We start from the raw sequence: 113,113 nt of genomic DNA on the forward strand, positions 1-113,113 counted from the left end.
GGTGGCCTTCGTCTCCTGGGCGCGCTGGGTGGCCTCGCTGATGAAGGCGGACGGCTTCTGAGCGGACTGCTCGACCGCCACGTACTGACCTTCGGGGTCATGGAAGCCGAGGTGCCACGCGTCGAAGTCCGCGCCCGAGAAGCGCACCGAGGTCGCCTTCCAGTCGGCCGACAGGCCCTGGGGCGCGGCCACCGGGTAGCTCGCGGCGCGGCGAGCGGTCAGCAACTCGACGCGGTAGTCGACCCGTTTGAGGTCGGGAGCGGAGTCGTCGTGCGGGATGAAGAGGTAGATGAATCCCGCCGCGAGACTGATGAGACCCAGGGAGAGAATCATGTCCCGAGCCGTCTTCTGCTTGCCGGTCTTTCCGGTCGAACCTGCCACGCCCCCTATCGTCGCAGGTGCACCAGCCCGCTCATCCGTGGGGCCCCCTGCTCATTTTGTCTACCTGGCGATAGAGTCGGGCCAATACCCTCATCCGGCCGTCGCCGTATCAGAAAGGTGCGTCTCGATGACCGAGCATCACCATCTGCCCTCCGAACTCGAAGTGCCCTCCGAGGCCCCCGACCGCAACCTCGCCCTGGAGCTCGTCCGGGTGACCGAGGCCGCCGCGATGGCCGCGGGCCGCTGGGTCGGCCGCGGTGACAAGAACGGCGCCGACGGCGCCGCGGTGCGCGCCATGCGGACCCTCGTCTCGACCGTCTCGATGAACGGCGTCGTCGTCATCGGTGAGGGCGAGAAGGACGAGGCGCCGATGCTGTTCAACGGGGAGCGCGTCGGCGACGGGACCGGGCCCGAGTGCGACATCGCCGTCGACCCCATCGACGGTACGACCCTGACCGCCAACGGCATGACGAACGCCATCGCGGTGCTCGCGGCGGCCGACCGAGGCTCGATGTTCGACCCGTCAGCCGTCTTCTACATGGACAAGCTGGTCACCGGGCCGGACGCCGCCGACTTCGTCGACATCAACGCGCCCGTCTCCGTGAACATCCGGCGGGTCGCCAAGGCCAAGCGGGTCACGCCCGAGGACGTCACCGTCGTCATCCTCGACCGGCCTCGCCACGTCGGCATCATCAAGGAGATCCGGGAGACCGGCGCGCGCATGAAGCTGATCTCCGACGGCGACGTCGCCGGATCGATCCTCGCCCTGCGCGAGGGCACCGGCGTCGACCTGCTGCTCGGTATCGGCGGGACCCCCGAGGGCATCATCTCGGCGTGCGCCGTGAAGTGCCTCGGCGGCACCATCCAGGGCAAGTTGTGGCCGAAGGACGACGAGGAGCGGCAGCGGGCGGTGGACGCGGGGCACGATCTGGACCGCGTGCTGCTGACCGACGACCTGGTCTCCGGCGAGAACGTGTTCTTCGTCGCGACCGGGATCACCGACGGCGAGTTGCTGCGAGGCGTTCGTTATCGGTCGGAGACGGCCACGACCGAGTCGATCGTGATGCGGTCGAAGTCGGGGACGGTTCGGCAGATCTCGTCCGAGCACCGGCTCAGCAAGCTGCGGGCCTACAGCGCGATCGACTTCGACCGGGCGAAGTAGCTCCGCCAGGCAGCTTCGTCGGCATACGGAAGAAGGGGGCGCCCTCTGTGCGGAGGGGCGCCCCCTTCTCCGTGCCCGGGTCGATGCCCGGGCCGGGTCAGCCGGCCGCCGCTATCGTGCCGCGGGCGGCCTTCTGGAGTTCCATCTCCCTGCGGCGGCGCCTGGCCAGGACCACCCGGCGCTCGGCGGCGGTGAGGCCGCCCCAGACTCCGTACGGTTCGGGTTGCAGCAGGGCGTGTTCGCGGCACTCGACCATCACGGGACAGCCACCGCAGACCCGCTTGGCCGCTTCCTCCCGGGAGAGCCGGGCCGCGGTCGGTTCCTTGGAAGGGGCGAAGAAGAGTCCCGCCTCGTCGCGCCGGCACACCGCCTCGGTGTGCCACGGGGCGTCCTGGTCCCTCTCGCGCACTGGCACCCGCTGGGGCGGAACGGCGGCGACCTGCAGGGACGAATGCGGCGGTTGCAGCACGGTCTACTCCTGACGACGGCTTCGCGAGCTTGAGGGAGCCGTGGGAGCCACGTGGACCGGGGCGACGGGTCCGGGGCGCCCGGAGCGTGCGATCGCAAGTCGCGCGCATGCCGGGCGTACCGGGTTCCGCGTGAAGCCCACGGCACCCTCCGAGAGACGATGCAGCAAGGCCTACCCGCTGTGCGCGCGCCTATGCACTGAGTTCCCAACCGCTGGGGTTCCAGGGCATTGTCGAGGCGCGGTGACCTGACGGAATCACGCCAGGTGCGACCGAATTCACAACCGTCAACGGTCCAGGTGTTTGCGCAAACTCCTGTCGACCTTGCGGGAGACGCGGTCGAGGATGTCCTCGATCAGCTTGCCCCGCTTGGGCTTCGCCTCGACGTTTCCGAGTATGGCCAGTCCGTCCACATAGACCACGGGTGCGTCCGGTTCGCCCGAATCCAGCGTGCTCACCTCGAAGTTGCCGAGCACACCGCCGCCGGTGCCGCGCAACGAGACGTTCTCCGGGACGCGGATCTCGACGTTGCCGAAGACCGAGATCGCCTTGATCACGACCTGCTGGTACTCGAATATCGCCTCGCTGAGGTCGATCTCGACGGTGCCGAAGATCGCGTACGCGTGCATACGCCGGCCCGCGCGCCAACGGCCCTTGCGGACGGCGGCACTGAAGACCGCCACCACGTTCTCGTCGGGCTCGATCGGGATCGCGCCCGGGGTCGGGTGGTTGGGCGCGGGGGTGTGGGCGGGTGCGTAGCCCCGGGTCGCGCGGGACTGGTGACCGGCGGGCAGGTCCCGCACGAAGACCTCCAGTTCGCCGACCGTCTTGGCGCGCAGCACCCCATCGACGCGCTCCGAGTGCTCGTCGGGCGTGAGGCGGCCCTCGACCAGCGCCTCGCGCAGGAGGTCCGCGATGCGGTCGCGGTCGGCGTCCGAGGCACGGAGTTCGGAGGCCTGCGCTTCGGAGACCCGGGCTTCGGCTACGCGCGGTTCGGTGTGCTTCTGAAGGTCCACGACAGCAGAATACCCAAACGCGATAGATCGCGACTAGGGGTGGGGAAAACTTGTCCACACCCCGCTCCACACCCCCGCACCCTCTCAACTGAGTCTTACCTAACAAGCTCCTCGTTCCCGGCAAGTCCTACTCTGGTTGGCGCCCGCCAATGAAGGCAGGCCGCTGTCTTCGTCAAGTGAGGAATGGGCGAGATGCCTGAGTTCGCGTACACCGATCTGCTCCCTATGGGAGAGGACACCACCCCGTACCGGCTGGTGACCTCCGAGGGTGTCTCCACCTTCGAGGCCGACGGGCGCACATTCCTCAAGGTCGATCCGGAGGCGCTGCGCAAGCTCGCCACGGAGGCCATCCACGACATCCAGCACTATCTGCGGCCGGCCCACCTGGCGCAGCTGCGGCGGATCATCGACGACCCCGAGGCGTCGGCCAACGACAAGTTCGTGGCGCTGGACCTGCTGAAGAACGCCAACATCGCGGCGGCGGGCGTGCTCCCCATGTGCCAGGACACCGGCACGGCGATCGTCATGGGCAAGCGCGGGCAGAACGTCCTCACGGACGGCGGGGACGAGGCGGCTCTCTCCAAGGGCATCTACGACGCGTACCTGAACCTCAACCTGCGGTACTCGCAGATGGCTCCGCTCACCATGTGGGAGGAGAAGAACACCGGGTCCAACCTGCCGGCCCAGATCGAGCTGTACGCGACGGACGGGGGCGCGTACAAGTTCCTGTTCATGGCGAAGGGCGGGGGGTCGGCGAACAAGAGCTTCCTGTATCAGGAGACCAAGGCGGTCCTCAACGAGGGCTCCATGATGAAGTTCCTGGAAGAGAAGATCCGTTCGCTCGGTACGGCCGCCTGTCCGCCGTACCACCTGGCCATCGTGGTGGGTGGCACGAGCGCCGAGTACGCCCTCAAGACCGCCAAGTACGCCTCCGCGCACTACCTCGACGAGATCCCGGCCGAGGGGTCGGAGCTCGGGCACGGCTTCCGGGACACGGATCTGGAGGAGAAGGTCTTCGAGCTGACGCAGCGGATCGGGATCGGCGCGCAGTTCGGCGGCAAGTACTTCTGCCATGACGTACGGGTGGTGCGGCTGCCCCGGCACGGTGCCTCGTGTCCGGTCGCGATCGCCGTGTCCTGCTCGGCCGACCGGCAGGCCGTCGCGAAGATCACCGCCGAGGGCGTCTTCCTGGAGCAGCTGGAGACGGACCCGGCGCGGTTCCTTCCCGACACCACGGACGAGCACCTCGAGTCGGACGGCGACGTGGTGAAGATCGACCTCAACCAGCCGATGGACGACATCCTCGCCGAGCTGACCAAGTACCCGGTCAAGACCCGGCTCTCGCTCTCCGGGCCGCTGGTCGTGGCGCGTGACATCGCGCACGCCAAGATCAAGGAGCGGCTGGACGCGGGTGAGGAGATGCCGCAGTACCTGAAGGACCACCCCGTGTACTACGCGGGGCCGGCGAAGACGCCCGAGGGGTACGCGTCCGGGTCGTTCGGGCCGACGACGGCCGGGCGCATGGACTCGTACGTCGAGCAGTTCCAGGCGGCGGGCGGGTCCAAGGTGATGCTGGCGAAGGGGAACCGGTCGCAGCAGGTCACGGATGCGTGTGGCGCGCACGGCGGGTTCTATCTCGGGTCGATCGGCGGGCCTGCGGCCCGGCTGGCCCAGGACTGCATCAAGAAGGTCGAGGTCGTCGAGTACGAGGAGCTCGGCATGGAGGCTGTCTGGCGGATCGAGGTCGAGGACTTCCCGGCGTTCGTCGTCGTCGACGACAAGGGCAACGACTTCTTCAAGGATCCGGCGCCGGCGCCTACGTTCACGTCGATTCCGGTGCGCCGGTCGTAGGGCGGGTTCTCGCCCCCGCCGCCCTTACCCGTCCCATCCCGTTCCTGGGGCTGCCGCCCCAGACCCCGCTGTCGGCCCTGAACGGGCCTTGTCCTCAAACGCCGGACGGGCTGAAGATGCCGGCCCACGCTTGAGAGGTACCGCCTTGGCCGCAGAAGCGGCGGGGGCGGGTGGGCGGGCAGGAAGCTGGGCTGGACGGGGCTTGTTCTCGGATGCCGGACGGGCTGAAGATGCCGGCCCGCGCTCGAGAGGTACCGCCTTGGCCGCAGAAGCGGCGGGGGCGGGTGGGCGGGCAGGAAACTGGGCTGGACGGGGCTTGTTCTCGGATGCCGGACGGGCTGAGAGGGGTCGGCCTACGCTGAACAGATACGGCAAACGGGTGGGCGGGTGGGAAACACGGCCTGGGCTGCACCGGCCTTGCCTCTCAGGCGCCGGACGGGCTGGGTGGGCCTGGGCCTGGCTGCAGAAGCGGCGGGGGCGGGTGGGCGGGTAGGAAGCTGGGGCTGGACGGGGCTTGTTCCGGCCGGCATCGACAGGTTCGAGGGCACCCGGTAAACGGACCGAGACGGGCGGGTGGGTGGGCCAGTGGGAGGACTGGACGCCCCGGGGGAATACGTCCCTCCAGGCCCGCGCTGTGCCTTCCGGAGGTAGGACGATGACATCGACTGGCAGTGGCGGCGACGGGCAGCAGTACCCGGAGTACCGGGTCGAGCACGACTCGATGGGGGAGGTGCGGGTCCCCGGTCACGCCAAGTGGCGGGCCCAGACCCAGCGGGCTGTCGAGAACTTCCCTGTCTCCGGGCAGCGGATCGAGCGCGCCCATATCGAGGCCCTCGCCCGCATCAAGGGTGCCGCCGCGAAGGTCAACGCCGACCTCGGTGTGGTCGACAAGGACATCGCCGGCGCGATCCAGGACGCCGCCGACGAGGTCGCGGCCGGGGACTGGGACGAACACTTCCCCGTCGATGTGTTCCAGACCGGGTCCGGGACCTCGTCCAACATGAACGCCAACGAGGTCATCGCCACGCTGGCAAGTGAACGGCTCGGCAGGGACGTACACCCGAATGATCATGTCAACGCGTCGCAGTCGTCCAACGACGTGTTCCCCTCCTCCATCCACATCGCCGCCACCGCCGCCGTCACCCGTGACCTCATTCCCGCCCTCGATCATCTCGCCGACTCCCTCAGCCGCAAGAGCCAGGAGTTCGCCGATGTCGTGAAGTCGGGGCGTACGCATCTCATGGACGCCACGCCGGTGACGCTGGGGCAGGAGTTCGGGGGGTACGCGGCCCAGGTGCGGTACGGCGTCGAGCGGCTGCGGGCCTCGCTGCCCCGGCTCGCCGAGCTGCCCCTCGGGGGTACGGCCGTCGGGACCGGGATCAACACGCCTCCCGGGTTCTCCGCCGCCGTGATCGAAGAGGTCGCCCGGACCACCGGGCTGCCCCTCACCGAGGCTCGCGACCACTTCGAGGCACAGGGCGCCCGGGACGGGATCGTCGAGACGAGCGGGCAGCTGCGGACGATCGCCGTGGGACTGACGAAAATCGCCAATGATCTGCGGTGGATGGCCTCCGGGCCGCGGACCGGACTCGCCGAGATCAGCCTTCCCGATCTGCAGCCGGGGTCGTCGATCATGCCCGGCAAGGTCAATCCGGTGATTCCCGAGGCCGTGCTGATGGTCTCCGCGCAGGTGATCGGCAACGACGTCACCGTCACCACCGCCGGTGCCGCCGGGAACTTCGAGCTCAATGTGATGCTGCCGGTCATCGCGAAGAACGTGCTGGAGTCCGTGCGGCTGCTCTCCAACGTCTCGCGGCTGCTTGCCGATCGGACCGTCGACGGGATCGTCGCCCATCGGGAGCGGGCGCGTGAGTACGCCGAGTCGTCGCCCTCCGTCGTCACTCCGCTCAACAAGTACATCGGGTACGAGGAAGCGGCCAAGGTGGCCAAGAAGGCACTCGCCGAGATGAAGACGATTCGTCAAGTCGTCCTGGAATCGGGGTATGTGGAGCGCGGCGATCTGACGATCGAGCAGCTGGACACCGCCCTTGATGTCCTGCGGATGACGCGCCCGTAACGTCATCCGGCCACCGGCGAGAACCGTGGCACGCGCCGCAGCGTCGTATGCCCATGGCACCTAATATCTCTCCATGGCAGACGACGGAGCGGTGAGACAAGTGGAAGCGGGCGGGCCGGCGGGGTACTGGGCCCCCGGGAGTCAGATCCTGTGGCGATACCGTGAGAACCGCGGCGAGCGCTTCCACATCGCGCGTCCCGTCACCGTCGTACGGGACGATCGCGAGCTGCTCGCGGTGTGGATGGCCCCGGGAACCGAATGCGTCAAGCCCGTGCTCGCCGACGGCACTCCCGTGCACGTGGAACCGCTGGAGTCGCGCTACACCAAGCCCCGCACGGTGCAGCGCGACCACTGGTTCGGCACCGGGGTGCTGAAGCTGGCGCGGCCCGGTGAGCCCTGGTCGGTGTGGCTCTTCTGGGAGCCCGGCTGGCAGTTCAAGAACTGGTACGTGAACCTGGAGGAACCGCTGGTCCGTTGGGGCGGCGGGGTCGACTCCGAGGACCACTTCCTGGACATCACCGTGAATCCCGACCGGACGTGGGAATGGCGTGACGAGGACGAGTTCGCACAGGCCCAGCAGGCCGGGCTGATGGACGCCCAACTCGCCGAGCGGGTAAGGGAAGCGGGCCGTTCGGCGGTCGACGTCATCCGCGCCTGGGGGGCGCCGTTCGCGGATGGCTGGCAGCACTGGCGCCCGGATCCGTCCTGGGCTGTACCGTCACTGCCGGAGGACTGGGACCGTACGCCCGCGCACATGTCGTCATGAGACCCTTGATGCGCCCCCGGTACGCAACCGTAGGATCGGCCTCCGCAAGGGCGCACAACCGTAACTCCCGGAACATGCGCTGGGCTTGACCGTACGTCACCGAGGGGCGGCAGGACGTGAGCGAGGGGTACGAGGGCAACACCGGTCCGGGCCGACCACGGCCCGCCGGTGCATCAGGAACAACCTCTGACCACGCCGGTTTTCCGTTCCTGGGGCATGTGTTCCGGGTATCGGAAAGTCGGCGGGACCAACTGCGTGTACAACGCGCAGCCCCGGACGGATGGATTCGACACGCGTGACGGAGCAACCCACCTCGCACGAGCGCCGTCGGCCGGGCACCGGCCGGCCGGACATCCCCGCGGAACCCCGCGGGGCGTTCCTGCGTTCCCCGGAGGCGGCGGCTTCGCCTCTGCCGGTGCAGACGACACGGCCCTGCGACGACGCCGACAGCCGCCCTGAGGCCGCTGTCGGCTCCGTGGCAGGCTCCGAGAGCCCCGAGACCGTCGACGGCGTCGGTACGACCGCGTCCGACGCGGGAACAGCGGCGCGAACAGAGGCGGGAACAGGCGCTATGGCATCCAGCTCCGGTACCGGCACGGGCACGCCCGGCTCCGCGGGTCCCGACCCGGTCGGCCCGCCGGCCGCACCCGGGCCCGAGCACTCCCAGTCCGCCCAGGCCTCGTCCACCGAGCCGGACGGACACCGGCCGCGTCCGGCGCCGGACAGCATCCCGGCCCAGCCGGGCGGGGAGAACCACGCCACCTCGAACGGCCCCGCGCCCGCCGACAGCGCCGACCCGGCCACGGGCACCGCCCTCGCGGGCAAGGAGCGGCGCAGCGGGCAGGGCAACGCCGCCGGCGCGCCCCTGCCCATGCGGCGGGACGGCGACCGGCTGCGGTTCGTCGGCGCGGCCACCCGGCGGATCGCCCGGGGCATCGACCTCGACGAGATCGTGATGGGGCTGTGCCGGGCCACCGTGCCGACCTTCTCCGACACGATCCTCGTCTATCTGCGCGACCCGCTGCCCGTCGGCGACGAGCGGCCCACCGGCCCCCTGGTGCTGCGGCTGCGCCGCACGGACCGGCTTCCGGCGGAGCGGGACACCGAGAACGGCTTCCTGGCCACCTCGGCCGCCCCTCCGCAGCTTCCCGAGCTGTCCCCGGTCAGCGCCGAGCTGTGCGAGGTGCGTCCCGGCGGCGCGCTCGCCGAGGTGCTGCGCGGTGTCCGGCCCGTCTTCGCGGACGCGCCCGCCGCCCGCGCCGCCCTGCCCGAGCTGCTCGGCGAGGGCAGCGACCTGGTCGTACCCGGCGGACAGCGCGCGATCCTCGCGCCGCTGCGCGGCCGGCGCCGGGTCATCGGGGCCGCGCTGTTCCTGCGCCGGCCGGACCGGATCCCGTTCGAGACGGACGACCTGCTCGTCGCCGCCCAGCTCGCCACACACAGCGCCCTCGGCATCGACAAGGCGGTGCTGTACGGCCGCGAGGCCTACATCGCCGACGAGTTGCAGCGCACGATGCTGCCGGAGACCCTCCCCCGGCCCACCGGTGTGCGGCTGGCGTCCCGCTATCTCCCGGCCGCCGAGACCGCGCGTGTCGGCGGTGACTGGTACGACGCCATCCCGCTGCCGGGCAGCCGCGTCGCGCTCGTCGTCGGTGACGTCATGGGGCACTCCATGACCAGCGCGGCCATCATGGGCCAGCTGAGGACGACCGCGCAGACCCTCGCCGGCCTCGACCTGCCCCCGCAGGAGGTCCTGCACCACCTCGACGAACAGGCCCAGCGCCTCGGTACGGACCGCATGGCGACCTGCCTGTACGCGGTCTACGACCCGGTCACGCACCGGATCACCATCGCCAACGCCGGCCATCCGCCGCCCGTCCTGCTGCACCTGGGCGGCCGGGCCGAGGTCCTCAAGGTGCCGTCCGGAGCACCCATCGGCGTCGGCGGTGTCGACTTCGAGGCCGTGGAGCTGGACGCGCCCGCCGGCGCCACCCTGTTCCTCTACACGGACGGCCTCGTCGAGTCCCGGCTGCGGGACGTCTGGACCGGCATAGAGCAGCTGCGCGAGAAGCTCGCCGCGACCGCCCAGCTGACCGGGCCCGACCATCCGCCGCCCCTCGAAGCGCTGTGCGACGAGGTGCTCGACATGCTCGGCCCGGGTGACCGGGACGACGACATCGCGCTGCTCGCCGCCCGCTTCGACGGCATCGCGCCGAGCGACGTCGCGTACTGGTACCTCGACCCGGAGGACGCGGCGCCCGGCCGGGCCCGGCGGCTCGCCCGGCGCGCGCTGTCCCGCTGGGGTCTGGAGGACCTGACGGACTCGGTGGAGCTGCTGGTCAGCGAGGTCGTGACGAACGCGGTGCGGTACGCCTCGCGGCCGATCACCCTGAGGCTGCTGCGGACCGACGTACTGCGCTGCGAGGTCGGCGACGACGTGCCGCAGCTGCCGCGCCTGCGGCAGGCGCGGGCCACGGACGAGGGCGGTCGCGGACTGTATCTCGTCAACCGGCTGGCCCGCCGCTGGGGCGCGACCCGGCTGAGCACCGGGAAAGTGGTCTGGTTCGAGGTCAACCGGACGTGAGCCGGTCGTGAACCGGACGTGAGCCGGTTCTGATCCCGTACGTGTGAGAGGGGCGCCCCGCGGTCTGCGGGGCGCCCCTCTCGTTCGTACGCGGCTACTGGTCGTCGTCCGGTACGGGCGGCTCCGGGGTGATGTCGCCGTCCCCGCTCGTCGGGGTCGCCGGCGGGCTGAACGTCGGGGTCGGCGTCGGGGTCGGGGTCGGCGTCGGCGTCGGCGTCGGAGACAGTGTCGGCGTCGGGGTCGGGGACAGTGTCGGCGTCGGGCTCTTGGTGGGCGTCGGCGTCGGCGTCGCGGACGGCGTCTCGATGAGCGTCGGCGTGGGGGTCGGTGTCGGCTTCACACCGGCGCCCAGCGTGGTGTCCAGGTCGAACTTGGTCACCTTGCCCATCGCGCCGAACGTGTACGTCGCCCAGATCTTCGCCGGGTAGCCGCCGCCGTTGATCCGGCCGCCGCCCGCGGGGATGAGACCCGTGGCGCCCTTCAGGCTGACCTGCTTGTTGGCCTTCGTGTTCTCGCCGAACAGACCGACCGAGGTGACCAGACCCGGCGTGTAGCCGGTGAACCAGGCCGACTTGTTCTCGTCGGACGTACCCGTCTTGCCGGCCACCTGCTGGCCCTTGCGGTTCTTCGCCTGGGCCACCGAGACCCGGGCCGTACCGTCGTCGACCACGCCGGTCAGCACCGAGGTGACGGCGTCGGCGGCCTCGCGGGTGATGATCTGCTTGCCGAGCGGGGAGGGGAAGTCGGCCGTGACGTCCTTGTGTTCGGCGGACTTCACGACGGCCGGGGTGACCTTGCGGCCGTGGTTGTCGAGGGTGGCGTAGACGCCGGCCATCTCCAGCGGGCTCGCGCCCATCGTGCCGAGGGTCTGCGCGGGCACCGCCTGCAACCCGGTGGTGTCCAGGCCGAGTTCGTCCGCGACCTTCATGACCTCGGTCATCCCGACGTCGACGCCCATCTGCGCGAACACCGAGTTGATCGACTTGTTCATCGCGGTCTGGACGGTGACGTCGCCGTAGTCCTCTTTGTCCTCGTTCGGCGGGGCGAAGCCGACCTTCTTGCCGTCGTCCAGGACCTGCCGGCCGCTCGTGCCGTCGTAGATCGTGTCCGGCGTGATCAGATCGCCGTCCTGCGTCCGGGCCTCCTGCTCCATGGCCGCCGCGAGGATGATCGGCTTGAAGGTGGACGCGGGCTGGTAGTCGCGCCGGGTCGCGTTGCTGACGTAGTGGTCGAAGAAGTTGGTCCCGCCGTACAGCGCGAGCACCCGTCCCGTCTTCGGGTCGACGGACGCGGCACCGGCCTGGACGTAGCCGTCGACCTTGCGCTTCTTCGCGTCGAGTTTGCTGGTCAGCTCGCTCTTGGCGGCCTGCTCCAGCGCCGCCTGCTTCTTCCGGTCGATGTTGAGCGTGATCGTCCAGCCGCCCGCGTCGACCTGCGCGGTGGCGTCCTCGGCGTCGCTGGCCGTGCCCTGCGCTTCGAGCTGCTTGGCCAGTTCCTTCTTGGCGGCGTCGACGAGATAGCCGGTCTGGCCCTCAAGACCCGGGGCGCCCTTCGGGTCCTTCGGCACCGGGAACTTCATCGCGGCGCGGGCGGTCTGGTCGAGCCAGCCCTCCTCGACCATGTTGTCGAGTACGTAGTTCCAGCGGGCGGTCACGAGCTTCTTGCTGGTCGGGGACGCGACCGCCCAGTCGTACTGGCTCGGCGCCTGGAGCAGTGCGGCGAGGTACGCGCCCTGCTCGACGCTGAGCCTCTTGGCGTCGACGCGGTAGTAGGCCTGCGCGGCGGCCTGCACGCCGTACGAGTCACGGCCGTAGTAGTTGGTGTTGAGGTAGCCGGCGAGGATGAAGTCCTTGGACCTCTCGCGGTCCACCTTCAGCGAGATGACCAGTTCCTTCAGCTTGCGCGTGACGGTCTGGTCCTGCGTCAGGTAGTAGTTCTTGACGTACTGCTGGGTGATCGTCGAACCACCCTGCTTGCCCTTGCCGGACAGCGTGTTGATCAGACCGCGGGTAGTGCCCTTGAGGTCGACACCGGAGTCCTTGTAGAAGGACTTGTTCTCGGCGGCGACGAAGGTCTGCTGGACCTTCTTGGGTACGTCGGCCAGGTCCACGATCTCGCGGTTCACCGTGCCGGTGCGGGCGAGGACGGTGCCGTCGCTGTACTTGTAGATGTTGCTCTGGAGCTTCGCGGCGTCGTTGCCCGCAGCGGGCACGTCGATCGTCAGGTAGAGCACGACGAAGGCACCCATGCCGAGCAGGGCCAGACCGAAGACGGTGCCGAGGATCTTCTTCCAGGTGAAGAGGCGGCGTAGGAAACTCTTACCGTCCTTGCCACCCTTGGTACCCCTGGCGCTCCTGCCGGCCGTTTCCGTCGTCCCGGTCGCCGCACTTCTGGACGAGCGCTTGGGCGCCGCGCGGCGGCCACCGCGATGCTGCCGCGCTCGTCTCTCTTCCGCTCGTCCCATGGATTGCTCCGCTCCGCTTCCTTCTGGCGATCCGTCGTGCGTTCCGTCTTGCGTTCCGTCTCGTGCGTCACACAGGTTCGTGGCTCGGGCCAGCTCAGAAAACTAACACCGGCAGATATGACGACGAGCTTCCGATCCCATGTTTTACGGACGTGACAATCAGCACCCGTCCCACTAGGAACCGACTACTGGGAGCCGCGGAAGGTTGTCGGGCGAGATAAAGTGATATCACTTAGTAAGCACACTGCTAGACTCCGGAACGACAGCCACAGAGCACGACCATCACGAAACGGGGGAACCGTCCATGACCAAGGACAAGTCCGCTCAGACCGCCGATCCCGGCGCCGACCTGCCCGCGATGCCCGAACCACAGGTGCGGGAGGTCCCGGCCCACAGCATCGGGGGCGGACTCGCCCTGCTGCTGGGGCTGGTCGGACTCGCGCTCGGCGTCGGCATGATCGTCGGCGCGACGGCCGTCACCGGCGGCGGAGCCAAGGCCGCGCTGATCGTCCCCGGCATCCTGATCGGGCTCTTCTCCTTCATCGCCATGTGCGGGCTGAACATGGTGGCGCCGGGCGAGGCCCGGGTGGTCCAGCTCTTCGGGCGGTACCGGGGGACGATCCGGCAGGACGGCCTGCGCTGGGTGAACCCGCTCACCTCACGCACCAAGATCTCGACCCGGGTACGCAACCACGAGACCGCGGTCCTCAAGGTCAACGACGCCTACGGCAACCCGATCGAGCTCGCCGCGGTCGTGGTGTGGAAGGTCCAGGACACCGCGCAGGCGACGTTCGAGGTGGACAACTACCTGGAGTTCGTCGCCACCCAGACCGAGGCGGCCGTCCGGCACATCGCCATCGAGTACCCGTACGACGCCCATGACGAGGGCGGGCTCTCGCTGCGCGGCAACGCCGAGGAGATCACCGAGAAGCTGGCCGTCGAACTGCACGCGCGCGTGGCGGCCGCCGGCGTCCACATCATCGAGTCCCGGTTCACCCACCTCGCGTACGCTCCCGAGATCGCCTCGGCCATGCTCCAGCGGCAGCAGGCGGGAGCGGTCGTCGCGGCGCGGCGGCTGATCGTGGACGGCGCGGTCGGGATGGTCGAGGCCGCGCTCACCCGACTCACCGAGCAGGACATCGTGGAACTGGACTCCGAACGGAAGGCGGCGATGGTGTCGAACCTGTTGGTCGTACTGTGCGGCGACCGCGCTGCGCAGCCGGTCATCAACACCGGGTCCCTCTACCAGTGAGCACTCCCTCCGAAGGTTCGGGCGCCGAACACCCCGAGCGCCGGCCGCAGCAGCAGCGCAAGCAGGTGCTGCTGCGGCTGGACCCCGCCGTCTACGAGGCACTGGCCCGCTGGGCGGGGGACGAGCTGCGCTCGGCCAACGCGCAGATCGAGTTCGTGCTGCGGCGGGCGCTGGGCGAGGCGGGGCGGTTGCCCGGGGAGGCGGGGCCCATCCCGCGCCGCGGGCGGCCCCCCGGGGGCTCCACTCCCGGACCCCCGACGGGCTGAATGAGCCTTCTGCTGATCCATCCCTGATCCATCCCTGGTCTATACACAGCAGGTATACACACCACGTATACCTGCTGTGTATAGTCCTCGGCATGTCCATCGGTCACACACTTCTGGGACTCCTGGAGTCCGGCCCCCGGCACGGTTACGACCTGAAGCGGGCCTTCGACGAGAAGTTCGGTCACGATCGCCCGCTGCACTACGGGCAGGTCTACTCGACGATGTCCCGCCTGCTGAAGAACGGCCTCGTCGAGGTCGACGGGATCGAGGCCGGCGACGGTCCCGAGCGGAAGAGGTACGCGATCACCGACGCCGGGGTCACCGACGTACAGCGGTGGCTCGCCACGCCGGAGAAGCCCGAGCCGTATCTCCAGTCGACCCTCTACACGAAGGTCGTCCTCGCGCTGCTCACGCACCGGAACGCCGGTGACATCCTCGACACGCAGCGCTCGGAGCACCTGCGGGGGATGCGCATCCTGACCGACCGCAAGCGCAAGGGCGACCTCGCCGACCAGTTGATCTGCGACCACGCCCTGTTCCACCTCGAAGCCGATCTGCGCTGGCTGGAGCTCACCGCCGCGCGTCTCGACAAGCTCGCCCTGGTGGTGGCGCCGCGATGAGCCCTTCCCTCACCCCTCCTCCCGGCTCCCTGCTCGTCGCGAGCGAGTTGCGCAAGGCCTACGGTCCGACCAAGGCGCTCGACGGCGCCGAGTTCTCGATCCACCCCGGCGAGGTCGTCGCGGTGATGGGCCCGTCCGGGTCCGGCAAGTCGACGCTGCTGCACTGTCTCGCCGGGATCGTGCCGCCCGACTCGGGGTCCATCACGTACAACGGGCGCGAGATGGCCGGGATGAGCGACGCGCAGCGCAGTCAGCTGCGGCGCTCCGAGTTCGGGTTCGTGTTCCAGTTCGGGCAGCTCGTGCCGGAGCTCACCTGCGTCGAGAACGTGGCGCTTCCGCTCCGTCTCAACGGGACCTCCCGCAAGGAGGCCGAGCGGACCGCGCTGTCCTGGATGGAACGGCTGGAGGTCGACGACCTCAAGGGCAAGCGGCCCGGCGAGGTGTCGGGCGGGCAGGGGCAACGAGTCGCCGTCGCACGGGCGTTGGTCACCGGTCCCCGGGTGCTGTTCGCCGACGAGCCCACCGGCGCCCTCGACTCGCTCAACGGCGAGCGCGTGATGGAGCTGCTCACCGAGGCCGCCCGGTCGACCAACGCGGCCGTCGTACTCGTCACGCACGAGGCACGGGTGGCCGCCTACTCGGACCGCGAGATCGTCGTACGGGACGGGAAGTCGCGGGACATGGAGCGCGTCGTATGAGCGTGCGGAGGGGGCACCTCCCGCGCGAGCGAAGCCGAGCGTGGGGGAGGATACGGGACCTGGGCATGGGGGTCCGGTTCGCCTTCACGGGCGGGCGCGAGGGCTGGGGGCGGGTCCTGCTGACCGCCGTCGGGGTCGGGCTCGGGGTGGCGCTGCTGCTGCTGACGACCGCCATCCCGACCGCGATGTCGGTCCGGGGGGAGCGCGAGAGCGCCCGTACGCACGTCATGTACGTCGACAAGCAGATACCGAAGGCCGACAACACGCTGATCGTCGCGAGCGTCGACACGACCTTCCGCTCGGACGACATACGCGGGCGCGAGCTGGAGCCCGAGGGGGCACGGGCGCCCATACCGCCGGGGATCGACCGGTTCCCCGCGGCCGGGGAGATGGTCGTCTCCCCCGCTCTCGAACGGCTGCTGAAGTCCGGCGACGGCAAGCTGCTGCGGGAGCGGCTGCCGGACCGGATCGTCGGCACCATCGCCGAGTCCGGGCTCGTCGGACCGGCCGAACTCTCCTTCTACCGGGGGGCCGACGATCTCTCGGAACACCTCAGCCAGGGTGTGGTGACGCGGATCGACCGGTTCGGGGATCTGCAGCAGACGACCGAGGCGATGGACCCGGTTCTGCTCCTCCTCACTCTCGTCGTCTTCGTGGTGCTGCTGATGCCGGTCGGTGTCTTCATCGCCACGGCCGTACGGTTCGGCGGTGAACGGCGTGACCGGCGGCTGGCAGCGCTGCGGCTGGTCGGGGCCGACGGCCGGATGACCCGGCGGATCGCCGCCGGCGAGGCGTTCGCGGGCGCCGCGGTCGGGCTCGTCTTCGGTGCCGTGTTCTTCCTGATCGGGCGTCAGGCCGCGGGCTCCGTCGAGATCCTCGACATCAGCGTGTTCCCGAGCTATCTGGACCCGTCGCCCGCGCTGGCCGCCCTGGTCGGGGTCGCGGTGCCGCTGGCCGCGGTGCTGGTCACCCTGTTCGCCCTGCGCGGTGTGGTGATCGAGCCGCTCGGCGTGGTGCGTACGGCACGGCCCCCGCGGCGCCGGCTGTGGTGGCGGCTGCTGGTGCCGCTGGCCGGGATCGCGGCGCTCTCCCCCATGATCGGACAGGGCCGCGCCGGCGGGCAGTTCAACGACTTCCTCGTCATCGCCGGTGTCATGCTCCTGCTCATCGGGGTGACCGCGCTCCTTCCCTGGGTCATCGAGGCCGTGGTCGCCCGGCTCGGCTCCGGCGGGCTCTCCTGGCAACTGGCCGTCCGGCGGCTCCAGTTGAGCAGCGGTACGGCGGCCCGCACGGTGAACGGCATCGCGGTGGCGGTGGCCGGGGCGATCGCGCTGCAGATGCTGTTCTCGGGTGTCTCCGGCGGCTACGTCACCCCGTCGGACAAGGACCTCTCACTGGCCCAGATGGAGATCGCGCCGCCGGACGGCGTCTCGCTCTCGGCAGCCGGCCAACAGCTCGCCGAGACCGAGGGGGTCCGGAAGGTCACCGTGCTGGCCATCGGTTCGGTGGGCGAGAAGGCCAAGGACTCCGAAACGTACATCGAGTTGACCATCGGGGACTGTACGGCGCTGCGTGACGTGGCCCGGCTCCCCTCGTGCCGCGACGGCGACTCCTTCACCGTGCGGGGCGCCGAGTACGACCTGGACACACCCCAAGTGGTCAAGCCGGGCCGCACGGTGTACCTCAACCCGTCCTACACCGGGGCCGAGAAGGCGTCGGTCGCCTGGACGGTGCCGACGGGCGTCAAGCAGGGCGTCGCGATGGAGGACCCGTCCGGGGTCGTGCGCGGCGGCGTCCTGGCCACGCCGGGCGCTCTGCCCGAGGAGGTCGTGGCGCAGGCCTCCGGGCGGATCCTCGTCGGCCTCGACCCCGCGGTGGCGGACGCCCGCGACCTGGTCCGCAACACGACGGCGCGGATCGACCGCTTCACGGAACCCGCCACCTGGACGTCGACCAACCGCTCCGAACGGTTCGGCTCGATCCGCACCGGGCTGTTCATCGGCGCCACCTGCGTCCTGGTGCTGATCGGCGCGAGTCTGCTGGTCTCCCAGCTGGAGCAGCTCCGCGAGCGCAGGAAGCTGCTGTCGTCGCTGGTCGCCTTCGGCACCCGGCGCCGCACGCTGAGCCTGTCGGTGCTGTGGCAGACGGCGATCCCCGTCGGCCTGGGGCTGCTGCTGTCGTCGGTGGTGGGGCTGACCCTGGGTGTGGTCCTGCTGAAGATGACGCGCACGTCGGTCCACATCGACTGGGTCGCGCTCCTGTCGATGACCGGCATCGGTGCGGGAGTCGTGCTCCTGGTGACGGTGCTGAGTCTGCCGCCGCTGCTGCGGCTGCTGCGGCCGGACGGCCTGCGTACGGAGTGAATCCCGCGCCGCCGGGCCCCTCCCCCGGACTTCGGTCCTGGGGAGGGGCCCGTCGGCGTCCCGCTCACTTCCCCTCGGCTCCCCTCGGCTCCCTCAGAGCGTGTACTCCTTGACCACCCGCCGTACCTGGGCGAAGAGCATGCCGACGTTGACCGACTTGCGGCAGACGACCACCGCGACGACGTCCTGCTGTTCGGTCAGCCGGACGAACAGGTGAGTGAGGTTCTCGCTGTTGACGAGGATCTCCTGGAAGAAGTGGTTGTCGCTCTGGGTGCCCCGCCGCTCCTTGAAGACGTCCTCGATCATCACGACCGTACGGCCCTGGAACAGGTCGAGGGTCGCGCCCGCCAGCAGGTCGAGCACCTCGGGCGGATGGTTGTCGATGGTCTCGTACGAGAGCAGCATCCCGGTGGCCATGTCGACCACGCCCGACGCGACGCAGTCGGGGGCATCGGTGCGGAGCGCCTTGACCAGGCTCATGACCTGGTCGGAGAAACCTGTGGTCATGCGTTTCGTCGCCATCCTTTCGTTCACACTCCTTCGGTCGCGCCGGCGGTGTCCGTCGCGGTGAGGATCGAGCCGATGCGGCGCAGGGCCGGCTGGGTCGCGCGGTGCAGCCGGTCGAGGTCGACGCCCTCGTCGCCGAGTACGACCATCAGCGCGGTGTCCCCGACGGCGTAGAACGCGGCGCAGCCCTGGCTGCCGTAGGTGACCGTCTGGCGCAGGGTGCCCCGGCCCGTCGCCTCGGCGGCCCGGCGGGCGAGGCCGAGTCCGGCGGCGGCGAGGGCGGCGAGGCCCTCGGGGTCGATCGACTCGGCGGTGTCCGCCGCTATCAGCAGTCCGTCGGTGGCGGCGACCGCCGTATCGGTGATTCCGTCGACCTGTTCACGCAGGTCGCGCATTTCCATGGCCAGCGCTTTGTGGTCCATGTATTCAACTCCCCTATGAGCGTTGCTATATATGCTGCGAGCTTTTTGCGAGGTATTGCGTCGGGATTATTTGGCGGTTCCGTTCCGCATGCGGAAGAACCCTTTCCAGCTCGTCCCGCGCTTTTCCGGGGCGAGAGATTCGGTGATGCCACTGGCGCCGGGCATGCGGCGGGGCAGCGTGGGAGCGGGGTCCCTCGGTACCGGTTGCGGCGGCTGGGGCGGCCTGCGCTGCCGCAGGCCCTCCTCCGGCACCCGTACGACCGGGATGGGCGCGCCCCCCTCGGCGCACTCCAGGAGCCCGGCGCCGAGCATCCGCGCCAGCTCGACCGTCACCGTGTACACGCCCCGGCCGGTACGGAAGGCGAGGTCGCGGGCGGTCCGGCGGCCGTCGGCCTGGGCGAGCAACTCCCGCTGTACGGGGGTGAGTCGACCCTCGTCCACCGGTTCTGGTGCCGAACTCGGGCGCGGGCGCTCGCGGTTGGGGCGGACCGGGTGGGGCAGGGCGCCGAGGGCTGCCAGTTTGCGGTTGGTGTCCTGGAGCAGGCGGATCGGCGCCTCGCCCACCGGGACGGGGGCCAACGGCTCGGCCCCGAGGTCGCGTTCGCAGGCGTCCACCCGGCCCGCGACGACCGCGAAGACGGCGTCCCGTAACGCCATCATGCAGACGACCCGCAGCTGGGCGGTGCCCGCGTACCCGTGGGTCGTCAGCTCCGCGCCCGGCCAGCGCACTCCCCCGGCCGCACGCACCAGCTCGGCCCACTCCTCGCCGCTGATCCGGCGGGAGCGCAACAGAAGGGCCTCCGGCCCCGGGGCGCCCGGGCTCTCGACGGCGACGACCAGACCGCGCCGGAGATGAAAGGTCCCGCCGGGGCTGCCGGCCACGCGCAGCGCCCCGGTGAACTCCTCGCGCCCGCAGTCGGCCAGGGCATGCAACAGCAGGTCGTAGCCGATCCGGCCGAGGAAATCGGCGACGGCTTCGGAGTCGGACGCCGAAATGGAATCGCGGATGGCCGACATCACTCCCCTTGCCGTTCGCCCGGGCATTTCGCCCTGGCATTCGTACATACGCCTGACGCGTAGCACCGAGGGGGTATGTGTATCAGTCCGGCAGCATATTCAGGCCGGGTTCTTGTCACCTGACGGAAGTTGAGATCTCTCGCCGCTCAACGGTCTTTGTTCGACGCTCATTTGAACGAACAGACACCTTTTTAGTCATCCAACACCCGTGCATGACTGATAGCTTTCACTGATCAATGCGACAGTGAGTCGCGATTCTGCTGATCGACGGCGGTGAGTGAGCATGGGCCTCGCGGAACTGAAGTCCGCGCTGCCGGACTTCGCGACCGACCTGCGTCGCAACCTGGAGTCGGTCGTCGACGACTCCGGGCTCACCCGGCAGCAGCTCTGGGGCACGGTGCTGGTCTGCGCGATCGCGTCCCGCTCACCGCGCGTGCTGCGCGAACTGGGTCCGGAGGCCAGGGCGCACCTCTCGCCTCAGGCGTACACGGCCGCCCGGTCGACCGCGGCCGTCATGGCGATGAACAACGTCTTCCACCGCACCCGCCATCTGCTCTCCGACCCGGAGTACGGGCGGCTGCGCGCCGGCCTGCGGGCGAACGCGCTCACCGATCCGGGCGTCGAGCGGACCGACGTCGAGCTGTGGTCGGTGGCCGTGTCGGCGGTCAACGGCTGCGGCGCCTGCCTGGACGCGCACGAACAGGTGCTGCGCGCGGCGGGCGTCGACCGGGAGACCGTCCAGGAGGCGTTCAGGATCGCGGCGGTCGTCCAGGCCGTCGGCACGACCCTGGACGCGGAGGCGATCCTCGCCGAGTAGCTCCCCTTGGCTGGGTACGCGACTGGACTCGGCACGCGGTACGTCCGACAATGGGCGGACCCTCACTCCGTTCGTCGCCGCCTTCGTCGTACCGGCCGCGAGGACGTGTTTCTCCGACTGAGATCGATCGAGGGAGCCACCCGCATGACCGTCGTCCTGGTGCTGATGGCCGCCGTCGCGCTGACGGCCGCCGCCGTCCTGCCGCGCGTGCTGACCCGGGCCGGCTGGCCCGAGCGGGAGCCCGTGCTGGGGCTGTGGGTATGGCAGTGCCTGGTCGCCACCGTGTTGGTGTGCTGCCTCGCCGCGCTGCTGCTGGGCACGACGGCCGCCTTCGGGACCGTACGGGCCCACGCCTTCGCGCCGGCGCCGCCCTCGGTGACGGCGGCCTACGAACTGGGGCCGGCGCCCCCCTGGCTCACCGTACTGACGCTGCTGCTGGCCAGCGGGGCGGCCTGGACGGTCGCCATGCTCGCCCGGGAACTCGCCGAGGCACGCAGGCGGCGCCGGCTGCGGCGCGTACACCTGCGGGAGCGCGCGCCGGACCTGCCCGCCGGTTTCCCGGCCGCCCGGGGGCCGCTGCTGGTCCTGGAGGACGAGTATCCCGACGCCTGGCTGCTGCCCGGCCAGGCGCCCCAACTCGTCGTCACCACGGGCGCGTTGCGCCGACTGTCCGACCATGAGCTGGACGCCGTACTCGCCCATGAACTCGGGCACGCCCGCGCCCGCCACGACTGGCTGCTGCACCTCTCGCAGGCGCTGGCCACCGGCTTCCCGCGTGTGCCCGTGTTCGCGCACTTCCGGGACCAGACGCACCGCCTGGTCGAACTGGCCGCGGACGACACCGCGTCGCGGCGCTGCGGGCATCGGACGACCGCGGTCGCCCTCATCGAACTCAACCGGCACCGGGGCGTGTTGTCCTGCGCGTGTACCCGCGGGCAGCTGGGCGATCGGGTCGAGCGGCTTCTGGCGCCTCCGCCGCGTCTGGACGTGCCGTATCGCGCGGCTGCACTTCTGGCCGCCGGGCTGGCCCCATTGATTCCGCTGCTGATTGCTCTGGGGCCGGCTTTGAAGGTGCTCAACTGACCTTTTAGGTGGGTGGGTTGGCTGCGCCGTGCAGAACCTGCGGTTCGTTGTGGCTTGTCGCGCAGTTCCCCGCGCCCCTTGAGGGGGCCTGCGGCCCCCTCAAGGGCGCTCGGGCTGGTCCTTGGTCAGGGCGATTTCTGCTGCCGTCGCTCCTCGTGGCTGGGGTGAGTGGCGTAGGGACGCTGTTTCCTGGGTGGGGGCCTGGGAGTACGTGCGCAGGTAGCCGACGACCGTGTTCGTCACGGCGACCAGGGGTACGGCGACCACCGCGCCGCCGATTCCGGCCACCAGGCCGCCCGCCGCCACGGACAGGACCACCGCCAGCGGATGGACCCGGACCGCCCGGCCCAGGATGAACGGCTGGAGGACGTGCCCCTCGATCTGCTGGACGGCCAGTACCACCGCCACCACCAGCACCGCCGTGAAGACGCCCTGGGTCACCAGCGCCACCACCACCGCCAGGGCGCCCGAGGCGACCGCGCCGACCAGCGGGATGAAGGAGAACAGGAAGATGAAGACGGCCAGCGGGACGGCCATCGGCACGTCCAGGAAGTAGATGCCCAGGCCGATGAAGATGGCGTCGATCAACGCCACTATCACCGTGCCGCGCACATACGCCGTCAGCGTGCGCCACGCCCTCGGGCCCGCGCCGGCGACACCGGGCCGCGCGTCCGCCGGGACCAGCTTCAGCGTCCACTCCCAGATGCGCTTGCCGTCGTAGAGGAGGAAGAGCGTCGAGAAGGCCGCCAGCAGTATGCCGGTCAGCGCCTCGACGATGACCGTGACGCCCTCCAGGCCGGCCGACGTGATCTCGTCCGTGTTGGCGCCGACCGCGTCGCGCAGGTTCTCGGCGATCTTGTTGATCTGTTTGTCGGTGACGTGGAAGGGGCTGTTGAGCAGCCAGTTGCGCAGCTCGTCGATGCCGTCCTGGACCTGGTCGGAGAGCTGGTCGGTGTTCTCGATGACCTGCCAGGTCACGAACCAGCCGATCAGCCCCATCACGACGAAGCCGAGGATCGCGGTGAGCGCGGTCGCGATCCCGCGCGGCATGCCCCACCGGGTGAGGCGGGCGACCGTGGGCTGGAGCAGCGCGGTGATGAGCAGCGCCACCACAAAGGCGAAGACGACGAGTTGGACGGCGCTGATGACCCGCATCAGCACCCAGAGGGCGCCCGCGAGGATCAGCAACCGCCAGCTCGCCTCGGCCGCGACCCGTACGCCCCACGGAACCACGGAGGCGGGCTCGGGCCGGACGGCGACCACGGTGGGTGCGGCGGCGGGCTGTACGTGTGCGGGCGGGGGCGAGGAGGTGTCCGGCGGCGGCGCGGCGGGTCTGTGGTCCACGGGCGCGCCGTCCGTGTGCTCCTTCTCCACCTCGGCGCGGCGTCGGTCCAACCGCTCACCCACCTGGGTCAGTCGGACCCCGACCCGGCCGAGCCAATTCGGCACTCGCGACATGATCCGCCCTCGTCCCCCGTCTCTCCCTCTGCCCACCGCTCTCGCCCGGAGCATCGGGAGCAGCAGTCCGCGTCCGACCGTACATGGCCGAAGCCCCTCACCGAAGGACGGTGAGGGGCTCGGAAAGGTTGAGCGACTGAGCAGCGCGACCGGCTCAGTAGTAGTTGTTGGCCTGCCAGAAGTCCCAGCTCTCGCACGGACTGCCGTAGCGGTCGTTCATGTAGCTCAGGCCCCACTTGATCTGGGTGGCCGGGTTCGTCATCCAGTCGGCGCCGGCCGAGGACATCTTGGAACCCGGGAGCGCCTGCATGAGGCCGTACGCGTCGGAGGTGGGATTGTCCGCCGTGTAGTCCCAGTCGGACTCGTGGTCCACGATGTCGCTGAAGCACTGGAACTGGTCCGCCGGGACGATCTGGCGCGCCATCTCCTGGATCTCCGCGGCGGAGTACGAGTTCTGGATGGGGAAGCTGGACGGGTCGCGGGTCGCGGCGCGGCTGGCCGCCTCTTCCGCTTCCTTGCGCGCCTTGGCTTCCTCTTCGGCCTTCTCCGCGGCCTTCTGCTTGGCTACCGCGTCCTTGGCCGCCTGCTTACGGGCGGTCTCTTCGGCGTCCTTCTTGGCAGTGGCGTCGGCGGCGATGGCCTGGACATCGGCCTGCTGCGTCAGGGACGCGGTCTGGACCTGGGCCTGGGAGCCCACGGGTATGTCCGTGAGCAGCGTGGCATCGCCTGCCAGTGCCTCGGCATCGTTCGGGGTCCCGGCGGTGTTGCCCGAGGCCGCACCGGTAAAAGCGCCGACAGCGGTGACCGCGGTGGCCGAGGCCACTGCGAGTCCCCGGACCGAAATCCGGCTCACACGGTTTCCTTCCAGCATCGCCCGCTTCGGTGACCTTGGCGGACGCAATCTTGCCCCCGGTCACTGGCCTCCCAACTGCGGGGTCACGGGAGGCACGGGCCCGGTGGGCAACTCCCTTGCGGGGAGCGCCGCGTGGTACACGGGCGGCATACGACGGCAGGTATGGAGTTGAAGGTGGTGCTGCTGTGGTGCCGTACTGCTGGGGGCACAGATGTGTCGTATGCGGGGCCTGACAGGAGTGAGACTCTGCCGCACCCGGGCGCCGGGTGGCAATTCTGTGCTGAGTGTGAAAGCTCACACCTCGTTTGTCCCAGGTGATTTGAGGAAAGCGCAGACGCGGAAGCGCCGCCCGGCTAGGCTCTTCGCCTTTTGCCGGACGGCGCCAACTGTCAGGTGATTCGGACCCTTTGGGTCAGATCTGGCCGTCCTCCAGCATTTCGGTCACCAGGGCCGCGATCTGAGACCGCTCGGACCGGGTGAGCGTGACGTGCGCGAAGAGCGGATGCCCCTTCAGCTTCTCGACGACGGCGACGACACCGTCGTACCGCCCGACCCGCAGATTGTCCCGTTGTGCCACGTCATGGGTGAGAACCACCCGTGAGTTGGAGCCGATGCGGGACAGCACCGTGAGCAGGACGTTCCGCTCCAGCGACTGTGCCTCGTCCACGATCACGAACGCGTCGTGCAGTGAACGGCCGCGGATGTGGGTGAGCGGAAGGACTTCGAGCATTCCGCGTGCGGTGATCTCCTCGATGACCTCGCGGCTGGTGACCGCGGACAGCGTGTCGAAGACCGCCTGCGCCCAGGGGCCCATCTTCTCGGACTCGGAACCCGGCAGATAGCCGAGCTCCTGCCCGCCCACGGCGTACAGCGGCCGGAAGACCATCACCTTCTGGTGCTGCCGCCGTTCCAGCACGGCCTCCAGCCCCGCGCACAGCGCGAGTGCTGATTTACCGGTGCCGGCCCGACCGCCCATCGACACGATCCCGATGTCCGGATCGAGAAGGATGTCGAGCGCGATCCGCTGTTCGGCGCTCCTCCCCTTGATACCGAACACCTCGCGATCCCCGCGTACGAGACGGACGTTGCCCTCGGCCGTGACGCGCCCCAGGGCCTTGCCTCGCTCCGACTGGATCATCAGACCGGTGTGCACCGGCATTTCGGCGGCCTCGGGGACGTAGGCGTGACCTTCCTCGAAGAGGAGGTCCACCTGTTCGCCGGGCAGGGTCAGTTCGGACATTCCGGTCCAGCCGGAGGAGCCCGTGATGGCCAGCTCCGCGCGGTACTCCTCGGCGAGGAGACCGACGGACGAGGCCTTGATCCTGAGCGGCAGGTCCTTCGACACGACGGTGACGTCGTATCCCTCGGCCTGGAGGTTGCGGGCGACCGCGAGGATGCGGGAGTCGTTGTCCCCCAGGCGATAGCCGCTTGGCAGCACGCTGGGGTCCGAGTGGTTGAGCTCGACACGGACGGTCCCGCCGAGATCCCCGATCGGAATCGGGGCGTCGAGACGGCCGAACCGGACGCGGAACTCGTCCAGCATGCGCAAGGCCTGCCGGGCGAAGTAGCCGAGTTCGGGATGGTGCCTCTTGGCCTCCAACTCCGTGACCACGACGATCGGCAGCACGACTTCGTGCTCGTCGAAGCGGTTCAGGGCGCCTGGATCGGCCAGCAGGACGCTGGTGTCGAGAACATAGGTGCGCCGGTCTGGCATACGGCGCTTTGTGCTGGTCACCACGGAAGGACGTACCCCCTCGGATGAGGTCGGGGAGCGACGAAGGAGATCTGGACCGGTCGACGGCCGCGCTGCGCGGGCCGAGAACCGGCCCTCCGCCTGTTCGCCCGTGCTGTGACCACACGGTCGGGCTGGTGCAAAGGGCCTCCCGGGCGGACGGCCCCGTGCCGTCTGCTGAGATACGACACCCGTGGTTCGGGTGTCGACCTGCTTGGCTTATGCCCTCGAACATGCGCCGCCATGCCACACCACAGGGCGGCGCGCTGATGAACTCCTTGTTACTTCCGCACCCCGGGCCCCGCTCAGGGGCGCGGGGAACTGCGCGACCAGCCACCACCGAACCCGCAGCCGAACGAACCACCCACCCAGCGGAGCGCTGCCTCAGCTGCCGAAACGCCGGTGGCGGGCCGCGTAGTCGCGCAGGGCGCGCAGGAAGTCGACCTTGCGGAAGGCCGGCCAGAAGACCTCGCAGAAGTAGTACTCCGAGTGGGCCGTCTGCCAGAGCATGAACCCGGACAGCCGCTGCTCGCCGCTCGTGCGGATGACGAGGTCGGGGTCGGGCTGGTCACTGGTGTAGAGGTGCTTGCCGATCATGTCGATGTCGACGCTCTCGGCGAGTTCCTCCAGCGAGGCGCCCTTGTCGTGGGCGTCGAGCATCATCGAGCGCACGGCGTCGGCGATCTCCTGCCGGCCTCCGTAACCGATGGCCACGTTGACGAGTATTCCGCCCGTCACATGCGCGGTGGCCTCCTCGGCCTCCTTGAGCTGGGTCCGGAGCTGACCGGGGAGCAGATCGAGGTTGCCGACGTGGTGGACGCGCCAACGGCCGTCGGCGGCAAGGGAGGTCACGACGTTCTCGATGATCTCGAGGAGCGGTGCGAGCTCCTCCGGCGGACGGGTGACGTTGTCCGTGGAGAGGAGCCAGAGGGTGACGACCTCGACATCGGTCTCGGAGCACCAGCCGAGGAACTCCTCGATCTTGTCCGCGCCGGCCCGGTGCCCCTGGGCGGTGGTGGAGCCCGCCGCCTTCGCCCAGCGCCGGTTGCCGTCCACGATGACACCGATGTGCTTGGGCACCTGGTCGTGGTCGAGGTGGCCCTCCACCCTGCGTGTGTAGACCCTGACCAGCAGTCGGCGCAGGTTGTCGCGCAGGTTCACGGTTTGTCAGCCCCTCCGTACGGATCGGACAGGCGCAGCCGGGCGCAGTCCCTGCGATCCCTGGCGCGATCTCTGCCCGTTTGGTGGTCCCCGGGGGTGGCGATCCCCAGGGGCGAAGCCTACCGCTGCGGGGCGGCCGGTCTTGCGCGCGGGGGAACAGGGGGCCCTGTGCCTCGGGGAAATGGGCGGGAGGGAGCACGGAAGAAGCACGCAGAGAGCGGAGAGGGAACGAGGGGAACGAGGGGACGGAGAGAGTGCGGGGAGGGCGCGGAGGCGACGGAGGGAGCGACGGAATCCGGCTGGCTCCGGCGGGGTCCGACCGGGCACAAAAAACGGGCCGGTCCGTGGGGGGGAGACGGACCGGCCCGAGGGGGGGTTTCCACCATAACCCTTCGTGAGTGATGTCGCGTACATCGGCGTGCCACAACTACTCTCCGAAGTCGCCCGGCAACGCGTGGATGGCCCCGGAAGCCCGCATTTAGGGCCTGATCATGGCCGGAAAACAGCGGATTCCCAGGAAACAACGCGGGATTCAGAGTGATCCAAAGGGATCTGACGGGTTTCACCCCCACGACGGAACCCGGGACCACCCCAGGGCCATTCGGGTACCGCACGCCCGCCGGCGAGGTTCCCTGCCAGACGCTCCCCCCAGGGGTGACCCCGGTCGCGAACGCCCGCTTGACGCCGTCGCTAACTTCGCACCCATGGCCACGTTCACCACCACAGAGACACCGGAACCGGTACCGCTGGAGCTCGCCGAGTCCGGACGCGCACGCCGGCGCGGGCTGCTCGGCCGGGACGGGATCGAGGGCGCGCTCCTGCTGACACCGGCGAGTTCGGTGCACACGTTCGGGATGCGGTTCGCGATCGACGTCGCCTATCTGGACCGAAAGGCGCGGGTCCGGACGGTAAGGACCATGCGTCCGGGCCGAGTTGGACTCCCTCGCCCCTGGGTACGGTCGGTCCTGGAGGCAGAGGCCGGGGCGCTGGAGCGGTGGGGGGTACGGCGGGGCACACGGCTCACGATCCGGGCCGACGACACCTCGCCGGACGACCACTGACCACCCACACCGTTTTGCTGGCGCGAATCACCTTCGCCGGAATTCACGTGCCGCCGACTCCAGGGAGCGGGCTACAGCGGCAGCGACGTGGAAACCTCGTGAAACCTTTTCGGGCATACGTACACATGCCTCGCATGAGGCGAGGGAGGCAGCTCGCTCGTCGCCGAGATTTCGCCAATATTCGGACGGCTCCGCTCGATATGCGGATGTTTGCTGGCTATAAGTCATGTACTGCTATGAATTGCCGGAAATATTCAGCGGCTCGGCGGACAGCCGCTGTCCTAGTGCGGGCCTAGCGTCGGCCCATGACCTTGCGGACCAGAAGGATCACTTGGGCCGAGGCGAGCGCACGACGACTCGAACGGCAGTTACTCGCCAGTTCTGCTCCTGCGACGGAAGCGGGGACTCCGGTCGGCCGGGCCGGTCCCGTCAGTCCGGCCGACGTCGCCGCCTCGATGCTGGGCGCACACGCGCAGGTGCTGTCGGCGGCCGAACTGTCGGTGGGGGTACGGACGGAGGGCCTGACCCGGTCCGACGTACGGGCCGCGCTCTGGGACGACCGGCCGGAGAAACGCACACTCGTGAAGACGTACGGCCCACGAGGCACCGTCCACCTCCTCCCGGCCCGCGAACTCCCGCTCTGGACAGCCGCGCTGACCGCGCTCCCGACCGGCACGAGCCCCTTCCCGCCGGACGTGCGGCTGAGCGAGGAGCAGGCGGACCAGGTCGTGGCGGCGATCGGGGACACGCTGGCCGAGGGCGCGTGTCTGACGATCGACGAGCTGAGTGAGGCGGTCGTGGCCCGCACGGGGCCGTGGTTCGGGGAGCCGGTGATGCCCGCGTTCCAGGGCATGTGGCCGCGCTGGCGCCAGGTCATGCACCGGGCCGGCCAGTCGGGCGCGCTCTGCTTCGGCCCGGACCGGGGGCGCAAGGTGACGTACATCCGGCCGCCCGCCTTCACCCCGCTCCCACCGACAGAGGCCCTCGCCTCCCTCGTACGGAACTATCTGCGCGCCTACGGACCGGCGACGCCGGCGCACTTCGCCAAGTGGGCGGCTGTGCAGGGGGGTTGGGCCGGTCGGCTGTTCGGTTCGTCGGCGGAGGCGGGGGAGATCGAGGAGGTGGAGTTCGAGGGCGCGCGGGCGTGGGTGGTGGCGGGCGACACGGAGTTCCCGGGTCCGGGGGAAGGGGGTGTGCGGGGAGTGCGGTTGCTGCCGTACTTCGATGCGTACGCCGTGGCCGCACAGCCGCGCGAACTGCTGTTCCCGGGGGCGGCGTACGAACGGGCACTGGCGGGCGGCCAGGCCGGGAACTTCCCTGTGCTGCTGGTCGACGGTGTGGTGGGCGGGGTCTGGCATCAACGGCGCCGGGGGCGTCGTACGACGGTCACGGTGGAGCTGCTCGACCAGCTGGGGGGACTGACGGCGCGGCAGAGAGGGGAGTTGGGCGAGCGGGTGGAACGGGTCGGCGAAGTGCTGGAGGCGACGGCGGAGTTGGTCATCGGGAAGGTGGAGGTGGGCCCGCACGCGTAGCAAGGAGGCGCAGCAAGGGAGGAAGGGAACTCGGGAAGTGTTACTTCTTCGGCTTGCGGGCGTCGAAGAGGTGGCGGGTGCTGTGGGCCACGAACGGCCCCTCCGTCTCGATCCGCTCGTGCAGGGACCGGAGTTGGGGACGATAGGCATCGACGGTGAACCCGGGGACCATCCAGATCACCTTGCGCAGAAAGTGCACGACAGCGGCAATGTCGTAGAACTCCATCCGCAGCCGCTCGGCGCGCAGTTCGACGATCTCCAGCCCGGCGGCCTCCGCCCCGGCACGCTCGCGGTCGGGATGGCGGGCGCTGCGCCGCCCGTCCGGCTGCGGTCCGAGGAAGTGCTCGACAAGTTCGTACGCGCTGGAGGGCCCGACGTGCTGGGCGAAATACGTACCGCCGGGGCGCAGGACGCGGGCGATCTCGGTCCAGTGCGGAGCGACGGGGTGCCGGCTGACGACCAGATCGAAGGCGTCGGCGGCGAAGGGCAGCGGCGCGTCGTCCGGTACGGCGACGACCGCCACGCCGCGCGGGTGGAGCAGGGCGGTGGCCTTGGCGACGTTCGGCGGCCAGCCCTCGGTGGCGACGGTGAGCGGGGGCAGCGTCGGAGCGGTGTTGAGCACCTCTCCTCCCCCCGTGTGCACATCGAGCGCGGCGGACACGCGGGCCAGCCGCTCCCCCATGGCCCGGGCGTACCCCCACGAGGGCCGCGCCTCGGTGGCCCGGCCGTCGAACCAGGAGAAGTCCCAGCCGTCGGTGGGGACGGCGGAGCCTTCGGCAAGGAGCTGTTCGAAGCCAGGGGTGGACTTGGACCTGGGCGTGGGTGTGGGCGCGGGCATGAGGGTGATATTCGCAGGCAGTTGTCAGAGGGCGCTGATAATTTCCGCCGCGTCGAAGGAAGCCGGGTCGGCAACGGAACGGAAGCGGAACGGAAGCGGAGGTGGTGCGGGACATGTTGTACGCCGATGACGAGACGACGACGCTGCGCGCGAAGCTGGACCAGGAACGGGACGCGGTCCTGTGGAAACTGGAGGGCCTGGACGACGAGCAGGTCCGCAGGACGGTGACACCGTCGGGTACGAGTCTGCTGGGGCTGGTGAAACACCTGGCGTCGGTGGAGTACGGCTGGTTCGTCGAGACGTTCGGCAGGGAGACGGAGCCCTTCTGGTTCGACCCGTACCTGGGCGAGGACATGACTGCGGGCCCGGACGAGACCACGGCTCAGATCACCGACTTCTACGCCCGCGCCCGCGCCGCCGCCGACCGCGTACTGACGGAACTCCCGCTGGACACCCTGGGCAAGCCGGCCTGGCGGGACGACGAGTGCTCGTTGCGCTGGGTCCTGGTCCGCATGACGGCGGAGACGGCGCGGCACGCGGGGCACATGGACATCGTGCGGGAGCTGATCGACGGGGCGACGGGAGCGTACAACCCGTCATAGCTCCCCCATCACTTCACGGGGCTACGGCTTCTCGGCGTCGAGGACGAGCATGGTGTGCTCGTCCTCGCCGTGGCGGACGGTACCGCTCCGCCGGAAGCCGTGCTTTTCGAGGAGGCGGACGGAGCCGGTGTTCTCGGCGAACGGGTCGGCGTAGAGGGGCCGGTTGGGCTCGCGGAGCAGGAACTGACCGAGGGCGACGGTTCCGACGCCTCTCCCCCAGTAGGGCCGCCCGAGCCAGTACCCGATGAAGCGACGGTCATCGAGGTCGGGGACACTCTCCCACCAGGCCATGATGTTGCCGGCGGGCTCACCGTCCACGGTGACCGTCTGCACGAACACGGTGCTGTCGCCGAGGATCTTCGACTTCCAGTGCGTCATGAAGGCGTCCCGCGGCCGAGGCGTGAACCTCGACCGCCGGACCGCTTCGGGATCGTGCTCGTACGCGAGCAGGAACTCCAGGTCGGCGTCCACCACGTCCCGGAGCTGTACGTCGTCGTCAGCCACGTTGTCGGTCATGGCGGAAAGTCTGGCAGGGACCACTGACAACGGGCGGTGGGCAACCGGGAACGGTCAGGGGACGAGCGGCCGGACCTCCTCCGCGACGAACCGTACGAAGCCCTCGGGGTCGGGCTCGTCCCCGGTCGGCTGAAGGATGACGGTGTCGGCACCGGCCTCAGCGAGCTGCCCCACGGCCTTGGCGACGGCACCGGCATCCCCGGCGACACCAAGCCCCGGCACGGAGGCCACTCCTTCGGCGTCCAGTTCGGCGCGGAGCCGCTCACCGGCGTCGGCCCCGGTGGCGGCAAGGAGATAGACGACCACCTGATGCGCGCGCTCACCCCGCTCCCCCGACTCCCGCCCTTCCTCGATGAGCCGCAGCGCCTGCCGTACCCCGTCGGGAGCGGTACCGGCATGGAGAACGGTCCCGTCAGCCACCTCACCGGCGAGCCGAAGGGTACGGGGCCCGGTGGCGCCGACGAGAAGAGGAAGTCCAGGTTCCGGGGGCCAGTCGAGACCGACATCGTCCAGCTTCACGTACCGCCCGTCGACGGTGACGCGTTCCCCGTCGAGCAGGGCACGCAACGCGAGCACATACTCCCGCAGCAGGAGGAGCGGCGATCCGACCCGCGCCCCGACCTGGCCCATCCAGTCCTGCACCCCGTGCCCGACGCCGAGGATGGCACGCCCCGGAAACAGGCGGTGCAGGGTGGCGGCCTCCATCGCGGTGAGGGCGACGTTGCGGAGAGGTACGGGGAGCAGGCCTACGCCGATGCGCACCCGCTCGGTCCAGGCGAGGGCAGCCGCGGCAGCGGAGACACCCCCTTCCCGGAAACAGTCCTCCCAGAGCCAGAGCTCCTCGATCCCACTGTCATCGGCGAGTTGAGCGAGGGCACGCAGCCGCTCGGGCGGAAGTTGCGGCCGGAATACCACTCCGAGTCCAGTCATAGGGCTTTCCTACCGAGCGGGGCCACGCAGGACAACACTTTTACCGGTCGCCGCCACCGACCCGTTCGTACCGCGAGTACGACACCGTTGCCGAAGGCACGTGACTCGGCGACCAGTTCCGCACCGCTGACCGCGCGATCCCCGCCGGGCTGCTCCTTCAGCGCCCGGATCTCCTCCGGAACGACCTCCCGCACGACGGTGGTGTTTCAGTCGGCATGCTCCAAGGTCCGCGAGAACACATACTTCGGCATGTCCCGCCAGACGCCGGCGAACTCGACCATCGGTTCCGTGCTGTCGGGGTCGGAGTCGGCGGTGGGCCAGAAGTCGGCCATGAGCTGGTGGGTCCTGCGCCCACTGACAAAGGCGCCCATGGTCCTGGTCTTCTCGTTGAAGTACCGGCGCAGCTCTTCATCGACCAGGTGCCAGTCGATCTCACGCTTGGGTCCCTCGAAGCGGTGTATTCCGAACGCGTATCACGAGTGGGCGGGGTAAATACCTACGCGTCGACCGCGCTCAATATCCTCCGGAGTGGCACCCCAGTCCGTAAAACTCTGACCATCCTCTAGCTCTGTCCGCTGTTCAAGAACTTGCATGCGGCGAGGCGCCGCCTCATCATGCGTGAACGCTGCGACAAGACCGATGAACCGTGGGTCGCCCGCGAACCAGATAACATCAATCTGCGACTTCAGCTCCGGCTTGGCACGGGGAGCCATCCGGCGGTGCCACCATTCCGTACGGAGATGTTGAGAGAAAACAAGGGCAAGTAGCCGATCGGAGCGAGCTGGGTTGGGGAACTCAAACCAACCGTGATGCTTGCCGGGGACGTTCGGGTGGTTGCTCAACCCATGGGAAATATTGCGCAGTACCTGCCATGGGTACGTCCACAAAATGCGTTGCATGCGAAACGCCGGTGAAAAGTAGCGCAGCTGAGCTACAGCTCGGTAGAAACAATATCCGAGGGGCAGCACAAAAAGGAAAACGAATCCCGGCGACAGGAACACGATAAGTACATACAACAGGCCGATCCAAGCGGCAATCCAGCCGACAAGGCCAGCAACATTCATCACCATGTGTGCCGTCCAGGCCCGACGGGTGGCTGGATGCTCCCAGGCAATCAGGTAGTCAGTGGGGTTCATGGACGGTGTCTCTCCGATCAGGAAGCGTCAGCCGACATGACGGATAAGGTCGAGGATGCCAGCGTTGTCGAGGATGAGGCGCGTGCCATCGATGCCTGCAACGGCCCCGTCCTTTGTCGGTGTTAGTCATGCCGACGGAATACGACTGCCACCGCAAACTGCGGTAACAGCGCAGCACCTTGTGCGTGAGTGCTACTCAGGCTGCGCGTTCCTCGAAGCGGAACTCCGGGGTGCTGCCCGGATCGATCCTCGCGCCTGATTCGAGAGCCGTGGCCAGCTGCTCGATCAACTCAAGGGTCGGATCGACCCCACTCTCCTCGATGGACTCGATGCCCTCCTCGGACATCCCGGCCCGGCGTGCCAGCTCGACGGTGCTCCACCCCAGAGCCGAGCGGCGCTCGTAGACCGCCTGGGCGAAATCCATCCGGCGGCCCGCAGCGTGATATGCGGGATCCTCGCGGTGCTCGAGTGGGATCGTCCAGCTGGTGTGGTATCCGCCGCTCATCAGGCCTCCTCGCTTCTCCTACCGTTCCGCTTGCGAGACACCGCAGATGCCCGCCTCCTGCACGGGAGTGGGCATCTCGCGACAGTTCCTTCACGAAGCTCAGCGGTTCCTGAGTCGCCTCAGTGACGTTTCCGTTCTTGCCTCGCTCGGCAAAGACCGTATGGGAAGAAAAGAGTGAGGCAGATGCGAGCACTGCGCCGAGTTCCTTACGGCTGACACGCCTTGGCCCCCCTGTCCGAGACGATGTTGGCGGTCTGCCAGACACCGTCCGCATTCCTGGTGAGACCGGTGTTATAGAGCACGTAGGCGTTCGCCGTCGTTGGCGTATTGTCGACCTTCCCGGTCTTCTTGTCCTTGATGTAGGACTTGCTTTCGTCGGAGCAGTAGGTGACATATGCCTTGTTGTCCCCGGAGAGGGTCACCTTGTAGTCGAAATACCGGGTCTCACCAACCCATGTGTCGCTCTTGTTGATGTATCTCAGCGCATATGTGATCGACGCGCTCAGGGCCTTGTCGGCGTTGTAGAAGCCGAGCGCCTTGGTGTCAACACTTCCCTCGAAGATCGCTTCATCCACCGAGTTGACACTCAGGGCACTGTCCGCGAGGGCCGCGTCCTTCGTCGCGTCGCCTGTCTTCTCGAACTCAAAGACGTTCTTCGCGTCGGACGGGAAGGTGATCTTCGGGCGACCGGCGGAGTCCGACACACTCGGACTCGGGGACACCGGTGCTTCACTCCCGGTGTCGGCTCCTGCGATCTTGTCGTTGCCCTTGCCCTTGGAGCTGTCATCGCTCCCGCATGCGGACAGCGACAAAGCCGCAGCGGCAGTCAGCGCGAGTGCTGCGAGCAGCGTGGGGCGGCGGTTCACAGTCGACTCCTGGTGGGGCGAGGGTTCTCATTGGCGAACCAACGCTATCCGTCAGCGCCTGGAGAGGCCGGGTTGAAGCCTGTCAACCGTTGGGACGTACAGCCCCAAACCGCCCAGTAGCTAACCCACTTGACCTGTAACGGTTACATAACGCGGCGACCTGTTCACCGCGCAGCGCAGTGAACAGGTCGTTTAACGGTTGCACCGCAAAGAGCGACGACGCGCTCCAGCGGCCTACGCCACCCACTCGCCGAAAGTCAGGGCGTTGATGCCGTAGACCGCCGCATGCAGATTCACCGTGGCATTCAGCGCTTCAGCCGACCAGGCTAGAAGGTCGGCAGCGACAGGCAGCATGCCGCCCGGTTCCAGCGCCTCCACCGCGTCGGCGGTCGTTCCGAGGCGCTCTCCCGGTGCGGACTGAGACAGGCCCAGGGATGTGCGCCGGTCATCCACCAGCAGCCCCAGGGCCAGCGCCAACCAGATCTCCTCCCGCCCGGCAACGACCTCTGGGGGCTCCAGGTGCCCCTCAACAGCGTGCCGCCCCCGAGCCAGCCAGCCTCCAGCGGCCCCGGTATTGCCGCACCCGGGCCGGCGTCACCTCGTGCGCTCCCCGGACATCCCATACGTCCGCGCCCCCGACCTCGGCAACACCGCCCACAAGCGCGTCCCGCCGCCCGGTTCCCGGGCGGCGTCGAAGCCCCAGTCGCCGTGGCAGGCGCGGACCACGCAGGCCAGTACACGCAGGGTCGCGCGGCGCCTGGCGTCGCAGGCCGCAGACAGACGCGGGTGGGTGTGCCGGGGGTGGGCGTCGTAGAGGATCACGCGCAGCGCTCCGTCGCGATAGCGGAGCGAGATGTAGATGTCGTCGGCGGTCGTGAAACGGCAGGCGCAGGACGTCAGTTCGCTCACAACCTGAACCGCTGCGTCGGTCACGTCGTCCAGGCCGTGCATGTGCAGCACCGTGCGGGCAGCCGCCCTCGCGATCGCCGCGCTCGTCGGCGCGGCGGGCAGGGTGAGGCTGTAGGCGAGTTCCTCCGGACCGGGTGGCGAGGTGGGCAGAGGGTCGATGGACAGCGGACAGACGGTCGCGGGGGCGGGTGCGGTCATGGCAACTCCATTGCGCGAGTGGCGCGTTCGAAGGCGATTCGACGCGCATGCGGATGCGTACAGCCGGTGGCCCCTCTCCCTGGCGCGAGCTCACCCCTCCCAGGGAAGGAGGTACGGGCAGGCTCGCGCGATGCACTTCCGGCAGTGCGCTAGGTAGTCACTACGTCACCGAAGGTAGAACTCTTGGAGTCGCAATGTCCATCACGGTGGTGACAATTACCCCCTATCGAGTGGACCGGGGGAGGCTTGGTGGGCAGACTGTGAGCCATCCAGGGCCAGAAGGGACGGCATGTCGACCAGGACCACGCCAACAGAGCGGCAGAAACGCCTCGGCGCCGAGATGCGCAAGATGCGTCTCGCGGCCGGACGTACGACTGAGTACGCAGCCGGGCTGCTCGGAATCGACCGGACCAGGCTGTCCAACATGGAGTCCGGAATCCGGCCCTTCTCAGCCGAGCGCGTCCGCACTCTCTCCAGCAACTACGCCTGTACGGACGCCCGTTACGTCGAGGCACTCTCGGCCATGGCAGACATGGTCGGCAGCAAGGAACGCGGGTGGTGGGAGAAACACCGGGGAAGCCTGCCCGCAGGTCTGCTGGACATCGCGGAGTTGGAGTGGTTTGCCACCCGTGTCCGTACCGTCCAGGTCATGCACGTACCTGGCCTGCTCCAGACCGAGGAGTACGCCCGAGCTGTTTTCGCCGCGGTCCTACCACCCCTGAGCAGACTGCAGATCGAGTTGCGCGTCGCGCACCGCATGGAGCGGCAACAGGTCTTCGAGCGTTCCGCGCCCCTGCCGTATGTCGCTTACGTCCACGAAGCCGCCCTGCGCATGCCTTTCGGCGGCATCGGGGTAACCCGCGAGCAGCTCAAGCAGCTGTGCGTGCAGTCCGAGTGCGAGAACGTCGAGGTGCGGGTCGTTCCGTTCAGCATCGGCGGATTCCCCGGAGCGGGGCATGCCCTGCTGTACGCGGACGGGGTGACAGCTCAACTCGACACCGTGCAACTCGACTCCGCGCACGGGCCCGAATTCACCCACGCCGAAGCGCAGCTCAACAAGTACCGTGTCCACCTGGACTGGATGGACGACGCGGCGCTGCCCCCTGCGGTCTCCCGCGACCTGATCCACCAACTCGCCCACGACCTTTAGAGGAGAGATCGTGACCAGCATCCACTGGGAAGAGCCCTTCTGCGGAGAGGGCAACAACTGTTTCCGCCTCGGTATGGACGGCGACGGCAATGCCTACATAGCCGTCGCCGGACAGGAAGAGCGATATCTGACAGACAGCCGCGAGGCCCTTCTCGCGCTGGTCCGGGACATCAAGGCCGGCAAGGCAGACCACCTGGTGTGAGTCTTCGGCAGTGACCCGGTCCCGACTCGCAGGGTGAGCGTGTCCCGGCCCCAAGGAGATCTTCCGCAAGGTGGCGATCACGACGAACGAGGCCTCACGTCTCCTTCTGGAACGTGATCTCCACCCGGCGGTTCTTGCGTCGGCCCTGTTCCGAGGAGTTGTCGGCGATCGGGTAGTCCTCGCTGTAGCCGCGTACCTGGAAGGTGACGTCCGCGCCCAGGCTGGCGGCCAGTCGGTCGTGGACCTGCTCCGCGCGGCTCTTGGAGAGGGTCAGGCCGTGGGCGTACGAGCCGAGGTTGTCGGTGAAGCCGAAGACCCTGACGTTCGTGGCCTTCTGTGCCTTGATCTCGTCGGCGATCGCCTGGATCCGGGAGTTGGCCTCCGGGTTGAGCTTTGAACTGTCCTTCGGGAACAGGACCTCGGCCTGAAGGGCGAACGTCACGTTCTCGTTCGTGTCCACCCGGCGTTCCTCGCCGCCCATGTCCTCGACGACCGACTTGATGTCCAGGACTTTGGCGGCGGCGAGTGTGGCGCCGTCGGCCAGTTTCAGGCCGGGGCTGTTGGGGTCCACTTCGGGGGGTGGGGATGTCGACACGCTGCCCGGTGGGGCGCTCGGGTCTTCGTCGTCAGCCTGGGCGACGGGGGTTGCCAAGGTAAGGGTGGCCAGGACTGCCAGGGCCATGAGCGTGGTTGCGGTGGGGCGATGAGTGCGGGTCATGGTCACTCGCCCTCGGAGATCTCGATGGACGCCGGCGGCATGGAGCCGACCTGGAAGTCGACGTTCGTCGTACCTTCCGGTGGGGCGGGGAATTGGGCGAACCAGTCCGACGACTTACCTGACACAAGTGCGCCGGTGAACCTCGTGCACAGGCACCGGCCTTCGGTGTCACGCAGCACGAGGTACTTCTTCTTACCTGTCGGGTCGACAAGGCTCGCTCCCGCGACGGACCCGCCGTTCTTCTCAAGTTCCCGCTCGTCACCACGCCAGTCCGCAGCCACCCATGACCTGCTGCCGATGTTGGTCACGGTGCCTTCGACCGTCACGAACCCGCCCTCGTCACGAGTTGCCGAGGTGACCTTCAGGGTGAGGTCGCCGCCCTTGACCTCGGCCAGAACCTGCTCAGGGATGGGGGATTGGGATTCGGTGTCCTTGGCGTCCTCACCGTTGTTGGCCTTCGAGGGGGTCGACGACGTCGTGGTCCCGCCCTCGGACTTGTCGTCGCTTCCTCCGCCGCAGCCGGCCACCGTGAGGAACATCCCAGTAGTGATCGCCACCGCGACGAGTGCCTTGCGGCCCTTCATGGTGCGCCGGAATTCCATCGGTACTGCTTCCTCTCACTCGGCCAGATACACAGAGAACAGCACGGATGCGTCAGGAAAGTCGCCCGGATTGAAGTTTCCAGGGTCAATGGTCACGATCTGGCCGTCACAGTCCAGGTCGATCGGCTGCGCGGGATTCGCATTGGGGTCGAATTCGCAGCGCGGCTGGATGACGGCGATGGCATCGGCCTCGGCGTGCATGCCCTCTGTGCCCGGAATGATCGAGGCGCCGACCGTATTGTTGGTCTCGACGGCAACCCGGAACCCTGGGTACCCGTCCATCTCGACAGGTTCGGCGCCGCCCTGGACAGTTGAGCCGTTCTCGGCTGCCAGTGTCTGTGCAGCCGCTGTGGCTCCATCGCCCGGCGGATCCTGGCCGTTCAGCCAATCGAGCCAGTTGCCGCCCTGTCCGATCGCGCCTACCACGGTGTCCACCAGCTCGTCCCGGGCGTCCTGTGCCGCCGCCAACGCCGCAGCGTCCGCCGCAGATTGGGCTCCATTGCGGACGGACGCTGCTTGAGCGAACACGAAGAAGGCAACCGCCGCGAAGAGCAGAATCCCTGTCAGCCAGATGTAGATGGGGAGAGTCTGTCCTCGGTCGCTCGCCAAGTGGGCGGAGGTCAGCCTCCGATGACGGAGTTGACGGCGTCGAAGATAGCTCCCGAGATCAAACCGTCCAGTCCCAACCCGTCGATCAACGTAAAGATCCCCGCAATGATGATCATGAGGCCCGCGTACTCCACGAACCCGGCCCCCGCGTCCCGGTTCTTTCCCCGCATCCGGGAGACAACGGTCCGCGCCCACGTGTTGACCTTCATCATGGCTTGCGCCCTCCCGCCCGACACCACTACCGACCTCAGCACAGTATGTGAGAACCCGCCTACTGCGCGTGGGTCCATGGGCCCAACTTCCCCCCACAGCATGCCCCATCACTCCCACCCCTCCCGAGCCGTACCCAGCCACCGGGCGATCGCTTCGCTCCGTGTCGTACTGTGCAGCTTTGCGAAGATGCGGTTGATGTGGTTCTTGACGGTCTTCTCGCTGATGAAGCAGGTGGCGGCGATCTGCTGGTTGTTCACGCCTGCGGCGATGAGATCCATGACCTCCACCTCCCTTGAACTCAGGCCGAAGTCCGGTCGATTGCGGGCGCTGGTGACGAGTGTCGTCGCGTGGGCGAGCCTAGTCTTTGGAGTCTTTGACAAGAGTGCCATAAATGGTTGCAGGTGCGAAGAGTTTTCGTTCGGTTCGTAGGAAACACCGAGCGAATCCGGGACAGTCAGGGTCAGGGGGGTCGTCGTCCTGGGAATCCTGTCGGCTTCCTCGGACCGGTCGCCCAACTGCCGTACGGACTTGGCCAGCTGCTCTGCCGTGAACTCTCCGTGGATCAGGTAGCCCGTCGCGCCTCTGCGCATCGCCTCCGCCACCACCTCCGGCTCGCTGCTGTACGTCAGCATCATCACCGGGGCCAGGAGGGCCAGTTCGGGGAGGGCGGTGAGGCCGTCCGTGCCGGGCATGCGTACGTCCAGGAGGACCAGGTCGGGGTGTACGCGCTCCGCCGCCATCAGGGCCTCGGTGCCGTTCGTCGCCTCCGCCACCACCTCGATGTCCGGGTGGCCGCCCAGTAGCGCCGTGAGGCCGGCGCGTACCACCGGGTTGTCGTCGGCCACCAGTACCCGTAGCGGATCCGGCAGTTCACGCGTGGGCATGTGATCCTGCCTCCTTTCGGGGCCGGGGCTGGGGTCGGGGCCGTGGGCTAGGCACGTATCCGAGGCCTGGTGACGCGTGGGACGCGAACCTCACGTCCACTCGGATCTCCGTGCCCCCCTCCTCGCATCGGCCCAGGTGAATCACCGCACCCAGTGACATCGCCCGTTCCACCATGCCCAGCAAGCCGAAGTGGCCGGATTTCGTGACGTCTTCGAGGTCGAGGGGGTCTGGGAGGCCCACCCCGTTGTCCAGGATGCGCAGGGTCACGCCCTCTTCCGAGGTTTCCGCCTCCAGTGTCACCCTCGTCGCGCCCGCGTGCCTGCGCGTGTTCTCCAGTGCCTCCGACACGATCGCCAGGAGGTGATGTGCCGTCCGGTGAGGCACGTGGGAGACGTCGTCCGCCTCCTCCCCTCGCCTGTCCAGCGCCGTACCGATGCCGGTGCTCGACTCGAACTCCGCTGCCCTGTGCGTCAGTTCCGCCATCAGGTCCACGTCCGGTGCCGTCAGGTCCGTGTGGTGGCGCAGGTCGGTGAGGAGGTCGCGGGATTCTGTTGCCGCTCGGCGGGCCGACGAGGCCACCAGGGTTGCCTGGCGGCGTACCGTCTCCGGGTCGGCGCCGGTGGCGGAGGTCGCCAGGGCCTCCGCTGCCAGGGCCAGGCCGTGCAGGGTTTTCGCCACCGAGTCGTGCATCTCCCTTGCCAGGCGGGCCCGTTCCGAATCGACCGCCTCCGCCACCGCCAGGCGGGAGTTCGCCTCCGCCAGTGCCTCGCTCGCCGTACCGAAGCGGAACATCAGGTTGCGCAGGGTGACGCCGATGATGCCGGCTCCGATGCAGAAGCCCGCGATGAGGAGGGTGCTGGTGCCGCTGCCGGGGCGGTGTTCCCAGGCTCGGTGGACCATCAGGAGGACCGCCAGTTGCAGGCCCGTGAAGACTCCTGAGCCTCGCCAGCCGTAGAGGAGGCCGGAGAGGAGGGGGGTGCAGACCGTGGCGTAGGCCAAAGGGGAAGCCGGGGATGCCGTGAGGAGGAGTATCGCCGCGAAGGTCAGGTCCACGGCCATCAGGGAGGGGTGGGCCAGGAGGCGCGGGGCCAGGCGGTCCCAGTCCCGGTACATGGCGTACGAGGCGGTGATGCCGAACACCGCGGCTGCCAGGACCGCGTAACTCGGGGGCCCGTCCGCCGTGTTGGTCATCGCGAAGGGGGTGCCCAGGGCCAGCATCGTCATGCGTACCGCGAACGCCTGGCGGCACAGGGCCTGTAGGGCGTTGAGCTGGAGGCGGACGCTGGCGGGGGCGGGGGCGTCGTCAGCCAGGTAGCCGGCGGTGGGGTCGTAGCCCCGCTCCCGGTTCCAGTTCCAGTTCCAGTTCCAGTTCCAGTTCCAGTTCCAGCCAGGCTTCTCATTCCGGCCGGGCTTCTCACTGCGCCGCATGGCCGTCAGCAGTGCCTTCGTCTCCCTCATCGGCCGCATCTGCGCATCCCCTCAACGTCCCAGGATCGAACCGAAGTTGGTGCCTGAGCCGAGGAACATGCCGGTGGCGATGAGGATCATCGTCGCCGGGAGCATGAAGACGAGGGTGACGAGGGTTGCCTTGGGGATCGTCTTCGCGGCGCGGCGGCGGGATTCCTGGGCGTCGGTGCGGCGCATGTCCGCGGCGATCTGGATCAGTGTTTCCGCGATCGGTGAGCCCAGCTCCTCGCCCTGTTGGAGTGCCGAGACGAACTGGGCCACCTGCTCGGAGGAGTTGCGTTTGCGGAGTTCGTCGAAGGCCTGGCGGCGGCTGACACCCATGTCCATCTGGCGGAGGGTGATGCGGAGTTCGTCCGCCCACGGGCCCTCGTACTTCTCCGCCACCCGGTCCAGGGCCTGGCGGAAGCCGAGGCCCGACGAGACGACCACCGCGAGTACGTCCAGGAAGTCCGGGAGCGTGCGGTCGATGACCTCCTTGCGTTCGCGCACCGCCTGCCAGATCGCCGCGTCCGCCGCCGTCATGCCGAAGGCGAACGTGATGACGGCGAGGACGAGTTGGCCGTTCGAGAGGAAGATCAGGCCCATGAGGACGCCGAAGACGACGTACACCGCCAGGCGGGCCGCGTAGCGGTTGAGGGTCAGGCCGCCGGGGTTGCCCGCCATGTCGATGCGCAGGCGTTTCGCGTCGACCCGGCGGGGGCCCATCAGGCGGAGTACGAGGGGGGCGAAGCGCATGCCCAGGCGGTCGATCGCCGAGTCCGCCTTGGAGACCCGGGTGCCGCCCACCTCCAGGGCCAGAAGCAGGTCGGAGGGGAGTTTGGCGTCCGCGCGGATCATGCGGACGCCCAGCAGGGCGCCCGCGACGGCGATCGCCATCAACAAGGCCAGCAGCAGTTGCAGCATCCGATCACTCATCACTCACTCCCCCTCAGACTTCGATCTTGCCCAGGCGGCGGATGACGAAGAAGCCGACCGTGTACAGGGCCAGGGAGAGGAGGATCAGGCCCTGGCCGAGGCCGGAGCCGGTCACCTTCTCCAGGGCGCCCTCGTTCGAGGAGTTGATCAGGAGGAGGGAGCCGAGGCCCAGGCACGGGACCGTGAAGGCCGTCGCGTTGACCTCCGACAGCATCGTGCGGACCTCTCGGCGCGTCTCCTTGCGGTCCTCAAGGGTCTGGGTGAGGTTGCGGAGCGAGCTGACCACCGAGCCGCCTGCCTTGTTGGCCAGCACCAACGTCGTGACGAGGACGACCAGTTCGCGGGACGGGAGGCGTTCGGCCAGTTCACCCAGCGCGTCGTCGATCGTTCTGCCCATCATCAACTGGTCGGCGACCCGGGCCAGTTCCTCGCCCGCCGGGGCCTCCAGTTCCTCCGCCGCCATCGCCAGTGCCGTACGCAGGGCCAGGCCGGCCGCCGTGGCGTTGGCCAGCAGGCGGGCCACGTCGGGGAGTTGGTTGATGAACGCCTCGATACGTTTCTGGCGCTGCCAGTTGAGGAAGATCGCCGCGCCCCAGACCGTCACCAGTGCGGCGATCGGGCCGAAGAAGGGGGCGAGTACGGCGGCGGCCAGCAGCCACAGCGCGACGCCCACAGCGGTGACGTACGTGAAGAACTCGCCCGCCGTCAGGTCCAGTCCGGTCGCCGAGAGGCGGAGGTGGATCGTGCGGCCGAGGCGGGTACGGCGCAGCCGGCGGTCGACGGCCGCGAACCGGCGTACCCGGCCGGCCACCGTACGCAGCGCGCCGCCGCCGGAGAGGCGGTCTTCGAGCGCCTGGCGCTGGGCGCGGCCGGCGGCGTACGTGTGCACGCCCGCGACGGCGAGCGTGCAGCACAGCACGGTGGCACCCAACGCCAGCGGGACCGAGTTGTTCATGGGTCCCTCCGCTCGCTCCGCATGTTCGTCCTCGCCACGGTCGTCGTCTTCTCCGTCGTCTTCTCCGTCGTCTTCTCCGTCGTCTTCGTCTTCGTCTTCATCATCTTCGCGCTCATCCGATCGCCTGCCTGGTGTCCAGGACGTCGAGCACCTCGGCCACGCCGAACGCCGGTGGCAGCGATTCGTTCGCCAGGTACAGCTTCTCGGCGACCGGGCGGGGCAGCGGGAGGTGTTCGAAATAGCCCTGGGCGACGCGGTCGGGGCCGGTCGGGCGGGTGACGTAGCGGGAGACGGTCGCGATACGGAACTGTTCGCGGCCGTGGGACACGACCAGGGCGATCTCGGCGATGCGGCGGGATCCGTCGGCGTGGCGGGCCAGTTGGACGACGACGTCGACCGCCGAGTTGATCTGGTCCTTCAACGCCTCGAAGGGGATCATGACTTCGGACATCGAGCCCAGGGTCTGAAGGCGCATCAGCGCGTCCTCCGCCGAGTTGGCGTGGACGGTGGCGAGTGAGCCGTCGTGGCCCGTGGACATCGCCTGGAGCATGTCGAGCGTCTCGCCGCCTCGGACCTCACCCACGATGATGCGGTCGGGGCGCATACGGAGGGAGTTGCGGACCAGGTCGCGGATGGTGATCTGGCCCTTGCCCTCCACGTTCGGCGGGCGGGATTCGAGGCGGATCACGTGCTCCTGCTGGAGCTGGAGTTCGGCCGAGTCCTCGATGGTGATGATGCGTTCGCGGGAGGGGACCAGGCCCGAGAGCGCGTTGAGGAGCGTGGTCTTGCCGGTGCCCGTACCGCCGCTGACGATGACGTTGAAGCGGGCGCGAACGAACGCGGCGAGGAGCATCAGCATCTGCTCGTCGAGCGAGCCCAGGCCGATCAGCTCGGGGAGCGTGTAGGCGCGGGGGAAGCGGCGGATCGTGAGGGTCGGGCCGGTAAGGGAGAGCGGCGGGATGATGACGTTGACGCGTTCGCCGGTGGGCAGACGGGCGTCGACCATCGGATTCGACTCGTCCACCCGCCTGTTGACCGTCGAGACAATGCGCTCGATGGTCTGCATGAGCTGCTCGCTCGACGCGAAGCGCATGGGGAGCTGTTCGACGCGGCCGGCTCGTTCCACGAAGATCGAGTCCGGGCCGTTGACCATGATCTCGGTGATCGACGCGTCGGCGAGGAGGGGTTCGAGGACGCCCAGGCCGAGGGCCTCGTCGACCACCCGCCTGATGAGCTGGGAGCGTTCGGCGGAGGAGAGGACCGGGCCTTCGCGGCTGATGATGTGGCCGAGGACGCGTTCCAGGCGGACGCGGCGTTCGGCCGCCGCGAGGCCGGACATCTCCGCGAGGTCGATCTCTTCGAGGAGCTTGGCACGGTAGGTCGCCACGACGTGGCCGTCCTCGCGCGCGGTTCCGTTGCCGTGGTCGTCGGGGGAGGCTATGCGGGAGCGCAGGCTCATGGTCTCGGTCTCAACTCCTCTCCAGTCACGTTCAGTTGCGATCTGCTGCGATCAGCTGTGGTCTTTCTCCATCGCCCGTCAGCCGTCGGCCGTCAGCCGTCTTCGTCGTTGGGCATGGTGGCTTCGCGGGTCACGGGCCAGGCGTCGAAGATCGGGATGATCGCGGGGACGGTGACGGTCACGGTTGCGGTGGTCGTGTCCCCCGCGCCCAGCGGCGCGTCCACCTGCGGGTCGAGCCAGTCGCTGACGGAGGCGACGCCCGCCGCTTGTCCGTCGCGGTCGAGGGAGGCGGCCCTGGCCGCCGCACGCGCTGCCGTACCGGCCTGGTTGATGCCGTAGCCGATGAGGCCGAGTTGGATGCAGGCCAGGCCGATGATGATGAGGATCGGGAGGAATCCGGCGAACTCCAGGATCGAGGCACCCCTGTCACCCCTGGCATGCCTGTCACCTCTGTCATGCCTCTGCCCCCGGTCGCCGGGCTTGCCCCGGCGAAGGCGGTTCGCGAGACGGTCCCGACGGCTCCTCGGCCTTGTCCTTGCCCTCAGCCTCGTCCTCGCCCTCATCAGTCCCCGTCCCCTTCCAGCGCCGCCCCGGCCTCGCCGTTCACCGTCCAGTTGACGTCGAAACCCGGGAAGAACAGGGGGACTTGGGCGCTGACGGTGGCCGTCATGATCTCGCCCTCGGGGCCGCAGTCGATGGTGGCGCCGGACCAGGCTCCGGGCAGGTTCTCGCCGCCCGCGCTCTCGCAGGCCCCTTCGTAGGCGGTGGGGTCGACGGCGTACGCCGCTGTTGCCGCGCGAGCCGCCTCGTCCGCCGCGTTGCCGGCCAGCGAGTATGTGTAGCCGTACAGCACGCACTGCCACAGGATGCTCATCACGACGAGCAACATCGGGAACATGCCCGCGAATTCGAGGGTCACGGCGCCTCGGTCGCCGCCTTTCTCTCCTCGGCGCCGCAGGCTCAGCGCGCCCCGGTCGGACGACGACGATGACTTACGTCGCTTGCCGCCGCCCCCCTCGTGGACGACGACCAGGCCCAACTCCCCCGCCAGCGCCCACAGCGCCTGCTTGACCGACGACCGGGCGTCCAGGTCCTGGAGCCGTCCGGCGTCGACGACCGACTGAAGTTCCTTGAACGCGGCGGGAATTGAGGAGCGGGCGACCTTCGTGCCGGTGACCTTCTCGACGAGGGAGGGCTGGATCTCCGTACCCTTGGACTGCCTGTTGACGACCGTCAACGTCTCCTCGGCCTTGCGGATCTGGAGGCGGTCCCAGAGGCGGACCATGCGTTTGGCGGCGCGTACGGCGATGACGTCGGGGGTGACGAGGAGCAGGGCGTGGTCGGCCATCTCGACGGCGGCGGCCGTGGCCGAGTCCATCCGGGCGCCGCAGTCGACGACGACGACGTCGTGGCGGGAGCGCAGGGCGGCGACGACCTGGCGGGCCACCCTGTCGGTGACCTCCTCGCCGCGTTCGCCCTCGGAGGGGGCGAGGAGCAGGGCGATGCCGGTGTCGTGGGTGAAGACTGCGTCCTGGAGGACGCGCGGGTTGATGTCCGAGATGCCGGCCAGGTCGGCGATCGACCTGCGGAACTGGACGTCCAGGTAGGAGGCCACGTCCCCCGACTGGAGATCCAGGTCGAGGAGGGCGACGGTACGGCCCGACGCCCGTGCGGCGAGGGCGAGTTGGACAGCGGTGACGGTGGCGCCGACGCCGCCCTTGGCGCCGGTCACGGTGACGACCGTACCGCCGGGGCCCGCGTACAACTCGGGTGCGCTGCTGCCGAGATGGCGCCGCATGCCCGACGACCAGGCCGCGGCGGCCGTGACGCGCTCCGCCAAGGCGTCGTAACCGAGGGGCAGTTGGACGATGCCTCGGGCGCCGGAGTCCATGGCGGCGGTGAGGACGCCGGTGCTGGGGTCCGCGGTGATGAGGACGACCCCGACGGCCGGGAAGCGCATCACCAGGTCGCGTACGAGATCGAGGGCCGGGACGGGCCCTATCCGCTCGTGTACGAGGACGACTTCGGGCAGTTCGTCGAGGGACTCGGCGGCCAGCCGGGCCAGGGTGTCGAGCAGCGCCGTCGAGTCGGCGACGGGCGGGGCGGGTTCGGCGTCGGGGAGCCTGCTGAGGAGGGTGCTCAGGGCGCGGGCGGACTCGATGTCGGCGGTGGCGGCGAGGACGCGGATGGTCATCGGCACACCCTCGACAGGCACGGCTGCGGGTGCAGGTGCAGGTGCGGCTGCGTACGTACGGACCTCATGCCCGGCCTCCTACTTGTCCTTGTCGAGGGTGTACGTACGGTCGCCGGCGCCGGGGATCGCCGTCACTTCGCCGCCGGCGACGAGCGCGAGGCGGACGTGTTCGGCGAACGACTCGGCGTACGCGACGCGTTGGGCGTCCGGCGTCTTCAGCGCGAAGGTGATGGGGACGGCCTCCGTCGCCGTACGCCGGCGGTCGTTGGTGGACTGTCCCGGTTCGAGGGCGGTGAGCTTGCCGACGTCGATGACGCGCGCGTTCGTGACGAGCAGCTTGGACTCGTCGACGCCCTTCTCGCTGTCCTTGGACTCGAAGGTGGCGTAGAGGTTGACGAGCGACCCGGGGTTGATCTTTCCGGCCACACCCGTCGACGCGTCGATCATGATCGCGATCTCCTGCTCGCCGGGGGCCAGTTCGGGCTGGTCGACGATCATGTCCGTCTGGAGCAGCGAGCCCTTCTCCAGCCGGGTCACGGCGATCTTGCCGCGGATCTGGGAGACCTTGGTGACGGCGGTCGCCGACAGCCAGCGCTCGGGCATGGAGATCTTCTCGAACTGGTCGGCCGTGAGCTCCTTGTAGGGCGCGATGTCGCCCTTGAGGCGGTACGCCGTCACCTCCGGGCCGACCTTGGAGTTCACGTCGCGGATCACCGAGAGCACTCCGACGAAGGCGCCGATAGCGCACAGGATCGAGAGGACCAGCAGGATGACGCCGCGGCGCTGGCGTGAGTTCATGACGCGGACAACCTCGATCAGGGGATGGGGACGGACACGTCTCTTACGTCGTACCTCGGGGCAGTGCTCGTACTGATGTTCCTACCGATGTTCCTGCTGGGGTTACTGCCCTCCCGAGGGCCGCGGGAAGCTCCGGAGGCGGTGCGAGTGGTGCGGCGCAGAATCCGCAGCGGTCGCCGATGAGTTCGAGCCCGCACCAGTGGCACTCCTCGCGGCGTACGGAGGAGACCAGTTGGTAGAGCACGGAGACGTCGTGCAGCCCGGCCGCGAACTCGACGACCTTCCCGGTTCCCCACCAGCGCGCGGACTCCGCGGGCAGCGGAACCGGGGCGACTCCCTGGACGCGCCAGGCGGGTGCGAGGGTCGAGGTGACCCAGTCGGAGGGCGGCTGCCCCTGCGCGACGAGCAGCCGCGTCCCGAACTCGGGCCCGGCCAGCTCCCCTTGGCCCACCCGTACGAGCTGGGCTCGCGGATTGGCGAGTACGGCGAACTGCGCGCCCGGCACCCAGGACTTGGCGTGCGACTTGAGCGAGACGGGCACCCGGTCGAGTTTGGCGACGGAGCCGAGGAGGGCGCCGGCGTAGATGTAGTGGGCGAGCAGCCGGGCGGAGGACGCGAGCACGCCCGGGCTGAAGTCGCACATGGAGAGCTGCCGCAACTGCTGGGCGAGCAGGGCGAGTCCGAGCGGGGGCAGATCGACGGCGAGCAGCGCGATGCGGTCGCTCTCCAGCACGGAACGCACGGTGTGCAGCCGCCGGGTGACGGCCGTGTCCGTGGACGCCGGATAGAGGGCGATGACGTACCCGTGCTGCTCGACCAGCGCGTGCATCCCCATGAGGGCGCCGTCGAGGCTGTCGAGGGACGGGACGGCCGCGGGCGGGGTCTGCCGGTCATGCGGTGGGAGCACCAGGTCGGAACTGGTGACGGCTATCGCGGTCGGCACGCTGCACACCACCCCGTTCACTGCGACGGGGTGGTCGGCCACCGCCTCAGATCGCCCCTGTGAGGTCCTCTTGCATCCACTTACATCCACAAACGCATACAGATGTGCACCCACTTGTGCACCTGCGTGCTCGCGTATGCACAAGCGGACGCGTCCTCTTGCACCAGCACCTTATCCACGGCATGGCCCGCTCAACACCGAATCTCCTAGATCAACTAACGGAAGGTGGAGCTTGATCGACGGAGAGTGAGACGAATATGCCACAAGTCGGGTGCCGGGGAGGGGAGTTGGGGGAGGGGGATCCGGTCGACCTGAATTCGCCGGGATCGATGACTTCGGCGACTCCGCCGGCTCGGGTGGCCATGGCGGCTCGGGTGGCCATGGCGGCTTGGGTGACTACGGCGGCCGCGTGGCGGGGCCGGCAGCCCCACCTATACGGTCTTGCCCCAGCCTGTACGTCCTGACGTCCTGTCCACGGGGAGCAAGGTTCATTGTGAAGCGCCGTCCTCTGTCTGTCGCCGCCGCGTTCGCCGCGACTGCGGTTCTGTTTCTGACTGCCTGCGGTGGCGGCGACGGTGGTGATGGCGGTGGTGGTGGCGGGTCGAAGGGGAGCGGCGAGACGTCGGCCCCTCCTCCCGCGTCCGCGTCGCCAGCGACCGACTCCGACCGGCCGGACATCGAGCTGCCGGCTGACCTGTCGTACACCTTCGACTGGCCCAGGACCGGCGACACGGAGAAGGACGCCGTGCTCGCCGACAGCGAGCAGTCCATCAAGGCCGTGGATCTGGCGATCACGCACCAGAACCCGCTCGACAAGGCCTACCTCTACTACTACGAGGGCGCGGCCGCCGCCGGTACGGAGACGTTCGTCCAGGCGTACGTCGACGCCAAGGCGCGGGTCACGGGTTCGTACCGCTACTACGAGGCGGTCGCCAACGTGAACGGGTCGGACAGGGCGTCGCTCGTGTACTGCGAGGACCAGAGCAAGGCGTACGACATGTATTTCAGCCCGAAGCGGGTCGACAGAACCGCGGTCACGAAGAACAGCTACGTCCTCTACAGCACCCAACTGCACAGAAACGACAAGGGCGTCTGGGTCGTCGAGAAGATCGTTTCCCAAAGGGGGAGCACCGAGTGTCAGCCCTGATGACGAGCAAGGTGAACTGAGCAAGCGTGCGCGGCGACTCGCATTTTCCGTCGCCGTCGTGAAGCTTCCGTGAAGCGCTCACCAGCCTGTCGGTATCAGTAGCCCCACCGATACCGTCGTGCCGTTGCCGCCAGTACATCTGTCTCACGGGGAGCCCACTGTGAACCGCCACGCCCGGCCTCTTGCTGCCACGTTCGCCGCGACGGCAGCGCTCCTGCTGACCGCGTGCGGCGGCACCGACAGCAAATCGACCTCGCCCTCGACATCGACGGACAGCGACAAGGTCGCCGGAGCCGATTCCGGGAGCGAGGCGTCCGCGTCGCCGACGGCCTCTGCGGCGGTCCCGGCGGCTTCCGCCGACCGCCCGAGGATCGAGCTGCCGCCGGACATCACGCACGCCTTCGCTCCCGAGCAAACCGGTGACCCCGTCAAGGACGCCGTCCTCAAGGACAACGCGGAGATGATCCGTGCGCTCGACGCGGCCATCGTCGCCCAGAACCCGCGCCTCCCCGCCCTGGAGTTCTACACGGAGGGAGAAGGGGCGGTGTCCGCCGAGCGGTGGGTGAAGGCGTTCACGGACGCAGGGTGGACGGTTACCGGCACCGTGAACTACTTCGACCGACAGGTCAACGTCAGCAGCGAGGACAGCGCTTCGCTGACTTACTGCGGGGACGAGTCCAAAGGCTTCAGCAAGGTCATCAAGACCGGCGAGGTCAAGAAGACTCCGGCCAGCAAGGACAGTTACGTCGCCTACGGCGTTCAGGTGCAGAAGAACAAGGCCGGCGTCTGGGAACTGGTGAAGATCACGTCCACCCGTGGAGCCGACAGGTGCCAGCCCTGACCAGCCGTTCCGCGCTCGTTGCCGTCCATCGCACCTCAGCCTCACGGGAGTCCACTGTGAACCGCCGCGCTCTGCCCCTCGCTGCCACACTCGTCGCGACTGCGGCCCTGCTCCTGACTGCCTGCGGCGGCGACGGCACGTCGACCGGCAACGACAAGGTTGCCGGGGCCGACACCGGCAACGAGATCTCGGCGTCGCCCACAGCATCGGCCGCTGCCTCGGCTTCCGGCTCCGGTCGTCCTCAGATCAAGCTGCCGTCCGATCTGACGTACACCTTCGACTGGCCCAAGACCGGTGACACGGGCAGGGACGCGGTCCTGGCCGACAGCGAACAGTCCATCAAGGCCGTGGACCTCGCGATCACGAACCAGAACCCGCTCGACAAGGCCTACCTCTACTACTACGAAGGCGAAGCAGCAGCTGGCACGGAGAAGTTCATTCAGACCTACGTGGACCACAAGTCCGGCATCACTGGCACCTACCGCTTCTACTCCCCTGTCGTAGTCGTCGATGACGACGGAACGGCCTCGCTCAGCTACTGCGAGGATCAAGGGAAGGCGTTCATCAAGCATTTGGAAACCAACAAGATCCGGAAGACCAAGGTCACCGCGAAGAGCTACGTCGCCTACAACACGTCACTGAAGAGGGACAGCAAGGGCGTCTGGGTCATCGAGAAGATGGTCTCTGAAGTGGGGAGTGCCAAGTGCCAGCCCTGACCGAATTGGACGTCACCCGCCTGCTGGTATGCGCCGGATGTACACCCCTGAGCAGCTCCAGAAGGTCTGGGAGGCGGGGTCCATGGGTTATGAGGGGCCCCACCGGCAACTCCTGCGTAGCCATCGCCAGCGACGAAGAACCCGCCCCGCCGACACCCGCGTAGGCGCTTCTTCCTCGGCTTCAGGGGTTGTCAGAAGCGAGATAGGCGCGCGTTCTGGACAGACGGGCCGCAGCAGCGCGGAAGGCGATACCGGAAGCCTCGGAGCCGAGGGCCACGTCGACGTGTCCTCCATCGCGGACGGTCAGATCGATCACCTTGGCTTCAGAAGCCCCCCAGCCCGTGACCCGGAGACCGGTCACCTCCGTGAAGAACAGGTGGAACTCGAAGGCGTTGAAGTCCTTTCCCCTCCATTCGGAGGGCAGGTTCACGGGGAAGGCCCGGGTGTCGAAGCCCAGAGTCACTGAGTTCTCCCGCTCGTCGATGTGCACGTAGAAGAGGTCGTACGCGTCAGTCGAGGGCGGGGCACCGTCGTACAGCTCACCCAAGTATTCGGCAGATGCGAGGAATTGCGACCAGTCAGCGCTCATAGAACGTCTTCTCATCGGTCGGGGGAAGGGAAGTGTGCCGCCGGGCGTCGATCTTGCTCACGAAGAGATGCGGTCCGTTGTCCGATCCGTCGGCCTGGATGCGGAATGCGCTCACATGACCGACGCGCACGGACTCACTGCAGTCGAATCGGAGCGCCACACCACGACCGGCTGCGATTACCCGCATACGACTCTCCACGCCCCACGAAGACATCTCGACGGAGCCGACGGACGGCGGGTTCCATTCGGTGAGGGAGATGTTCTCCACTGCCAGAAACTGGAATTGACACTGCACCGTGTCCATACCCGCATCGATCCACTCCTGTGGTGCCGAACCAGGAAATGAGGGCAAGTCGACGCGGAGCGTTACCGTGGGGCCACGCCAGTTCAGATTGATCGATCTGATCCGGACGTCACCGAGGTCCGGAACATGGCCATAGAGCAAATTGAGTGCTTCCGGATTCACGAGAAAGCTCTCAACGTAAGGCCTCACGTGCACATGTGGTCCCTGTTCGACATCCTTCAAAGCCTGCGCTTTTTCCTCCTCCAGAGTACGCCCGACCGGCTCTCCGCATCCCGGCGCCAGGCCAAGGGGGTCCACCCACGTGTGCGAGTTGTGCACGTAGGTGACCGGGTTCGGGGTGGGCGCCAGACCGAGGGGGCCCGGAGTGAGATAGCGAGCCGTTTCCGGGTCGTAGGTACGGAAGTAGTTGCAAGGAGGCCGGTTTCGGGGTCGTAGTACTGGCCCGCTCTCTGGCTATGGCTGTGCGAGAGCCTGCCGATACCGTATGGGCTTTGCCAGCACTTCTGTCGCATGGGGAGTTCACTGTGAAGCGCCACGCTCCGTCCATTGCTGCCGCGTACGCCGTGACGGCAGCGCTGTTGCTGACCGCGTGCGGTGGCAGCGACGGCGAATCGACATCGGCGGACAGCGGCAAGGTCGCCGGGGCCGGCGCCGGGGGTGGAGCGTCCGCATCGCCTACGGCATCGGCCTCTGCCTCGGCCGTCTCCGCCGAACGGCCGGAGATCGAGCTGCCGTCCGATCTGACGTACACCTTCGACTGGCCCAAGACCAAGGACACAGACAAGGACGCGGTCCTCAGCGACAGCAAGCAGTTCATCAAGGCCGTGGACATGGCCATCGCCGAACAGGACCCGCTCAACGCGGCATACCTCTTCTACTCCGAGGGCGAGGCGGCGGCCGGTAGTGAGGAGTTCATCCAGGAGTTCGTGGACTACAAGGACCGCATCACCGGTGCCAAGCGGTACTTCGACGCCAAGGTGAACGTCAACGGTGACGGAACGGCCGGCCTCGTCTACTGCGAGGATCAGAGCAAGGCGTACAACAAGAGCCTCACGACCGGCAAGACCAACGTGACCGTGGCGTCGAAGGACAGCTATGTCCTCTACAGCAGCCGGCTGCGGGTCGACGAGCAGGGCATTTGGATCACTGAAACCCTCACGTCCCAAAGGGGAAGTTCCATCTGCCAGTCCTGAGTGCGGGGTCTCGTACTCCTCAGCAGTGAACGGGTGACGGGACGAGCGACGGCCGACGGCGGCTGTCGGACGGCGATCAGTCTTTGCCGTTGCCACAGCGCAACCTTGGCAGCCTGGCGGAACCACAGGCCCCACCGATACCGTCTTGGCTTTGATGGCACATCTGTCCTACGGGGAGTTCACTGTGAAGCGCCGCTCTTTGCCCGTTGCTGCCGCGCTCGCTGCGTCCGCGGCCCTGCTGTTGACCGCCTGTGGCGGCGACGACGGCGAGTCGAAGGACAACGACAAGATCGCCGGGGCTGACACCGGTAGCGAGACGTCCGCCTCGCCGTCGGCCTCCGCATCTGCCTCGGCAGTGTCCGCCGACCGGCCGAAGATCGAGCTGCCGTCCGATGTCATCGACAAGTTCGAGAGCTGGAAGACGGGCGACGAGGCCAAGGACGCGGTCCTCGCGGACACCGCCGGGCGGATCGATGCGACGAACGACGCCATCCTGCGTGGCGACACAGGTACGCCGGGCCTTTCCTTCTACTACCGGGACAAGGCACTGAGCGACGCGGTCGCGTGGGTGCAGGCGTATGTCGACGCCAACATGTCCTTCACCGGGACGACTCGTTACTACGCGCCTCAGGTCACCTTGTCGGGCGAGACGGAGGCGTCCGTCGTCTACTGCGCCGACGAGAGCAAGGGCTTCAGCAAGAACCGGAAGACCAACAAGGTCGACCGGACGCCTTCGAGCGAGAGCCCGTACGTGCTGTACAACACACGCCTGGCGAAGAGCGCGCAGGGTGTGTGGCAGACGATCAATCTGGTCTCGACGCGGGGGGACAAGACATGCACGGCATAAGCAGGTGGAGCAGAGTCCTGGCACTGGGCGCGACTGCGGTCGTGTGCGCGGCGGGATTGACCGGCACCGCTGTGGCATACGGGCCCGGCAACGGGCAGGGTTCCCCCACGGGCCCCTCCGGCAACACGGACGGCAACGGCACGGTTTCCGCCACCGCCGGTGGTGTCGTCTTCGACCGCGACAACAACGGTTCCGGTCCGTCGACCGGCCGGGTCACCTCGGCGTCGACCTGGACTCCGCCCGCCTGCTACTACGCGCCGAAGTACACCCCGGAACAGCTTCAGAAGACCAAGGAGCCGGTCTGGGAGGCCGGGTCGACCGGTTACGAGTGGGACGCCAAGGAGCGGGACCGGTACGTCAACGGCAAGCCCTACAAGGACTTCAACAAGGACAAGACCGGCAAGGGCTACTTCTGGGACTCCTACGTCAGCCAAGGCCGTGCGGGAGAACCCGGCGCTCTCGACTGCACCAAGGAAACCTTCTGGGTGGACACCGGCGCCGCCCCGCCGGCCGACATCCCCGAGGCGATCACACCGGAGATGCTCGCCGAACTCGCCTACGCCGAGATCCGCGTCCCCTCCACCAAAGTGACCCTCGCCCCCGCCGACAACACCAAGGTGAACCTTCCGACCTGGGCCTGGCTGGACGCGGCGCAGTTCAAGCCCGTCTCCGTGACCGCCCGCGTTCAGGTTCTGGACATAGAGGCCACCACCGTCGCCGAGCCCGTCTCTCTCAGGATCGAGCCCGGTACCGCCGACGCAGAGGTCTACCCCGCGTCCGGTGTGTGCACGTTCGTCGACGGGCGTATCGGGGAGCCGTATGCCGCCGGGAAGGCGAACCGGACCCCGCCCTGTGGGGTGAAGTACCTGCGTTCCTCCGGTGACGGGTCCTACCCGCTCCGCGCGACCATCACCTGGAAGATCTCGTGGACCGGAACGGGCGTCAACAACCCCGTGGATCTGCCCGACGGTGAGTTCGGGGCTGAGCAGGCTGTCGTCGTTCAGGAGATCCAGGCCGTCAATCGGTGAGCCGCGTCTCCTCCGCTCCCCTGCCTCTGCCTCTGCCTCTGCCTCTGTGCCTGCGAAATTGGATCCCCGTCCGCTGAAACATTTCCCGGTCCCCACCGCGTCAATGAAGTGAGGCCGCCCGACGGGGCGCCACGCAGGCACAGGGGGAACGTATGAGAAAGGTCCGCGCGGACGAGTACGCGGAGTTCGCGGCGGCGCGGGCGGGGTATCTGTTCCGCTCCGCGTGTCTGCTCACCGCCGGGGACACGTACCTCGCGGAGGACCTGGTGCAGGAGACGCTGGGGCGGTTGTACGTCAGTTGGGGGCGCGTTTCTCGGGCCAGCAACCCGGCGGGATACGCGCAGACCGTGCTCACGCGCACCTTCCTCACGTATCAGCGGCGCCGCAGCAGTACCGAGCGGGCCACCGCCGTACTGCCCGACGTGCCCGTCCCCGCCGGCGGAGCCGACGTGACCATGCGGCTCACGCTTGTCGAGGCGCTCGCCCAACTCCCGGCCAAGGACCGGGCGGTGGTCGTCCTGCGCTACTGGGAGGACCGTTCCATCGAGGAGACCGCGGGGGCGATGAACGTGAGCTCGGCCGCCGTACGCACCCGCTGTGTCCGTGCCCTGGCCCGGCTGCGCACGCTCCTCGGCGAGGAACTCGGTGAGTACGCGGTCCGCTGAGGCCGCCGTCCTTCGAGAAGTTCCGCCTCTCCATCCCGGTACACAATTCCCGTACACAGCAGAAGTGGTGGTTCGCCATGCCCGTTGAACATCGAGACGACCGGTTCGAGGACCGGCTCGGCGACGCTCTGCGCAACGCCGGCGGTGCCTTCGACGCCGATCGGGCCGCCCTCGTCGCCGGGGGCGAGAGCCGGGGGCGCCGGATCCGGATGCGGCGCCGGACCGCTGTCGTGAGCGGCGCCGCCGCGATCGCGCTGGTGGGTGTGGGCAGCGCGCTGGTCGCGCCCTGGGGAGGAGACGGCACCGGGCAACGGAACGTCGGGGTCGGTGACGCGAGCGCCACTCCCAGTGCCGTCCCCAGCCCCACCCCCACCGCCGCTCCGTCCCCCGTCACCCGCGGCCAACTGCTCAGCGTCCTCAAGGGGTTGCTGCCCCAGGGTGATTTCAGTGACGAGCGCTCACGCGGCACCGACTCGCAACTGGGTCCGTACGCGTATGGCGTGTTCGACGACGGCAAGGGCGCCGCGGCTCTCTCCGTGAGCCTCGACCGGATCGTGCCGGGGAGCCAGCAGGTCCGTCAGGCGACCCAGTGTCCCGACCAGGCGTTCGTCCCGTACGACGACTGCGGGACGAGCCCGCTGCCCGGCGGTGCGTTGCTCAGGATCGTCAAGGGGTACGAGTACGCGGACCGTCGCGTCGACACCAAGATGTGGACGGCGGACCTCGTCACCGCCGAGGGGAAGCACGTGACGGTGACGGAGTGGAACTCCGCCGCCCAGAAGGGTGCGCCCATCAGTCGCCCCGAACCTCCGCTGAGCAGCGTGCAGTTGAAGACCCTGGTCACCGACCCGGTGTGGCTCAGGGTCCTCGACGCCGTCCCGGAGGCCGACGTGGTCGGGACGCCGCCGACGTCGAGCGCGCCCGAGGAGGCCGAGAGTGACACCATCGTGACGACACTCACCGGATTGCTGCCGCAGGGTGTCCGTGTGGTCGGAAAGAGCGGACCGGGCACCGAGTACGGGTATGTCGTCGTCGACGACGGCGAGGGCAAGAGCTTCGTCCAGATCAACGTGCAGCCCAACATGCAGGACCTCGAGAAGGAACTCTTCGGCGAGGGCTCGGGCGCCGTGACGCTGCCCGACGGGGTCAAGGTCATCGTCCGTGAGGGCCCCGGCGACGACAAGGGCAGGGGGCTCGTCATGCGGACCGCCGACGCCATCTGGCCCGACGGTCTGCGGGTGGTCGTGAGCGCCTTCAACTCCGCCAGCCAGATCACCGGTCCGACCCGCGAGAATCCCGCCCTGACCCTCGACCAGCTCAAGGCGATCGCCACCGACTCGACGTGGCAGCAGATCCAGCCGGTTCCCCACTAGCCCTCGCCCGTCCGAGGGACTCAGAAGAACTCCGACCACGGCTGGTCCCAGATCTGCTTCAGGCACAGGACCAGGAACAGCAGGCCCGCGACGACCAGCATCGTGTTGCTCAGCATCCGGTTGCGCCATTCGGCGGGCGTGCGGGAGGAGTTGAGCAGGACCAGCAGGGTGCCGGCCAGGAACGGGAGGAAGGCCGCGCCCAGGACGCCGTACAGGATGATCAGGCGGAAGGGCTGGCCCTGGAAGAGCAGGACGATGGGCGGGAAGGTCAGCCACAGCAGGTACGCGCGGAACGGCCACGACCGTTCGCGCCTGCCCGAGGCGACCTCCTCGCCCGTCGTGCGGGTACCGCGGAAGCGTTCCACGAAGTCCGCGAACATCAGGCTCACGCCGTGCCAGACACCGATCAACGACGTGTAGGAGGTGGCGAAGAAGCCGATCAGGAAGAACTTCGCGGTCGCCGTGCCGTACTTGTCCTCCAGGATGTCGCTCAGCTGGATCAGGCCCTTGTCGCCGCTCGCGATCGCCACGTTCGCGCTGTGGAGCAGCTCCGCTCCTACGAACAGCATCGACACCACGAAGATGCCCGTCGTCGCGTACGCGACGCGGTTGTCGAGGCGCATCACCTTCATCCAGCCGGTGTTCGTCCAGCCCTTCGCGTTCACCCAGTAGCCGTACGCCGCGAGGGTGATGGTGCCGCCCACGCCGCCGACCAGGCCCAGGGTGTTGAGGATCGAGTCCTTCTCGTCCGGGAGGACGGGCAGCAGGCCCGCGAACGCGGCGCCGAGGTTCGGGGTGACCCGGATCGCCAGGTAGACGGTGACGACGAACATCACGCCCACCAGCACGGTCATGACCTTCTCGAAGACCTCGTACTTGTTGAACCAGACGAAGACGAGCCCCGACAACCCGCAGGCGATGGCCCACCACTTGAGGTCCATGACGTCCGGGAACAGCGCCTGCAGCGGCAGCGCGCTCGACGACATCGCCGCCGCGCCGTAGACGAAGCCCCAGATCACGACGTACACGACGAAGAAGTACGTCGTCCAGCGGCCGAGGCTCGCCCAGCCGTCGAAGAGGGTGCGGCCGGTGGAGAGGTGCCAGCGGCCCGCCGCCTCGGCGAGGGAGATCTTCACCAGGCAGCCGAGTACGGCGGCCCACAGAAGCGTGTAGCCGAAGTTGCTGCCCGCGATGAGCGTGGCCACCAGGTCGCCGGCCCCGACCCCGGTCGCCGCGACGACGATTCCCGGGCCGATGTACTTCCAACTGGACTTACGAGGGGTCGAGTTGGCGTTCGAGGCGCCGGTGGCCCCTGATTCCGTGGAGTTTTCTGTGGTGTCCGCCATGTACGTCAAGAAAGCGCAAACGTGCTGGTCGCACAAGAGGGCGTTCCGGAGCCGGAGGGGGACAACCGGGGCATCCGGCGTCCGGAACTGGACGTGCGGGACGCTACGGCTGTCGCCGACCACAGCCGTCGGACCCACAGGTGCCGAGCTCGAACCACACGGTCTTGCCCGGCCCCTCCTGGTGGCAGCCCCAGCGCCTCGCGAGCGCGTCCACCAGGAACATCCCCCGGCCGCTCTCCGCGGCGCCCGCGCCGATCACCCGCGGAGTACGACGGCCGGTGTCGGTGACCTCGCAGCGCAGGACGCCGTGCGCGGCCGAAAGGGTGAGCCGGAAACGGCTCGCGGCATGCAGCACCGCGTTGGTGACCAGCTCGCTGACGAGCAGCTCCGTCACGTCGCCGAGGTCGCCGCGGTCCGCCAGGCCCCACTCCTCCAGTCGCCTGCGCACCTGCGCGCGGGCCTCGCGGGCGGCGGTGGGGCGCGGGTCGTACTCGATGCTCAGATGGCCTGCCCCCAGCGGGGGTTGGGGGTACGAGCCATACCGAGGGACGGGATCCGGGACGTGTCCCCCGGAGCCCCCGGAGAGTTGCAGCATGCCTTCAGGATCGCCTCCCCGGGCGCCCCCGCGCGCGGGGAGAAATACCTGTTTCCGTACGCCCACCCCCACTTTGCCGGGTGTCGTCAACGGTGTCTCGTCAGCGGTGTGCCGTCACCCAGGCCGCGATCTGGGTGCGGTTGGTGAGGCCGAGTTTGTCCAGGATGCGTTCCACATGGCCCTCGGCGGTTCGGCGGGCGATCACCAGGCGGTCGGCGATCTGCTGGTTGGCGAGGCCCTCCGCGATGAGCGCGGCGACCTCGGTCTCGCGGCGGGTGAGACTCGTACCGCCGTTCAACGGGTGTGGGGTGGTGGTCGGTTCGGGGAGACAGTGGCCCGAATTCCCTTCTCCCAGCGCGTACTTGACGATTGCGGTGAGGCCGAGGGCGTTTCCGCGCCGGTACGCCCGCTCGTACGCCCGCCGTCCCAGGCCCGCCCGCGCCCTGGCCTCGCCGTCCCTCCGTACGGACGCCGGCGGGGCGGGGGGACGGCCGACGCGGTCGGCGCCGCCGAGCAGGACGGCGGCTCGTTCGTGGGCCTGGTGGGCGGTCGCGATCAGGGCGAGCAGGTCGAGGGCGGGGGCGATGCCGAGGACGTCGTGCAGGGCGAACCCGGTGCGCAGGGCCTCGCGGGCGGGCGGTTCGGCCCGCCGCCAGTCCTCGCGGACGGTGTGGGCCAGGGCGAGCACCCGCAGGGCGTACGAGCGCACCCAGTCCTCGCCGTACGCCTCGCACACCCGCAGGGCGTCCTCGCAGACGGTGACGGCCCGGTCTGCCTCGCCCAGGAGGCTCAGTGCGCAGGCGAGTTGGACGCGTTCGAGCCCAACGAGGGCGGCCTGCCCGCCGGGTACGGGCCCCCGGTCCACCGCGTCCTCGAAGTGCCGCAGCGCTGCCGCCGGTTCACCGCCGAGGAGCTGACCGGCCCCGACGACGTACCCGGCGTGCGCGGCCTCGGCGGCGTCGCCGAGCCGCTGGGCGAGGGCGTACGCCTCCTCGGCCCGGCGCCGGCCCCGGGCGAGCTCCTCGGGTGTCCCCGCGAGCAGCCCGAGGAGTCCGGAGACCCACAGCGCGCGGGCCCGTTCCCGGCTCGGCCCGGGGTTCGCTTCCAGGGCCCGGTCGAGCCAGTACCGTCCTTCGCCGGGTGCGCCGCAGGTGTGCCAGTGGAACCAGAGGGTGCCGGCGAGACGGAGGCCGGCGAGGGCGTCGTCGGGCGGCGCGCCTCTGCCGGACCCGGCGCTCGTTCCCAGGCTGAAGTCCAGGGCGGCGCGCAGGTGGGCCCGGTCGGCGCGGAGGCGGGCGGCCAGGTGCTGCTGGCCCGGGCCGAACCAGGCGTGTTCGTACGCCGTCGCCCGGCTCTGCGTCCAGTCGCGGTGCCGGCGCCGGGCCGCCCGTTCCGCCCCGGGCGTCTGCCTCAGCCGGTCGAGTCCGTACTGCCGCAGGGTGCCCAGCAGGCGGTATCGTACGCCGCCGTCGGGGCCCGTCTCCCGGCTCAGCACCGACTTGCCGACGAGCCCGGCCACGGCTTCCAGGACGTCAGGAACGTCAAGGACGGCAGGCGGGTGGAGGCGGTCGTCGGCGGTCGCCCCGCACACCGCCTCCGCCGTCTCCAGATCGAAGTCCCCGGCCAGTACCGATGCCCGCGCCCACACCAACTGCTCCTCCGGCGTGCACAGTTGATGGCTCCAGTCGATCGTCGCCCGCAGGGTCCGGTGGCGCGGTGGACGGTGGTCACCGGGGTGGTGGTCGCTGGGTTGGCGGTCGTCGATGCGGGTCGCCAATTCGTCGATATCAGTGTCCAGGTCAGCCCGTTCGCCCATGCGGGCCGCCGCGAGTTCGATCGCCAGGGGGAGTCCGTCGAGGCGGTGGCAGAGGCGGGCCACGGCGGTGCGGTTGGCGGGGGTGAGGGTGAAGCCCGGGACGGCCGCGGCGGCTCGGTCGGCGAAGAGGGCGAGGGCCGGGTGGCGGTGGGCCGCCGAGAGGTCGCCGTCCGGGTCGGGGACCGGCAACGGCCGTACGTCCAGCAGGTGTTCCTCCGTCAGGCCCAGGCGGCGCCGGCTGGTCGCGAGGACACGGACGCCGGTGGTCCGGTGCAGGAGCGCGCCGACGAGTTCGGCGCAGGCCCCGTGCAGGTGCTCGCAGTTGTCGAGGACCAGGAGGAGCCGACGGGTTCCCACGTGTTCGACCAGGGCGTCGAGCGTGTCGAGGTCGTACAGGCCCAGCGCGTCGGCGACGGCCTGGGGGACGAGGTCCGGGTCGTCGAGGCCGGCCAGGTGCACGGAACGGACGCCGTCCGGGAAGGCGCGGGCCACGCGGGCCGTGACGCGTGCGGCGAGGCGGGTCTTGCCGACGCCGCCCGGACCGGTCAGCGTGACGAGGCGGGCCCTGGCCAACAGCGCGCGGACTTCGGCCTGTTCGTCGCGGCGGTCGACGAACCTCGCTGATCCACCCATGATCAGCACCTTCCAACGGATCCCCGCGGATACGCACACGCAGGTCACACCCCCGTGTGCACTTCCCGAGGAGCCGCGACGGACGGCGCGGGGACGCGTATGCTCCGCGCCGCTTCTGGACGGCTTTCGCGCCATCGCCTTTTTTTGGGCACTCTTGACCTGGCCATGTCATAGCCGCACCATGAGCGCCATACCCGCGCACAGCAAATCAACAGCAACACCCGCGCTACCCGCGTCACCCGCACCAGTCCGTCGCACGGAAGAACCACCCCCCGCTCCACTCCCCCCACTTCCGGAGACCCCGGAACGCCCGGAGAAACAAGGAGACTTCATGCGACTTCGCATACGAGGCTCAGGCGCCCGCAGCGGCAAACGCACCGCAGCCGCCGTCGGCCTGCTGTCCCTCGCCCTCGCCGTCGGATTCACCTCCACGACACCCGACGCCACCGCGACCAGCGCCGAGCGCCCGGCGGCATCGGCCGACGACATCCGCCAGTACGAGATCCACATGCACTCGACCGTCAAGGACCGCACCGCGCTCCAGCAGGCGGGCGTGTCCGTGGACGACACCGACGGCCACGGCGTCACCGTCTCCGGTCGCGCCGACCAGATCAAGAAGCTGCGCGCACAGGGCTACGACATCACGCCGCTGGGCCAGGTCCCCGACCGCTCCAGCAGCGCCGACGACGTACGGCTGCTCGACTTCCCCACGGCCGACTCCAGGTACCACAACTACGCGGAGATGACGACGGAGATCAACTCCCTCGTCTCGGCCAACTCCTCCATCGCCAGCCAGCGGGTCATCGGCACCTCGTACTCGGGCCGGAACATCGTCGCCATCAAACTCAGCGACAACGTCGGCACCGACGAGGCCGAGCCCGAGGTGCTGTTCACCCACCACCAGCACGCCCGTGAGCACCTCACCGTCGAGATGGCGCTCTACCTGCTGCGCAATCTGACGTCCACGTACGCCACCGACTCCCGGGTCAAGGCCATGCTCGACTCCCGTGAGATCTGGATCATCCCGGACCTCAACCCGGACGGCGGCGAGTACGACATCGCGAACGGCTCGTACCGCTCGTGGCGCAAGAACCGCCAGCCCAACTCCGGTTCGACGGCCGTCGGTACGGACATGAACCGCAACTGGAACTACCGCTGGGGCTGCTGCAACGGCTCCTCCGGCACGACCTCGTCCGAGACGTACCGCGGTACGGCTCCCGAGTCCGCGCCCGAGGTCAAGGTGGTCGCCAACTTCGTGCGCAGCCGGGTCGTCGGCGGCGTCCAGCAGATCAAGACGGGCATCGACTTCCACACGTACAGCGAACTGGTGCTGTGGCCCTTCGGGTACACGACCGCCAACACCACGACGGGCATGACCCAGGACGACCGGGACGCGTTCGCCACGGTCGGCGGGAAGATGGCCGCCAGCAACGGCTACACGCCCGAGCAGTCCAGCGACCTGTACGTCACGGACGGCTCGATCGACGACTGGCTGTGGGGCAGTCAGAAGATCTTCGGCTACACCTTCGAGATGTACCCGTCGTCCAGCTCGGGCGGCGGCTTCTACCCGCCCGACGAGGTGATCGACCGGGAGACGGCCCGCAACCGGGACGCGGTGCTCCAGCTGCTGGAGAACTCGGACTGCATGTACCGGTCCATCGGGAAGCAGGCTCAGTACTGCAGCTAGGGATTACCGAGTCAGGTAAGTGAGGTAGTCGGGGAACTGCGGCTCCGCTGCGGCTGAGCGCGCAGTTCCCCGCGCTCCTATGGGGCGCTTTCCTCGAAGTACGTGTCCAGGACCGCGTCCAGCTCCGTTTCCCATTCCTGGTGCTGGGACTTGGCCTTCGCCTCGATCTCGACCGGGTACCAGCGGCGGTCCGGTGTGTGGACCGTCACCGTGAACCGCTTGCCGAAGCGCGACGTCTCCGTCTCGACGGCCCCGATCTCGTCCCAGCGGAACTCGCACTCCTGGTCGTCCAGGGCGAGCCGTACGCCGCTGTGGTCGGCGATGATCTTCGCCCGGCGGTCGGACGCCTCGAAGACTGGACCCTCAGGGGCCTCTGTCTCCGCTTCCGGCTCCGCTTCCGCCTCCGTCTTCGAGGCGGCTTCCTCCTGTACTGCTTCCTTCTGCGCGGCTTCCTCCTCGGCGGGGGGCGCCTCCTTCTCCAGCGGGACCGGGTCGGGGACCCTGTCCGCCGGTTCCGTAGGCACGGGGGAAGTGAGCCCGGGGATGGCCGCCGGGTCTACCGCGGCGGTGTCCAGGGGCTGGCTGCTCGAACCTATGCGCTGCTCCACAGCGGCAGTATGGTCGACGATCCTGTGCCGGACATAGCCAGCCCCTGCTTTGTTATGGGAAACGCGCTACAGGTCCACACGAACAGGCCGCAATGGTGGGACTCATTGCTCTTGGCTTCGGCGCGAGCGCCGTCCGGAAGCATCTTCGGATGCCGGCGGTGCGGCCCCTTCGGCGCCGGCGGGTATCGCCCAAGGTCACACTCTCAAGTATCTTTGCGCGCGTTCCTTCGTTCTGCATCAACTCCCCCCACTTTGAACGGAGTTCGTGTGACAAGACGTCGTGTCCCGCTATGGACGAGCAGCGCTCTCGCGGCCATCCTGCTCGTCTCCACCCAGAGCGGCACATCCACCGCCTCAGCCTTACCCACCGCGGTCGGCGACACCGCCCCCGGCGCCGGTCCCGCCGCCCCAACCGCCCTCCGGGGCAAGCAGTTCACCCTCGTCACCGGAGACGTCGTCACCGTCGCGGCCGCCGGGGACGGAAGCCGTATCGATGTCGAACCGGCCCCGGGCCGTGAGCGCGTCGGCTTCCTGCGCACCCGCACCGGCAAGGACGACATCAGCGTCATCCCCACCGACGTGGCCCCGCTGCTCGCGTCCGGCAAGGTCGACGAACAGCTTTTCAACCTCAGTGCGTTGGAACGCTTCGGCTTCGACGACACGGCGGACGGCACCCAGCGCACCGGCGGCCTCCCGCTGATCATCCGGCACAGCGGCGAGTGGCTGCCCGCCGCCACCCGCGCCGAGGTCGCCGCGCGGGACACCGTCCCCCTCGAATCGATCGACGCCACCGCCGTGACCCGTCCGGAGAAGGACCGGGGCGAGTTGTGGCGGACCCTCGCCGCCCCCGCCACGAGCGCCACAGGCGGGCTCCGTTCCGCCATCGGCACCGTGTGGCTGGACACACCGGTCGAACTGACCGGCGCCCAGAGCGCGGCAGAACCGCAGGACACCACTCCGGACGGGGACGTCGCGGTCGACGACCTCGTCGGTCAGATCAACGCCGACGGCCTCAAGGACCGTGGCCTGGACGGGAAGGGCGTACGCGTCGCCGTACTCGACACCGGCGTGCGCGCGACCCACCCCGATCTGAAGGACCGGGTCTCGACGTCCGAGAACTTCATCTCCTGGGACGACGAGACCGGTGACGTGGACGGGCACGGCACGCACGTCGCGGGCATCATCGCCGGTACGGGTGCCGCCTCCGACGGGAAGTACGCGGGTGTCGCACCCGGCGCCGAGATCCTCAGCGGACGCGTGCTGTCCGGCCCTCTCGGCCTGATCTCACACATCATCGACGGCATGGAGTGGGCGGCCGACCAGGGCGTCGACATCGTCAACATGTCCCTCGGGTCGTCCGCGTTGAGCGACGGCACCGACCCCTGGTCGCTGGCCACCGACGCGTTGCTGGAGCGGGGCGTACTCCCCGTCGTCTCGGCCGGCAACAGCGGGCCCGAAGCGTTCTCCGTCACCCCGCCCTCCGCCGCCGAGGGTGCCCTCACGGTCGGCGCGGCCGGCGGTGACGACGCCATCGCCTCCTTCTCCAGCCGTGGCCCGCTCTTCGGTGACTACACCGTCAAGCCCAACGTCAAGGCCCCAGGTGTCGCTGTGACCGCCGCCCGCGCCAAGGGGACTGATGTCGGCGACGTGGAGCGCGAGGGTCCCGAAGGCCCGGTCGACGACAACTACACCCGCCTGTCCGGTACGTCGATGGCGGCACCCGCGACCGCCGGCGCCGCCGCCCTCGTGATGCAGGCCCACCCCGACTGGACGCCCCGGCAGGTGGCCCAGGCCCTCGTCTCCAGTGCCCGCCCCAGTGACGGCGAGACGGTGTACGACCAGGGCTCCGGCATGATCGACGTCGAGCGCGCCGTCGACCAGCCGGTGGCGGCCACGCAGGCCGCCGTCGACTTCGGCCACGTCACCTGGCCCCGTACCGACGACACCGCCCGCAAGGTGGCCTTCACCAACACCTCCGACGCCGCCATCACCCTGGACCTCGCCCTCGACGTCACGTCCACCCGCGGCGCTCTGCCCACCGATCTGCTCGGCCTGGCCCAGGACCGGCTGACCGTCCCCGCCCACGGCACGGCCACCGCGACCGTCGAGTTCCGGGACAACGACATACGCACCGGCGGCGCCCTCTCCGCGCTCCTCACCGCCACCGCGGGGGAGACGACGGTCCGGGTCCCCGTCGGGCTCACCCTGGAACCCGAGAGCCACGAGGTGACCGTCCACCTCCGTGACCACCTCGGCGATCCGGCGAGCGACATCTCGCTGCTCAGCCTCATGCCGCTGGACCGCGCCCTGGTGCCGTTCGAGCAGCCGATCATGGCGACCGCCGACTCCACCGTGACGCTGCGGGTGCCGGCCGGGACGTACGGCATCTCGGCGATCATCAGCCGCACCGAACCGGACAGTTACTGGTTCGCCAGCGATCACGTCCTCGCCGGTGAACCCTTCCTCCGGGTGACGGAGGCGACCGAGATCACCCTGGGCGGCACGGCGGCCCGCAAACTCGGCCACACGGTCGACAACCAGAACGTCGAGCGGATGTTCCAGGACTCCGGCATCCTCCAGAAGCAGACCACGGTCCCGGACGGACAGACCGAGCCGGCGAGCACCCAGATCTCCGTGACGTACAACCACCTGCCGCCGGACTACTGGGCGGTGCCCTCCAAGACCCGTCCCCAGGGCTCGGCCTACACGACGTACTACCGCGAGGACCTGGCCGAGGGCTACCAGACCGGCGTCACTCCCGACGGCGCGCCCAGCGACGACGCGTACGACTACCCCACCGCCAAGGGGCCGGTCTACCACCTCGCCGCCATCCGCGAGGGCGGCATCCCGGCCGACCTCACCGGCCGCGTCAGGGAAGCCCAACTCGCCCGCACCGAAGCCCATTACGGCGCCTCCGAGCAGGTCGGCGACTGGGACCGGCCCTTCCCGCTGAAGTCGAAGCAGGCCTCCGCGATCCTGAAGGACATCCAGGCCGGCGGCCGCCACGTCAACGTGCCCTCGCCGGGCACGCGGACGGAGTACTACACCGCGTCCAAGGACATCGCCTGGTCCCAGGAACTGCGCAGGTACTGGACGAACGCGGACGCCGTGACCGCGCTGGAGCGGGGCGCCCTGTTCACCGAGCCCACGGTGTACCGGCCCGGACGCCGTACCGAGTACTGGAACCATCCGGTGAACGCCCCCGCGCTCGCCGCCGACGGCCGCCAGTTCACCCGCAGCGGCGACACCGTCACCGTCGACCTGCCGCTGGGCGGCGACTCCGACAGGCGGCACCTGCTCAAGTCCGAGGACTTCGGCGCCAATTACTCCTACACCCTCAGCCAGGACGGTGAGGAGATCGCCAAGAGCAGGGACGGCGCCGCCGAGTTCCCACGGAACACCGCGCTCGCTGCCTGGACGGTTCCGGCCGACACCGGCACGTACACCCTCAGGGCCCACGCCGACCGCCTGACGTGGGACGGCCAGCCGATGTGGGGGCCGGGCACAGAGTTCGACGGCGTCTGGACCTTCCGCTCCGGCCCGGTCGCCGAGGACGCCACGGCCGCACTGCCCCTCACCAGCGTCCGTTTCAAGCCCCAGGTCGACGAGTGGTCGCGTGCCGAGCACAACCGTCTCCTCGCCGTCCCCTTCGAGCTCCAGCGCACCGGCGACCAGCGGCGCGGCACGCTGCGCGCACTGACCGTCGAGGCGTCCTTCGACGGCGGTACGACCTGGAAGAAGGTACCGGTCGTCAAGAACCGGGCCCTGATCCAGCACCCGGACCTCGCCACGCTGCCCGCCGAGCACATCGACCGCAACGGCCACGGCTATGTCAGCTTGCGGGTCAAGGGATCTGATGGAGCATCAACCTTCGAAGTGACGATGGAAAAGGCGTACAAGCTCAAGAAGTCCTGAGCACGCACATGGCCGAGGCGGCGGTCCCGGGGGTCCGGGGCCGCCGCCTTGGCGTTGTGTCAGTTGTCCAGTACAGCCAGCGCGTCGATCTCGATCAGCAGGCCTGCTGGAAGGCCCACGTACACCGTGGTCCGGGCGGCCGGGGGCGCGGTCAGGCCCTGCTCCTCGAAGTACGTGTTGTAGATGCCGTTCATCTCGGCGAAGTGGCCGACGTCCGTCAGGTACACGCGGATCATCATCGCGTCGTCCCAGCTCGCGCCGCCCTCCTCCAGGATCGCCTTGACGTTGGCGAGCGTCTGGAGGGTCTGTTCGCGCAGGGTCGGTCCGGCGGGTGTCGGCGGCTGTCCCTCGACGGCGGGCAGGAAGCCGACCTGGCCCGCCACCTGGAGGATGTTCCCCTTCTTCACGCCGTGGGAGAACTTAGCGGGCGGGGTGGTGTGCGTCTTGGGAGTGAGGGCGATCTTGTCTGTCGCTGTCATGAACCGTTGTCCTTCGTGGGCGTGGGGGTTCTGCCGGAGTACTCGCCGCTGATGTCGTCCGCCGTACGGCGCACCAGCGGGAGCAGGGTGAGGAGTTCGTCGGCGGTGACGACGACGTTGGGCGCGGAGACGGACATCGCGGCGACGACGCGGCCGTCGGCCCCCCGGATCGGGGCGGCGACGCAGTTGATGGACTCCTCGTGGCCGCCGAGGTCGGTGGCCCAGCCCTGGTCGCGCACCTTGTCCAACTCCCGTAGGAATGCAGGGGCGTTGGGGGTCGAGCGGGAGGTGTACAGGGGGTATTCGAGCTTGCCGGCGAGGGCGCGCCGCTCGGGCTCCGGCAGATCGGCGAGCAGCAGCTTGGCGACGGCGGCGACGGTGATGGCGACGGGCTTCCCGATCCGCGAGTACATCCGCACCGGGTACCGGCTCTCGACCTTGTCGATGTAGAGCACCTCGCCCTCCTCGTGCACGGCGAGGTGGACGGTGTGCCCGCACTGCTCGTTGAGGCGTACGAGGTGGGGGTGGGCGATCTCCCGGATGTCGAGGTTCTCGACGGCCTCCTGGGCGAGCGCGAAGAGCCGGGCGCCGAGGCGGTAGCGCTGGTCGGACTGGCGGTAGACGAGCCCGTGCTCGTGGAGCGTGCGCAGCAGCCGCAGGGCCGTGGACTTGTGGACGCCGAGGCGGTCGGCGACCCGGCCGAGGTCGGCGGGGCCCTCTGCGAGCAACGGCAGGATGCTCAGCGCTCGGTCGACGGTCTGGCTCATGGGGTGCGTACCTCCTCGGGGGCCTGCTCGGCCTGGGTCCAGCCGGGGCCGAGTCGAAGTGTCCCCCACGCTGTGTCGTCGAGGGCGGCCAGCCGGTCGGCGTGGTCGCGGGCGGGGGGCGCGGCGAGGTCGCCGGGGGCGGCGAGGACGGCGGCGGCCATGAGGTGGCCGTGCCGGAGGCGGTCCCGTACGGGGAGGCCCCGCAGGGTGGCGGAGAGAAACCCGGCGGCGAAGGCGTCGCCGGCGCCTACTGCGGCGACGACGTCTACGTGGGGCGCCGGGGCGTGAAAGGCGTCTCCGTCGGTGCCGTTACCGAAGGCGACAGCGCCGCCCCCGCCCTGCTTGACGACCACGACGTCCGGCTCGGGCAGCGCGTCCGCGACGGCGCGCGCCCCGTCCAGCCCCCAGGCGGCCCGCGCCTCATCGGCCCCGACGAAGACGAGGTCGGCCCGCTGGGCCAGGTCCAGCAGCACCCACGGACCGTCCGCATCCGCCCACAGCCCCGGCCGGAAGTTGACGTCGAAGGAGACGAGCGACCGCCCCGGCCGGGGCTCCGTCAGCTCCCACAGGAGGTCGAGACAGTCGCCGGACAGGGCCGCGGTGATCCCGGACAGATGCAGTACGCGCCCCGCCCGCGCCGCCTCCAGGTCCACGGTCCCCACCGACATCACCGAGGCCGCCGAGCCCGTCCGGTAGTACGCCACCTCGTGCGCGTCGGTCGCCCGGTCCCCGGCGGTGCGGAAGTACACCCCTGTCGGACGGCCGGAATCACGCCGTACGGAGGACACGTCCACCCCGTACGCCCCGATCGCCTCGATCAGGTGGTCGCCGAAGCCGTCGTCGCCGACGCGGCTGATCCAGCGGGTGGCGTGGCCGACGGCCGCGAGGGCGCACGCGACGTTGGACTCGGCGCCGCCGATGGTCCGCTCGAAGGACGGTACGTCGGCGAGGCGGCCCGCCCGGGAGGGCAGAAACGTGACCATGGACTCGCCGAGCGCGACGACGTCCACGACGTCGGGGGCATTGCAGGGTCCGGTGACGGTCACGATCGTCGTAGCTCCTAGGTGATGCGGGGAGGCGGCGGCTCCGTTGACCCCGCGTTCGCCGAGATGTTAGACAGCGGTAAGCGGTATACGCAATGCTCGTTGCAAGCAGTGCAACACACCCGATCCGGGAGGTTCCATGGGCACCGAGAGCACGGAGAGCACGGAGAACGTCGAGGCGTACGCCCGGCTCGCCGCCGAACGCGTCGACGCCCGCTTCAAGGGCCTCCCACCGGACGCCGACGGCCTCACGGTCGGCGAGCTGACCGCCCAGCACCGCAACCTCTTCACCGGCGGCTTCACCACCCCCGTACTCGCCCTCTCCGCCGAGCGACTCCAGCACAACCTCTCCCTGATGGAGACCTACGCGGCCCGCCACGGCCTCTCCTTCGCTCCGCACGGCAAGACGACCATGGCCCCCCAGCTCTTCCGGCGCCAGATCGAGCACGGCGCCTGGGGCATCACCCTCGCGGTCCCCCACCAGGTACGCGTCGCCCGCGCCTTCGGCATCCAACGGGTCTTCCTGGCCAACGAGTTGGTCGACCCGGCCGCCCTGCGCTGGATCGCCGCGGAACTGGCCGCCGACCCCGGTTTCCGCTTCATCTGTTACGTCGACTCCGTGCGCGGGGTCGAGCTGATGGACGCGGCTCTGAGGGAGGCGGCAGCGGCCCGCCCGCTCGACGTGGTCGTCGAACTCGGCGCCGGCGAGGACGCCCGGACGGGCGTGCGCACGGAGGCGGAGTGCGCGGCGGTCGCGGACGCCGTGGCCGGCGCGCCGACACTGCGGCTGGTCGGGGTCGCGGGGTACGAGGGCGAGGTGCCGCGGGCCGACCCGGAGCGGGTGCGGGCGTGGCTGCGGCGGCTGGTGGCGCTGGCGGCGGACTTCGACAAGGCGGGGCGTTTCACGGGGGTGGACGGGCCGGACGGGATCGTGGTGAGCGCGGGCGGCAGCGCCTGGTTCGACGCGGTCGCCGACGTCTTCGTGGAGATCCCCGAACTGTCGCTCCCTGTGCTGAAGTTGCTGCGCTCGGGGGCATACGTCTCGCACGACGACGGCCACTATCGCAAGATCACCCCGTTCAACCGGGTGCCCGAGGAGGGCGCACTGGAGCCCGCCTTCCGCCTCTGGACGCAGGTGGTCTCCCGCCCCTCCCCCGAGCAGGCCTTCGTGAACGCGGGCAAGCGGGACGCGGCCTACGACCTCGACCTGCCGTTCGCCCAGGTCGTCCGCAGGCAGGGGGCTACGGAGGGCGCTGCCGAGCGGCCCGCCACCGGCGTCACGGTCACCGGTCTCTCCGACCAGCACGCCTGGCTGCGTACCGTGCCCGACGCGGATCTGGAGGTGGGCGACTGGCTCGGCCTGGGCCTGTCCCACCCGTGCACGTCCTTCGACAAGTGGCAGCTGATCCCGGTCGCCGAGGCGGACGGCACGGTCGTCGACTACATCCGTACGTATTTCTAGGGACTTCTAGCAACTTCTGGGGACTCAGCCATGGATGAGCTCGTCATTCGGGACGCGGACGTCGTGGACGGCTCCGGCGGTCCGTCGTATCGCGCGGATGTGGTCGTGGACCGTGGCCGGATCGTCTCGATCGTCCAGGAGGCCGCAGCGGCTGGCTGCCAACGCCCGAAGGCGCGCCGGGAGTTGGACGCGGAGGGGCTCGCTCTCTCCCCCGGCTTCATCGACATGCACGCCCACAGCGACCTCGCTCTCCTCCGCGATCCCGACCACAGCGCGAAGGCCGCCCAGGGGGTGACCCTCGAAGTCCTGGGCCAGGACGGGCTGTCGTACGCCCCGGTCGACGACCGCACCCTCGCCGAGGTCCGCCGCGCGATCACCGGCTGGAACGGCCACGGGGACGACATCGACTTCGACTGGCGTTCCGTGGGCGAGTACTTGGACCGTCTCGACCACGGCTTCGACGGCGAGGGCATCGCCGTCAACGCGGCCTATCTGATCCCGCAGGGCACGGTACGGATGCTCGCCGTCGGCTGGGACGACCGGGAGGCGACGCGGCAGGAGCTGGACCGGATGCGGGAGTTGGTCGCGGAGGGGATGGAACAGGGCGCGGTGGGCATGTCGTCGGGGCTCACCTACACGCCCGGCATGTACGCCAAGGATGCCGAACTGACCGAGTTGTGCCGGGTGGTGGCGTCGTACGGCGGCTACTACTGCCCGCACCACCGCTCGTACGGAGCGGGCGCGCTGGAGGCGTACGCGGAGATGGTGCAGCTGGCCAGGGAGGCCGGCTGCCCCCTCCATCTCGCCCACGCCACCATGAACTTCGGCGTGAACGAGGGCCGCGCACCCGAGCTGCTGGCGCTGCTCGACGAGGCGCTGGCGGCGGGAGCGGACCTCACCCTCGACACGTACCCCTACACGCCCGGCTCCACCACGCTCGTGGCGCTGCTGCCGAGTTGGGCGAGCGAGGGCGGCCCGGAGGAGATCCTCAGGCGCCTGACGGACGAGGCGACCGCCGAACGCATCCGGCACCATCTGGAGGTCGTCGGTGCCGACGGGTGCCACGGCGTGCCCGTCGAGTGGGACACGATCGAGATCTCGGGCGTGACGGACCCGGGCCTCACCGACCACGTGGGCCGCACGATCCAGGAGTCGGCGACCCGGCGCGACGAGTCCCCCTGGACGACAGCCCGGCGCCTCCTCCTCACCGACCGCCTGGGCACGACGATCCTCCAGCACGTCGGCCACGAGGAGAACGTCCGCGCGATCATGCGCCACCCCGTCCACACCGGCGGCTCCGACGGCATCCTCCAGGGTGCGAAGCCCCACCCGCGCGCGTACGGCACGTTCCCGCGATATCTCGGCCGGTACGTAAGGGAGTTGGGCATCCTCTCCCTGGAGGAGTGCGTGGCCCATCTGACCTCGCGCCCGGCGGCACGGTTGCGATTGCCGGACCGGGGCCTGGTCCGCGAGGGCTACCGCGCCGACCTGGTCCTCTTCGATCCGCAGACGGTGGCGGCGGGGGCGACGTACGAGAATCCACGCACGCTACCAACGGGCATCCCGCACGTCCTGATCGACGGCCGGTTCGTCATGGAGAACGGCCGCCGAACGGACGTACTGGCGGGCAGGTCGGTCCGTCCAGCCCCGCGCCTCTAAGGGGCGCGGGGAACTGCGCGACCAGCCACTACGGCGCAGTGACGCGCCACGGCCGATCCCACCCCCACGAAGCGCGCTACGGCTTCGGCAAGGTGCAACCGCTCTTGCTCAGGTCGAGCTTGTTGTCGAGGCCGAAACAGGCGGGGATCTGGTAGGTCTCCTGGGCGTAGTTGATGCCCGCGCGGACGGTCACGGTGCCGTTCGCGTCGACCTCGCAGGGGTTGTTGTCGGTGCAGCGCCCGCCGTCCTCGTTGCCGGTGTTGTTGACGGCGACGACGTTGCCGGTGGCGTTGTCGACGACCGGCGAGCCCGAGGTGCCGCCGATGGTCTGGCAGGCGGAGGTGTAGCGGACCGAGTCCTTCCAGGTCCACGCGCCTTCTTTGAGGCGGTAGGCGAAGCCGTCGATGTTGCAGGCGTACGTGCGCTTCCAGTAGCCGGAGACGACCGTGATCGCGGTGCCGGCGACCGGGTGGGTGTCGTTGAGGGTGAGCGGGCTGATGCCGTACGAGCTCGCGATCTGCGCGTACGTGGTCGTCAGCTGGTAGATGGAGACGTCCGTGTCGGTCATCGTCGCGTACGCGATCTTGCTGGCGCGCAGGGTGCCGACGCGGGTGGCCGAGGCGTTGAGCAGCCCGAACGTACGGGTGGACGCCTGGTCGACGATGACCTCGCCGGCGGCCGGGAAGCCCGTCTCCAGGCAGTGCCCGTTGGACATGACCAGCGCCGGGTCGTTGGACTCGGAGCTCGGGAAGCGGACGAGCGAGCCGGAACAGTTGGAGAGCGAGACGGTGCCGGCGAAGTTGACGGCCTGGATGGCCGGTGCGGCCTCGGCGGCGGGTGCGACGGCCGTGCCCGCGACCGACTTGCCCGCCATGTCGGCCATGTCTGCCTGCGCGGCGACCGCGGGTACCGCTCCCGCCCCGGTGATCACCAGGGCTGCGAGCGCGGCAAGGAGAGGCTTGTTCATGTGGGGGGTCCCCTCGTACGACAGAGCGACCGGAGATCTTCCGGTCGCTCGCTTTTTTGTCATGCGCATTGTGATGCGGGAGGGGTGGATGAGGCAAGGAATTGTTTCCGGCCGGGAGTTGGCGGGTTTGCGCGTCTGCGGGCCATACGCGGGCTGTAAATCGTTTCCCCCGCGCTCGCCTCCTCCGATACGTTCCCGGGGTTGTTTTCCAGGTTGTTTTCCCCAGGCTGAGAGCGGGTTCTCCTCCATGGCATGTCGTATCAGTGAGCTCGTGCTCGGTTGCCGCAACCCCGAGGTGCTGGCGCGGTTCTGGTGCGAGGTCCTGGACTTCGTCGTGCTCGATCAAGAAGGGGACGAGTGCTTCGAGATCGGCCCGCGCGAAGGGTTCGGCGGCGCCCAGCCGACGATCATCCTCAGCCGCAGGGACGTGCCGGAGCCGGGGAAGCTGCGGCTCCACATCGACGTCAACCCCACCGACCGCGACCAGGACGCCGAGCTCGAACGCCTGCTGAAGCTCGGTGCGCGCCGGGCGGACATCGGCCAGACGGGCGAGGAGCAGTGGCATGTCCTGACCGACCCCGAAGGCAACGAGTTCTGCCTGCTCAAGGCCCGCCTCAACCCGCTCTGAGACCTATCTGGCGGGCCTGTGCGGTCACCGTCGTCCCCGTACCAGCAGGTAGAGGAAGTACGGCGTCCCGATCACCGCCGTCATCAGCCCCGCCCCCAGCTGCGACGGCGCGATCACCGTACGGCCGACCAGATCGGCCGTACCGACGAGCGCCGCGCCCAGCAGAACCGCGACCGGCACCACCCGCACGTGCCGTCGGCCCACCAGGGCGCGTGCCGCGTGCGGGGCCACCAGGCCCACGAAGCCGATCGTGCCGGCCGAGGCGACGGCGGTCGCGCTGAGCAGGACGCTCACCACCAGGAAGCCGAGCCTGGCACCGGACAACCGCAGGCCCAGAAGGCGCGGGGTGTCCTCGTCCAGGGAGACGAGGTCCAGCTCGGTGCGGCGGGCGACCGCGACGACCAGGCCCAGCGCCAGCATCAGCGCGACGGGAACGACGTCCGGCATCGTCCGGCCGTACGTCGAACCGGACAGCCAGGTCAGCGCCTTCGTGGCGTTGAACGGGTCGGTCAGGACAATCAGCAGGCTGATCAAGGCAGTTGTACCGGCGGCCACGCCGATGCCGACCAGCACCAGCCGGTTCTGCCGGTAGCCGCCCCGGGCCGCGAGCCCGAAGACGACCACCGAGGCCACCCCGGCGCCCCCGAACGCGGCCCCCGCGATGCCCCAGGAACCGGCGTCGGGCGCGGTGGTGACAAGCAGTACGGCACCCAGCGCGGCACCGCCGGAAACGCCCAACACTCCTGGTTCCGCAAGGGGGTTGCGCGTCACCGCCTGTACCAGCGTGCCGGCCAGGGCGAGTGCCGCGCCCGCACACAGCGCCGCGAGTACACGGGGCATCCGGGTGTCGAGGACGAAGGTGACGGCCCGACCGGCCCTCCCCTGCGCCCAGTTGGCGACATCGCCGAGCAGGAGCTTGCTGTCGCCCAGCAGGGCGCCGCCGATCGTGACGCCCACGACCACGGCGACGAGGGCGGCCAGCGTCAGCAGGAACGCCGTGCGACTGGGGATGCGTATCCGGTCCGGCGCCTCCGCTCCGGCCGTGTCCCGCAGCCGCAGCGCCATCACCACCAGGAACACGGCGCCGACCAGGCTGGTGACCACACCGGTGGGTACGGCGACCGCGGTGTCCGAGGGGACGAGGGCCCGCAGCAGCACGTCCGATCCGAGGACCAGGCCCGCGCCGACCAGCCCGGCCACGGGAAGCACCGTACGGGCACGGGCGAAACCCCGGAAGCGGCGAGCGAGGGGGCGTACGAGGGCCGGTGCGCACAGGCCGACGAAGCCGATGGGTCCGGCGAGTGTGACCGCCGACGCGGAGAGCAGCGCCGCCAGGACGACCACCGTGACGCGGGTGGCACGGACCGGGACGCCCAGCCCGCGCGCCGCGTCGTCACCGAGGGCGAGGGCGTCGACCCGGCGGGCGGTCAGCAGCAGGCCGACGATCCCGGCCAGGGCGATGGGCAGCATCTGGAGGACGCCGTCGAAGCCGTTCTGGCTGATGCTGCCCTGGTTCCACTGGTAGAGGCCCTCGGTCTGCTGGGGGAAGAGGAGGAGCAGGCCTTCCGTCATGGAATTCAGGCCCAGCGCCAGCGCCGTACCGGCGAGAACCAGTCGCACGGTGCCGGTGCCCAGGCCGGACAGGGCGAGTACGACGGCCGCGGCCAGGAGTCCGCCGACGAAGGCGACCCCGGAGGACGCGAGCAGCGGGAGGGAGACGCCGGTGACGCCGACCAGCCCGAGCGCCAGGTACGAACCGGCGTTCACCGCAAGGGTGTCGGGCGAGGCGAGCACGTTGCGGCTGACGGCCTGGAGCACGGCGCCCGCCACGCCGAGGACGACACCGACCAGGATCCCGGCGGTCATCCGCGGCAGCCGGGAGGCGATCACGACGGACGCGTCGCCCGGATCGGCCTGCCCGGTCAGGGCCTTGAGCACCTCGGCCGGTCCGACGGCGGCGGTGCCCTGGGTGATGTCGACGACGCCGAGGACGGCGACCAGGAGGACGAGCCCGACTGTCACCCCGACCGCGCCCGTCCGGGACGCGACCGTCGGCGGACGGGTGGCGGGTGGTGTCGCGGTGAGGGTCATGGCCCGTTACCCGTTGTTCCTGGTTGCTGGTGGCCGGCTGCTCTTTCGTGGTTCCTCGTTACTTCGTCAGCGCGTCGACGAGGGCGTCGATGTACGCCTCCATCGACCGGGGGCCGCCGAACATCCAGATGCCGTCGGGCAGTCGGTGCACGTCGCCGGCCTTCACGAACGGCAGGGAGGTCCACACCGCGTTCTTCGCGAGCGCTCCGGTGAAGGGCGTGCTGCCCTCGTCCTCGTCGTTGCCTATGTAGGCGAACCGGACGTCCTTGGGCAGGTCGGTGAGGCCCTCGACATCGGTGGTTCCGAGGCCGTAGGCGGCGTCGCCCTTGACCGTCCAGGCGTTCTTGAGACCGAGCTGTTCGTTGACGTTCCCGATGAGCGAACCGCTCGTGTACGGGCGCAGGGAGACCTGGTTGGAGGTGACGTAACCGTCGGCGAAGGCGATCCCCTTGCCGGCGAGACCGGCGTCGGCGAGGGCCTTCTTACCCTCGGCGACCTTGGCCTCGAAGGCGTCGCGCGCCGCCCTGGCCTGCTCGGTGGTGCCGGTGGCCTTGGCGATGAGGTCGAGGTTCTCCAGCATCTGGCCGACCTGGTCGGTGGCGTCGGCGGACTGCACCTCCAACACCGGGGCGACCTTGCGCAGTTGCTTGACCGCCGCGTCCGGCAGGTCGGAGGAGGCCACGATGAGGTCGGGCGCGAGGGCGGCGATGGTGTCCATGCTCGGCTCGCCGCGCGTGCCGATGTCCTTCGGCTCGTTCTTCAGCGGGACGGCGCTGTCCCAGGTCTTGTAGCCCTTCACGTCGGCGACTCCCACGGGGTCGACGCCGAGCGTGATGAGGCTCTCGACCTCGTTCCACTCAGTGGCGATGACCTTGGTGGCCGGGCCGTCGAGCTCGACCTTCGCACCGGTGGAGTCGGTGAGGCTGATGGCCTCGGACGGCTTCTCGGAGCTTTCGGCGGCGGGCTCGCTGGTGCCGCACGCGGCGAGGGTGAGCGCCGCGGTGGTGGTGGCCGCGGTGAGCAGGATGCGTCTCATGAGGTGGAGCCGAGCCTTTCGGTTCGTGTGTGTCGCGTGTGGTGGCGGCCGATCGGGCGGGTGCGCAGTCGGCCGGTCAGGGGGTCGGTGTCGACGTCGATACGGATGCCGTAGACGGCGGTGAGCCGTTCCGGGGTGAGGACGTCCTCGGGCGGGCCGTCGGCGACGATCCGGCCCGCTTCGAGCAGCGTGATCCGGTCGGCGATCGCCGCCGCCTGGTCGAGGTCGTGCAGGACGACTCCGACGGCGATGCCGTGGTCGTCCGCCAAGTCGCGGACCAGGTCGAGGAGTTCGACCTGATAACGCAGGTCGAGGTAGGTCGTCGGCTCGTCCAGCAGCAGTACGCCGGTCTCCTGGGCGAGGCAACTCGCCAGCCACACCCGCTGCAACTGCCCGCCGGAGAGGTGGTCGGCGCCCCGCTCGGCGAGGTCCGTGACGCCGGTCAGCGCGAGCGCCCGGTCCACCGCGGCCGACGCGTCCGGATCGGGCCGGCCGAAGCGGCCCCGGTAGGGATAACGGCCGAACTCGACGACGTCCCGCACGGTCAGCCCGCTGGGCGTGGGGCGGCCCTGGGTCAGCAGGGCGACGTGCCGCGCGAACTCACGGGCGCTCAGGGCGAGTCCGTCGGTGCCGGCATCGATCGTGAGCGTGGCGCGGCGGGCCCGCTGCAACCGGGCGATCGTGCGCAGCAGCGTCGACTTGCCACTGCCGTTGGGCCCGACCAGAACGGCGACCTCACCGGGCCGCAGCGCGATCACCGCGTCGTGGACGACATCAACGCCGTCGTACGCCACGGTCACACCCGTTGCCGACAGTTCATGCCCGCGTAGGCGCGGGGCGTCGGCTGTTTCTTCAGCAGGACTCACGCGGCGAAGGTTAGCCTAACCTAAGTGAAGATCGGCGGGAGTGTCCGGTGCGGGGGCGGGTACACGGGGACGCGGGCGCGGGCGCGGGCGCGGGCAGGGACGGGCAGGGACGGGGACGGGGACAGGGCGCCAGGCGCTGGTCGCGCGTCGACGCCGGCCGCGGCTGGCTGGCAGTCGGTGGGTCCGCCGCCCAGTGGGTCAGCCACCGAGCCACTCCGCCGGTCAGCGGGTCAGCGGGTCAGCCACCGAGCCACTCCGCCGGTCAGTGGGTCGGTGGGTCAGTGGGTCACCCACCCAGCGGGTCAGCCACCCAGAGTTCGGCGGCTGAGGGCCGAGCGACAGGAAGAGGGCACGCCGCTCCCGCTATTTAGGCCCCTTGGTGCCGTCCTTGCCCCGCCCCGGGTTGTTCTCCGAGTTGCCCGGGCCCGAGTCGCCGGTCGCGGTGGTGGTCGGCGAGGCGGCGGAGGAGGGGGAAGCGGAGGCCGCCGGGGCGGCGCTGGGGGTGTCCGACGTGGAGTCGCCGGGCACGCTCTGCGCGCTCCCCGGAGAGGCCGGCGCCTCGCTGGCGGGCCCGGTGCCCGTGGGGTCCGAGGAGTCGGTGGCGGCCGGTTCTTCCCCGGGTGTCACCGACGCCTCCACCGTCGAAGGCGCCCCACCGCCCGAGGGCGCGTCCGAGCCGCCGAAACCCACGATCACGGCCCCCACCGCCACCACGCCCACCGCCGCCGCGACAACACCGACCACCACTCCACGCCGACCCGACGCGCTCTTCTTCCGGCGATGCCCACCCGCCACCACTCCGACGGCCGCACCCGTAGCACTCGCCTCCGCCTCCGCACCGATGCCGCTCATCACCGGCAGCTCGGCCGTCGCGTCATACCCGTTGTGCCAGCCGTGGGCGGCGGCCGGGTCCGCGTACGCGTCGTACACCGGGGTGGGGCCGAGGTCGCCCTGCGGTTGGTACACGGTCGGCGACTGCGGGGGCCCGGCGGGATCCGGGCGGGCACCGTGACCGTCGTACGCGCCGACCGCCCCATTCGCGGTGTTCGCGCCGTACATCCCGTCATCCGCGTCGTGCGTCCCGTTCTCCCATGACATGAGCGCGCATTCTAGGGACGAAAGGGTTTGCGGTGACACTTGGGGACAGTTACCCCCGGAAACACACCAGTGGCCCCCGCTCGGCGACACCCCCACCCCGATCCCACGTGGCGGATAACACGACGCCCGACGCGTTACCCCGCCGTAAACTCACCGCTATGCAGCTGATCCAGTCGACCAAGCTCGCCAACGTCTGTTACGAGATCCGTGGCCCGGTTCTCGAAGAGGCGATGCGCTTGGAAGCGGCGGGCCACCGGATCCTCAAGCTGAACACCGGCAACCCGGCGGCCTTCGGCTTCGAGTGCCCGCCCGAGATCCTGGAGGACATCCTCCGCAACGTGTCGTCGGCCCACGGCTACGGCGACGCGAAGGGACTGCTCGCGGCCCGCCGGGCGGTCGTCATGCACAACCAGACCCTCGGCATCGAGACCGACGTCGAGCACGTCTTCATCGGCAACGGCGCCTCCGAGCTGATCGTGATGTCGATGCAGGCCCTGCTCGACGACGGCGACGAGGTGCTCGTACCCGCCCCCGACTACCCCCTGTGGACGGCGGCGGTCTCCCTCTCCGGCGGTACGGCGGTCCACTACCGCTGCGACGAGCAGGCCGACTGGATGCCGGACCTCGCGGACATCGAGCGCAGGATCACCGACCGCACCAAGGCGATCGTCATCATCAACCCGAACAACCCGACGGGCGCGGTGTACGACGACGCCATGCTCCGGGGGCTGACGGACATCGCCCGGCGCCACAACCTCCTCGTCTGCTCGGACGAGATCTACGACAAGATCCTGTACGACGGCACCACGCACACCTCGACCGCGAAGATCGCCCCCGACCTCCTCACGCTCACCTTCAACGGCATGTCGAAGGCGTACCGCGTCGCCGGTTACCGGGTCGGCTGGATGTCGATCTCCGGACCGCGCGCGCACGCCGACTCGTACATCGAGGGCCTGACGATCCTGGCGAACATGCGCCTGTGCGCGAACATGCCGGGCCAGCACGGAGTGGTCGCCGCCCTGAGCGGACGGCAGACCATCAACGAGTTGGTGATGCCGGGCGGGCGGCTCAAGGAACAGATGGACGTCGCGTACGAACTGCTCACGCAGATCCCGGGCGTCAGCTGTGTGAAGCCGAAGGGCGCGCTCTACCTCTTCCCGCGCCTCGATCCGAACGTCTTCAAGATCAAGGACGACCGGCGCATGGTCCTGGACCTGCTGCGCCGCGAGAAGATCATGGTCGTGCAGGGTACGGGCTTCAACTGGCCCGAGCCGGACCACTTCCGCATCGTGACACTGCCGACGGTCGGGGACCTGCGGGACGCGATGACCCGGATCGGCACCTTTCTGGACGGCTACAGCCAGCCGTGACCGACCCGGCCGTAGCCGCCTGACCACCGTCCGCGACGGTCCGCGACCGTGCTCAACTTTAGACGAAATCTAAGCTAGGATGGCTTCCTGTCAGCGCACAGGAGGCCACCTCCCATGTACGAACCGATCCGCACCCCGTCGGTCCACAGCAGCCGCCCCACGATGGCCGGCGCCGCCTCGGACTTCCCCCACAGGTCGCGTGAGGAAGAGCTGGACATCCAGCTGGCCGGTCACCTCGCCGCACTCCTCGCGGCGACCGACGAACTGCGCGCCGTCGCGCCGTCCGCCGACCTGGACACCGCTGCCGAGCGACTCGCCGGCCAGGTGAGCAGGCTGCACCGCGGCCGTACGCCGGTCCGCGCCTCGGCCCCCGACGCCGGCACCCGCGACCTCACCGCCCTGCACCGGCGGGCCCTCGCGCTCGCCGGACGCGCCCTGGTCGTCGCGGCCTCCCGCGCCGACACGGCCGCCGCGATCCTCGCCGCCGAACGCATGGACGCCCACGCCGAGGCCACGGAGCCCCGCGCACTCGCGTCCCGCTGAGCCCTCCCCCGGGCTCCCCTTGACGGCCCCGGCCCGCACGCTCCCGCAGCGACGTGCGGGCCGGGTGCCACGCACTGCGTTGGCTTGGGCGGGGGGCGCCTCTTCGCCGTAGGGGTTGGTGTTGTTCGGCGGCTGCGGATTCGTCGTGGCTTGTCGCGCAGTTCCTCGCGCCCCTTGGGTCGGTTGCTGTCGCCGTCCCTCTTGAGTGACCGGTGCTTCGTTGCATACCGGGACCGGTCCTTCACCCTCCGTTCATTCTTCCAGCCGGGGAACGTTGGATTCCGGGAGCACGCTCCCGGCGTGAGACGAATCGCAGGGATTGTCCTCGCGGTCCTGCTGATCGGCGGCGTGGTGGCAGCCGTCGTGGCGGGCCGGGACAACGGGGACCGGAGCACGGCAACGAAGACCGTGCGCGCAGTGATCGGGTCGGAGAAGGCCGAGTTCTTCGCCGACCCCGACGTGGTGAACGCCCTTGCCGCCAAGGGCTACACCGTACGGACGGAGACCTCCGGGTCGTGGGCCATGGAGGGTCTCGACCTCAAGGGCTACGACTTCGCGTTCCCGTCCAGCCAGGCGCCCGCCGACGAACTGGCCGCCAAGTACAAGGCACGGCAGCCGCTGCCGCGGCCCTTCTACTCGCCGCTCGTCGTCGTGGCCCACCACAACGCCGCCGAGGTGCTCGCGGCCAACGGACTCGCGACGCTCGACAAGGGCCAGAACCGTGGCACCCTCAAGATGGGCGCGTACGTCGAGGCCGCCGGCGCCGACCGGACCTGGCAGCAGCTCAAGGGTGCCGAGTACGGGGAGTTGACCGGCACCCTCTACGTCGCCTCCACCGACCCGGAGAGTTCCAGTTCCGGTGCCCTCTACCTCGCCGCCGCCAGCTACGTGGCGAACGGTGGCCGGGTGGTGGCGAGCGACGCCGACGTGGACCGCACGGCGCCCCTGATGCGCAAGCTGGTCAGCGTCCAGGGCGCCCAACAGCCCAGCTCGGACGCGGCGTTCAGGGACTTCGTCAGCGGCGCCGGAAACCCGCTGGTCCTGGTGTACGAGTCGCAGGTCGCCTCGCTCCTCGGGGACCAGCAGAGCGCCGGTGACCTCACCGTCCTCTACCCCGACACCACCGCCAACAGCGACCACACCGTCGTACCCCTCACCGAAGAGGGCCGCGCACTCGGTGAACTCCTCGGCAGTGACCCGGTGTTGCGCAAGCTCGCCGTCCGGCACGGGTTCCGGCCGCAGGGCGACGCCGCCGAGTTCGTCGCGGCCACCGCGGCCCACGCCGCCTACCTCAACCAGAAGCTGACCGGTGTCCGGCAGGCGCCCGTGCCCACCTCCGAGGTGCTGCACGAGATGGCGCGCCGGGCCCGAGGCCAGTCCTGACCAGCTTGACCAGGGGGAACCACCCATGACTTTCCCGAACACCAGCCAGAACATCAGCCGCAACACGAGCCAGAACGCCAGCGGTCTGAGCGACGACGGCACCCTCACGCTCACCCCGCCCGAACCCGTCGCGGCCGTGCCGCGCGAGAAGGCCGGCGGACTCGTCCCCGTCGACGACGGTGTCCGTACGGAGATGGCCCGCAAGGCCGCCGAGTACGTCGGACAGCTCGCCGCCCTCGACGCCCGCTCGCCCGAGTTCGCGGGCCGGGTCGGGGAGATCACCGGCCTGGGCGCCGGCGAGATGCGGACCGCCGCCGCTCAGTCCAACCGCATGCTGGAACGGGCCGTCCGCAGCCTGCCCGGCAAGGGCGGCGACGCCCAGTCGCAGGTGGCGGGCTCGCTCGTCGAACTCCGGCGCGTCGTCGAGGACTTGGACCCCCGTGACCTGGCCGTCGGGAAGGGGCGGAAGTTCCTCTCCAAGCTGCCCGGCGGCAACAAGCTGCGCGACCACGTCGCCAAGTACGCCTCCTCGCAGGCGACCCTGAACAAGATCGTGGGCTCACTGCGCGGCGGACAGGACGAACTCCGGCGCGACAGCGCCGCGTTGCAGACCGAACGGGTCCGCCTGTGGGAGACCATGGGCAAGCTCCAGGAGTACGTCGTCCTGACGGAGGCCCTGGACGCCGCCGTCGAGCAGCACATCGGCGGCGTGGAGGCGGCCGATCCGGCGGGCGCAGACAACCTGCGCGCCGACGTGCTCTTCCCGGTCCGGCAGAAGCACCAGGACCTGCTCACCCAGCTCGCGGTGTGCGCGCAGGGCTACCTGGCCATGGACGTCGTACGCCGCAACAACGACGAGCTGGTCAAGGGCGTCGACCGTGCGGCCACCACGACCGTGTCCGCGCTGCGCATCTCCGTGATGCTGGCCTCCGCGCTCGACAACCAGAAGAAGGTCATCGAGCAGGTCAACGCCCTGCGCGGTACGACCGAGGACCTCATCCGGGGCAACGCGGAGATGCTCGCCACGCACAGCGGCGAGATCCAGCGGATCGCCGCCGATCCGGCCGTCGGGGCGGAGACCCTCCGGAGCGCGTTCCAGCAGATCTACCGCACGCTCGACACCATCGACTCGTACAAGGTCCAGGCCACGGAGGCGATGGCGGCGACCGTGGAGTCCCTGACCTCCGAACTCCAGCACGCGAGCGCGTACTTGGAGCGCAGCAGGTCCCAAGGTGCCCTGGAAGGGGGCCAGATATGAGACGGCGACCGGCCGCCGCGGCCCTGGTCGCCGCCACCATCCTCCTGACCGCCTGCACGACACAGCAGGAGCCGGAGCCCCTCCTCGACAACGGCTCCCCCGAGCCCGGCACCCTCCGTGTCCTCGCCTCCAGCGAACTCTCCGACATGACGCCCGTCCTCGACCAGGTCGAGAAGGACATCGGCATCAAGGTCCGGCCCACCTACATGGGCACCCTCGACGCCATCGACATGCTCGCGACGGGGAAGACGGACGGGCAGTACGACGCCCTGTGGCTGTCCTCCAACGACTATCTGCGGCTGCGTCCCGACGCGGCGAAGAAGGTCGTGTCCGAGACGCCGGTCATGTCGAGTCCGGTCGCCATCGGCGTCAGGCCCGCCACCGTGAAGGAGTTGGGCTGGAAGCCCGACCAGGTCACCTGGTCCCAGGTGGAGGAGGCGGTACGGGACGGCAGGCTGACGTACGGCATGACCGACCCGGCGCGCTCCAACTCCGGTTTCTCCACGCTGGTTTCGGTCGCCTCGGGGCTTTCCGGAGCGCAGTCCGCGCTGACCGGGGCGGACGTGAAGGAGGCGTCCCCTCGGCTGAAGGAGTTCTTCAAGGGGCAGGAGCTGACGTCCAGTTCGTCGGGCTGGCTGGCCGCCGCCTACGACCGGCGCGGCACCGTGGACGCCCTGCTCAACTACGAGTCCGTCCTCAAGGGCATCCCGGAGCTCACGGTGATCCGCCCGCGCGACGGAGTCGTCACCGCCGACTACCCGATCACCTCCCTCGCGTCGACCGACGCGGCGACCCGCGAGGACGTCCGCCGTCTGACGGAGGCCCTGCGCACCCCGGCGGCCCAGCGGCAGATCACGAACACCACCCACCGCCGCCCGGTCGTCGCCTCCGTGGCGCCCGCGCCCGGCCTGGACACCTCACGCCGCCGCGAACTCCCCTTCCCCGGCAGCCGGTCCGTCGCCGACGGGCTGCTCGACGCGTACGAGAACAAGCTGCGGCGCCCCTCGCGGACCGTGTACGTCCTCGACACCTCGGGCTCGATGGAGGGCGACCGCCTGTCCGGCCTCAAGGAGGCGCTGCGCGGCCTCACCGACGACTTCCGGCACCGTGAGGAGGTCACGCTGATGCCGTTCGGATCGGACGTGAAGAACGTGACGACCCATGTCGTGAGCCCCACCGATCCGCAGAGCGGGCTCGACGCGATCCGCCGGGACACCGACGCCCTCGAAGCGGACGGCGACACCGCGATCTACACCTCGCTGGAGAAGGCGTACGAGCAACTCGGCGCCGACCGCGACACGTTCACGTCGATCGTGCTGATGACGGACGGTGAGAACACGGCGGGCGCGAAGGCGGACGACTTCGACGGCTTCTACCGGCAACTCCCCTCCCGCCAACAGGAGATTCCCGTCTTCCCCATCCTCTTCGGCGACTCCGACCGCGCGGAGCTGGCGCACATCGCCGAACTGACCGGCGGCCGGCTCTTCGACGCCCAAAAGGGCTCGCTGGACGGCGCCTTCGAGGAGATCCGTGGCTACCAGTAATCGCTTCGTGGGACATCTGGAGTCCCGCAAGAACATCACCGGGAGCGCGTTCGGCCTGGTGGGCCTGGCCCTCACCTTCACCGGCGTGGCGGGACCGTACTGGCCCGTCGTCGTCGCCGGACTGTACGGCGCGGGCGCGCTGATCGCCCCGCCGGAGCGGCCGGTACTGCCCGACTTCCCGGACCCGTCCGCCCAGCTCTCCGCCCAACTGGCGGAACTGCGCGCCGACTTCGACCGGCTGCTGGCGTACCTCGAAGGCGTCGAACTGCCGCCCGCCGCAGCCGGCCGGCTCACCGAGCTGACCGGACTCCTCACCGCCCTGCTGGACCCCGGCTGGTCCGGCGAGGTACTGGCGACCGACCCGGAGGGCGTCCACACCCTTTCGCGGGCCGTACGGCAGGACGTCCCGGAGGCCGTCGACACCTACGTACGAACCCGGTGGTGGACCCGACTGACCCCGGGCACCGAACCACCGGAACGGCACCTGGAACGCCAACTCGGCCTGCTCCACGAGGAGGCCGAGCGCCTGGCGACCTCCCTACGGGACGCCGAGGCCCGCCGCCAGGAGACCCACACCCGCTACCTGGAGGACCGCGCATAGCCGCTGGTCCGCAACAACCGCTCAATGATGCGGTTCTGCTCTGCCCCGATCGAGTGCCATGAAGTGCTGGAGGGAAGACCGTGCGGTCCCCGGTCGGAATCGGGGACCGCACGGGGCGAAGGCCCGCGAAGGGACTCACGGTCGCTCGGTTCATCCTCAGGGCGGGCGCAGACTCGCCCTGGGGTGGCGAGCGGGCCATGGGCGGTCGTCCCTGCCTATCCCATGGAGCGCCTGAACTCCCCCATCCTGCGCCCGAGGAGTTCCTCGTCCTCTGACCTCAGCGCGAGCGGTGAAGCCACGCGATCGAGCAGGACGAGCGAGACGATCAGTGGTCCTTCGACGAGGCCCCGCAGGATGATGTTGTTCGTCCTTGCATACTGCTCGTAAAGCTTCTCGGCGAAGGCTCTGAACGTGGGAAGCTCGATATCGCAGGAGCCCTTCCGTTCATCGGGGAGCAGCCCACTCGGCACCTCCAGAACGTGGGAGGCACCAAGGGCGAGCTGGAGGTAGAGCTGTCCGGAGTGAAATCCGGCGTCCCAGACGGTCTCGCCGTCGAGGTCGAATTCGTAGCTCACTACGCGAACTCCAGCCGTAGGTCGATGTCGGGGTACTGCCTGCGCAGTTGCGCGAACTTCTCCTCGACGGCGGCGATGAACCGCGGATCCGCGCCGGGCTTCGAGAAGCGGTAGCCGATGGGCGCGTCCGCGTAGCATCCGCACTCGTCGGAGATGATCTTCCGCGACTTGATGTAGGCGGCGATCTTCTTGTCGATCTTGTTGAAATAGTCGGCGCCTTCGGCATACGTGGTCGTCTTGTACTCCCACATGACACCCTTTTCGAAGAGGTCGATGTCAGTGATCCGGTTTCCGGTCTCCGGATCGTAGATGTCGTAGTCCTTCTTGCCTTCAAGACACCCGTACGGGCTGTCATGGCCCGCGGCGGTCGATGCGGCGGTCGTCGACGTGGTCGCCGCGAGGGAGACCGGTGCCGCGAAGGAGGCCATGCCGACGACCTTGCATCCGGCCTTGAGCCACTTGAGGCCGTCGAGCGCCTTGTCCAAGGCCTTGATCTTGCCCCCGACGAGCACCTCACCGGCCAGGACCATGCACGATTCGAGTTTGCCCTGCTGGAGGCACGCGTCGAGCTCACCGAGTCCCGTGAGGTCCTCGACGAGCTCCCAGTAGGGCTTCATCTCCGCCATGAACGCGCTGCCCTTGTAGATCAGCGTGCATTCGATCTCGTGCTGCATGCACCAGCGGACCTCTTCCGCGTCGGTTCCGCCGCAGGGGATCTCGGACGAGATCGTCAGGCCGCAGCGGTACAGCCTGCGGGCCTCGGCGCCCGGCGAGTTCATCGCCTCGACTTTCGCCTTGACGGCGGCCTTGCGGCGGGCTTCCTCTTCCTCCTTGAGTTTGGTGACGGCGATGCTGATGGCTTCGGTGGCGGCCTTGAGCGCGCCCGCTGCGTCCTCTCCAGCGGCGATGGCCGACTGCTTCGCCTGATCGGCCGCGTACCACGCCTTCGACGCCGAGACTTGGGCCATCTCCGAGGAGAGGGTGGCGTCGGCTGCGGATATGGCGGCGTTCTCGGCGGCCACGTTGGCGCTGTTCGCGGCGTTGCGGGCCGTCTTGGCGGAGCTGGCGGCGCTGGCGGCGCTGGCGTCGGCGTCCTCGGCGTGCTGTGCGGCCTCGTCGGCGTAGCCCTGGGCCTGTGCCGCGGAGGCGTCGGCCTTGTCGGACCACTCGTTGGCTTCGGCTGCTGCCTTGCGGGCGGTGGCGGCGACCTTCTGCGCGGTGGCGGCGTTCTGCTGTGCGGTGGCTGCGATCTTCGCCGCGTCGGCGATCATCTTCTGGATCGTGGCGACGTGGGTGGCGTTGAGGTAGTCCTTGCGCTTGGCCTTGTGCTGCCCGGAGGCGATGAAGGCGTGCAGGGTCTGCGCGGATCCTTCCAGGGCGATGCGGGCGGCCGATTTCAGCTCGGGTGTGCCGGAGGAGACGAGCTGGGCGGCGGTGACCCGTTCGTCCTGGGTACGGGCGGTGTGCTGGCCCTTGCTGAGAAAGACGCTGTACTTTTTGGGGTCGTTGGTGGCCAGGGCTGCCTGGCCGGCTTCGGTGAGAATGGGGCCGGCGCCGTCGACGGCCTGGGCGATGGCCACGCGCATGCTCTGCGCGGCCACCTGGTACTGGCCGGTCTCGAGGAACGCGGTGATGGAGGCGGTGCCGCCGTCGAGTGCGGTCTCGGCTGCCTCGCGTACCTCGGCGGTCTGGATCTCCTCCGCGAGGCGTTCGACGTAGGTGCGGTCGTCCTGTTCCTGGGCTGTTCTCCAGCCGTTGCGGAGGTAGTCGATGACGAAGGCGTCGTCGTCGCTCAGTGCGGCCTCGGCGGTGGCGCGCGGCCAGGCGCTGCCGTTCTTCATCACCAACAGAGCCAGTTCGCGGCCCTGGGCGGCGATTACGGTGAGGTCGGCGTCAGGCTGGGCGGCGAGGGCGAGGAGGCGGTCGCGCTCGGTCTCGCGGTCCCTGGCGGCCTGCTCGCGCTCGGTCCTGGCGAGGGCGAGGGCGGTTTCGGCGGCTTTCTGGTCCTTGGCGCGTTCGATGCCGGCGTTGGTGCGGCCGAGGAGTTCCTCGACCTCCACCTCGCGGGCCAGGGTGTAGACGCTGTTGGCCTTCAGGACGGCGGCAGTGGCCGCGTTGGCGGAAGTGGTGGCGGCGTTGGCGTACTCGGTCGACTTCGCAGCCGCGGTGGCCGCGTCACCCGCGTGCTCGGCGGCCTCGTCGGCGGCCTTGGCCGCGTTCCTGGCATGCGTCGCGGCCGACCGGGCGGCGTCGCGGGCTTCGGCGGCGGCGGTGGCGGCCTTGCGGGCCAGGCTTTCGGCGGCCGCGGCGGCGCGGTTGGCCTCGGCCGCGTGGCGCTTGGTCTCCGCGGCAGCGGCGCGCGCCTCGGCGGCGGCGGCGCTGGAACTGCCGGCGTAGCCACTGGCCTCGATGGCCGCGTTGGCCGCGAGGGTCGCGTTGGCGCCGGCGCTCGCAGCCGAGTGTGCGGCATCGCCTGCCGCGGTGGCGGCGGTGACGGCCTGGTCGGCGGCGTCTGCCGCGAGGTCGGCGCCCTTGGCGGCGTTGCGGGCGTTCTCGGCCGCCTTGCGGGAGGCATCCGCGTTGTCGGCGTCCACCGCGGCGTCGGCGGCCGCGCTCTGCGCCCTGGACGCCGCCTGCGCCGCACCCGCGGCTGCCGCGGCGGCCTGGGACGCGGCGTTCGCCGCGATACGCGCCGAGTTGTTCGCGGCCTGCGCCGCGTTGATCGCCGTCTGAGCGGCCGATGCCGCCTGGGACGCGGCCTTCGCCGCACGTCCCGCGGCCCGGGCCGCCTTGTTGGTGTCGTCCTTCGCCGCCTCCGCCTCCGATGCCGCCCTCAGGGCGGCCTCCTTGGCCAACTTCGACGCCTCGACCGCCTTCGCCGACTGCGTCTTGGCCGCCTCCGTCTCCTTCGCGGCCTGGCGGCCCGCCTCCTCGGCCTGCGCGGCCAACTGGGCGACGGTGGCGTGCTCCTGGTCCTTGGCCCGGGCGACGAACTGCCCGACCTCCAGGAACTCACGGATGTCCTCCGCGGTCCCGTTCAGCGCGAGACGGCCCGCCGCTCGCACGTTGACCCCGCCCACACTGATGACCTGCACCAGCTGCACACGCTCATCCTGCTCCCGCTGGACATACTGCCCCTCGGTGAGGAACGCGCTGACGTCCTCCGGCGTGCCTTTGAGCGCCGTGCTCCCCGCGTCCTGCACGGCCGGACCGCCCGCATTGATGATCTGGGCGACGAGGACCCGCTGGTCCTGCTGCAGCGGGTCCTGCCATCCGTCGTCCAGGAAGTCGTTGAGTTCGTCCTGCGTCCCGGTCAATGCCGTGCGGGCGGCGGCCAGCAACTCGGTGCCGCCGAGCCCGGCCATCTGGGCCGTGCTCACCCGTTCGTCCTGGAAGGACAGGTCGTCGACGGTGGCCAGGAAGGTCTGTAGGTCCGCATCGCTGCCGGTCAGGGCCGCCTCGGCTGCTGCCTTGACGCCGGGGCCTCCCTCCTTCCAGTAGTCGACCACTCGGCCGCGGTCGGTCGGGGTCGCTTCGGCGAGAGCCGCCACCGCAGCGTTGTCGTCGCTGGGCTCGACTCCGACGGCGGGGGCGGACCCCAGCAGGCCCAGTGTCAGAGCCAGAGGCAACAGACACACGAGCAGCACGCGCAAGGCGTGTGCTGCTCCGCTTCTGTGACTGGGCCCGTCGAATATTCGATTCACGAACTTCCCGTTTCCTTGTTCCGGGTAACTGTCGTCACCGCGTGCCGCATTTGGGCGGCAACCATATCCTCGCGCTCCGCATTCTGGCCTGTTCGTTTCAGCGGGACAACAAGCAGGGCTACCCGGCGTGTTTTGTCAAACAGTTTCTTTCCTTTACCTTTTCTCCGCTTTGCGAGCAATTGACCTTGCTTGAGCTTCAGGTTTCACGTAATCCACAAAGGAGACAAAAAAGTTCCTGGCGAGAGGGTTCGACCACCCGTCAACTTCGGGCTACATTCTGTCCGCATTCTTCACATTTCCCACACATCCAGGCGGGGTGCCTCCGGATGCACAGGCGCCGCGCTTGAAAGGAATATCCGGTGGCTTTCCGTACCGGTGGTCTTTTCTTTTCTGGGGCCCTACTGACTTTCAGAGCGCTTCGGCCACAACCACCCCGGAGTTCAGCTGTCGGCCCAGCACGAATCCGTCGAGCGACTCGACCGTCTGGTCGGGATAGTCGAGCAGGGGCTGACCTCCTGTGTCGGCCCACACGGCACGTTGTTCGCGCTTGAGGACTTCCGCCTGGGCAGCTTTGGGCACCCTTGGAAAAGTCTCTCTGCCTGTTCGGGCAGGAACTCCTCGACTCCGTATCCGATGACGTCGACAAGGTTCTTGGTCTACCGATCCGCAGATCCGGCCAGGCGGTGCGCTCCGTGTAACCCACTGTTTTGGCTCACGGGCTGGTGAGAATCCGTGCCCGCAGCAGGGCGAACGACGCGCGGCCATACATGCTCCGGCAGGAGGGGGTGAGGCACGCGGTGACGGCGTCGATGTCCTGGCGGAGGAAGCCGGCGAAGGAGCGGATCGCCCTCAGATCGCAGCGTTCGGCCTGCCGGATCCACTCACCCAGCAGGTGGCCGCGACGGTGACGGACCAGGTCGGCGAAGACGCGGGCCAGGTCGCAGGCGTTGGTGATGTCCGGGCAGGCCAGGCGGACTTGCTCCAGTGCGTCGACGTCGCTCGGTGCGAGGTTCTCTCGCGGCCGCATGATCCACCCGGCGATCTCGCGAGGAGCCGGAATCGGTGCGGGGGCCGGGACGGCTGTGCCGTCACGCAGCGTCCCCACGTAGCGGGAGAGTGCCCGCGGCGAACTCGGCCTGCAGATACGGCTTGAATCCCGATGCCGGTCGGGACGAGTTCGGCGATGACTTTCTGGATGGTGACCAGGTCCGCACGTCATGCCAGGTCGCGCCTCGGTCTCGGCGAGGGTGACCGTCAAGTGCTCGATCTGATCGCGTAGTTCGCCGGCCCGGGCCGCGGATCCCCGCCACGCTCCTGAACGGGCCTCGCTCCTCACACGCCGGACGGGCTGGGTGTTCCAGCCTCTCCGGTGTGTGAGGAGCGAGGGTTCGGGGGCAGCGCCCCCGAGGAGACCACCGCGGCCGGCCATGACGACGTCGCAGGTCAGGGCAAGTCCGGCCGGCCGCGGAGTTCATCGGGCCGTGGGTCTCAGCCCAGGCGTTCCACCAGTGCCCGGTACTCGTCCCACAGTTCCTTCGGTGTGTGGTCGCCGAACGTGTTGAGGTGTTCGGGAACCAGGGCCGCCTCCTCGCGCCACACGTCCTTGTCGACGGTGAGCAGGAAGTCGAGGTCGGACTCGGAGAGTTCGAGGCCGTCCGTGTCGAGCGCGCCCTTCGCCGGCAGCACACCGATCGGCGTCTCGACGCCCTCGGCCCTGCCGTCCAGCCGGTCCACGATCCACTTGAGGACGCGGCTGTTCTCACCGAAGCCGGGCCACACGAACTTGCCCGCGTCGTTCTTGCGGAACCAGTTGACGTAGTAGATCTTCGGCAGCTTGGACTGGTCCTTGTCCTTCGCCACGTCGATCCAGTGGGCCATGTAGTCGCCCATGTTGTAGCCGCAGAACGGCAGCATGGCGAAGGGGTCCCGGCGCAGCTCGCCGACCTTGCCCTCGGCGGCGGCCGTCTTCTCGGAGGCCACGTTGGCGCCCAGGAAGACGCCGTGGTTCCAGTCGAAGGACTCCGTGACCAGCGGTACGGCCGTGGCGCGCCGTCCGCCGAACAGGATCGCCGAGATCGGCACGCCCTTGGGGTCCTCCCACTCGGGCGCGATGATCGGGCACTGGGCGGCGGGGGTGGTGAAGCGGGCGTTGGGGTGGGCGGCCGGGACTCCGGACTCCGGCGTCCAGTCGTTGCCCTTCCAGTCCGTCAGGTGGGCCGGAGTCTCCTCCGTCATGCCCTCCCACCAGACGTCGCCGTCGTCGGTCAACGCCACGTTGGTGAAGACCGAGTTGCCCCACAGCGTCTTCATCGCGTTGGCGTTGGTGTGCTCACCGGTGCCGGGCGCGACGCCGAAGAAGCCTGCCTCGGGGTTGATGGCGTAGAGGCGTCCGTCCTCGCCGAAGCGCATCCACGCGATGTCGTCGCCGATCGTCTCGACGGTCCAGCCACCGACCGTCGGCTCCAGCATCGCGAGGTTCGTCTTGCCGCAGGCCGACGGGAAGGCCGCCGCCACGTACTTCGACTCGCCCTGCGGGGGCGTGAGCTTGAGGATCAGCATGTGCTCGGCGAGCCAGCCCTCGTCACGCGCCATGACGGACGCGATGCGCAGGGCGTAGCACTTCTTGCCGAGCAGCGCGTTGCCGCCGTACCCGGAGCCGTAGGACCAGATCTCGCGGCTCTCGGGGAAGTGCGAGATGTACTTCGTGGAGTTGCACGGCCACGGCACGTCGGCCTCGCCCTCGGCCAGCGGCGCCCCGAGCGTGTGCACAGCACGCACGAAGAAACCGTCGGTTCCGAGTTCGTCGAGGACGGGCTGCCCCATGCGGGTCATCGTGCGCATGGAGACCGCGACGTACGCCGAGTCGGTGATCTCCACGCCGATGGCGGAGAGGTCCGAGCCGAGGGGGCCCATGCAGAACGGGACGACGTACATCGTCCGGCCCTTCATCGAGCCGCGGAAGACGCCCTTCTCCCCCGCGAAGATGGCCCGCATCTCGGCGGGGTCCTTCCAGTGGTTGGTCGGGCCCGCGTCCTCCTCCTTCTCGGAGCAGATGAAGGTGCGGTCCTCGACCCGGGCGACATCGGTCGGGTCGGAGGCCGCGTAGTAGGAGTTGGGGCGCTTGACCGGGTCCAGTTTCCTGAACGTGCCCTTTTGGACGAGCTCTTCGCACAGTCGCTCGTACTCGGCTTCGGATCCGTCACACCAGACCACGTTGTCCGGTTGAGTCAGTTCTGCGATCTCGTTCACCCACGAGACCAGCTGCTTGTGGTTGGTCGGGACGGTGTCAGAGAGAACGGGAGCCGCGATGTCGCGCGCCACGATTGCTCCTTGAAAGAGGGGTTTTGTTGTTGTCTGCCCCTTGGGGGCTGCGACCCGGATGCTTCACGATGTTGATCACTGGCGCTCATCCGGTGCCGACCGCACTCATTTGATCATCCGACCACGGCGCCCATCTGTCCAGAGGGCCTCACACCTGAGCGACGTGACCATCGCCACTCATCCAGGGGTTTTCTGCGGGCCATCGCCCGTTCACCCCGGGTACCCGAATCCGCCCGAATCAGGGCAACCCCGAGCGACCGTGCAGGTACGTTCCGGGCGCCCGGATCCCGTACCCCCATGAGACGATGGCCACTTCCGGGACTCCATCGAGCCGAGCTGACACGTAACTTACGGTTCCGTAGGTACGATTGCCGTCATGACTGCGTCCGCCCCCGACGCGCCCCAGGACTCCCCGGCCGTCAGCCTCGGTCCCGTCGCGCTCTCCCTGCCACATTCCGAAGAGATCAAGCCCAAGCTTCGCGGCTGGCTGCATCTCGGTATGTTCCCGGCCGTACTCATCTCCGGTCTCGCGCTCACCGCGCTCGCCAGTTCGAGCCGTGCGCGCATCGCCTGCGCGATCTTCGCCCTCACCGCCTGCCTGCTGTTCGGCGTGAGCGCGCTCTATCACCGCGGCACCTGGAGCCCGCGCATGGACGGCGTCCTGCGCAGACTCGACCACGCGAACATCTTCCTGATCATCGCGGGCACGTACACCCCACTGACGATGCTGCTGCTCCCGGAGAGCAAGGGGCAGTGGCTCCTGTGGGGTATCTGGGGCGCGGCCGCGGCGGGCATCGCCTTCCGCGTGTTCTGGGTCGGCGCCCCGCGCTGGCTCTACACCCCCTGCTACATCGCGATGGGCTGGGCCGCCGTCTTCTTCCTGCCGGACTTCATGCGCGCGGGCGGTATCGCCGTTCTGGTGCTGGTCATCGTCGGCGGGATCCTCTACAGCGCGGGCGGCGTGATCTACGGGATCAAGCGCCCCAACCCGTCACCGCGCTGGTTCGGCTTCCACGAGGTCTTCCACTCCCTCACCCTCGCGGCGTTCGTCACGCACTACGTGGGGATCTCACTGGTGGCGTACCAGCACTGAGCCCCTACTCCCCTCCCTTCATGGCCGCGGCTTACGAGCCGCGGCCATTTTTCGTGCCCCGATCCGTAAATTAATTGACAGTCCACCTCTTTTGAGAGTTACTCTCACTTCATGGTTACTGTCACCGGCACGGACACAGGCACCGACAACTCCCCACCCCTCGACCCCCGCCGCTGGTGGGCCCTCGGCGCCCTGGTCGCGAGCATGCTCGTCCTCGGCTTCGACATGACGATCCTCAACGTGGCGCTGCCGACGATGGCCGAGCAGCTCGGCGCGAGCACCGGCGAGCAGCAGTGGATGGCGGACGCGTACATCGTCGTGTTCGCGGCGCTGATGCTCCCGGCCGGTCTCCTCGGCGACCGTTTCGGGCGGCGCCGGATGCTGATCGCCGGGCTCGGTGTCTTCCTCGCCGGGTCGATCGTCGGCGCACTGGCCGCCGACGTGAACTGGATCGTCGCGGCCCGCGCGCTGATGGGAGTGGGCGCGGCCCTGGTCATGCCGCTGGCCCTCTCGGTGCTGCCCTCGCTCTTCCCGCCGCACGAGCGCACCAAGGCCGTCGGCATCATCTCGGCCGGCTCCGCGCTCGGGATGCCGCTCGGCCCGATCATCGGCGGCTGGCTGCTCAACCACTTCTGGTGGGGCTCGGTCTTCCTGATCAACGTCCCGATGGTCGCCATCGGCATCACGGCCTGCGTGTTCCTGCTCCCCGAGACCAGCGACCCGGCCTCCCCCAAGGTCGACATCGTGTCCACGGCGCTCACGGCGACAGGGCTGGGCGCGCTCATCTACGCGATCATCGAGGCCCCGGCCAAGGGCTGGACCGACCCGCTCGTCCTCACCCTGTTCGCCGCAGCCGTCGTACTCCTGACCGCCCTCGTCGTGCGCGAGCGCCGCCTCACCCGCCCCATGCTCGACATGACGCTGCTCTCCCAGCGGGGCTTCCTGCTGAACACGGTCGCGGTGACGCTGGTGATGTTCGTGCTCGCCGGGCTGATGTTCGTGCTGCCGCCGTATCTCCAGGCGGTGCTGGGCAGTGACGCCCTGGGCACGGGCGTACGGCTGCTGCCGCTGATGGTCGGTCTGACGGTGGCCGCGCGGGCGGCGCAGCCCGTGGGAGCCCGGTTCGGCTCCCGGGCGACGGTGACGGCCGGGCTGGTGATCCTGGCCTTCGCGGCCATCCTGGGCAGCCGTACGACGGTCGACTCGGGCTACGGCCACACGGCCCTGTGGCTGACCGTGGCGGGCGTCGGCTTCGGCTTCGCCGTCGTCCCGGCGATGGACGGCGCCCTGGCCGCCCTGCCCGCCGACCGTGCGGGCAGCGGCTCGGGGCTCCTGATGACGCTGCGCCAGGTCGGCGGCGCGATCGGCATCGCGTTGCTGGGCAGCCTGCTGGCGAGCACGTTCCGCGACCGCCTGGACGTCACGGGCCTGCCCGCCGGGGTGGCGGACACGGCCGGCGACTCGGTGGTGGCGGCCCACCTGATCGCGGAACGGACGGGCGCACCGCACCTGCTGGCGTCCGCGAACAGTGCGTACGTCCATGGCATGGGTGTCGTCCTGCTGGTGAGCGGAGTGGCGGCCCTCGTGGCGGCGCTGCTGGCCGGAGCCTTCCTCCCCGACACCCCGGCAGCGACCCGGCCCGCGCCGAAGGACCCGGCAGCCCCCGCCCCGGTGCCCCTCCCCGACATGGCCGCCGACCAGCCTGATGGCCGACAATGACCGCATGACGGCCGCACGCACCTCTCCCCTCGCCGACCGCCCCCAGCTGGGCCTCCGTGAGCGGAAGAAGATCAAGACCCGGATGGCGATCCGTGCCGCGACGTACGAACTGATCGAGGACCAGGGGTACGACGCCACGACGATCGAGCAGATCGCCGAGCGCGCCGAGGTGTCGCAGTCCACGGTCTTCCGCTACTTCCCCACCAAGGAGGACATCGTGCTCACCGACGAGTACGACCCCCTGATGGAGGAGGAACTGCGTGCGCGCCCGGCGGACGAACCGTGGCTCGACTCCCTGCGGTACGTCCTGAAGAAGGCCGTCGGTATCAGCAGGGCCGAGGAACCCGAGGTGACCCGGCTGCGCGGCCGTCTGATGCTGGAGGTCCCGGCGGTCCGCTCCCGGATGATCGAGAGCATGTCGGTCACCGGCCGCCTCCTCTGCCGCATCGTCGCGGAGCGCACCGGCCGCGACTCCGGCGACCTGGAGGTCCGCGTCTACGCGATGTCCCTGATCGGCGGCCTGGCGGAGATCACCGTGTACTGGGCGGAGAACGGCTTCCAGGAGAGCCTGGAGGAACTGGTGGACCGCACGGTGGACGTCTTCGAACACGGGCTGCCCATGCGGGCTTCTTCCTGAACTCCGGTCATGGAAGAGGGCGCGCCCACCAACGCGGGCGCGCCCTCCGGGAGTTGGAGCTACTTCTTGGTGCTCTTCCTCAGGTCCTGCTGGTCACAGGCGACCCCGTTGCGGCTCGGGTCGAGGCCCAGTGGGTCGTCCTTTCCGTTGATCTTCAGGCGGGTGTAGTCGTTGGCCTTGAGCCAGGCGCAGCGGGCGGCCGTCGTCTTCGCGACCTCGGCCGGGAAGACGGTCGGGACGCAGACGTTGATCGAGCCGTAGTGCGGGTCGCAGCCGGAGAGGGTCGGGCTGACCTTCTGTGACGTGCGCTTCTTGCCGGGACCGGTGACCTTGCCCGTGAGGCCGTCCGCGAAGTCGTGGACGTGGGCCGAGGCGGCCTCGCCGGAGGCGTCCGCGGACATCGCCGTCGACGACAGTGCCCCCGGGCCCTGGAGGTGGACCCACTTCGCCACCGACGGGACGCCGTTGGCGTCGACCGCGAAGAGCATGTACCAGCCGGGCGGGGCCAGGTTGGGGTTGCTCGTCACGTTCAGGTCGATGTTGTTGCCGTCCACCGACAGCGGCAGATCCACGAAGCGCTGGTTCGGGTCCGAGGAGTGCGTGACCGCGGCCGGACGGATCAACTCCGCCTTGACGATGGGGCGGTCGACCGTGATGCGCTGCGTGTCACCGTACGTCCACTCGTTGTCGATCACCGAAGTGATCGTCGGACGCGCGCCCTTGAGCAGGTACGGCGGGGTGTAGATCGACACGTCGTGGTTCCACGTGCCGTTGCCCGGGTTGTCGCCGGTCGTCATCACGCGGCCGTCGGGGAGCAGGAACGCCGACGAGTGGTAGCCGCGGGCCTCGGGGTCCGCCGCGACCGGGTCGAAGGTGTTCGTCGCCGGGTCGTAGATCGACGACTCGAAGACCGGGTCGGCCCGGTTGTGCAGCGCCCCGCCCGTCTCCAGCACCTTGCCGTCCGGCAGCAGTACGGCGGACACGTACATCTTGCCCTGAGCGCCGGTCTGGGCCACCTGGCCGTTGCCCAGGTCCACGGTGCCCTGCGGCAGCGGCGGGCCGGCGACGTACGCCGGGTTCGCCGTCTTCAGGTCGATGACGTCGGTGAGGCGGTTGGCGGCGGGGTTGGAGTCGATGTTGCCGCCGCCCAGCGTCAGCACCTTCTGGTCCTGGGCCGGCGGCAGCAGCACGCTCGCCGACTGGTCGCGCTCGTCCTTGTTCTGGAGCCCGGGGATCGCGGTCGTCGTGTTGGCCGCGTAGTCGTAGATCGCCGAACCCGTGCCCGGCGTGCCGTTGCCGAAGACATGGCTGCCCGAGTAGAAGAGGCGGCCGTCCTGCATCAGGATCATCGACGGGTACAGACCCCAGTACGACCAGGTCTGGTTGACCTTCCACAGCGGCTGCCACTGCTGCTCGGCGTCCGACCACAGTTCGGCGGTCACCGAGCCGGTCGAGTCCTCTTTCAGCCCGCCGAAGGAGATCACGTCACCGTTGCCGAGTGCGGTCGCCGACGGGTACCAGTGACCGTCGTTCATGTTGTTCGTCTTGCTGTACGACTCGGTCACCGGGTCGAAGATGTACGAGTCCTTGTAGCCCTCGTAGCCGTGCCCGCCCGCCACCGGGTACGCCTTGTTGCCGCTCATCACCAGCACGCGCCCGTCCTGGAGCTGGACGTGCCCGGAGCAGAACATGTCCTTCGGCGTGGGGATGACCTTGTACGTGCCGGCCACCGGGTCGTACACCGCGCTGGTGAAGGTGCCCGCGTTGAACTGCTCCTCACTGTTCCCGGAGCCCGCGATCAGCAGCACCTTGCCGTTGTTGAGGACGACGGAGTGCATGGAGCGGACCGGGTTCTGCGTGGGCAGCACCGTCCACCTGCCGTTGGCGCACTCCTCGGGGGTGCCCGTGCAACTCGCGGGCGGGACCGGGTCGGCGACCTGCTCCATCGTGTAGTCGTCGGTCGTCGCGGAGCCCGTGCCGTAGACGGAGACGCCCCAGGTGATGCGGTCGGTGCCGGCCGGGACCGCAGGCGTGCGGACCGAGGTCTCGGTCCAACTCCCCTGCATCTCCAGGGTCTTGAGGTCGGTCCAGTACTGCCAGCCCAGCGTCGTGTCGTGCCGGAAGAGCGTGAGGGACGCGTCCGGGGTGGTCGTCTTGTACCAGAGTCCGAGGTCGTACTGCTTGCCCGCCGTCACCACGGGCGCACAGGTCGTGTCCTCGGTGATCAGCGCCTTGCGGTCACCACTCACCCGCCGGGTCAGCGAGACCTTCATCGCCTTCGAGCCCGAGTGGGCGTCGGCGACCGTCGAGAAGGTGAAGTCGTTGTCGCCCCACCCGGACTTCTCCCAGCAGTACGGCATGTCGCCGGTCCCCGCCGTCTCGAAGCCGGCGTTGACGATGAGGTTGGCGGCGGACGCGGGCTGCGGCGACGTGAGGAGGAGACCGCCGGTCAGGGCGGCGACCCCGACAAGTGCCGTTCTCCTTCGGCTTGTTGATCTACCCGCTGTACGGGACCTGCTGAGTCTTCGGAAGGGTCTCACGCGGCTCTCCTTGCTGTTTCGCTCCCGCGTGCGGCGGCCCCTGAATGACCCCGGCGCGGCAGATAGACCAGCGCTTCCGTTCCGACGAAGCGCAGGACGAAGGTCGTCACCAGTGCGAGCGCGGTGGCGGGCAGCGCGCCCATCCCGAACCGGTCCACGAACAGCGCGATCAGCGGCAGCCGCAGGACGAGGTCGAGGTTGGCGAGCAGCGCGAACCGGCCTGCGCGGTCCCACCAGCGGCGGTGGCCGCGGCGGTCGCGGAACAGCAGATGCTCGATGAGCAGGAAGTTCCAGGCGACGCCGAACTGGTTGGCGACGATCTCGGCCGGCAGATAGTGCACACCGGCCATGGTGAGGAGGTACAGGCCGAGCAGGTTGGGCAGGAAGCCCGTCGCACCGATCAGGCCGAAGCCGACCATGCGGGCGGCGGGCGAGGCGGTGCGCAGGCCGAGGAGGTGGCGCAGGAAGCGCAGCCCTTCCTGGGCCGTGGACTTGGACTCGCCGGCGTAGCGGTCCTGGAAGACGAAGGGGACCTCGGTGACCTCGCGGGGGCGGCTGCGCACGGCGAGTTCGAGGAGGATCTTGTAGCCGAGGGGCTGGAGGATCTCGGCGGTGACCGCGCTGCGGCGGATCGCGAAGAAGCCGCTCATCGGATCGCTGATGCCGTGCAGCCTGCGCGGGAACAGGGACTTGGTCAGCCAGGTCGCGCAACGGGACACGGCCACCCGGTAGTTGCCCGCGAGCCCGGCCCGGCTACCGCCCTTGATGTACCGGGAGGCGACCACGAGCCCGGCGTTGGAACGCTCGCCGGTGGCCACCAACTCCGGTACCAGTGACGGCGGATGCTGGCAGTCGCCGTCCATGACGACGATCCAGTCGGAGGTCGCCGCCTTGAGCCCCTCGACGACCGCACCGCCGAGCCCGCCCACGGCCTCCTCCCGGTGGATGACGGTCACCGGGAACGGGCAGTCCTTCGCGGCCTCGGCGATCACCTCGGGGGTGTCGTCCGTCGAGTCGTCGACGAAGACGACCTCACAGGGCAGCCGCGAGGGCACCGACTCGGTGATCCGGTGCAGCAACTCCCCGATGTTCGCGGCCTCGTTGAAGGTCGGTACGACAATGGTGACGGCGCCGGGTTCCGGTACTTCGGCCGCGCGTACGGCCGGATCACTCAGTTCTCCCGGGGCAGTTGACTCGAAGCTGGTCATCGGGCGCCTCCCGCGGCGTCGATCCTGCGGATCTCGATCCGGTCGTCACCGGTGCCGAAGGTCGCCACCGGGGTCGAATGCTCCATCGCGGCCTTGACGTTGGGCAGGTCGACCGCGTCGCGCCGTACTGTCGGGGAGGCGACGACGTAGTCCAGGTCCTTCCAGCCCCTGGGCATCGTCTTCGTCACAGCCGGGTCGAGGTCGGCCTTGTAGAACCAGATGACCCCGAGACCCGGTTGGTACCCGGCGTGGACGAGGTCCAGCCAGAGCGCGTCGTCGACGAGCACCCGGGTGCGCGCCGGGTCCTCGACCTCGGTGGCGAGCCACTTGGACGCGGCCCGGTAGGGCGCGTTGGCGTTGGCGGTGACGGCGGTGCGGTCACCCTCGTACCAGCGCGGTACGACGTACGCGGCCGAGGCGGCGACGAGAACCGCGGCAACCACGTACCGCGCCCAGGTGAGTTGCCGCTTCTCCCCCTCGCCGCGCCGCCTGCGCAGCACCGCGTGGGCGACGCTCGCGGTGCCTCCGGCGAGGACCAGGGCCAGGAAGGGCAGCGCCTGGATGACGTACATCGCGGGCAGATAGCCATTCGGGCGCATCGCGACCAGGGCGAGGATGCCGACGGTGAACGCCGGTCCGGCCAGCGCGCGGGCGGTGACCGACCAGCGCCAGGTGGCGATCAGGAGCAGGGCGCCGGCGAGGCCGCCCAGAGGCAGCACCCGGTCGTAGTAGAGCCAGGACTGCAGGACACCGTAGGAGCCGGAGCCCTGGTCGAGGATGAAGCCCGAACCGGGCCTGGTCATCTGGTACTTGAGCCCGTCGATCAGCGAGACGTGTCCACCGCCCGGCAGCAACTCGCCCTTGAGCAGGGCGAAGAGGGGGTACGACAGGCCGATCAGGACGCAGGCGGTGATGGCGCCGGTGAGCGCGAACTTGCGGGTGTCGCGGTGTCCGTGGCGCCACATGGTGACCAGCAGGGCGGGCAGGATGACGAGCATCGTCTCCTTGGTGAGCACCGCCGCGGCCGCCGCCAACCCGGCGGCGAAGTGGTGCCACAGGTGACGGCTCGGGCTGGCGGCGAGGGTGAAGGCGAGCAGCACCCACATCACCGCGATGTTGTCGAGGAAGATCTCCCGCTGGAGCACGACGGACAGCGGCGAGAGCCCGAACAGCGCCATGGCCAGGCCGGCCGCCCAGCGGGGCAGCGACAGCCGGCGCCCGAGGACGTAGACGAGGATCGCGCTGGCGGCGCTGATCAGCAGCATCGCGCCGCGCATCGAGCCGACGGTCATCGACTCGGGGCTGATCAGCGACGGTATCCAGGTCAGGACGGCTATCTGTATCCAGCCGAGCGGCGGATGGTCGTACCAGTACGTGTAGTGGGCGAGCCCCTCGCCCTGCTGCACGGCCCACGCCTGCGCGAGGTAGGTGCCCTCGTCGTCGCTGAGCGTCGGATAGTCGGCGATGTTCCAGCCCTGTACGACCATGATGGCCACGAGCAGAAGACCGCAGGTCAGAAGGTCGGGGCGGGCGGATCGAAGGCGGCTGAAGCGGCTCGGCGACGGGGTTGTCCGAGGGGCCGAACCGGTCTCGGGCGCAGGCTGCCGCTGCGCGGGGACCTTGGTGGTGGTCACCGCGGGAAGTGTGGAAGTCACGCAGGAACGTCCTCTCGGGACTCACTGGGCTTGCCGGCGGCCGGGCCGCCCTCTTCGGCTCGGGTCAGATGCGCACCGACGTGACTGGTCAACTCCCAGTCGTTGCGGCCGCGTTGCTCACGCCAGACGGCACGGATGGCGGCCCCGGCGAGGAGCACCTGGTAGAAGGGGCCGCCCACGACCAGCTTGAGATAGTGGACGAAGCGGACGCGGAGCCCGTACTGCTTGCCGAAGTCGTGCAGTCCGACGAGCTCGAAGACAAAGGTGACCAGCGCGGTGACGGCCGGCAGGAAGGTGATGAAGGCGATCCCGACGGGCACATCGAGGAAGAGCGCGACGGCCACGTTGAGCGGGATCACCACACCGGAGATCGCCTGGAGATACGGCGTCATCAGGGTGTAGCGGGCGAGCAACCGCTGCCCGAATCCCGGGAGTTGCTTCCAGTCCCGCTTCCGGTACACCTGAAGGAAGCCCTGGTTCCACCGGGTGCGCTGCTTGAGCAGCGACATCAGCGAGCCCGGGGTCTCCTCCTTGGTCACCATGTCGGAGTCGTAGGCGACGACGACCTTCTTGCCGACGCTGGACAGCCGCACACCCAGATCGCAGTCCTCAGCCAGGCAGTCCGGGTCCCAGCCGTTCGCTTCCCGCAGCACATCGGTCCGTACGAAGACGGTGTTGCCGCCGAGCGGAATGAAACCTTTCTGCGCGTGCAGGTGAAGCCGCGACCGGAACCAGAAGAAGTACTCCAGGCAGTTGCGCAGGCTGTACCAGCTGGAGTTGAAGTTGATCAGCTGCACCCCGCCCTGGACGACGTCCGCACCCGTGTCCCGGAAAGCGTGGTCGACGTGGGAGAGCAGCTCCGGATGGACCTGGTCCTCGGCGTCGAAGACCCCGACGATGTCGCCACGGCAGTGCGGCAACGCCGTGTTCATGGCCCGCGGCTTGTTCTTCTTCTCGTGGGTGTCCACGACGACCCGGACACGCGGGTCACGCTCGGCGGCCCGCTCGGCCACCGCCGCGGTCTCCGGGTCGTCGTGCCCGACGATGACGATGATCTCGTAGTCGGTGTGACTGGACTCGAGCAGGCGCTGGATCGTGTGATCCAGTACGGCCTGCTCGTGCCGGGCCGGCAGCAGGAGCGAGAACGACAGCCCCTCACCGCCGTCCGGTCTGCTGAACCGGGTGGAAGCGAGCACTTCGGGCGTACGCCAGGCGTGCATCTGCCACCACAGCGTGAAGGCAGCCATCCAGAACAGCGCAAGCGAAACAGCAGCAATCAAGACAGACGTGAACAACAGATCCCCCCAGATCCCAAACCCCCTGTCGCGACGGTGAGTTACACCGGTCGCGTCCCGGTGGAGAGACTAGGGGGGAACTGTGAAGCGCGGGAGCTCTTCTGATAAATAACGTGTTTCGGAACGGTCCGTCGCCTAGCAGGATGTGTCCCAACACGTGCACAAATCCAACCGATCGAACACGACTTGGCAGGCCGCGTTCCCCCGTTTACGCCCGATTTATCCCGTTCTCAGCCGCCCAAGGTGGCACGCAGTCGATCAGGATCGGTCGTCGGAACGTCACAGGTGAAATTACGGCAAACATAAGCAGTTGGTTCACCGCCAACGAGAGAACGTCCCGCCAGCAACGGCAGTTCGTCACTGTCCGCAACCCCCACAGCGACCACGGCACCGGGAGCGGTGCCCAGAAGTGCCGTACGGTGCAAGGCAGTTGTGGCTGGATCACCGAGCGTCGGCCCGACGACAGCGACCTCCCGGGGCCCGTCGAGCAGCGCCTCGGCCACAGCGAGTCCCCACCCGATGAACCGGGGCACACGCGGCCCGAGCGCCTTCACGACCCCCAACGCCCGCTCGGCGGCGGCCCGATGAGGCTCAGCACCGGTCTGCGCGGCGTAACTGAGCAGAGCGCCCGCGGCAGCGCTCCACCCGGAGGGGGCGGCATTGTCGGTGGGATCCTGGGGCCGCCGGATGAGCTGCTCGGCGTCACTGGCCGTGTCGAAGAGCGCCCCCGACTCCTCGTCGACGAACCGCACGAGCACATGGTCGAGCAGGAACCCGGCGAACTCCAGCCACACCCCCTCCCCGGTCACGGAGGCCAGGGCGAGGAACCCCTCGGCGACATCGGCGTAGTCCTCCAACACCCCGGCGTTGGCCCCGACCTGCCCGTCCTTGCTGGTCCGGGCGAGCTGGGCCCGGTCGTCGAGATGCACGCGCACTAGGAGATCCGCGGCGGCCAGCGCGGCGTCCACGAGGTCGGGCCGCTCGAAGTAGGCGCCGGTCTCGGCGAGCGCGGCGACAGCGAGCCCGTTCCAGGCGGCGACCACCTTGTCGTCCCGCCCGGGAGCGGGGCGCTGGGCACGGGCGTCGAGCAGCCGCCGCTTGATGGAGTCGACCTTCTCGGCGTCGAACACACCCTCGTGCTGCGGAAGTTGCAGAACGGACGCCCCCTCTTCGAAGGTGCCCTCCTCGGTCACCCCGAAGTAGTGGGCGGCGAGCCCGGCATCCTCGGCCCCGAGAACCTCGGCGAGCTGGGCCGGCGTCCAGACGTAGTAGGCACCTTCGACGTGCTTACCCGTCCCCGTCCCGTCGTCGCTGTCGGCGTCGAGCGCGGAGGCGAACCCCCCTTCGACGGTGCGGAGTTCGCGCACCATGAAGTCGGCGGTCTCCAGGGCGACACGCCGGGCTAGCTCGGAGCCGGTGGCACGCCAGAGGTGGGCGTAAACGCGACAAAGCAGCGCATTATCATAGAGCATCTTCTCGAAGTGGGGCACGACCCACTCCCGGTCGACGGAGTACCGGGCGAAGCCGCCCCCGAGCTGGTCGTAGATCCCGCCCCGGGCCATGCGCTCACAGGTGTCCTGGGCCATCTGCAACGCTCCCTCGGACCCCGTCCGGGCGCCGTGCCGCAGCAGGAACTCCAGGACCATGGACGGCGGGAACTTGGGGGCGCCGCCGAACCCCCCGCGCTGGGCGTCGTAGTCCCGGGTGAGCCCGAGCAGCGCCCGCGCCTGCTCCTCCTCGCCGGGTGCCTCGGTGCCGCCGTACTGGATCTCCCGCTCGGCGAGATCCCGCGTGATCTTCTCCGCCACCTCGGTGACCTCGTCCCGCCGGTCGGCCCAGGCGGCCCGGACCCCCTCCAGCACCTGCTGGAAGGAGGGCATGCCCTGGCGGGGCGCGGGCGGGAAGTAGGTGCCGAAGTAGAAGGGCTCGGCACCGGGCGTGAGAAACACGGTCATGGGCCAGCCACCCTGACCGGTGGCCGCCTGGACCGCCTCCATGTAGACGGCGTCCACGTCGGGACGCTCCTCGCGGTCGACCTTCACGCTGACGAAGTGCTCGTTGAGATAGTCGGCGGTGGCCTGGTCCTCGAAGGACTCGTGAGCCATCACGTGACACCAGTGGCAGCTGCTGTACCCGACGCTCAGCAGGACCGGTTTGCCACTGCGCCGCGCCTCCTCGAAGGCCTCGGCCGACCAGGGCCACCAGTCGACCGGGTTGTCGGCGTGCTGGAGGAGATAGGGGGACGTCTCATGGGCCAGTCGGTTCGCCATGAGGTCCATCCTGCCGCAGTACCCCGCGTGTCAGGCGCCTGGCGTGTCCCAGACGGTGACGTCCAGTTTTCCGGTGCCGCTGCTCGGTGCGGTGAGGACTCGCAGGTGGGCGACGCGGCCTTCGTCGGTCAGCAGGCAGAAGCTGTCGCCCCGCTGCACGGTCGCCATGAAAGTGCTGTTGCGTTCCACGGTGTCGGCGCACTCCTCAGCCGTCGGGGCGGCATCGGAGTCAGCCGACGGAGCCAGCATGGAAGCTGAGCCCGGCACGGACAGAACCGGGCCTTGGAGCAGTGCCACGAAGTAGATGTCCGCACCCTTGATGCCCGACACGACCGGTTCGGACGTGTCCAGCTCAAGATACGACCCGTAGAGCATGTCGGCCTCGACAACATCCGATCCGTGCCGCGCGTCAATTGGCTCGGCGCTCGTGACGGGCGAAGCCGTGGTCGATTCCTGACCGATGGACCCCGTCGAGGCGAAAGGCTGTGTGCCGGAGGGCTGTCCCCCGGGCGGCACGGACGGGTCCGGCCCGCTCAGCAGCACCGCGACGAGCAGTCCCACCAGAGGGATGACAATGCCGACGACCCACCAGGCCCAACGCGGTTGCTGCGGTCCGGGCGACGGACCGGTAGTTGCCGGGTTCTCGCTACTCATGTCCTCTTCCCCCCATTTTGATACCCGTGATCACGATAGTCGCGTGGTGGCCCTCCCGTATAAACCGCGTCAACTGGCGTACCCGGCACGGTGATCGGAACCGATTGCCCCCTCGCACCAATGCGCCGTCCGCAGGACACTTGACCAAGGAACCACCGAGGACAAGCCGTTGCTGTCAGATGCCGTCAGATTGCTGCCAGAGGGGGACACACCATGCGGGACAGCCACCGGGCGGAAGCCGAGCGGCTGTTGGGTCGGGCCGTGGAGGAAGAGGTACGGCGGTCAGGGGGGCGTACCGACGGGGGTGTGCTTCTCACGCGGGCGCGCGGGGCGCTGGACGCCATGGCTCAGTCGGCCGCGGAAGAGTACGAGGCGTACACGCGGGCGCTCGACGAGGCGAAGGCCGGGCAGCTCACGTTCGGGCAGCGGTACGCGCGGGAGGGGGCCGGAACTCCGTTGCTGGTGGCGGCTGTTGCCGCCGTCGCGGCCGGGGTCGCCGACCTGGCGCTCGGCACCGGCACGGGTACGGCGATGGGCGCGGCGCTGACCGTGGGCGTCGTGGGCGCCGCCGCGACCGTCATCAAGGTGACCGCCTCCCACGTTCCCGCCGCCCACCACCGCGCCGGCGCGGTGAGCCAGCCCGGCGGGCCCGAGCAGCTGCGGCTGACGTGGCTGACGGCGCTGGAGGTGCGCGGTATCCGCCCGTTCCTCGACCAGCAGCGGGTGCTCAGCGCGTCGACCGGGCCGAAGAAGACGGGGCCGCGACTGCGCGGCAGCGACAAGAGTGCGGCGGCCCGCAGCCGCAGCGTTCTGGAGCAGTCGTTCGGTCAACTCCCGGATCCTGACGAGCCGTTCGCAGGCCGGCGGCAGGAACTGGCGCGTATCCGGCAGTGGGTGCACGCTGCCCGGGCGAGTACGGAGACCCGGCCGACGGTGGTCGTCCTGCACGGCGCGCCCGGCAGTGGCCGCAGCGCACTCGCGATCCACGCGGCGCACGATCTGCGCGACCAGTTCCGGGGCGCGTGCGTGGTGGATCTGCGCGGCGACAGTCCGCAGGAGCCGCCGCTGCCCACCCGCGACGCCCTTCTGCACCTCCTCAACCGGCTCGGTGCGTCCCGTGAGCAGCTCCTCTTCCGTGAGCGTTCGTCACCGGACCAGCAGGTCAGAAGGCTGAGCGAGCTGTACCACCAGCACCTCACAGGGGTCCCGGTGACCATCGTCCTGGACGACGCCCAGGATCCCGGGCAGGTCCGCACGCTCGTCCCGGAGCGCTCCGACAGCCTCGTCCTGGTGACCGCCCGCAAGCCTCTCGATCTTCCGGCGGACCTGCCCTTCTGGGTCCATCAACTGCCCGTCGAGGCCTTGGAGGCGGCGGGCGCGGAGGAACTGCTGAACGCGTCCGCGCAGGCAGGATCAGGGCCAGGTTCGGGATCGAGGGCGGGATCGGGGTCGAGTCCCTACGATGCCGAATCCTCCGACCGGATAAGGGAGTTGTGCGGTGGGCTGCCGCTGGCGCTGCGCATCGCGGGCTCCTCGCTCGGCCCGCGCTCGCCGCGCCGGCTGGCGGTGGACCTGGGTGCGTACGGGCCGGTGGAGCCGGTGGAGCGGGTGCTGTGGCTGCGCTACACCGACCAGTCGGAGCCGGCCCGGCGGCTGCTGCGCCGGCTGGCGCTGGCCGGCCGTGCCTCGCTGGGCGCCGCCGCTGCCGCGTCCCTCCTGGCCACGGACCAGACGGAGGCGACCCGGCATCTGGACGCGCTGACCCGCGCGGGCCTGATCGACCACGTCCGGGGCAGCCGCTACCGCCTGCACGACCTGGTCCGCGCCTTCGCGCAGGCCCGCCTCCTGGACGAGGAGGAACCGGCGGAGCGTACGGCCGCGCAGGAACGTCTGATCGTGAACTACGGCGAGCTGGCCGACTCGGTGCTGCGTCTGGTCGACGGCAACATGTCGACCCGCTCGGACCGCTTCAGCCCGCACGGCTTCACCTCCCTCGACGAGGCGCTGCGCTGGCTGGACGACGAGTCGAGCTTCATCACGGCCACGCTGCGGCACGCGGAGGGCGTCAACCAGGCGGCCGTCCTCAATCTCCTGGGCGCCCTGTGCGACTACTGCCTGCTGCGCGGCGACCTCTACCGCCTCGGTGAGATCAGCGAGCTGGCGGAGTCGGTCGACCAGGGTCTGCTGGTCCGCTCGGTGCAGTGGCGTACGGGTATCGCGGCCCGTCAGCTGGGCGAGCTGGACAAGGCGCGCACGACGCTGACCTCGGTCGTCGAGCTGTACATGGAGGCCCATCACGACGCGGGCGCCGCCCGGGCCCTGTGCTCCCTCGGCATCACGCTGCACCACCAGGGCAACCTGGTCGAGGCCGCGGCGAAGCTCCAGGAGGCCCTGGATCTCCAGCAGGCCCCCGAACTGGCGACCGACCGCGCGTGGACGATGCACGCCCTCGCGGCCGTCGAACGCGACCGCTCCCGCCTCGCCGAGGCCTGGGACCTCCTCACCCGCTCCCTGGTCCTGCACCGCGCGGGCGAGTCGATCCACGGCGAGGCGTGGGCCCACTTCCAGCTCGGCCAACTGGGCCTGCGGATGGGCGACGTACCGCGCGCCGAGTCCGAACTGCGAACAGCCCTGGACCTCTACGGCCGTACGCGCGACGCCCGTGGCGAGGCCTGGGCGCTGACCCAGCTGGCCCGGGCCCGGCTGGTCGCCGGGGACGCGTCGGCGGCGGTGGACGGGCTGCGCCAGGCGGCCTCGGTCCACCGGGACAACGACGACGCGCGCGGCGAGGCGTGGTCGGTCTACTACCTGGGCCAGTCCCTGGAGGAGACCGGCAACCTGGATCTCGCGGTCCGCGAGCTGGAACGTTCCCGCACGATGTTCTCCCGCATCCGCGACGTCTACGGCCTGGCCTGCGCCCGCCATCACTCGGCCCGCGTCACCCGCGACCAGCGGGCGGTCCAGACGGGTTCACTGCGCAACTCGGGCTTCGCCCGCCAGCTCCTGGTCGACGCCCGCGCCGACTTCCAGCGCATCGGCGTCGCCCACGGCGAGGCCTGGACCTGCCTGGAGCTGGCGGTGGTCGACGCGGGCAACGCCCGCACCCCGCAGGCGCTGGCCCTGTGCGACGAGGCGATCGGCCTCTTCACCTCGTACGGCGACCGGCGCGGCGAGGACTGGGCCCGCTTCCTGCGCTGCACCCTCCTGCCGTACGCGGCCCCCGGCGGCGTCGACATCGGCACGGCGGTGGCCCAGGAGGAGCTGTCCCAGCTCTCCCGCGCCGGACACGCGTCGCGCGACGAGAAGCTCCACGACTACGTGGAGGCGTATCAGCTGTTGCTGGAGCGCGGTGTGGCGCTGGAGTCCGGCTGGCAGGCGTGGCGCCTGGGCATGATCCCGAACCGGCACGCCCGGGAGGTCATGGGGGTGCCGGTGGCGGCGGCCGGACAGACGCGGGGATAGGGGGCAGGGCCCGCGGCAGGGCGAGAGGCGGAGGTGCGGACACCGGGTGCCGGGCACCCGGTGCGGCGTCTCACTCGCGCGCGGAGCCCTTGCCCACGCTCTTGCCGGCGTCCGGTGCGGGCGAGGCCTTCGCCCCGGCACTCGCGGTACCGGCTTCCTCGGGGGCGCCGGAGGGGGCCCGCTCGTCGTCCGGCACCTCCTTGAACTCGATCCGGCCCATCTGCTTGTTCATGGACTTCATCAGCCCCCACACCGCGAGAGCCATCACCGCGAACACGATGAAGCCGAGGACACCGGGGGTCACCTTGTCCTCGTCGACCTCCGCCGCGAGCGGGACGAGGTGCGTCATTGCCAGGCTTGCGCTTGCGCTCATGTCAAGCATTGTCGCGGATGCCCGCAAAGAGGTCGTCCTCGGGGAGGGAAGTGTCCACGAGCGACTTCGCCAGCTCGTACTCCTCCGTCGGCCAGACCTCCTTCTGAAGCTCCATCGGCACCCGGAACCAGCCCCCGTCGGGGTCGATCTGCGTCGCGTGGGCGATCAGGGCCTTGTCACGGATCTCGTAGAACTCCGCGCACGGAACGTGCGTGGTCAGCGTGCGCTCGGTGCGCTCGAACTCCGACCACCGCTTCAGCCAGTCCCCGTACGGCGACTCCATGCCGCGCTCGATCAGCGCGTTGTGCAGCGCCTCGGTGCGCGGCCGGTTGAAGCCCTGGTTGTAGTACAGCTTCCGCGGCTGGTACGCCGGGCCGTACTCCGACTCCGGGAAGGTCTCGGTGTCCGCCGCGCCGTCGAACGCCACCATCGAGATCTTGTGGGTCATGATGTGGTCGGGGTGCGGGTACCCGCCGTTCTCGTCGTACGTCGTGATCACCTGCGGACGGAACGAGCGGATCTGCTTCACCAGCTCGCCGGCCGCCTTGTCGATGTCCTCCAGGGCGAAGCAGCCGTCGGGGAGCGGGGGCAGCGGGTCGCCCTCCGGCAGGCCGGAGTCGACGAAACCGAGCCACTCCTGCTTGATGCCGAGGATCTCGCGGGCCTCGTCCATCTCCTTCTTGCGTACCTCGTGGATGTGCTCCTCGATGTACTTGTCGCCCTGGAGCTTCGGGTTGAGGATGGAGCCGCGCTCTCCGCCGGTGCAGGTCACGACCAGCACGTCCACCCCCTCGGACACGTACTTCGCCATGGTGGCCGCACCCTTGCTCGACTCGTCGTCGGGGTGTGCGTGAACGGCCATCAGTCGCAGCTGGTCAGTCAAGACTCAATCCTCGTAAGTCGGCATCCCGTGTGAGCGGGTGCGATGAGCGGCTTCTATAGTGACCGAACCGAGCGGCCAATAATTCCGGGGCCCGGCAGAACCAGGGCCCTCGCGGAGAGGACGATCATGAGTACGGCGAGCACGCGACTGCCCGAGGGACGGTACGGCCGCTCCACGGACGAGCGCGCCGACCGCAGACTCAGGGTCGCCGCCGCCGTCCTCGGGGCGGTACTGCTCGCCCTGGTGGGCTGGTTCGGCTACCACTACGTCGTCGGCAACAAGATCAGCGCCGAGATCATCACCTTCAAGACGTACGACGACTCGGTCAAGGTCCATCTTGAGGTCCGCAAGGACGCCGGCACGGACGGCTACTGCACGGTCCGGTCCCAGGCCGAGAGCGGCGCCG

General features: G+C 69.2%; 101 protein-coding genes and 1 pseudogene (2 of these 102 cut by a window edge). 41 read left to right on the forward strand and 61 right to left on the reverse strand.

Going from position 1 to position 113,113, the window contains the following annotated elements:
* On the reverse strand, positions 1-381 hold the 5' portion of the coding sequence (locus tag ACH4TV_RS10380) for a DUF4245 domain-containing protein (RefSeq protein ID WP_398396264.1). 150 nt of this gene lie to the left of the window's left edge; the window shows 381 of its 531 coding nt (coding positions 1-381); the start codon lies at positions 379-381; the stop codon falls past the left edge of the window.
* A 127-nt stretch (positions 382-508) separates the two neighbouring features.
* Here ACH4TV_RS10380 and glpX point away from each other — a divergent pair, with 127 nt between their 5' ends.
* Positions 509-1,543, forward strand: coding sequence for a class II fructose-bisphosphatase (glpX, locus tag ACH4TV_RS10385; RefSeq protein ID WP_398396266.1), 1,035 nt, complete (start codon positions 509-511; stop codon positions 1,541-1,543).
* 97 nt (positions 1,544-1,640) lie between these two features.
* Here the strand turns inward: glpX and ACH4TV_RS10390 are convergent, their stop codons facing one another.
* Together ACH4TV_RS10390 and ACH4TV_RS10395 are read right to left on the reverse strand one after the other, a co-directional pair.
* On the reverse strand, positions 1,641-2,012 hold the full coding sequence (locus ACH4TV_RS10390; RefSeq protein WP_398396268.1) for a WhiB family transcriptional regulator: 372 nt from the start codon (positions 2,010-2,012) through the stop codon (positions 1,641-1,643).
* A gap of 285 nt (positions 2,013-2,297) precedes the next feature.
* On the reverse strand, positions 2,298-3,026 hold the full coding sequence (locus ACH4TV_RS10395; protein WP_398396270.1) for a DUF1707 domain-containing protein: 729 nt from the start codon (positions 3,024-3,026) through the stop codon (positions 2,298-2,300).
* 192 nt (positions 3,027-3,218) lie between these two features.
* Between ACH4TV_RS10395 and ACH4TV_RS10400 the strand changes: the two genes are divergently transcribed.
* The 4 genes from ACH4TV_RS10400 to ACH4TV_RS10415 all read left to right on the forward strand — a co-directional run bounded on the left by ACH4TV_RS10400 (position 3,219) and on the right by ACH4TV_RS10415 (position 10,304).
* On the forward strand, positions 3,219-4,877 hold the full coding sequence (locus ACH4TV_RS10400) for a fumarate hydratase (protein ID WP_398396272.1): 1,659 nt from the start codon (positions 3,219-3,221) through the stop codon (positions 4,875-4,877).
* Between the two features lie 655 nt (positions 4,878-5,532).
* Positions 5,533-6,954: a class II fumarate hydratase gene (locus ACH4TV_RS10405; RefSeq protein ID WP_398396274.1), complete on the forward strand. Its 1,422-nt coding sequence runs from the start codon at positions 5,533-5,535 to the stop codon at positions 6,952-6,954.
* 73 nt (positions 6,955-7,027) lie between these two features.
* Positions 7,028-7,720, forward strand: a complete 693-nt coding sequence (locus ACH4TV_RS10410) for a DUF402 domain-containing protein (protein ID WP_398396275.1) — start codon at positions 7,028-7,030, stop codon at positions 7,718-7,720.
* Positions 7,721-8,291: 571 nt separating this feature from the next.
* A complete protein-coding gene (locus tag ACH4TV_RS10415; protein ID WP_398396591.1) occupies positions 8,292-10,304 on the forward strand; it encodes a SpoIIE family protein phosphatase in 2,013 nt (670 codons plus the stop codon).
* 94 nt (positions 10,305-10,398) lie between these two features.
* On the opposite strand, the gene ACH4TV_RS10420 is transcribed toward ACH4TV_RS10415, so the two are convergent.
* On the reverse strand, positions 10,399-12,768 hold the full coding sequence (locus ACH4TV_RS10420) for a transglycosylase domain-containing protein (RefSeq protein ID WP_398396277.1): 2,370 nt from the start codon (positions 12,766-12,768) through the stop codon (positions 10,399-10,401).
* 304 nt (positions 12,769-13,072) lie between these two features.
* Here ACH4TV_RS10420 and ACH4TV_RS10425 point away from each other — a divergent pair, with 304 nt between their 5' ends.
* From ACH4TV_RS10425 to ACH4TV_RS10445, 5 genes are all read left to right on the forward strand, one after another.
* Entirely contained in the window at positions 13,073-14,020 is a 948-nt protein-coding gene (locus ACH4TV_RS10425) for an SPFH domain-containing protein (RefSeq protein ID WP_398396279.1), read from the forward strand.
* Positions 14,017-14,286, forward strand: coding sequence for a hypothetical protein (locus tag ACH4TV_RS10430; RefSeq protein ID WP_398396281.1), 270 nt, complete (start codon positions 14,017-14,019; stop codon positions 14,284-14,286). Before ACH4TV_RS10425 ends, ACH4TV_RS10430 begins: the two co-directional genes overlap by 4 nt.
* A 92-nt stretch (positions 14,287-14,378) precedes the next feature.
* Positions 14,379-14,906 (forward strand): PadR family transcriptional regulator, encoded by a 528-nt coding sequence (locus ACH4TV_RS10435; protein ID WP_398396283.1) that lies wholly within the window; start codon positions 14,379-14,381, stop codon positions 14,904-14,906.
* Positions 14,903-15,604, forward strand: coding sequence for an ABC transporter ATP-binding protein (locus ACH4TV_RS10440; RefSeq protein ID WP_398396285.1), 702 nt, complete (start codon positions 14,903-14,905; stop codon positions 15,602-15,604). Before ACH4TV_RS10435 ends, ACH4TV_RS10440 begins: the two co-directional genes overlap by 4 nt.
* A gap of 65 nt (positions 15,605-15,669) precedes the next feature.
* A complete protein-coding gene (locus tag ACH4TV_RS10445; protein ID WP_398396287.1) occupies positions 15,670-17,967 on the forward strand; it encodes an FtsX-like permease family protein in 2,298 nt (765 codons plus the stop codon).
* 93 nt (positions 17,968-18,060) lie between these two features.
* On the opposite strand, the gene ACH4TV_RS10450 is transcribed toward ACH4TV_RS10445, so the two are convergent.
* The 3 genes from ACH4TV_RS10450 to ACH4TV_RS10460 form a co-directional block, all read right to left on the reverse strand.
* Positions 18,061-18,489, reverse strand: a complete 429-nt coding sequence (locus tag ACH4TV_RS10450) for a hypothetical protein (RefSeq protein ID WP_398396289.1) — start codon at positions 18,487-18,489, stop codon at positions 18,061-18,063.
* 8 nt (positions 18,490-18,497) lie between these two features.
* The gene (locus tag ACH4TV_RS10455; RefSeq protein ID WP_398396291.1) at positions 18,498-18,896 is read right to left on the reverse strand and encodes a roadblock/LC7 domain-containing protein; all 399 of its coding nucleotides are present in this window, start codon (positions 18,894-18,896) and stop codon (positions 18,498-18,500) included.
* 66 nt (positions 18,897-18,962) lie between these two features.
* On the reverse strand, positions 18,963-19,913 hold the full coding sequence (locus ACH4TV_RS10460; RefSeq protein ID WP_398396293.1) for a MarR family transcriptional regulator: 951 nt from the start codon (positions 19,911-19,913) through the stop codon (positions 18,963-18,965).
* 283 nt (positions 19,914-20,196) lie between these two features.
* Here ACH4TV_RS10460 and ACH4TV_RS10465 point away from each other — a divergent pair, with 283 nt between their 5' ends.
* Both ACH4TV_RS10465 and ACH4TV_RS10470 read left to right on the forward strand, forming a co-directional pair.
* Positions 20,197-20,730 (forward strand): carboxymuconolactone decarboxylase family protein, encoded by a 534-nt coding sequence (locus tag ACH4TV_RS10465; protein ID WP_398396295.1) that lies wholly within the window; start codon positions 20,197-20,199, stop codon positions 20,728-20,730.
* A 144-nt stretch (positions 20,731-20,874) separates the two neighbouring features.
* The gene (locus ACH4TV_RS10470; RefSeq protein ID WP_398396297.1) at positions 20,875-21,813 is read left to right on the forward strand and encodes a M56 family metallopeptidase; all 939 of its coding nucleotides are present in this window, start codon (positions 20,875-20,877) and stop codon (positions 21,811-21,813) included.
* A gap of 99 nt (positions 21,814-21,912) precedes the next feature.
* On the opposite strand, the gene ACH4TV_RS10475 is transcribed toward ACH4TV_RS10470, so the two are convergent.
* The 4 genes from ACH4TV_RS10475 to ACH4TV_RS10490 form a co-directional block, all read right to left on the reverse strand.
* On the reverse strand, positions 21,913-23,271 hold the full coding sequence (locus ACH4TV_RS10475; RefSeq protein WP_398396299.1) for an AI-2E family transporter: 1,359 nt from the start codon (positions 23,269-23,271) through the stop codon (positions 21,913-21,915).
* Between the two features lie 154 nt (positions 23,272-23,425).
* Complete coding sequence (locus tag ACH4TV_RS10480) at positions 23,426-24,142, reverse strand: transglycosylase SLT domain-containing protein (protein WP_398396301.1); 717 nt, start codon at positions 24,140-24,142, stop codon at positions 23,426-23,428.
* A gap of 394 nt (positions 24,143-24,536) precedes the next feature.
* Positions 24,537-25,862, reverse strand: coding sequence for a PhoH family protein (locus ACH4TV_RS10485; RefSeq protein ID WP_398396303.1), 1,326 nt, complete (start codon positions 25,860-25,862; stop codon positions 24,537-24,539).
* 378 nt (positions 25,863-26,240) lie between these two features.
* Positions 26,241-27,017, reverse strand: a complete 777-nt coding sequence (locus tag ACH4TV_RS10490; protein ID WP_398396305.1) for an isoprenyl transferase — start codon at positions 27,015-27,017, stop codon at positions 26,241-26,243.
* Between the two features lie 704 nt (positions 27,018-27,721).
* On the opposite strand from ACH4TV_RS10490, the gene ACH4TV_RS10495 reads away from it, so the two are divergent.
* Positions 27,722-28,078: a DUF192 domain-containing protein gene (locus ACH4TV_RS10495; protein ID WP_398396307.1), complete on the forward strand. Its 357-nt coding sequence runs from the start codon at positions 27,722-27,724 to the stop codon at positions 28,076-28,078.
* A gap of 305 nt (positions 28,079-28,383) precedes the next feature.
* Positions 28,384-29,610 (forward strand): winged helix DNA-binding domain-containing protein, encoded by a 1,227-nt coding sequence (locus ACH4TV_RS10500; RefSeq protein ID WP_398396309.1) that lies wholly within the window; start codon positions 28,384-28,386, stop codon positions 29,608-29,610.
* Positions 29,611-29,650: 40 nt separating this feature from the next.
* Here the strand turns inward: ACH4TV_RS10500 and ACH4TV_RS10505 are convergent, their stop codons facing one another.
* On the reverse strand, positions 29,651-30,448 hold the full coding sequence (locus ACH4TV_RS10505) for a class I SAM-dependent methyltransferase (RefSeq protein WP_398396311.1): 798 nt from the start codon (positions 30,446-30,448) through the stop codon (positions 29,651-29,653).
* Between the two features lie 113 nt (positions 30,449-30,561).
* Between ACH4TV_RS10505 and ACH4TV_RS10510 the strand changes: the two genes are divergently transcribed.
* Positions 30,562-31,050 (forward strand): DinB family protein, encoded by a 489-nt coding sequence (locus tag ACH4TV_RS10510; RefSeq protein WP_398396313.1) that lies wholly within the window; start codon positions 30,562-30,564, stop codon positions 31,048-31,050.
* Positions 31,051-31,071: 21 nt separating this feature from the next.
* Here the strand turns inward: ACH4TV_RS10510 and ACH4TV_RS10515 are convergent, their stop codons facing one another.
* The 8 genes from ACH4TV_RS10515 to ACH4TV_RS10550 all read right to left on the reverse strand — a co-directional run bounded on the left by ACH4TV_RS10515 (position 31,072) and on the right by ACH4TV_RS10550 (position 36,110).
* Positions 31,072-31,566 carry a GNAT family N-acetyltransferase gene (locus ACH4TV_RS10515; RefSeq protein WP_398396315.1) on the reverse strand — a complete coding sequence of 165 codons (495 nt, stop codon included), beginning with the start codon at positions 31,564-31,566 and terminating at the stop codon, positions 31,072-31,074.
* A gap of 54 nt (positions 31,567-31,620) precedes the next feature.
* Positions 31,621-32,496, reverse strand: a complete 876-nt coding sequence (locus ACH4TV_RS10520; protein ID WP_398396317.1) for an LLM class flavin-dependent oxidoreductase — start codon at positions 32,494-32,496, stop codon at positions 31,621-31,623.
* Between the two features lie 206 nt (positions 32,497-32,702).
* On the reverse strand, positions 32,703-32,867 hold the full coding sequence (locus ACH4TV_RS10525) for a hypothetical protein (RefSeq protein WP_398396319.1): 165 nt from the start codon (positions 32,865-32,867) through the stop codon (positions 32,703-32,705).
* 102 nt (positions 32,868-32,969) lie between these two features.
* A complete protein-coding gene (locus ACH4TV_RS10530; RefSeq protein ID WP_398396321.1) occupies positions 32,970-33,632 on the reverse strand; it encodes a hypothetical protein in 663 nt (220 codons plus the stop codon).
* Positions 33,633-33,828: 196 nt separating this feature from the next.
* Positions 33,829-34,137, reverse strand: a complete 309-nt coding sequence (locus tag ACH4TV_RS10535) for a helix-turn-helix domain-containing protein (RefSeq protein WP_398396323.1) — start codon at positions 34,135-34,137, stop codon at positions 33,829-33,831.
* 206 nt (positions 34,138-34,343) lie between these two features.
* Positions 34,344-35,003, reverse strand: coding sequence for a hypothetical protein (locus tag ACH4TV_RS10540; RefSeq protein ID WP_398396325.1), 660 nt, complete (start codon positions 35,001-35,003; stop codon positions 34,344-34,346).
* Positions 35,004-35,237: 234 nt separating this feature from the next.
* Positions 35,238-35,480 (reverse strand): XRE family transcriptional regulator, encoded by a 243-nt coding sequence (locus tag ACH4TV_RS10545; protein WP_398396327.1) that lies wholly within the window; start codon positions 35,478-35,480, stop codon positions 35,238-35,240.
* A 117-nt stretch (positions 35,481-35,597) separates the two neighbouring features.
* A complete protein-coding gene (locus ACH4TV_RS10550; protein ID WP_398396329.1) occupies positions 35,598-36,110 on the reverse strand; it encodes an ATP-binding protein in 513 nt (170 codons plus the stop codon).
* Positions 36,111-36,399: 289 nt separating this feature from the next.
* Here ACH4TV_RS10550 and ACH4TV_RS10555 point away from each other — a divergent pair, with 289 nt between their 5' ends.
* Both ACH4TV_RS10555 and ACH4TV_RS10560 read left to right on the forward strand, forming a co-directional pair.
* Positions 36,400-37,260, forward strand: coding sequence for a helix-turn-helix domain-containing protein (locus tag ACH4TV_RS10555; protein WP_398396330.1), 861 nt, complete (start codon positions 36,400-36,402; stop codon positions 37,258-37,260).
* Between the two features lie 10 nt (positions 37,261-37,270).
* On the forward strand, positions 37,271-37,462 hold the full coding sequence (locus ACH4TV_RS10560; RefSeq protein WP_398396332.1) for a hypothetical protein: 192 nt from the start codon (positions 37,271-37,273) through the stop codon (positions 37,460-37,462).
* A gap of 94 nt (positions 37,463-37,556) precedes the next feature.
* Here ACH4TV_RS10560 and ACH4TV_RS10565 read toward each other — a convergent pair whose 3' ends face one another.
* The 13 genes from ACH4TV_RS10565 to ACH4TV_RS10625 form a co-directional block, all read right to left on the reverse strand.
* Positions 37,557-38,144, reverse strand: coding sequence for an OmpA family protein (locus ACH4TV_RS10565; RefSeq protein WP_398396593.1), 588 nt, complete (start codon positions 38,142-38,144; stop codon positions 37,557-37,559).
* Positions 38,145-38,182: 38 nt separating this feature from the next.
* Positions 38,183-38,782 (reverse strand): hypothetical protein, encoded by a 600-nt coding sequence (locus ACH4TV_RS10570; protein ID WP_398396334.1) that lies wholly within the window; start codon positions 38,780-38,782, stop codon positions 38,183-38,185.
* Between the two features lie 15 nt (positions 38,783-38,797).
* Positions 38,798-39,391 (reverse strand): pilus assembly protein TadG-related protein, encoded by a 594-nt coding sequence (locus tag ACH4TV_RS10575; RefSeq protein WP_398396336.1) that lies wholly within the window; start codon positions 39,389-39,391, stop codon positions 38,798-38,800.
* Positions 39,392-39,402: 11 nt separating this feature from the next.
* A complete protein-coding gene (locus ACH4TV_RS10580) occupies positions 39,403-39,603 on the reverse strand; it encodes a hypothetical protein (protein WP_398396338.1) in 201 nt (66 codons plus the stop codon).
* 108 nt (positions 39,604-39,711) lie between these two features.
* Complete coding sequence (locus ACH4TV_RS10585) at positions 39,712-40,488, reverse strand: response regulator (RefSeq protein ID WP_398396340.1); 777 nt, start codon at positions 40,486-40,488, stop codon at positions 39,712-39,714.
* Entirely contained in the window at positions 40,475-41,947 is a 1,473-nt protein-coding gene (locus tag ACH4TV_RS10590) for a sensor histidine kinase (protein ID WP_398396342.1), read from the reverse strand. The genes ACH4TV_RS10585 and ACH4TV_RS10590 overlap by 14 nt, the downstream gene beginning before the upstream one ends.
* 21 nt (positions 41,948-41,968) lie before the next feature.
* A complete protein-coding gene (locus ACH4TV_RS10595) occupies positions 41,969-42,859 on the reverse strand; it encodes a DUF5936 domain-containing protein (RefSeq protein WP_398396595.1) in 891 nt (296 codons plus the stop codon).
* A 25-nt stretch (positions 42,860-42,884) separates the two neighbouring features.
* Complete coding sequence (locus tag ACH4TV_RS10600) at positions 42,885-43,826, reverse strand: type II secretion system F family protein (protein ID WP_398396344.1); 942 nt, start codon at positions 43,824-43,826, stop codon at positions 42,885-42,887.
* Between the two features lie 112 nt (positions 43,827-43,938).
* Complete coding sequence (locus ACH4TV_RS10605; protein WP_398396346.1) at positions 43,939-45,285, reverse strand: CpaF family protein; 1,347 nt, start codon at positions 45,283-45,285, stop codon at positions 43,939-43,941.
* Positions 45,286-45,377: 92 nt separating this feature from the next.
* Positions 45,378-45,848 (reverse strand): TadE/TadG family type IV pilus assembly protein, encoded by a 471-nt coding sequence (locus tag ACH4TV_RS10610; protein ID WP_398396348.1) that lies wholly within the window; start codon positions 45,846-45,848, stop codon positions 45,378-45,380.
* Positions 45,848-47,479, reverse strand: coding sequence for a CpaE family protein (locus ACH4TV_RS10615; protein ID WP_398396350.1), 1,632 nt, complete (start codon positions 47,477-47,479; stop codon positions 45,848-45,850). Before ACH4TV_RS10615 ends, ACH4TV_RS10610 begins: the two co-directional genes overlap by 1 nt.
* 78 nt (positions 47,480-47,557) lie before the next feature.
* Positions 47,558-48,277 (reverse strand): Flp pilus assembly protein CpaB, encoded by a 720-nt coding sequence (cpaB, locus tag ACH4TV_RS10620; protein WP_398396352.1) that lies wholly within the window; start codon positions 48,275-48,277, stop codon positions 47,558-47,560.
* 43 nt (positions 48,278-48,320) lie between these two features.
* Positions 48,321-49,220, reverse strand: coding sequence for a hypothetical protein (locus tag ACH4TV_RS10625; protein WP_398396354.1), 900 nt, complete (start codon positions 49,218-49,220; stop codon positions 48,321-48,323).
* Positions 49,221-49,713: 493 nt separating this feature from the next.
* Here ACH4TV_RS10625 and ACH4TV_RS10630 point away from each other — a divergent pair, with 493 nt between their 5' ends.
* The 3 genes from ACH4TV_RS10630 (at position 49,714) to ACH4TV_RS10640 (ending at position 51,924) form a co-directional block, all read left to right on the forward strand.
* Positions 49,714-50,367: a hypothetical protein gene (locus tag ACH4TV_RS10630; protein WP_398396356.1), complete on the forward strand. Its 654-nt coding sequence runs from the start codon at positions 49,714-49,716 to the stop codon at positions 50,365-50,367.
* A 160-nt stretch (positions 50,368-50,527) separates the two neighbouring features.
* Positions 50,528-51,208 (forward strand): hypothetical protein, encoded by a 681-nt coding sequence (locus ACH4TV_RS10635; protein ID WP_398396358.1) that lies wholly within the window; start codon positions 50,528-50,530, stop codon positions 51,206-51,208.
* Between the two features lie 56 nt (positions 51,209-51,264).
* Positions 51,265-51,924: a hypothetical protein gene (locus tag ACH4TV_RS10640; protein ID WP_398396360.1), complete on the forward strand. Its 660-nt coding sequence runs from the start codon at positions 51,265-51,267 to the stop codon at positions 51,922-51,924.
* Positions 51,925-52,105: 181 nt separating this feature from the next.
* Here the strand turns inward: ACH4TV_RS10640 and ACH4TV_RS10645 are convergent, their stop codons facing one another.
* The 3 genes and pseudogenes from ACH4TV_RS10645 to ACH4TV_RS10655 all read right to left on the reverse strand — a co-directional run.
* Positions 52,106-52,513 carry an Imm50 family immunity protein gene (locus ACH4TV_RS10645; RefSeq protein WP_398396362.1) on the reverse strand — a complete coding sequence of 136 codons (408 nt, stop codon included), beginning with the start codon at positions 52,511-52,513 and terminating at the stop codon, positions 52,106-52,108.
* Positions 52,503-53,012: an Imm50 family immunity protein gene (locus ACH4TV_RS10650; protein ID WP_398396596.1), complete on the reverse strand. Its 510-nt coding sequence runs from the start codon at positions 53,010-53,012 to the stop codon at positions 52,503-52,505. The genes ACH4TV_RS10645 and ACH4TV_RS10650 overlap by 11 nt, the downstream gene beginning before the upstream one ends.
* A 66-nt stretch (positions 53,013-53,078) precedes the next feature.
* Positions 53,079-53,260 (reverse strand): annotated as a pseudogene (locus tag ACH4TV_RS10655) (RHS repeat-associated core domain-containing protein); the annotation flags it as partial.
* Positions 53,261-53,341: 81 nt separating this feature from the next.
* Between ACH4TV_RS10655 and ACH4TV_RS10660 the strand changes: the two are divergent.
* The 5 genes from ACH4TV_RS10660 to ACH4TV_RS10680 all read left to right on the forward strand — a co-directional run bounded on the left by ACH4TV_RS10660 (position 53,342) and on the right by ACH4TV_RS10680 (position 57,923).
* A complete protein-coding gene (locus tag ACH4TV_RS10660) occupies positions 53,342-54,010 on the forward strand; it encodes a hypothetical protein (protein WP_398396364.1) in 669 nt (222 codons plus the stop codon).
* A 154-nt stretch (positions 54,011-54,164) separates the two neighbouring features.
* A complete protein-coding gene (locus ACH4TV_RS10665; protein ID WP_398396366.1) occupies positions 54,165-54,857 on the forward strand; it encodes a hypothetical protein in 693 nt (230 codons plus the stop codon).
* Entirely contained in the window at positions 54,845-55,885 is a 1,041-nt protein-coding gene (locus ACH4TV_RS10670; protein WP_398396368.1) for a hypothetical protein, read from the forward strand. The genes ACH4TV_RS10665 and ACH4TV_RS10670 overlap by 13 nt, the downstream gene beginning before the upstream one ends.
* Before the next feature lie 152 nt (positions 55,886-56,037).
* On the forward strand, positions 56,038-56,550 hold the full coding sequence (locus tag ACH4TV_RS10675) for a SigE family RNA polymerase sigma factor (protein ID WP_398396371.1): 513 nt from the start codon (positions 56,038-56,040) through the stop codon (positions 56,548-56,550).
* Between the two features lie 77 nt (positions 56,551-56,627).
* Positions 56,628-57,923 (forward strand): hypothetical protein, encoded by a 1,296-nt coding sequence (locus ACH4TV_RS10680; RefSeq protein WP_398396373.1) that lies wholly within the window; start codon positions 56,628-56,630, stop codon positions 57,921-57,923.
* Positions 57,924-57,943: 20 nt separating this feature from the next.
* Here ACH4TV_RS10680 and ACH4TV_RS10685 read toward each other — a convergent pair whose 3' ends face one another.
* The 3 genes from ACH4TV_RS10685 to ACH4TV_RS10695 all read right to left on the reverse strand — a co-directional run bounded on the left by ACH4TV_RS10685 (position 57,944) and on the right by ACH4TV_RS10695 (position 62,313).
* Positions 57,944-59,269, reverse strand: a complete 1,326-nt coding sequence (locus ACH4TV_RS10685; RefSeq protein ID WP_398396375.1) for an Nramp family divalent metal transporter — start codon at positions 59,267-59,269, stop codon at positions 57,944-57,946.
* Between the two features lie 103 nt (positions 59,270-59,372).
* Entirely contained in the window at positions 59,373-59,864 is a 492-nt protein-coding gene (locus tag ACH4TV_RS10690; protein WP_398396377.1) for an ATP-binding protein, read from the reverse strand.
* Between the two features lie 100 nt (positions 59,865-59,964).
* On the reverse strand, positions 59,965-62,313 hold the full coding sequence (locus ACH4TV_RS10695) for an ATP-binding protein (protein WP_398396379.1): 2,349 nt from the start codon (positions 62,311-62,313) through the stop codon (positions 59,965-59,967).
* Between the two features lie 331 nt (positions 62,314-62,644).
* On the opposite strand from ACH4TV_RS10695, the gene ACH4TV_RS10700 reads away from it, so the two are divergent.
* Positions 62,645-64,000: a M14 family metallopeptidase gene (locus ACH4TV_RS10700; RefSeq protein WP_398396381.1), complete on the forward strand. Its 1,356-nt coding sequence runs from the start codon at positions 62,645-62,647 to the stop codon at positions 63,998-64,000.
* Between the two features lie 77 nt (positions 64,001-64,077).
* Here ACH4TV_RS10700 and ACH4TV_RS10705 read toward each other — a convergent pair whose 3' ends face one another.
* Positions 64,078-64,608, reverse strand: coding sequence for a hypothetical protein (locus ACH4TV_RS10705; protein ID WP_398396383.1), 531 nt, complete (start codon positions 64,606-64,608; stop codon positions 64,078-64,080).
* Positions 64,609-64,875: 267 nt separating this feature from the next.
* On the opposite strand from ACH4TV_RS10705, the gene ACH4TV_RS10710 reads away from it, so the two are divergent.
* On the forward strand, positions 64,876-68,523 hold the full coding sequence (locus tag ACH4TV_RS10710) for a S8 family peptidase (RefSeq protein WP_398396385.1): 3,648 nt from the start codon (positions 64,876-64,878) through the stop codon (positions 68,521-68,523).
* 59 nt (positions 68,524-68,582) lie between these two features.
* On the opposite strand, the gene ACH4TV_RS10715 is transcribed toward ACH4TV_RS10710, so the two are convergent.
* Genes ACH4TV_RS10715 through ACH4TV_RS10725 form a run of 3 tightly spaced genes read right to left on the reverse strand, consistent with a single transcriptional unit; the run spans position 68,583 to position 70,815 of the window.
* Positions 68,583-69,002: a RidA family protein gene (locus tag ACH4TV_RS10715; protein ID WP_398396388.1), complete on the reverse strand. Its 420-nt coding sequence runs from the start codon at positions 69,000-69,002 to the stop codon at positions 68,583-68,585.
* Positions 68,999-69,769 carry an IclR family transcriptional regulator gene (locus ACH4TV_RS10720; RefSeq protein ID WP_398396390.1) on the reverse strand — a complete coding sequence of 257 codons (771 nt, stop codon included), beginning with the start codon at positions 69,767-69,769 and terminating at the stop codon, positions 68,999-69,001. The genes ACH4TV_RS10715 and ACH4TV_RS10720 overlap by 4 nt, the downstream gene beginning before the upstream one ends.
* Positions 69,766-70,815 (reverse strand): sugar kinase, encoded by a 1,050-nt coding sequence (locus tag ACH4TV_RS10725; protein WP_398396392.1) that lies wholly within the window; start codon positions 70,813-70,815, stop codon positions 69,766-69,768. The genes ACH4TV_RS10720 and ACH4TV_RS10725 overlap by 4 nt, the downstream gene beginning before the upstream one ends.
* Positions 70,816-70,951: 136 nt before the next feature.
* Here ACH4TV_RS10725 and ACH4TV_RS10730 point away from each other — a divergent pair, with 136 nt between their 5' ends.
* Positions 70,952-72,274, forward strand: coding sequence for an amino acid deaminase (locus ACH4TV_RS10730; RefSeq protein ID WP_398396394.1), 1,323 nt, complete (start codon positions 70,952-70,954; stop codon positions 72,272-72,274).
* Positions 72,275-72,304: 30 nt separating this feature from the next.
* Positions 72,305-73,933 carry an amidohydrolase family protein gene (locus tag ACH4TV_RS10735; RefSeq protein ID WP_398396395.1) on the forward strand — a complete coding sequence of 543 codons (1,629 nt, stop codon included), beginning with the start codon at positions 72,305-72,307 and terminating at the stop codon, positions 73,931-73,933.
* A 76-nt stretch (positions 73,934-74,009) separates the two neighbouring features.
* On the opposite strand, the gene ACH4TV_RS10740 is transcribed toward ACH4TV_RS10735, so the two are convergent.
* On the reverse strand, positions 74,010-74,900 hold the full coding sequence (locus ACH4TV_RS10740) for a serine protease (protein ID WP_398396396.1): 891 nt from the start codon (positions 74,898-74,900) through the stop codon (positions 74,010-74,012).
* Between the two features lie 247 nt (positions 74,901-75,147).
* On the opposite strand from ACH4TV_RS10740, the gene ACH4TV_RS10745 reads away from it, so the two are divergent.
* Positions 75,148-75,528 carry a VOC family protein gene (locus tag ACH4TV_RS10745; RefSeq protein WP_398396398.1) on the forward strand — a complete coding sequence of 127 codons (381 nt, stop codon included), beginning with the start codon at positions 75,148-75,150 and terminating at the stop codon, positions 75,526-75,528.
* A gap of 24 nt (positions 75,529-75,552) precedes the next feature.
* Here ACH4TV_RS10745 and ACH4TV_RS10750 read toward each other — a convergent pair whose 3' ends face one another.
* From ACH4TV_RS10750 to ACH4TV_RS10765, 4 genes are all read right to left on the reverse strand, one after another.
* Positions 75,553-77,619 carry an iron ABC transporter permease gene (locus ACH4TV_RS10750; RefSeq protein ID WP_398396400.1) on the reverse strand — a complete coding sequence of 689 codons (2,067 nt, stop codon included), beginning with the start codon at positions 77,617-77,619 and terminating at the stop codon, positions 75,553-75,555.
* A 58-nt stretch (positions 77,620-77,677) separates the two neighbouring features.
* A complete protein-coding gene (locus ACH4TV_RS10755; protein ID WP_398396402.1) occupies positions 77,678-78,655 on the reverse strand; it encodes an ABC transporter substrate-binding protein in 978 nt (325 codons plus the stop codon).
* Entirely contained in the window at positions 78,652-79,521 is an 870-nt protein-coding gene (locus ACH4TV_RS10760) for an ABC transporter ATP-binding protein (RefSeq protein ID WP_398396404.1), read from the reverse strand. Before ACH4TV_RS10760 ends, ACH4TV_RS10755 begins: the two co-directional genes overlap by 4 nt.
* 363 nt (positions 79,522-79,884) lie before the next feature.
* Positions 79,885-80,619, reverse strand: a complete 735-nt coding sequence (locus tag ACH4TV_RS10765) for a hypothetical protein (protein ID WP_398396406.1) — start codon at positions 80,617-80,619, stop codon at positions 79,885-79,887.
* A gap of 158 nt (positions 80,620-80,777) precedes the next feature.
* Between ACH4TV_RS10765 and ACH4TV_RS10770 the strand changes: the two genes are divergently transcribed.
* From ACH4TV_RS10770 to ACH4TV_RS10795, 6 genes are all read left to right on the forward strand, one after another.
* Complete coding sequence (locus tag ACH4TV_RS10770; protein WP_398396408.1) at positions 80,778-81,989, forward strand: pyridoxal phosphate-dependent aminotransferase; 1,212 nt, start codon at positions 80,778-80,780, stop codon at positions 81,987-81,989.
* Between the two features lie 114 nt (positions 81,990-82,103).
* Positions 82,104-82,532, forward strand: a complete 429-nt coding sequence (locus ACH4TV_RS10775; RefSeq protein WP_398396410.1) for a hypothetical protein — start codon at positions 82,104-82,106, stop codon at positions 82,530-82,532.
* Positions 82,533-82,832: 300 nt separating this feature from the next.
* Entirely contained in the window at positions 82,833-83,915 is a 1,083-nt protein-coding gene (locus ACH4TV_RS10780) for a hypothetical protein (protein ID WP_398396411.1), read from the forward strand.
* 25 nt (positions 83,916-83,940) lie between these two features.
* Positions 83,941-85,173: a toxic anion resistance protein gene (locus tag ACH4TV_RS10785; protein WP_398396413.1), complete on the forward strand. Its 1,233-nt coding sequence runs from the start codon at positions 83,941-83,943 to the stop codon at positions 85,171-85,173.
* The gene (locus ACH4TV_RS10790) at positions 85,170-86,717 is read left to right on the forward strand and encodes a substrate-binding domain-containing protein (RefSeq protein WP_398396415.1); all 1,548 of its coding nucleotides are present in this window, start codon (positions 85,170-85,172) and stop codon (positions 86,715-86,717) included. Before ACH4TV_RS10785 ends, ACH4TV_RS10790 begins: the two co-directional genes overlap by 4 nt.
* Positions 86,718-86,724: 7 nt before the next feature.
* Entirely contained in the window at positions 86,725-87,318 is a 594-nt protein-coding gene (locus ACH4TV_RS10795; protein ID WP_398396598.1) for a hypothetical protein, read from the forward strand.
* A gap of 215 nt (positions 87,319-87,533) precedes the next feature.
* On the opposite strand, the gene ACH4TV_RS10800 is transcribed toward ACH4TV_RS10795, so the two are convergent.
* From ACH4TV_RS10800 to ACH4TV_RS10820, 5 genes are all read right to left on the reverse strand, one after another.
* Entirely contained in the window at positions 87,534-87,893 is a 360-nt protein-coding gene (locus tag ACH4TV_RS10800) for a DUF6086 family protein (RefSeq protein ID WP_398396417.1), read from the reverse strand.
* Complete coding sequence (locus tag ACH4TV_RS10805) at positions 87,893-91,540, reverse strand: ALF repeat-containing protein (protein WP_398396600.1); 3,648 nt, start codon at positions 91,538-91,540, stop codon at positions 87,893-87,895. Before ACH4TV_RS10805 ends, ACH4TV_RS10800 begins: the two co-directional genes overlap by 1 nt.
* A gap of 465 nt (positions 91,541-92,005) precedes the next feature.
* On the reverse strand, positions 92,006-92,176 hold the full coding sequence (locus tag ACH4TV_RS10810; protein WP_398396419.1) for a hypothetical protein: 171 nt from the start codon (positions 92,174-92,176) through the stop codon (positions 92,006-92,008).
* 133 nt (positions 92,177-92,309) lie between these two features.
* Positions 92,310-92,702 (reverse strand): hypothetical protein, encoded by a 393-nt coding sequence (locus ACH4TV_RS10815; RefSeq protein ID WP_398396421.1) that lies wholly within the window; start codon positions 92,700-92,702, stop codon positions 92,310-92,312.
* A 383-nt stretch (positions 92,703-93,085) separates the two neighbouring features.
* Entirely contained in the window at positions 93,086-94,918 is a 1,833-nt protein-coding gene (locus tag ACH4TV_RS10820) for a phosphoenolpyruvate carboxykinase (GTP) (protein WP_398396423.1), read from the reverse strand.
* Between the two features lie 376 nt (positions 94,919-95,294).
* Here ACH4TV_RS10820 and ACH4TV_RS10825 point away from each other — a divergent pair, with 376 nt between their 5' ends.
* The 3 genes from ACH4TV_RS10825 to ACH4TV_RS10835 all read left to right on the forward strand — a co-directional run bounded on the left by ACH4TV_RS10825 (position 95,295) and on the right by ACH4TV_RS10835 (position 98,367).
* Positions 95,295-96,011, forward strand: a complete 717-nt coding sequence (locus ACH4TV_RS10825) for a hemolysin III family protein (RefSeq protein ID WP_398396425.1) — start codon at positions 95,295-95,297, stop codon at positions 96,009-96,011.
* A gap of 111 nt (positions 96,012-96,122) precedes the next feature.
* Complete coding sequence (locus tag ACH4TV_RS10830) at positions 96,123-97,730, forward strand: MFS transporter (protein WP_398396427.1); 1,608 nt, start codon at positions 96,123-96,125, stop codon at positions 97,728-97,730.
* A 4-nt stretch (positions 97,731-97,734) separates the two neighbouring features.
* On the forward strand, positions 97,735-98,367 hold the full coding sequence (locus tag ACH4TV_RS10835; protein WP_398396429.1) for a TetR/AcrR family transcriptional regulator: 633 nt from the start codon (positions 97,735-97,737) through the stop codon (positions 98,365-98,367).
* A gap of 59 nt (positions 98,368-98,426) precedes the next feature.
* Here the strand turns inward: ACH4TV_RS10835 and ACH4TV_RS10840 are convergent, their stop codons facing one another.
* The 6 genes from ACH4TV_RS10840 to ACH4TV_RS10865 form a co-directional block, all read right to left on the reverse strand.
* Positions 98,427-100,727, reverse strand: a complete 2,301-nt coding sequence (locus ACH4TV_RS10840; RefSeq protein ID WP_398396602.1) for a galactose oxidase-like domain-containing protein — start codon at positions 100,725-100,727, stop codon at positions 98,427-98,429.
* A 176-nt stretch (positions 100,728-100,903) separates the two neighbouring features.
* Positions 100,904-102,115: a glycosyltransferase gene (locus tag ACH4TV_RS10845; protein WP_398396431.1), complete on the reverse strand. Its 1,212-nt coding sequence runs from the start codon at positions 102,113-102,115 to the stop codon at positions 100,904-100,906.
* Positions 102,112-103,770 carry an ArnT family glycosyltransferase gene (locus ACH4TV_RS10850; RefSeq protein ID WP_398396433.1) on the reverse strand — a complete coding sequence of 553 codons (1,659 nt, stop codon included), beginning with the start codon at positions 103,768-103,770 and terminating at the stop codon, positions 102,112-102,114. Before ACH4TV_RS10850 ends, ACH4TV_RS10845 begins: the two co-directional genes overlap by 4 nt.
* A complete protein-coding gene (locus tag ACH4TV_RS10855) occupies positions 103,767-105,065 on the reverse strand; it encodes a glycosyltransferase (RefSeq protein WP_398396435.1) in 1,299 nt (432 codons plus the stop codon). Before ACH4TV_RS10855 ends, ACH4TV_RS10850 begins: the two co-directional genes overlap by 4 nt.
* A gap of 230 nt (positions 105,066-105,295) precedes the next feature.
* Entirely contained in the window at positions 105,296-107,335 is a 2,040-nt protein-coding gene (locus ACH4TV_RS10860; RefSeq protein WP_398396437.1) for a thioredoxin domain-containing protein, read from the reverse strand.
* Between the two features lie 30 nt (positions 107,336-107,365).
* Positions 107,366-107,989, reverse strand: coding sequence for a hypothetical protein (locus tag ACH4TV_RS10865; protein WP_398396439.1), 624 nt, complete (start codon positions 107,987-107,989; stop codon positions 107,366-107,368).
* A 213-nt stretch (positions 107,990-108,202) separates the two neighbouring features.
* Here ACH4TV_RS10865 and ACH4TV_RS10870 point away from each other — a divergent pair, with 213 nt between their 5' ends.
* Positions 108,203-111,451: a tetratricopeptide repeat protein gene (locus ACH4TV_RS10870; RefSeq protein ID WP_398396441.1), complete on the forward strand. Its 3,249-nt coding sequence runs from the start codon at positions 108,203-108,205 to the stop codon at positions 111,449-111,451.
* Positions 111,452-111,521: 70 nt separating this feature from the next.
* On the opposite strand, the gene ACH4TV_RS10875 is transcribed toward ACH4TV_RS10870, so the two are convergent.
* The gene (locus ACH4TV_RS10875) at positions 111,522-111,833 is read right to left on the reverse strand and encodes a hypothetical protein (protein ID WP_398396443.1); all 312 of its coding nucleotides are present in this window, start codon (positions 111,831-111,833) and stop codon (positions 111,522-111,524) included.
* On the reverse strand, positions 111,826-112,686 hold the full coding sequence (mca, locus tag ACH4TV_RS10880) for a mycothiol conjugate amidase Mca (protein WP_398396604.1): 861 nt from the start codon (positions 112,684-112,686) through the stop codon (positions 111,826-111,828). Before mca ends, ACH4TV_RS10875 begins: the two co-directional genes overlap by 8 nt.
* A gap of 147 nt (positions 112,687-112,833) precedes the next feature.
* Here mca and ACH4TV_RS10885 point away from each other — a divergent pair, with 147 nt between their 5' ends.
* Positions 112,834-113,113, forward strand: the 5' portion of a protein-coding gene (locus ACH4TV_RS10885; RefSeq protein ID WP_398396445.1) for a DUF4307 domain-containing protein. It continues 119 nt past the right edge of the window; 280 of the gene's 399 nt are visible here — the first part of the coding sequence; its start codon is at positions 112,834-112,836; its stop codon lies off the right edge, out of view.

The sequence above is a fragment of the Streptomyces sp. NPDC020898 genome (assembly GCF_044333925.1).
Classification (GTDB): domain Bacteria; phylum Actinomycetota; class Actinomycetes; order Streptomycetales; family Streptomycetaceae; genus Streptomyces.

Excerpts from the sequence above, each read along its gene's own strand:
- glpX (WP_398396266.1), top strand. The coding sequence starts at position 509 with ATGACCGAGCATCACCATCTGCCCTCCGAACTCGAAGTGCCCTCCGAG.
- ACH4TV_RS10400 (WP_398396272.1), top strand. The coding sequence starts at position 3,219 with ATGCCTGAGTTCGCGTACACCGATCTGCTCCCTATGGGAGAGGACACC.
- ACH4TV_RS10405 (WP_398396274.1), top strand. The coding sequence starts at position 5,533 with ATGACATCGACTGGCAGTGGCGGCGACGGGCAGCAGTACCCGGAGTAC.
- ACH4TV_RS10410 (WP_398396275.1), top strand. The coding sequence starts at position 7,028 with ATGGCAGACGACGGAGCGGTGAGACAAGTGGAAGCGGGCGGGCCGGCG.
- ACH4TV_RS10415 (WP_398396591.1), top strand. The coding sequence starts at position 8,292 with ATGGCATCCAGCTCCGGTACCGGCACGGGCACGCCCGGCTCCGCGGGT.
- ACH4TV_RS10420 (WP_398396277.1), bottom strand. The coding sequence starts at position 12,768 with ATGGGACGAGCGGAAGAGAGACGAGCGCGGCAGCATCGCGGTGGCCGC.
- ACH4TV_RS10425 (WP_398396279.1), top strand. The coding sequence starts at position 13,073 with ATGACCAAGGACAAGTCCGCTCAGACCGCCGATCCCGGCGCCGACCTG.
- ACH4TV_RS10435 (WP_398396283.1), top strand. The coding sequence starts at position 14,379 with ATGTCCATCGGTCACACACTTCTGGGACTCCTGGAGTCCGGCCCCCGG.
- ACH4TV_RS10440 (WP_398396285.1), top strand. The coding sequence starts at position 14,903 with ATGAGCCCTTCCCTCACCCCTCCTCCCGGCTCCCTGCTCGTCGCGAGC.
- ACH4TV_RS10445 (WP_398396287.1), top strand. The coding sequence starts at position 15,670 with ATGGGGGTCCGGTTCGCCTTCACGGGCGGGCGCGAGGGCTGGGGGCGG.
- ACH4TV_RS10450 (WP_398396289.1), bottom strand. The coding sequence starts at position 18,489 with ATGGCGACGAAACGCATGACCACAGGTTTCTCCGACCAGGTCATGAGC.
- ACH4TV_RS10455 (WP_398396291.1), bottom strand. The coding sequence starts at position 18,896 with ATGGACCACAAAGCGCTGGCCATGGAAATGCGCGACCTGCGTGAACAG.
- ACH4TV_RS10460 (WP_398396293.1), bottom strand. The coding sequence starts at position 19,913 with ATGTCGGCCATCCGCGATTCCATTTCGGCGTCCGACTCCGAAGCCGTC.
- ACH4TV_RS10465 (WP_398396295.1), top strand. The coding sequence starts at position 20,197 with ATGGGCCTCGCGGAACTGAAGTCCGCGCTGCCGGACTTCGCGACCGAC.
- ACH4TV_RS10470 (WP_398396297.1), top strand. The coding sequence starts at position 20,875 with ATGACCGTCGTCCTGGTGCTGATGGCCGCCGTCGCGCTGACGGCCGCC.
- ACH4TV_RS10475 (WP_398396299.1), bottom strand. The coding sequence starts at position 23,271 with ATGTCGCGAGTGCCGAATTGGCTCGGCCGGGTCGGGGTCCGACTGACC.
- ACH4TV_RS10480 (WP_398396301.1), bottom strand. The coding sequence starts at position 24,142 with ATGCTGGAAGGAAACCGTGTGAGCCGGATTTCGGTCCGGGGACTCGCA.
- ACH4TV_RS10495 (WP_398396307.1), top strand. The coding sequence starts at position 27,722 with ATGGCCACGTTCACCACCACAGAGACACCGGAACCGGTACCGCTGGAG.
- ACH4TV_RS10500 (WP_398396309.1), top strand. The coding sequence starts at position 28,384 with ATGACCTTGCGGACCAGAAGGATCACTTGGGCCGAGGCGAGCGCACGA.
- ACH4TV_RS10505 (WP_398396311.1), bottom strand. The coding sequence starts at position 30,448 with ATGCCCGCGCCCACACCCACGCCCAGGTCCAAGTCCACCCCTGGCTTC.
- ACH4TV_RS10510 (WP_398396313.1), top strand. The coding sequence starts at position 30,562 with ATGTTGTACGCCGATGACGAGACGACGACGCTGCGCGCGAAGCTGGAC.
- ACH4TV_RS10515 (WP_398396315.1), bottom strand. The coding sequence starts at position 31,566 with ATGACCGACAACGTGGCTGACGACGACGTACAGCTCCGGGACGTGGTG.
- ACH4TV_RS10520 (WP_398396317.1), bottom strand. The coding sequence starts at position 32,496 with ATGACTGGACTCGGAGTGGTATTCCGGCCGCAACTTCCGCCCGAGCGG.
- ACH4TV_RS10525 (WP_398396319.1), bottom strand. The coding sequence starts at position 32,867 with ATGGGCGCCTTTGTCAGTGGGCGCAGGACCCACCAGCTCATGGCCGAC.
- ACH4TV_RS10530 (WP_398396321.1), bottom strand. The coding sequence starts at position 33,632 with ATGAACCCCACTGACTACCTGATTGCCTGGGAGCATCCAGCCACCCGT.
- ACH4TV_RS10535 (WP_398396323.1), bottom strand. The coding sequence starts at position 34,137 with ATGAGCGGCGGATACCACACCAGCTGGACGATCCCACTCGAGCACCGC.
- ACH4TV_RS10550 (WP_398396329.1), bottom strand. The coding sequence starts at position 36,110 with ATGACCGCACCCGCCCCCGCGACCGTCTGTCCGCTGTCCATCGACCCT.
- ACH4TV_RS10555 (WP_398396330.1), top strand. The coding sequence starts at position 36,400 with ATGTCGACCAGGACCACGCCAACAGAGCGGCAGAAACGCCTCGGCGCC.
- ACH4TV_RS10565 (WP_398396593.1), bottom strand. The coding sequence starts at position 38,144 with ATGGCCCTGGCAGTCCTGGCCACCCTTACCTTGGCAACCCCCGTCGCC.
- ACH4TV_RS10570 (WP_398396334.1), bottom strand. The coding sequence starts at position 38,782 with ATGGAATTCCGGCGCACCATGAAGGGCCGCAAGGCACTCGTCGCGGTG.
- ACH4TV_RS10580 (WP_398396338.1), bottom strand. The coding sequence starts at position 39,603 with ATGATGAAGGTCAACACGTGGGCGCGGACCGTTGTCTCCCGGATGCGG.
- ACH4TV_RS10585 (WP_398396340.1), bottom strand. The coding sequence starts at position 40,488 with ATGCCCACGCGTGAACTGCCGGATCCGCTACGGGTACTGGTGGCCGAC.
- ACH4TV_RS10590 (WP_398396342.1), bottom strand. The coding sequence starts at position 41,947 with ATGAGGGAGACGAAGGCACTGCTGACGGCCATGCGGCGCAGTGAGAAG.
- ACH4TV_RS10595 (WP_398396595.1), bottom strand. The coding sequence starts at position 42,859 with ATGCTGCAACTGCTGCTGGCCTTGTTGATGGCGATCGCCGTCGCGGGC.
- ACH4TV_RS10600 (WP_398396344.1), bottom strand. The coding sequence starts at position 43,826 with ATGAACAACTCGGTCCCGCTGGCGTTGGGTGCCACCGTGCTGTGCTGC.
- ACH4TV_RS10605 (WP_398396346.1), bottom strand. The coding sequence starts at position 45,285 with ATGAGCCTGCGCTCCCGCATAGCCTCCCCCGACGACCACGGCAACGGA.
- ACH4TV_RS10610 (WP_398396348.1), bottom strand. The coding sequence starts at position 45,848 with ATGAGGGCGAGGACGAGGCTGAGGGCAAGGACAAGGCCGAGGAGCCGT.
- ACH4TV_RS10615 (WP_398396350.1), bottom strand. The coding sequence starts at position 47,479 with ATGACCATCCGCGTCCTCGCCGCCACCGCCGACATCGAGTCCGCCCGC.
- cpaB (WP_398396352.1), bottom strand. The coding sequence starts at position 48,277 with ATGAACTCACGCCAGCGCCGCGGCGTCATCCTGCTGGTCCTCTCGATC.
- ACH4TV_RS10645 (WP_398396362.1), bottom strand. The coding sequence starts at position 52,513 with ATGAGCGCTGACTGGTCGCAATTCCTCGCATCTGCCGAATACTTGGGT.
- ACH4TV_RS10665 (WP_398396366.1), top strand. The coding sequence starts at position 54,165 with ATGGCACATCTGTCCTACGGGGAGTTCACTGTGAAGCGCCGCTCTTTG.
- ACH4TV_RS10670 (WP_398396368.1), top strand. The coding sequence starts at position 54,845 with ATGCACGGCATAAGCAGGTGGAGCAGAGTCCTGGCACTGGGCGCGACT.
- ACH4TV_RS10675 (WP_398396371.1), top strand. The coding sequence starts at position 56,038 with ATGAGAAAGGTCCGCGCGGACGAGTACGCGGAGTTCGCGGCGGCGCGG.
- ACH4TV_RS10680 (WP_398396373.1), top strand. The coding sequence starts at position 56,628 with ATGCCCGTTGAACATCGAGACGACCGGTTCGAGGACCGGCTCGGCGAC.
- ACH4TV_RS10685 (WP_398396375.1), bottom strand. The coding sequence starts at position 59,269 with ATGGCGGACACCACAGAAAACTCCACGGAATCAGGGGCCACCGGCGCC.
- ACH4TV_RS10690 (WP_398396377.1), bottom strand. The coding sequence starts at position 59,864 with ATGCTGCAACTCTCCGGGGGCTCCGGGGGACACGTCCCGGATCCCGTC.
- ACH4TV_RS10695 (WP_398396379.1), bottom strand. The coding sequence starts at position 62,313 with ATGGGTGGATCAGCGAGGTTCGTCGACCGCCGCGACGAACAGGCCGAA.
- ACH4TV_RS10700 (WP_398396381.1), top strand. The coding sequence starts at position 62,645 with ATGCGACTTCGCATACGAGGCTCAGGCGCCCGCAGCGGCAAACGCACC.
- ACH4TV_RS10715 (WP_398396388.1), bottom strand. The coding sequence starts at position 69,002 with ATGACAGCGACAGACAAGATCGCCCTCACTCCCAAGACGCACACCACC.
- ACH4TV_RS10720 (WP_398396390.1), bottom strand. The coding sequence starts at position 69,769 with ATGAGCCAGACCGTCGACCGAGCGCTGAGCATCCTGCCGTTGCTCGCA.
- ACH4TV_RS10730 (WP_398396394.1), top strand. The coding sequence starts at position 70,952 with ATGGGCACCGAGAGCACGGAGAGCACGGAGAACGTCGAGGCGTACGCC.
- ACH4TV_RS10735 (WP_398396395.1), top strand. The coding sequence starts at position 72,305 with ATGGATGAGCTCGTCATTCGGGACGCGGACGTCGTGGACGGCTCCGGC.
- ACH4TV_RS10740 (WP_398396396.1), bottom strand. The coding sequence starts at position 74,900 with ATGAACAAGCCTCTCCTTGCCGCGCTCGCAGCCCTGGTGATCACCGGG.
- ACH4TV_RS10745 (WP_398396398.1), top strand. The coding sequence starts at position 75,148 with ATGGCATGTCGTATCAGTGAGCTCGTGCTCGGTTGCCGCAACCCCGAG.
- ACH4TV_RS10750 (WP_398396400.1), bottom strand. The coding sequence starts at position 77,619 with ATGACCCTCACCGCGACACCACCCGCCACCCGTCCGCCGACGGTCGCG.
- ACH4TV_RS10755 (WP_398396402.1), bottom strand. The coding sequence starts at position 78,655 with ATGAGACGCATCCTGCTCACCGCGGCCACCACCACCGCGGCGCTCACC.
- ACH4TV_RS10765 (WP_398396406.1), bottom strand. The coding sequence starts at position 80,619 with ATGTCATGGGAGAACGGGACGCACGACGCGGATGACGGGATGTACGGC.
- ACH4TV_RS10770 (WP_398396408.1), top strand. The coding sequence starts at position 80,778 with ATGCAGCTGATCCAGTCGACCAAGCTCGCCAACGTCTGTTACGAGATC.
- ACH4TV_RS10775 (WP_398396410.1), top strand. The coding sequence starts at position 82,104 with ATGTACGAACCGATCCGCACCCCGTCGGTCCACAGCAGCCGCCCCACG.
- ACH4TV_RS10785 (WP_398396413.1), top strand. The coding sequence starts at position 83,941 with ATGACTTTCCCGAACACCAGCCAGAACATCAGCCGCAACACGAGCCAG.
- ACH4TV_RS10790 (WP_398396415.1), top strand. The coding sequence starts at position 85,170 with ATGAGACGGCGACCGGCCGCCGCGGCCCTGGTCGCCGCCACCATCCTC.
- ACH4TV_RS10825 (WP_398396425.1), top strand. The coding sequence starts at position 95,295 with ATGACTGCGTCCGCCCCCGACGCGCCCCAGGACTCCCCGGCCGTCAGC.
- ACH4TV_RS10830 (WP_398396427.1), top strand. The coding sequence starts at position 96,123 with ATGGTTACTGTCACCGGCACGGACACAGGCACCGACAACTCCCCACCC.
- ACH4TV_RS10835 (WP_398396429.1), top strand. The coding sequence starts at position 97,735 with ATGACGGCCGCACGCACCTCTCCCCTCGCCGACCGCCCCCAGCTGGGC.
- ACH4TV_RS10840 (WP_398396602.1), bottom strand. The coding sequence starts at position 100,727 with ATGCCGTACTGCTGGGAGAAGTCCGGGTGGGGCGACAACGACTTCACC.
- ACH4TV_RS10845 (WP_398396431.1), bottom strand. The coding sequence starts at position 102,115 with ATGACCAGCTTCGAGTCAACTGCCCCGGGAGAACTGAGTGATCCGGCC.
- ACH4TV_RS10860 (WP_398396437.1), bottom strand. The coding sequence starts at position 107,335 with ATGGCGAACCGACTGGCCCATGAGACGTCCCCCTATCTCCTCCAGCAC.
- ACH4TV_RS10865 (WP_398396439.1), bottom strand. The coding sequence starts at position 107,989 with ATGAGTAGCGAGAACCCGGCAACTACCGGTCCGTCGCCCGGACCGCAG.
- ACH4TV_RS10870 (WP_398396441.1), top strand. The coding sequence starts at position 108,203 with ATGCGGGACAGCCACCGGGCGGAAGCCGAGCGGCTGTTGGGTCGGGCC.
- ACH4TV_RS10875 (WP_398396443.1), bottom strand. The coding sequence starts at position 111,833 with ATGCTTGACATGAGCGCAAGCGCAAGCCTGGCAATGACGCACCTCGTC.
- mca (WP_398396604.1), bottom strand. The coding sequence starts at position 112,686 with ATGGCCGTTCACGCACACCCCGACGACGAGTCGAGCAAGGGTGCGGCC.